The organism is Rhodococcus sp. PD04 (genome assembly GCF_035918275.1).
In the GTDB taxonomy this organism is placed as follows: domain Bacteria; phylum Actinomycetota; class Actinomycetes; order Mycobacteriales; family Mycobacteriaceae; genus Rhodococcus; species Rhodococcus rhodochrous.
Map to the genome: position 1 here is coordinate 517762 of NZ_CP142143.1, position 113987 is coordinate 631748.

At 68.3% G+C, this 113987-nt stretch carries 112 protein-coding genes (2 of these 112 only partly in view); 68 read left to right on the forward strand and 44 right to left on the reverse strand.

Translation table 11 applies throughout. The annotated features are described in order from the left end of the window. From hpt to U9J23_RS02450, 17 genes are all read left to right on the forward strand, one after another. On the forward strand, positions 1-508 hold the 3' portion of the coding sequence (gene hpt, locus U9J23_RS02370; RefSeq protein WP_059382610.1) for a hypoxanthine phosphoribosyltransferase. It extends 47 nt beyond the left edge of the window; 508 of the gene's 555 nt are visible here — the last part of the coding sequence; the start codon falls outside the window, past its left edge; it ends in the stop codon at positions 506-508. 251 nt (positions 509-759) lie between these two features. Continuing rightward, the gene (gene ftsH, locus U9J23_RS02375) at positions 760-3303 is read left to right on the forward strand and encodes an ATP-dependent zinc metalloprotease FtsH (RefSeq protein ID WP_326601195.1); all 2544 of its coding nucleotides are present in this window, start codon (positions 760-762) and stop codon (positions 3301-3303) included. A gap of 49 nt (positions 3304-3352) precedes the next feature. Beyond that, positions 3353-4039 (forward strand): GTP cyclohydrolase I FolE, encoded by a 687-nt coding sequence (gene folE / locus U9J23_RS02380; RefSeq protein ID WP_202400287.1) that lies wholly within the window; start codon positions 3353-3355, stop codon positions 4037-4039. Between the two features lie 32 nt (positions 4040-4071). Further along, on the forward strand, positions 4072-4893 hold the full coding sequence (folP, locus tag U9J23_RS02385) for a dihydropteroate synthase (protein WP_174479628.1): 822 nt from the start codon (positions 4072-4074) through the stop codon (positions 4891-4893). Then, positions 4890-5273 (forward strand): dihydroneopterin aldolase, encoded by a 384-nt coding sequence (gene folB / locus U9J23_RS02390; protein ID WP_059382607.1) that lies wholly within the window; start codon positions 4890-4892, stop codon positions 5271-5273. The genes folP and folB overlap by 4 nt, the downstream gene beginning before the upstream one ends. Continuing rightward, positions 5270-5812, forward strand: coding sequence for a 2-amino-4-hydroxy-6-hydroxymethyldihydropteridine diphosphokinase (gene folK, locus U9J23_RS02395; protein ID WP_085469460.1), 543 nt, complete (start codon positions 5270-5272; stop codon positions 5810-5812). Before folB ends, folK begins: the two co-directional genes overlap by 4 nt. Then, complete coding sequence (locus U9J23_RS02400) at positions 5806-6282, forward strand: DUF3180 domain-containing protein (protein WP_059382605.1); 477 nt, start codon at positions 5806-5808, stop codon at positions 6280-6282. The genes folK and U9J23_RS02400 overlap by 7 nt, the downstream gene beginning before the upstream one ends. A 74-nt stretch (positions 6283-6356) precedes the next feature. Next, entirely contained in the window at positions 6357-7523 is a 1167-nt protein-coding gene (locus U9J23_RS02405) for a DUF6779 domain-containing protein (protein ID WP_326601199.1), read from the forward strand. A 159-nt stretch (positions 7524-7682) separates the two neighbouring features. Beyond that, complete coding sequence (locus tag U9J23_RS02410; protein WP_085469459.1) at positions 7683-8618, forward strand: Rossmann-like and DUF2520 domain-containing protein; 936 nt, start codon at positions 7683-7685, stop codon at positions 8616-8618. Beyond that, on the forward strand, positions 8611-9549 hold the full coding sequence (gene panC / locus U9J23_RS02415; protein WP_059382602.1) for a pantoate--beta-alanine ligase: 939 nt from the start codon (positions 8611-8613) through the stop codon (positions 9547-9549). Before U9J23_RS02410 ends, panC begins: the two co-directional genes overlap by 8 nt. A 44-nt stretch (positions 9550-9593) precedes the next feature. Further along, positions 9594-10031 (forward strand): aspartate 1-decarboxylase, encoded by a 438-nt coding sequence (panD, locus tag U9J23_RS02420; protein WP_016692992.1) that lies wholly within the window; start codon positions 9594-9596, stop codon positions 10029-10031. A 2-nt stretch (positions 10032-10033) separates the two neighbouring features. Further along, positions 10034-10867 (forward strand): type III pantothenate kinase, encoded by an 834-nt coding sequence (locus tag U9J23_RS02425; protein ID WP_006550509.1) that lies wholly within the window; start codon positions 10034-10036, stop codon positions 10865-10867. Positions 10868-10960: 93 nt separating this feature from the next. Further along, the gene (locus U9J23_RS02430; protein WP_059382601.1) at positions 10961-11413 is read left to right on the forward strand and encodes a rhodanese-like domain-containing protein; all 453 of its coding nucleotides are present in this window, start codon (positions 10961-10963) and stop codon (positions 11411-11413) included. A 98-nt stretch (positions 11414-11511) separates the two neighbouring features. Next, positions 11512-12978, forward strand: a complete 1467-nt coding sequence (gene lysS, locus U9J23_RS02435; protein WP_442802284.1) for a lysine--tRNA ligase — start codon at positions 11512-11514, stop codon at positions 12976-12978. 95 nt (positions 12979-13073) lie between these two features. Next, a complete protein-coding gene (locus U9J23_RS02440) occupies positions 13074-13433 on the forward strand; it encodes a histone-like nucleoid-structuring protein Lsr2 (protein ID WP_006550504.1) in 360 nt (119 codons plus the stop codon). Positions 13434-13582: 149 nt separating this feature from the next. Continuing rightward, positions 13583-15013, forward strand: a complete 1431-nt coding sequence (locus tag U9J23_RS02445) for a phospholipase D-like domain-containing protein (protein WP_145709455.1) — start codon at positions 13583-13585, stop codon at positions 15011-15013. Positions 15014-15283: 270 nt separating this feature from the next. Continuing rightward, positions 15284-17827, forward strand: a complete 2544-nt coding sequence (locus U9J23_RS02450; protein WP_059382597.1) for an ATP-dependent Clp protease ATP-binding subunit — start codon at positions 15284-15286, stop codon at positions 17825-17827. 97 nt (positions 17828-17924) lie between these two features. Here the strand turns inward: U9J23_RS02450 and U9J23_RS02455 are convergent, their stop codons facing one another. Then, complete coding sequence (locus U9J23_RS02455; protein WP_059382638.1) at positions 17925-18515, reverse strand: TIGR03086 family metal-binding protein; 591 nt, start codon at positions 18513-18515, stop codon at positions 17925-17927. A 138-nt stretch (positions 18516-18653) separates the two neighbouring features. Between U9J23_RS02455 and U9J23_RS02460 the strand changes: the two genes are divergently transcribed. After that, entirely contained in the window at positions 18654-19298 is a 645-nt protein-coding gene (locus U9J23_RS02460; protein ID WP_326601215.1) for an MBL fold metallo-hydrolase, read from the forward strand. A 61-nt stretch (positions 19299-19359) separates the two neighbouring features. On the opposite strand, the gene U9J23_RS02465 is transcribed toward U9J23_RS02460, so the two are convergent. Then, entirely contained in the window at positions 19360-19986 is a 627-nt protein-coding gene (locus U9J23_RS02465) for a TetR/AcrR family transcriptional regulator (protein ID WP_059382595.1), read from the reverse strand. Between the two features lie 120 nt (positions 19987-20106). On the opposite strand from U9J23_RS02465, the gene U9J23_RS02470 reads away from it, so the two are divergent. The 3 genes from U9J23_RS02470 (at position 20107) to U9J23_RS02480 (ending at position 22723) form a co-directional block, all read left to right on the forward strand. Continuing rightward, complete coding sequence (locus U9J23_RS02470; RefSeq protein ID WP_106200707.1) at positions 20107-21405, forward strand: oxygenase MpaB family protein; 1299 nt, start codon at positions 20107-20109, stop codon at positions 21403-21405. 131 nt (positions 21406-21536) lie between these two features. Then, complete coding sequence (locus tag U9J23_RS02475; RefSeq protein ID WP_059382593.1) at positions 21537-21977, forward strand: OsmC family protein; 441 nt, start codon at positions 21537-21539, stop codon at positions 21975-21977. A 59-nt stretch (positions 21978-22036) separates the two neighbouring features. Beyond that, positions 22037-22723, forward strand: a complete 687-nt coding sequence (locus tag U9J23_RS02480) for a DsbA family oxidoreductase (RefSeq protein ID WP_059382592.1) — start codon at positions 22037-22039, stop codon at positions 22721-22723. Here the strand turns inward: U9J23_RS02480 and U9J23_RS02485 are convergent. Both U9J23_RS02485 and U9J23_RS02490 read right to left on the reverse strand, forming a co-directional pair. After that, positions 22713-23243: a DUF1990 family protein gene (locus U9J23_RS02485; protein WP_059382591.1), complete on the reverse strand. Its 531-nt coding sequence runs from the start codon at positions 23241-23243 to the stop codon at positions 22713-22715. The two genes, U9J23_RS02480 and U9J23_RS02485, sit on opposite strands and share 11 nt — an antisense overlap. Before the next feature lies 1 nt (position 23244). Then, the gene (locus U9J23_RS02490; protein WP_006550495.1) at positions 23245-23550 is read right to left on the reverse strand and encodes an antibiotic biosynthesis monooxygenase family protein; all 306 of its coding nucleotides are present in this window, start codon (positions 23548-23550) and stop codon (positions 23245-23247) included. Between the two features lie 33 nt (positions 23551-23583). Here U9J23_RS02490 and U9J23_RS02495 point away from each other — a divergent pair, with 33 nt between their 5' ends. Then, positions 23584-24342 carry an alpha/beta fold hydrolase gene (locus tag U9J23_RS02495; RefSeq protein ID WP_326601225.1) on the forward strand — a complete coding sequence of 253 codons (759 nt, stop codon included), beginning with the start codon at positions 23584-23586 and terminating at the stop codon, positions 24340-24342. Positions 24343-24361: 19 nt separating this feature from the next. On the opposite strand, the gene U9J23_RS02500 is transcribed toward U9J23_RS02495, so the two are convergent. Continuing rightward, positions 24362-25246 (reverse strand): A/G-specific adenine glycosylase, encoded by an 885-nt coding sequence (locus U9J23_RS02500; RefSeq protein ID WP_059382589.1) that lies wholly within the window; start codon positions 25244-25246, stop codon positions 24362-24364. Between the two features lie 93 nt (positions 25247-25339). Between U9J23_RS02500 and U9J23_RS02505 the strand changes: the two genes are divergently transcribed. Then, positions 25340-25969, forward strand: a complete 630-nt coding sequence (locus U9J23_RS02505) for a carbonic anhydrase (protein ID WP_059382588.1) — start codon at positions 25340-25342, stop codon at positions 25967-25969. A 102-nt stretch (positions 25970-26071) separates the two neighbouring features. Further along, positions 26072-26815 carry a lipase chaperone gene (locus U9J23_RS02510; RefSeq protein ID WP_059382587.1) on the forward strand — a complete coding sequence of 248 codons (744 nt, stop codon included), beginning with the start codon at positions 26072-26074 and terminating at the stop codon, positions 26813-26815. 30 nt (positions 26816-26845) lie between these two features. Here the strand turns inward: U9J23_RS02510 and disA are convergent, their stop codons facing one another. Further along, positions 26846-27928 carry a DNA integrity scanning diadenylate cyclase DisA gene (gene disA, locus U9J23_RS02515; RefSeq protein ID WP_059382586.1) on the reverse strand — a complete coding sequence of 361 codons (1083 nt, stop codon included), beginning with the start codon at positions 27926-27928 and terminating at the stop codon, positions 26846-26848. Between the two features lie 93 nt (positions 27929-28021). On the opposite strand from disA, the gene U9J23_RS02520 reads away from it, so the two are divergent. Then, a complete protein-coding gene (locus U9J23_RS02520) occupies positions 28022-28585 on the forward strand; it encodes a PaaI family thioesterase (protein ID WP_059382585.1) in 564 nt (187 codons plus the stop codon). A gap of 42 nt (positions 28586-28627) precedes the next feature. On the opposite strand, the gene dinB is transcribed toward U9J23_RS02520, so the two are convergent. From dinB to U9J23_RS02535, 3 genes are all read right to left on the reverse strand, one after another. Beyond that, positions 28628-29893, reverse strand: coding sequence for a DNA polymerase IV (dinB, locus tag U9J23_RS02525; RefSeq protein ID WP_326601230.1), 1266 nt, complete (start codon positions 29891-29893; stop codon positions 28628-28630). 57 nt (positions 29894-29950) lie between these two features. Continuing rightward, entirely contained in the window at positions 29951-31342 is a 1392-nt protein-coding gene (radA, locus tag U9J23_RS02530) for a DNA repair protein RadA (protein ID WP_059382584.1), read from the reverse strand. Between the two features lie 92 nt (positions 31343-31434). Next, complete coding sequence (locus tag U9J23_RS02535) at positions 31435-32067, reverse strand: hypothetical protein (protein WP_059382583.1); 633 nt, start codon at positions 32065-32067, stop codon at positions 31435-31437. A 276-nt stretch (positions 32068-32343) separates the two neighbouring features. Here U9J23_RS02535 and carD point away from each other — a divergent pair, with 276 nt between their 5' ends. From carD to U9J23_RS02565, 6 genes are all read left to right on the forward strand, one after another. Continuing rightward, a complete protein-coding gene (gene carD / locus U9J23_RS02540; protein WP_006550486.1) occupies positions 32344-32832 on the forward strand; it encodes an RNA polymerase-binding transcription factor CarD in 489 nt (162 codons plus the stop codon). A 25-nt stretch (positions 32833-32857) separates the two neighbouring features. Further along, the gene (gene ispD, locus U9J23_RS02545) at positions 32858-33565 is read left to right on the forward strand and encodes a 2-C-methyl-D-erythritol 4-phosphate cytidylyltransferase (RefSeq protein ID WP_059382582.1); all 708 of its coding nucleotides are present in this window, start codon (positions 32858-32860) and stop codon (positions 33563-33565) included. Positions 33566-33570: 5 nt separating this feature from the next. After that, positions 33571-34047 (forward strand): 2-C-methyl-D-erythritol 2,4-cyclodiphosphate synthase, encoded by a 477-nt coding sequence (gene ispF / locus U9J23_RS02550; RefSeq protein ID WP_026061385.1) that lies wholly within the window; start codon positions 33571-33573, stop codon positions 34045-34047. Between the two features lie 11 nt (positions 34048-34058). After that, entirely contained in the window at positions 34059-35453 is a 1395-nt protein-coding gene (cysS, locus tag U9J23_RS02555) for a cysteine--tRNA ligase (RefSeq protein WP_085469455.1), read from the forward strand. After that, positions 35453-36424, forward strand: a complete 972-nt coding sequence (gene rlmB, locus U9J23_RS02560; protein ID WP_059382580.1) for a 23S rRNA (guanosine(2251)-2'-O)-methyltransferase RlmB — start codon at positions 35453-35455, stop codon at positions 36422-36424. Before cysS ends, rlmB begins: the two co-directional genes overlap by 1 nt. Before the next feature lie 96 nt (positions 36425-36520). Continuing rightward, positions 36521-37564 carry an alpha/beta hydrolase gene (locus tag U9J23_RS02565; RefSeq protein ID WP_059382579.1) on the forward strand — a complete coding sequence of 348 codons (1044 nt, stop codon included), beginning with the start codon at positions 36521-36523 and terminating at the stop codon, positions 37562-37564. A 17-nt stretch (positions 37565-37581) separates the two neighbouring features. On the opposite strand, the gene U9J23_RS02570 is transcribed toward U9J23_RS02565, so the two are convergent. Continuing rightward, positions 37582-38454, reverse strand: a complete 873-nt coding sequence (locus U9J23_RS02570; RefSeq protein WP_059382578.1) for a biotin-dependent carboxyltransferase family protein — start codon at positions 38452-38454, stop codon at positions 37582-37584. An 88-nt stretch (positions 38455-38542) separates the two neighbouring features. Between U9J23_RS02570 and mgtE the strand changes: the two genes are divergently transcribed. Then, complete coding sequence (gene mgtE, locus U9J23_RS02575) at positions 38543-39895, forward strand: magnesium transporter (protein WP_059382637.1); 1353 nt, start codon at positions 38543-38545, stop codon at positions 39893-39895. 18 nt (positions 39896-39913) lie between these two features. Here mgtE and U9J23_RS02580 read toward each other — a convergent pair whose 3' ends face one another. The 6 genes from U9J23_RS02580 to U9J23_RS02605 all read right to left on the reverse strand — a co-directional run bounded on the left by U9J23_RS02580 (position 39914) and on the right by U9J23_RS02605 (position 45874). Then, positions 39914-40522, reverse strand: coding sequence for a 5-oxoprolinase subunit B family protein (locus U9J23_RS02580; RefSeq protein WP_059382577.1), 609 nt, complete (start codon positions 40520-40522; stop codon positions 39914-39916). Between the two features lie 25 nt (positions 40523-40547). Continuing rightward, positions 40548-41306 carry a LamB/YcsF family protein gene (locus U9J23_RS02585; RefSeq protein ID WP_059382576.1) on the reverse strand — a complete coding sequence of 253 codons (759 nt, stop codon included), beginning with the start codon at positions 41304-41306 and terminating at the stop codon, positions 40548-40550. Between the two features lie 19 nt (positions 41307-41325). Next, positions 41326-42927: a GMC oxidoreductase gene (locus tag U9J23_RS02590; RefSeq protein WP_059382575.1), complete on the reverse strand. Its 1602-nt coding sequence runs from the start codon at positions 42925-42927 to the stop codon at positions 41326-41328. Between the two features lie 102 nt (positions 42928-43029). Next, positions 43030-43914, reverse strand: a complete 885-nt coding sequence (locus U9J23_RS02595; protein WP_059382574.1) for a metal ABC transporter permease — start codon at positions 43912-43914, stop codon at positions 43030-43032. After that, on the reverse strand, positions 43911-44774 hold the full coding sequence (locus tag U9J23_RS02600) for a metal ABC transporter ATP-binding protein (RefSeq protein WP_229579874.1): 864 nt from the start codon (positions 44772-44774) through the stop codon (positions 43911-43913). The genes U9J23_RS02595 and U9J23_RS02600 overlap by 4 nt, the downstream gene beginning before the upstream one ends. Positions 44775-44800: 26 nt before the next feature. After that, the gene (locus tag U9J23_RS02605; protein ID WP_106200701.1) at positions 44801-45874 is read right to left on the reverse strand and encodes a metal ABC transporter solute-binding protein, Zn/Mn family; all 1074 of its coding nucleotides are present in this window, start codon (positions 45872-45874) and stop codon (positions 44801-44803) included. 169 nt (positions 45875-46043) lie between these two features. Between U9J23_RS02605 and U9J23_RS02610 the strand changes: the two genes are divergently transcribed. Next, positions 46044-47150 carry a LacI family DNA-binding transcriptional regulator gene (locus U9J23_RS02610; protein WP_059382571.1) on the forward strand — a complete coding sequence of 369 codons (1107 nt, stop codon included), beginning with the start codon at positions 46044-46046 and terminating at the stop codon, positions 47148-47150. 21 nt (positions 47151-47171) lie between these two features. On the opposite strand, the gene otsB is transcribed toward U9J23_RS02610, so the two are convergent. After that, positions 47172-49748, reverse strand: a complete 2577-nt coding sequence (gene otsB / locus U9J23_RS02615) for a trehalose-phosphatase (RefSeq protein ID WP_059382636.1) — start codon at positions 49746-49748, stop codon at positions 47172-47174. Positions 49749-49886: 138 nt separating this feature from the next. Then, positions 49887-50546, reverse strand: coding sequence for a cholesterol catabolism transcriptional regulator KstR (gene kstR, locus U9J23_RS02620; protein WP_059382570.1), 660 nt, complete (start codon positions 50544-50546; stop codon positions 49887-49889). 89 nt (positions 50547-50635) lie between these two features. On the opposite strand from kstR, the gene U9J23_RS02625 reads away from it, so the two are divergent. The 10 genes from U9J23_RS02625 (at position 50636) to U9J23_RS02670 (ending at position 61929) form a co-directional block, all read left to right on the forward strand. Beyond that, on the forward strand, positions 50636-52783 hold the full coding sequence (locus U9J23_RS02625) for an acyl-CoA dehydrogenase (RefSeq protein WP_326601246.1): 2148 nt from the start codon (positions 50636-50638) through the stop codon (positions 52781-52783). Between the two features lie 67 nt (positions 52784-52850). Then, complete coding sequence (locus U9J23_RS02630; RefSeq protein WP_326601247.1) at positions 52851-53894, forward strand: acyl-CoA dehydrogenase family protein; 1044 nt, start codon at positions 52851-52853, stop codon at positions 53892-53894. Further along, the gene (locus U9J23_RS02635; RefSeq protein ID WP_059382567.1) at positions 53879-55030 is read left to right on the forward strand and encodes an acyl-CoA dehydrogenase family protein; all 1152 of its coding nucleotides are present in this window, start codon (positions 53879-53881) and stop codon (positions 55028-55030) included. The genes U9J23_RS02630 and U9J23_RS02635 overlap by 16 nt, the downstream gene beginning before the upstream one ends. A gap of 14 nt (positions 55031-55044) precedes the next feature. Next, positions 55045-56064, forward strand: coding sequence for a bifunctional MaoC family dehydratase N-terminal/OB-fold nucleic acid binding domain-containing protein (locus U9J23_RS02640; RefSeq protein ID WP_059382635.1), 1020 nt, complete (start codon positions 55045-55047; stop codon positions 56062-56064). Beyond that, positions 56061-56465, forward strand: coding sequence for a MaoC family dehydratase (locus tag U9J23_RS02645; RefSeq protein ID WP_059382566.1), 405 nt, complete (start codon positions 56061-56063; stop codon positions 56463-56465). The genes U9J23_RS02640 and U9J23_RS02645 overlap by 4 nt, the downstream gene beginning before the upstream one ends. Next, positions 56462-57631 carry a lipid-transfer protein gene (locus U9J23_RS02650; protein WP_085469452.1) on the forward strand — a complete coding sequence of 390 codons (1170 nt, stop codon included), beginning with the start codon at positions 56462-56464 and terminating at the stop codon, positions 57629-57631. Before U9J23_RS02645 ends, U9J23_RS02650 begins: the two co-directional genes overlap by 4 nt. Before the next feature lie 79 nt (positions 57632-57710). Continuing rightward, the gene (locus tag U9J23_RS02655; protein WP_059382634.1) at positions 57711-59117 is read left to right on the forward strand and encodes a DUF2252 domain-containing protein; all 1407 of its coding nucleotides are present in this window, start codon (positions 57711-57713) and stop codon (positions 59115-59117) included. 104 nt (positions 59118-59221) lie between these two features. Beyond that, complete coding sequence (locus tag U9J23_RS02660) at positions 59222-60058, forward strand: mycofactocin-coupled SDR family oxidoreductase (RefSeq protein WP_174479626.1); 837 nt, start codon at positions 59222-59224, stop codon at positions 60056-60058. Positions 60059-60151: 93 nt separating this feature from the next. Continuing rightward, a complete protein-coding gene (locus tag U9J23_RS02665) occupies positions 60152-61129 on the forward strand; it encodes an ATP-binding cassette domain-containing protein (protein ID WP_059382633.1) in 978 nt (325 codons plus the stop codon). 11 nt (positions 61130-61140) lie between these two features. Beyond that, positions 61141-61929, forward strand: a complete 789-nt coding sequence (locus tag U9J23_RS02670) for an ABC transporter permease (RefSeq protein ID WP_189637532.1) — start codon at positions 61141-61143, stop codon at positions 61927-61929. Positions 61930-61956: 27 nt separating this feature from the next. On the opposite strand, the gene U9J23_RS02675 is transcribed toward U9J23_RS02670, so the two are convergent. The 7 genes from U9J23_RS02675 to U9J23_RS02705 form a co-directional block, all read right to left on the reverse strand. Then, complete coding sequence (locus U9J23_RS02675) at positions 61957-62571, reverse strand: flavodoxin family protein (protein ID WP_059382562.1); 615 nt, start codon at positions 62569-62571, stop codon at positions 61957-61959. 68 nt (positions 62572-62639) lie between these two features. After that, positions 62640-63698, reverse strand: coding sequence for an alpha/beta hydrolase family protein (locus tag U9J23_RS02680; RefSeq protein WP_272267050.1), 1059 nt, complete (start codon positions 63696-63698; stop codon positions 62640-62642). 58 nt (positions 63699-63756) lie between these two features. Then, complete coding sequence (locus tag U9J23_RS02685) at positions 63757-65502, reverse strand: cholesterol oxidase substrate-binding domain-containing protein (RefSeq protein WP_059382560.1); 1746 nt, start codon at positions 65500-65502, stop codon at positions 63757-63759. Between the two features lie 34 nt (positions 65503-65536). Then, complete coding sequence (locus tag U9J23_RS02690; protein ID WP_059382559.1) at positions 65537-66397, reverse strand: MaoC/PaaZ C-terminal domain-containing protein; 861 nt, start codon at positions 66395-66397, stop codon at positions 65537-65539. A gap of 40 nt (positions 66398-66437) precedes the next feature. Then, positions 66438-68150, reverse strand: coding sequence for a 3-oxosteroid 1-dehydrogenase (kstD, locus tag U9J23_RS02695; RefSeq protein ID WP_174479625.1), 1713 nt, complete (start codon positions 68148-68150; stop codon positions 66438-66440). 177 nt (positions 68151-68327) lie between these two features. Beyond that, a complete protein-coding gene (locus U9J23_RS02700; RefSeq protein WP_059382557.1) occupies positions 68328-68705 on the reverse strand; it encodes a hypothetical protein in 378 nt (125 codons plus the stop codon). A 2-nt stretch (positions 68706-68707) separates the two neighbouring features. Further along, complete coding sequence (locus tag U9J23_RS02705; RefSeq protein ID WP_059382556.1) at positions 68708-69856, reverse strand: Rieske 2Fe-2S domain-containing protein; 1149 nt, start codon at positions 69854-69856, stop codon at positions 68708-68710. A gap of 191 nt (positions 69857-70047) precedes the next feature. Here U9J23_RS02705 and hsaA point away from each other — a divergent pair, with 191 nt between their 5' ends. The 4 genes from hsaA to hsaB are packed head-to-tail and all read left to right on the forward strand — an operon-like array spanning position 70048 to position 73594. Next, positions 70048-71223 carry a 3-hydroxy-9,10-secoandrosta-1,3,5(10)-triene-9,17-dione monooxygenase oxygenase subunit gene (hsaA, locus tag U9J23_RS02710; RefSeq protein WP_059382555.1) on the forward strand — a complete coding sequence of 392 codons (1176 nt, stop codon included), beginning with the start codon at positions 70048-70050 and terminating at the stop codon, positions 71221-71223. 8 nt (positions 71224-71231) lie between these two features. After that, positions 71232-72107 carry a 4,5:9,10-diseco-3-hydroxy-5,9,17-trioxoandrosta-1(10),2-diene-4-oate hydrolase gene (gene hsaD / locus U9J23_RS02715; protein WP_085469481.1) on the forward strand — a complete coding sequence of 292 codons (876 nt, stop codon included), beginning with the start codon at positions 71232-71234 and terminating at the stop codon, positions 72105-72107. Then, positions 72108-73007: an iron-dependent extradiol dioxygenase HsaC gene (gene hsaC / locus U9J23_RS02720; protein ID WP_059382554.1), complete on the forward strand. Its 900-nt coding sequence runs from the start codon at positions 72108-72110 to the stop codon at positions 73005-73007. After that, positions 73007-73594, forward strand: coding sequence for a 3-hydroxy-9,10-secoandrosta-1,3,5(10)-triene-9,17-dione monooxygenase reductase subunit (gene hsaB, locus U9J23_RS02725; protein WP_059382553.1), 588 nt, complete (start codon positions 73007-73009; stop codon positions 73592-73594). The genes hsaC and hsaB overlap by 1 nt, the downstream gene beginning before the upstream one ends. Positions 73595-73670: 76 nt before the next feature. On the opposite strand, the gene U9J23_RS02730 is transcribed toward hsaB, so the two are convergent. Next, positions 73671-74735 carry a PRC-barrel domain-containing protein gene (locus tag U9J23_RS02730; protein WP_326601262.1) on the reverse strand — a complete coding sequence of 355 codons (1065 nt, stop codon included), beginning with the start codon at positions 74733-74735 and terminating at the stop codon, positions 73671-73673. Positions 74736-74916: 181 nt separating this feature from the next. On the opposite strand from U9J23_RS02730, the gene U9J23_RS02735 reads away from it, so the two are divergent. Together U9J23_RS02735 and U9J23_RS02740 are read left to right on the forward strand one after the other, a co-directional pair. Continuing rightward, entirely contained in the window at positions 74917-76158 is a 1242-nt protein-coding gene (locus tag U9J23_RS02735) for an aspartate aminotransferase family protein (protein WP_085469447.1), read from the forward strand. Between the two features lie 22 nt (positions 76159-76180). Beyond that, positions 76181-76675: a DUF3830 family protein gene (locus U9J23_RS02740; protein ID WP_016694735.1), complete on the forward strand. Its 495-nt coding sequence runs from the start codon at positions 76181-76183 to the stop codon at positions 76673-76675. 62 nt (positions 76676-76737) lie between these two features. Here U9J23_RS02740 and U9J23_RS02745 read toward each other — a convergent pair whose 3' ends face one another. Next, on the reverse strand, positions 76738-78108 hold the full coding sequence (locus U9J23_RS02745; protein WP_179161795.1) for an amidase: 1371 nt from the start codon (positions 78106-78108) through the stop codon (positions 76738-76740). Between the two features lie 32 nt (positions 78109-78140). After that, positions 78141-79055 (reverse strand): D-2-hydroxyacid dehydrogenase, encoded by a 915-nt coding sequence (locus tag U9J23_RS02750; protein ID WP_442802285.1) that lies wholly within the window; start codon positions 79053-79055, stop codon positions 78141-78143. 140 nt (positions 79056-79195) lie between these two features. On the opposite strand from U9J23_RS02750, the gene U9J23_RS02755 reads away from it, so the two are divergent. From U9J23_RS02755 to U9J23_RS02765, 3 genes are read left to right on the forward strand one after another with little or no spacing between them, the layout of a single operon-like run. Continuing rightward, positions 79196-79936, forward strand: coding sequence for a maleate cis-trans isomerase family protein (locus U9J23_RS02755; RefSeq protein WP_272267041.1), 741 nt, complete (start codon positions 79196-79198; stop codon positions 79934-79936). Then, the gene (locus U9J23_RS02760) at positions 79937-80677 is read left to right on the forward strand and encodes a maleate cis-trans isomerase family protein (RefSeq protein WP_059382549.1); all 741 of its coding nucleotides are present in this window, start codon (positions 79937-79939) and stop codon (positions 80675-80677) included. Then, positions 80664-81359 (forward strand): GntR family transcriptional regulator, encoded by a 696-nt coding sequence (locus U9J23_RS02765; RefSeq protein WP_016694730.1) that lies wholly within the window; start codon positions 80664-80666, stop codon positions 81357-81359. Before U9J23_RS02760 ends, U9J23_RS02765 begins: the two co-directional genes overlap by 14 nt. Before the next feature lie 6 nt (positions 81360-81365). On the opposite strand, the gene U9J23_RS02770 is transcribed toward U9J23_RS02765, so the two are convergent. The 9 genes from U9J23_RS02770 to U9J23_RS02810 all read right to left on the reverse strand — a co-directional run bounded on the left by U9J23_RS02770 (position 81366) and on the right by U9J23_RS02810 (position 90082). Next, complete coding sequence (locus tag U9J23_RS02770) at positions 81366-81971, reverse strand: TetR/AcrR family transcriptional regulator (protein ID WP_085469444.1); 606 nt, start codon at positions 81969-81971, stop codon at positions 81366-81368. A gap of 129 nt (positions 81972-82100) precedes the next feature. Beyond that, positions 82101-82838, reverse strand: coding sequence for an acetoacetate decarboxylase family protein (locus tag U9J23_RS02775; protein ID WP_326601271.1), 738 nt, complete (start codon positions 82836-82838; stop codon positions 82101-82103). 70 nt (positions 82839-82908) lie between these two features. Continuing rightward, positions 82909-83784, reverse strand: a complete 876-nt coding sequence (locus U9J23_RS02780; protein WP_019290148.1) for an aldo/keto reductase — start codon at positions 83782-83784, stop codon at positions 82909-82911. 94 nt (positions 83785-83878) lie between these two features. Then, a complete protein-coding gene (locus tag U9J23_RS02785) occupies positions 83879-84457 on the reverse strand; it encodes an AAA family ATPase (protein WP_059382545.1) in 579 nt (192 codons plus the stop codon). Positions 84458-84494: 37 nt separating this feature from the next. Next, a complete protein-coding gene (locus U9J23_RS02790; protein ID WP_085469442.1) occupies positions 84495-85544 on the reverse strand; it encodes an acyl-CoA dehydrogenase family protein in 1050 nt (349 codons plus the stop codon). Continuing rightward, a complete protein-coding gene (locus U9J23_RS02795; protein WP_059382543.1) occupies positions 85541-86512 on the reverse strand; it encodes an acyl-CoA dehydrogenase family protein in 972 nt (323 codons plus the stop codon). Before U9J23_RS02795 ends, U9J23_RS02790 begins: the two co-directional genes overlap by 4 nt. Further along, entirely contained in the window at positions 86509-87669 is a 1161-nt protein-coding gene (locus U9J23_RS02800) for an acyl-CoA dehydrogenase family protein (protein ID WP_145709461.1), read from the reverse strand. The genes U9J23_RS02795 and U9J23_RS02800 overlap by 4 nt, the downstream gene beginning before the upstream one ends. Further along, positions 87669-88538, reverse strand: coding sequence for an enoyl-CoA hydratase (locus U9J23_RS02805; RefSeq protein WP_059382541.1), 870 nt, complete (start codon positions 88536-88538; stop codon positions 87669-87671). The genes U9J23_RS02800 and U9J23_RS02805 overlap by 1 nt, the downstream gene beginning before the upstream one ends. Beyond that, entirely contained in the window at positions 88535-90082 is a 1548-nt protein-coding gene (locus U9J23_RS02810) for a FadD3 family acyl-CoA ligase (RefSeq protein ID WP_326601278.1), read from the reverse strand. Before U9J23_RS02810 ends, U9J23_RS02805 begins: the two co-directional genes overlap by 4 nt. 44 nt (positions 90083-90126) lie before the next feature. On the opposite strand from U9J23_RS02810, the gene U9J23_RS02815 reads away from it, so the two are divergent. The 9 genes from U9J23_RS02815 to U9J23_RS02855 all read left to right on the forward strand — a co-directional run bounded on the left by U9J23_RS02815 (position 90127) and on the right by U9J23_RS02855 (position 98706). Next, the gene (locus U9J23_RS02815) at positions 90127-91335 is read left to right on the forward strand and encodes an acyl-CoA dehydrogenase family protein (protein ID WP_326601280.1); all 1209 of its coding nucleotides are present in this window, start codon (positions 90127-90129) and stop codon (positions 91333-91335) included. Further along, a complete protein-coding gene (locus tag U9J23_RS02820; protein WP_326601282.1) occupies positions 91332-92147 on the forward strand; it encodes an SDR family oxidoreductase in 816 nt (271 codons plus the stop codon). The genes U9J23_RS02815 and U9J23_RS02820 overlap by 4 nt, the downstream gene beginning before the upstream one ends. Positions 92148-92181: 34 nt before the next feature. Then, positions 92182-92793: a TetR/AcrR family transcriptional regulator gene (locus U9J23_RS02825; protein ID WP_060653788.1), complete on the forward strand. Its 612-nt coding sequence runs from the start codon at positions 92182-92184 to the stop codon at positions 92791-92793. A 9-nt stretch (positions 92794-92802) separates the two neighbouring features. After that, positions 92803-93951 carry an acetyl-CoA C-acetyltransferase gene (locus U9J23_RS02830; protein WP_059382538.1) on the forward strand — a complete coding sequence of 383 codons (1149 nt, stop codon included), beginning with the start codon at positions 92803-92805 and terminating at the stop codon, positions 93949-93951. A 132-nt stretch (positions 93952-94083) separates the two neighbouring features. After that, positions 94084-94353: a DUF2277 domain-containing protein gene (locus tag U9J23_RS02835; RefSeq protein ID WP_059382537.1), complete on the forward strand. Its 270-nt coding sequence runs from the start codon at positions 94084-94086 to the stop codon at positions 94351-94353. A gap of 117 nt (positions 94354-94470) precedes the next feature. Then, positions 94471-96777: a carbon starvation CstA family protein gene (locus U9J23_RS02840; protein WP_059382536.1), complete on the forward strand. Its 2307-nt coding sequence runs from the start codon at positions 94471-94473 to the stop codon at positions 96775-96777. Continuing rightward, a complete protein-coding gene (locus U9J23_RS02845) occupies positions 96774-96956 on the forward strand; it encodes a YbdD/YjiX family protein (RefSeq protein ID WP_174479623.1) in 183 nt (60 codons plus the stop codon). Before U9J23_RS02840 ends, U9J23_RS02845 begins: the two co-directional genes overlap by 4 nt. A gap of 16 nt (positions 96957-96972) precedes the next feature. Further along, positions 96973-97746 carry a crotonase/enoyl-CoA hydratase family protein gene (locus U9J23_RS02850; protein ID WP_059382535.1) on the forward strand — a complete coding sequence of 258 codons (774 nt, stop codon included), beginning with the start codon at positions 96973-96975 and terminating at the stop codon, positions 97744-97746. Positions 97747-97773: 27 nt separating this feature from the next. Beyond that, positions 97774-98706: a DUF5996 family protein gene (locus U9J23_RS02855; RefSeq protein ID WP_085469436.1), complete on the forward strand. Its 933-nt coding sequence runs from the start codon at positions 97774-97776 to the stop codon at positions 98704-98706. Positions 98707-98716: 10 nt separating this feature from the next. Here U9J23_RS02855 and U9J23_RS02860 read toward each other — a convergent pair whose 3' ends face one another. After that, positions 98717-100684 (reverse strand): CocE/NonD family hydrolase, encoded by a 1968-nt coding sequence (locus tag U9J23_RS02860; protein ID WP_283480062.1) that lies wholly within the window; start codon positions 100682-100684, stop codon positions 98717-98719. A gap of 291 nt (positions 100685-100975) precedes the next feature. On the opposite strand from U9J23_RS02860, the gene U9J23_RS02865 reads away from it, so the two are divergent. Further along, a complete protein-coding gene (locus U9J23_RS02865; protein ID WP_059382629.1) occupies positions 100976-101893 on the forward strand; it encodes a TIGR03564 family F420-dependent LLM class oxidoreductase in 918 nt (305 codons plus the stop codon). Between the two features lie 91 nt (positions 101894-101984). Here U9J23_RS02865 and ipdC read toward each other — a convergent pair whose 3' ends face one another. Genes ipdC through echA20 form a run of 4 tightly spaced genes read right to left on the reverse strand, consistent with a single transcriptional unit; the run spans position 101985 to position 105486 of the window. Then, positions 101985-103064, reverse strand: coding sequence for a (3aS,4S,5R,7aS)-5-hydroxy-7a-methyl-1-oxo-octahydro-1H-indene-4-carboxyl-CoA dehydrogenase (ipdC, locus tag U9J23_RS02870; RefSeq protein ID WP_272267033.1), 1080 nt, complete (start codon positions 103062-103064; stop codon positions 101985-101987). Further along, positions 103061-103819: a cholesterol ring-cleaving hydrolase subunit IpdB gene (ipdB, locus tag U9J23_RS02875; protein WP_059382531.1), complete on the reverse strand. Its 759-nt coding sequence runs from the start codon at positions 103817-103819 to the stop codon at positions 103061-103063. Before ipdB ends, ipdC begins: the two co-directional genes overlap by 4 nt. Then, entirely contained in the window at positions 103816-104694 is an 879-nt protein-coding gene (locus U9J23_RS02880; RefSeq protein ID WP_179161794.1) for a CoA transferase subunit A, read from the reverse strand. The genes ipdB and U9J23_RS02880 overlap by 4 nt, the downstream gene beginning before the upstream one ends. Before the next feature lie 30 nt (positions 104695-104724). After that, on the reverse strand, positions 104725-105486 hold the full coding sequence (gene echA20, locus U9J23_RS02885; RefSeq protein ID WP_059382529.1) for a (7aS)-7a-methyl-1,5-dioxo-2,3,5,6,7,7a-hexahydro-1H-indene-carboxyl-CoA hydrolase: 762 nt from the start codon (positions 105484-105486) through the stop codon (positions 104725-104727). Between the two features lie 117 nt (positions 105487-105603). Here echA20 and U9J23_RS02890 point away from each other — a divergent pair, with 117 nt between their 5' ends. Then, positions 105604-106821 (forward strand): acetyl-CoA C-acetyltransferase, encoded by a 1218-nt coding sequence (locus U9J23_RS02890; RefSeq protein WP_059382528.1) that lies wholly within the window; start codon positions 105604-105606, stop codon positions 106819-106821. 72 nt (positions 106822-106893) lie between these two features. Here the strand turns inward: U9J23_RS02890 and U9J23_RS02895 are convergent, their stop codons facing one another. Further along, positions 106894-108573: a class I adenylate-forming enzyme family protein gene (locus U9J23_RS02895; RefSeq protein WP_059382527.1), complete on the reverse strand. Its 1680-nt coding sequence runs from the start codon at positions 108571-108573 to the stop codon at positions 106894-106896. A gap of 240 nt (positions 108574-108813) precedes the next feature. Between U9J23_RS02895 and U9J23_RS02900 the strand changes: the two genes are divergently transcribed. From U9J23_RS02900 to U9J23_RS02920, 5 genes are all read left to right on the forward strand, one after another. Beyond that, positions 108814-109623, forward strand: coding sequence for a MaoC/PaaZ C-terminal domain-containing protein (locus U9J23_RS02900; protein WP_059382526.1), 810 nt, complete (start codon positions 108814-108816; stop codon positions 109621-109623). A 26-nt stretch (positions 109624-109649) separates the two neighbouring features. Then, positions 109650-111329 carry an AMP-binding protein gene (locus U9J23_RS02905; protein WP_059382525.1) on the forward strand — a complete coding sequence of 560 codons (1680 nt, stop codon included), beginning with the start codon at positions 109650-109652 and terminating at the stop codon, positions 111327-111329. Positions 111330-111480: 151 nt separating this feature from the next. Further along, positions 111481-112665 (forward strand): Rieske 2Fe-2S domain-containing protein, encoded by a 1185-nt coding sequence (locus U9J23_RS02910; RefSeq protein ID WP_326601289.1) that lies wholly within the window; start codon positions 111481-111483, stop codon positions 112663-112665. 11 nt (positions 112666-112676) lie between these two features. After that, a complete protein-coding gene (locus U9J23_RS02915) occupies positions 112677-112943 on the forward strand; it encodes a hypothetical protein (protein ID WP_080968260.1) in 267 nt (88 codons plus the stop codon). A gap of 92 nt (positions 112944-113035) precedes the next feature. After that, positions 113036-113839, forward strand: coding sequence for an SDR family NAD(P)-dependent oxidoreductase (locus tag U9J23_RS02920; RefSeq protein ID WP_059382523.1), 804 nt, complete (start codon positions 113036-113038; stop codon positions 113837-113839). Between the two features lie 68 nt (positions 113840-113907). Here U9J23_RS02920 and U9J23_RS02925 read toward each other — a convergent pair whose 3' ends face one another. Then, on the reverse strand, positions 113908-113987 hold the end of the coding sequence (locus U9J23_RS02925) for a ferredoxin--NADP reductase (RefSeq protein WP_326601291.1). 973 nt of this gene lie beyond the right edge of the window; 80 of the gene's 1053 nt are visible here — the last part of the coding sequence; the start codon falls outside the window, past its right edge — the gene reads right to left on this strand; it ends in the stop codon at positions 113908-113910.

Sequence of the window (113987 nt, forward strand, 5' to 3'; positions counted from 1 at the left end):
CAAGGAGCGGACCGCAGAGCTGGCGCAGTCGATCGCCGAGCGTTACCCGGTGGGTGCGCCGGAAGGCGATCTGCTGCTCATCGGGGTGCTCAAGGGCGCCATCTTCTTCATGACCGACTTCGCGCGCGCTCTGCCGATCCCGACGCAGATGGAGTTCATGGCCGTCAGCTCGTACGGATCGTCGACGTCGTCCTCGGGTGTCGTGCGGATCCTCAAGGACCTCGACAAGGACATCGCCGGCCGCAACGTCCTCATCGTCGAGGACATCATCGACTCGGGTCTGACACTGTCGTGGCTGCTCAAGAACCTCTCGTCGCGCAATCCCGCATCGCTCGAGGTCGTCACGCTGCTGCGCAAGCCGGAGGCCGTGAAGATCGACGTCGAGGTCAAGGACGTCGGATTCGACATCCCGGACGAGTTCGTCGTCGGCTACGGTCTCGACTACGACGAGCGCTACCGCGACCTGCCCTACATCGGCACGCTGGATCCCAAGGTCTACAGCAGCTGACCTCCGGTCGAGCCGGGCGGTGAGCTCCCCGGCCCGGGGAACTCCGGTTCCGTCCCGATCGTTGTCGATTACGACGTCTTCCCGGTGTCGGCTCCGGTCGGTGCCGGGGCGACTGCTCGTTGCTACGCGGTAACCTTGCGTTGCCTGGTCAGTGACCGTCGCGGCATGCGGCCACCCCGGGTGCGAAGCGCCGCGACTGCGAGACCCCGACGAACTCGATCGAAAGGACCGGCCGCTCGGGCCGAACCTGTATGAACCGCAAGACAGTGTTCCGTAATCTGGCGATCGTCGCCGGCATTCTGCTGGTGATCTACGCCTTCAGTTACTTCGGCGACGACACGCGCGGTTTCACTCAGGTGGACACGTCCGTCGCGGTGTCCCAACTCGAATCGCAGAACGTCAGCGAGGCCCGCATCGACGACCGCGAGCAGCAGGTGCGTCTGTGGCTCGAGAACGGCAACGACGCGACCGAGGGCAGCACCGAGATCATCGCGAAGTACCCCGCGTCGGCCTCCGAGCAGATCTTCGACCTGGTCGCCGCGTCGGGCGCGCAGAAGTACGACACGAGCGTCACCCAGGAGAGCTGGCTGACCTCGATCCTCATCTTCGTCCTGCCGATGATCATCCTGCTCGGCGTGTTCTTCTTCGTGATGAGCCGCATGCAGGGCGGTGGTCGCGGCGGCATGATGGGCTTCGGCAAGTCGAAGGCCAAGCAGCTGTCGAAGGACATGCCCAAGACGACCTTCGCCGATGTCGCCGGCGCCAACGAGGCCGTCGAGGAGCTCTACGAGATCAAGGACTTCCTGCAGAACCCGGCGCGCTACCAGGCGCTCGGCGCGAAGATCCCCAAGGGCGTACTGCTCTACGGTCCTCCCGGCACCGGTAAGACCCTCCTCGCGCGTGCCGTCGCCGGCGAGGCGGGCGTCCCGTTCTTCACGATCTCCGGTTCGGACTTCGTCGAGATGTTCGTCGGTGTCGGCGCCTCCCGCGTGCGCGATCTGTTCGAGCAGGCCAAGCAGAGCGCTCCCTGCATCATCTTCGTCGACGAGATCGACGCGGTCGGCCGCCAGCGCGGCGCCGGCCTCGGCGGTGGTCACGACGAGCGTGAGCAGACCCTCAACCAGCTGCTCGTCGAGATGGACGGCTTCGGCGACCGCTCCGGCATCATCGTGATGGCCGCGACGAACCGCCCCGACATCCTCGACCCGGCGCTGCTGCGTCCCGGCCGTTTCGACCGTCAGATCCCGGTCACGAACCCCGACCTCGCCGGTCGCCGGGCGATCCTCGCCGTGCACTCGAAGGGCAAGCCGATCGATCCCAACGCGGATCTCGGTGCGCTCGCCAAGCGCACGGTGGGCATGTCCGGTGCCGACCTCGCGAACGTCGTCAACGAGGCCGCGCTGCTCACCGCCCGTGAGAACGGCACGGTGATCACCGAGGCGATCCTCGAGGAATCGGTCGACCGTGTCATCGGCGGTCCCCGCCGCAAGAGCCGCATCATCAGTGAGCACGAGAAGAAGATCACGGCCTACCACGAGGGTGGTCACACCCTCGCCGCGTGGGCGATGCCCGACATCGAGCCGGTTTACAAGGTCACCATCCTCGCCCGCGGCCGCACCGGCGGTCACGCGATGACAGTGCCCGAGGACGACAAGGGCCTGATGACGCGTTCGGAGATGATCGCGCGCCTCGTCATGGCGATGGGCGGTCGTGCCGCGGAGGAACTCGTCTTCCGCGAGCCCACCACCGGCGCCTCGTCCGACATCGACCAGGCCACGAAGATCGCGCGCGCGATGGTCACCGAGTACGGCATGAGCGCGAAGCTCGGCGCCGTCCGCTACGGCCAGGAGCAGGGCGACCCCTTCCTCGGCCGGTCGATGGGTGTGCAGTCCGACTACTCGCACGAAGTGGCACGCGAGATCGACGAGGAGGTCCGCAACCTCATCGAGGCCGCGCACACCGAGGCGTGGGCGATTCTCAACGAGTACCGCGACGCCCTCGACGTGCTGGCGAGCGAGCTGCTCGAGCACGAGACGCTGACCCGCAAGGATCTCGACCGGATCCTGGCCGACGTGAAGAAGCGTCCGCGGATCACGACCTTCAACGATTTCGGTGATCGGGTCCCGTCCGACAAGCCGCCGATCAAGACGCCCGCCGAGCTCGCGGCCGAGCGCGGCGAGCCGTGGCCGCCGGAACCGCCGTCGCTGACGAAGCCGGCGCATCAGCACCCGCAGTATCTGGGCCAGGGCGAGGTGCCCGCTCCCGCCGTCTACCAGCCCGGCGCGCAGCCGCAGTACCAGCCGGCGAACGGCTACCCCCAGCCCCAACAGCAGCCGCAACCCCAACAGCAGTCGCAGCCGGCCCCGGCCTCCGAGCCGCTTCCGGGCTTCCAGCCGACGGCTCCGTATCCGGGTGGTCCGCGGCACGCGACGCGTCCCGACTACGGTGCTCCCGCCGGATGGTCGGCTCCCGGCTGGCCGCCGCGCGAGCAGACCCCGCAGGAACAGCAGGGTTACGGGCAGCCGCAGGCCCCCGGACAGCCGCAGGGATACGGATATCCGCAGGGCCCCCAGGGGCAGAACCCCCAGAGCTACGGACAGCCTCAGGAAACGCAGAGTTTCGGGCGTCCGCAGGAGCCGCAGGACCCCGACCGTCCGTCGGACTCCGGCGACAACGGTGCGGCAGATGCGCACCGTGGTGAGAACCACGTGGGAGACTCGCAACCGCGCGATGGTTACGGCGCTCCCGAGCCCCCTCCCACACAGCGGTGGGAAGGCCCGGCCGGCCGGCACTGATCCGTGTCGGTGAGTCGGTACCGGGCGCGCATCGGGACCGTCGGTTCCGATGGAGACGAGTGAGCGAAGAGTGGAGGGCGAGCGGGTGTCGGTGAACCACCTGAAGTCGGATACGGGTTCCGACCCGGAGGATGTGACGACCCACGAGTTGAGCGTGGACGCGGGTCGTACGTTCGACCAGGCCCGAGCCGAAGCGGCCGTGCGCGAACTGTTGATCGCGGTGGGTGAGGATCCGGACCGCGAGGGCCTGCGCGACACTCCCGCCCGGGTGGCCCGTGCCTACCGCGAGGTGTTCGGGGGACTGTTCACCGACCCGGACGAGGTCCTCGACACGACCTTCGACGAAGGTCATCAGGAACTCGTCCTCGTGCGCGACATCCCGATGTACTCGACGTGCGAACACCACCTCGTGTCGTTCCACGGCGTCGCCCACGTCGGATACATCCCGGGCCCCACGGGCCGCGTCACGGGTCTGTCGAAGCTGGCGCGTGTCGTCGACCTCTACGCCAAGCGTCCGCAGGTCCAGGAACGCCTCACCAGCCAGATCGCCGACGCCATGATGCGCAAGCTGCAGCCGCGCGGCGTGATCGTCGTGGTCGAGGCGGAGCACCTGTGCATGGCGATGCGCGGCATCCGCAAGCCCGGTGCCAGCACCACCACCTCCGCCGTGCGCGGGCTGTTCCAGACCAGTTCGGCGTCGCGTGCCGAGGCCCTGGACCTGATCCTGCGCCGGTGACCGTCTTCCCCGCCGAACAGTGGCCCGTCGTGATGGGCGTACTGAACGTCACCAGTGATTCCTTCTCCGACGGCGGTCGCTATCTGGACCGCGAGACCGCGATAGCCCGCGGCTTCGAGCTGCGCGAGCTCGGCGTCGACATCGTCGACGTGGGTGGCGAGTCCACCCGGCCCGGGGCCGTGCGCGTCGACCCGGAGGTCGAGGCGTCCCGCGTGGCGCCGGTCATCGCCGCTCTGGCGGAGGCGGGCATTCCCACGAGCGTCGACACGATGCGTGCCTCGGTCGCCGAGGCGGCCGTGGAGGCCGGGGTGACCATGATCAACGACGTCTCGGGTGGGCGCGCCGACGCCGACATGGCCGCGGTGGTCGCCGAGGCCGGGGTGCCGTGGATCCTCATGCACTGGCGTCCCCTCGGCGAGTTCGTCCACGCGGGCGGTTCGACGCACTACGAGGACGTCGTCCGCGAGGTCCGCGACGAGCTGCTCACGCAGGTCGACATCGCAGTGGCCGCAGGCGTGGACTCCGACAAGATCGTGCTCGATCCCGGTCTGGGTTTCGTGAAGGAACCCGACCACAACTGGCAGTTGCTGCAGCGCCTGCCCGAACTCACCGAACTGGGTTTCCCGGTGCTCATCGGGGCGTCCCGGAAGCGATTCCTCGGATCGCTGCTCGCGGCGCCCGACGGCACGGTCCGCCCGCCCGCGGGCCGCGAGGTCGCCACGGCGGTCGTCTCGGCGCTCGCCGCCACACACGGCGCATGGGGCGTACGCGTCCACGACGTGCAGGCGTCCCGCGACGCGCTCGCGGTGGTGCGTGCCTGGCAGCGCGGCAGCGCGGAAGGAGTGCACGCGTGAGCGACCGCATCGAACTACGGGGACTGACGGTCCGCGGCAACCACGGCGTCTTCGAGCACGAGAAGCGGGACGGTCAGGACTTCGTCGTCGACATCGTCGTGTGGCTCGATCTCGCGCCGGCCGCGGCGTCCGACGAGCTGACCGACACGCTGCACTACGGCGAACTCGCCGAGCGAGCTGCGGCGATCATCGCCGGTCCGGGCCGCGATCTCATCGAGACGGTCGCGGGGGAGATCGCCGACGAGGTGCTCACCGACCCGCGTGTCTCCCGGGTGGAGGTCACGCTCCACAAGCCGTCGGCGCCGATCCCGCTGACCTTCGGCGACGTCGCCGTCGTGATCGACCGCTCCCGCAGCGATGCGACGGAGAGCGCCTCATGAGTCGTGCCGTGCTGTCCATCGGATCGAACATCGGCGACCGGCTCGCGCACCTGCGGTCGGTCGTCGACGCATTGGGCGAGCGGGCCGTCGCCGTCTCGGCGGTGTACTCGACGGCACCGTGGGGCGGCGTCGAACAGGAGGACTTCCTCAACGCCGTCGTCGTCGCGGAGGACGCCGCCTTCGGTCCGCACGACTGGCTGCGGTTCGGCCGGGAACGCGAAGAGGCCGCCGAACGAGTCCGGATCCAGCGCTGGGGTCCGCGCAGCCTCGACGTCGACGTCGTGACCTGCGACAGCGGCGACGGAGAGGTGCGCAGCGACGATCCGGAACTGATCCTGCCGCACCCGCGCGCACACCAGCGGGCGTTCGTGCTCGTCCCGTGGCTCGATGTCGAACCCGAGGCCGTGCTCACCGCCGACGGCCGGCGGCTGGGCATCGGCGAGTGGCTCGGCGAACTCGACGCCGCCGAACGGGAAGGTGTGCACCGCACCGACCTGACGCTGACCGGGCCGACGACCCAGGGACACGCCGAGTGCTGAAACAGACCCGGATCCGAGATCTGCTGGCGCTGGCCGTGCTGGCAGCGATCGTCGCGTGGTTGCTCGTCCGCACGATGTACGGCTCGCTGCCGCCCATCCCCGTCTATGCGGGAGCCTCGCTGTACCCCGTCGCGGTGATCGAGGTGATCCTGGCGTTCATGATCCGGTCGCGGGTCGGCAAACACGAGATCGGTGAGGGCCCCGGCAGGTTGCATCCCATCACCGCCGCCCGCGCGGTCGCGCTCGCCAAGGCGTCCGCACTGGTGGGTGCCGCGAGCGCCGGAGTGTGGGCCGGCTTCCTGCTGTATCTCGCACCGCAACGCGGCGTCGTGCAGGCCGCCACCGACGACACCTCGGGGGTGCTCGTCGGAGCCCTCGCCGGCATAGCGCTGGCGGCGGCCGCGTTGTGGCTCGAATACTGTTGCCGGACACCGGAAGACCCCGACGAACCGAACGAACCGGCTGTCTGACCTCGGATTTCGGGGTGGGGAAGGGCGTGTCGTCCGGCTCCGATCCGAGGACCCACCCAAGTACCCTGATGGTCATGGCAACCTCGGCGCGACCAGACAGGAATCGCCGTCCGTGGCGCAGTACCGGCTCGATGATCGTGGCCGGTCTGCTCGCTCTGGCGATGATCGCCTCGCTGCTGTTGATCTTCAGTGAGAGCGTGCAGTTGCTGCGTGTCGCGGTGGTCGTCGCCCTGTGGGCTGCCACTGTCGGAGCCATCGCGATGAACAAGTACCGCCGGGAATCGGCGCTCGACCGGGCGAAGGCCGACGACCTGAAGACGGTCTACGAACTGCAGTTGCAACGGGAGATCGCGGCGCGGCGCGAGTACGAGCTGACCGTCGAGGAGAAGGTCCGTGCCGATCTGAAGCTCGACGCCGGGGAGATGGCGGCCCTGCGCACCGAGCTGGCCACCCTGCGCCGCACGCTCGAGATGTTGTTCGACGGCCGGCTCCCCGACGATGTCGTCGCCCTCGAAGGCCAGGCGGAGAAGCTGCGTGGACTGAGCGAGGCGGCGCGGGTGTCCGCTCCGCGTCCGTCGGGACCGGCCTTCGCCTCTCCCGACGACGAGCCGGTCACCGCGGAGACCGAGTCGGTCGAGGCGGCCATGCGCGCGGCGGAGGCGTCGGAGAAGACGTCCGCGAAGGGTGATGTCGAAGAACCGCGAGCCGAGAAGCAGGCGAAGACCGAGGCTGCGACGGGGAAGTCCGCTACCGGGAAGGTCACGGCCGAGAAGGCGACGGCTGGAAAAGCGACCGCAGAACCGGACGTCGAGGACGCCGAGATCGAGGACGCGGAAGTCGAGGGCACGAAGGCCGAGAAGCCGAAGACTGCGGACCTGAAGACCGGGGACCCGAAGGCCGGGGACCCGAAGACCGGGGACCCGAAGACCGGGGACCCGAAGGTCGCCGGAGCCGAGAAGACGGCAGAGGGAAAGCCTGAGTCGCAGAAGCCCGGCAAGCACGAGTCCGGATCGGATCCCGACCCGCAGACGGGCGCAGACGAGACCGGAGCGGAGTCGGGAGGCAACGACCCCTCCGACGGGGAGAACGGCGGCGAGAAGACCGCTGGAGCTGCGGAAACGGTCGCGGAGGACGACGAGGACGACGAGGAATCGTCCGGACGTCGCTCCCGCCGTCGTCGCGCCGACGGCGAAGGCCGCACAGTCGCGGAGATCCTCGCGTCGCTGTCGGCCGAGCGCTGATCCCCGGGCGGTCGCGAGGCAGGTCGCGCCCGCCCCACCTCGGTCGATGAGGCGCAGATCACTCGACCCGACCGTGGCGAGCCCCGGAAAGCGCGCGCTATTGTCGAGCGGAACGTCCGGTACCCGCTGAGCGGGACTGGAACGAACGAGAGGACTCCCGTGAATTCCTTCGGGATCACCAACGCACCCGCGCCTGCGCGCCTGTCGGTAGGAATCGTGTCCGCCGGACGGGTCGGCACTGCACTCGGCGCAGCTTTCGAACGCGTCGGTCATGTCGTCGTGGCCTGCTCGGCCGTGTCCGACGTCTCGCGGCACCGCGCCACCACCCGCCTGCCCGATTCGCAGATCCTGCCGGTCGACGAGGTCGCCGGCCGCTGCAACCTCCTCCTTCTCGCCGTTCCCGACACCGAACTGTCGTCCCTGGTCAACGGCCTCGCAGCCACCGGATCGGTCGCCGCCGGCACGATCGTCGTCCACGTCTCCGGAGCCCACGGCACCGCGATCCTCGAGCCGCTGACCGAGCAGGGCGCCGTGCCGCTGGCGATCCATCCCGCGATGACCTTCACCGGCCACGACGAGGACATCGACCGGCTCTCCTCCGCGTGTTTCGGCATCACGGCCGCCGACGAGATCGGCTACGCCATCGCGCAGTCCCTCGTCCTCGAGATCGGTGGCGAGCCGGTCCGCGTCCCCGAGTCCATGCGCACGACCTACCACGCCGCGCTCGCGCACGGCAGCAACCACCTCGTCACGCTGGTCGCCGACGCCGTCGAGGCGCTGCGCAGCGCCCTGCAGGGGGAGGAACTGCTCGGCCAGCAACTCGTCGACGACGCCCCCGGTGGAGTCGCCGAGCGGGTGTTGCAGCCGTTGCTCTCGGCGGCGCTCGACAACGTGCTGCGGCGCGGACCCTCGGCGCTCACCGGGCCGGTCGCGCGCGGCGACGCCGACGCCGTCGCCGCGCATCTGCGCGCGCTCGAGGCCGTCGACCCGCAGATCGCCGCCGGGTACCGCGCGCTGTCGCTGCGGTCGGCGCAACGGACCGGATCGAAGCCGGAACTGATGGCAATTCTCGAAGGAGCTGAATACGGTGAGTGAAGCAGGACAGCGCGGATACGTGCGAGGTGAACTGACCGTTCACCACGATCCCGCAGGCCTGACCAAGGTCACCCGGGCTCTGCGCGGCGTCGGCCGCACCGTCGCACTCGTGCCGACGATGGGTGCGCTGCACACCGGTCACCTCGAACTCGTGCGCCAGGCCAAGCTCACCGGTGCCGTCGTGGTCGTGTCGATCTTCGTCAACCCGCTGCAGTTCGGGAAGGGCGAGGACCTCGATGCCTATCCGCGCACCCTCGACGCCGACCTCGAACTGCTCCGCGAAGCGGGTGTCGAACTCGTGTTCGTGCCGACGGTCTCGGCGATGTACCCGCAGGGTCCGCGCACCACGATCCACCCGGGCCCGCTCGGGTCGGAGCTCGAAGGTGCTTCGCGCCCCGGTCATTTCGCGGGCATGCTGACGGTCGTCGCGAAACTGTTCAACATCGTCGGTCCCAACACGGCGTTCTTCGGTGAGAAGGACTACCAGCAGCTCACCCTGATCCGTCAGATGGTCGCCGACCTGAATCTCGACATCCGCATCCTCGGTGTTCCCACCGTGCGCGAACAGGACGGGCTCGCACTGTCCTCTCGCAACCGCTATCTCGACCCCGAGCAGCGCGAGATCGCGACCACGCTGTCCGCGGCCCTCGTCGCCGGCGCGCACGCCGCGGCGGGCGGAGCCGAGGCGATCCTGTCCACGGCACGCGAGGTGCTCGCGCAGAGCCCGCAGATCGAGGTGGACTATCTCGAGGTGCGCGGCGCCGATCTGGGGCCGGCCCCCGAACGTGGCGACGGCCGACTGCTCGTCGCCGCACGACTCGGCTCCACCCGCCTCATCGACAACGTCGGGGTCGCCGTCGGCACCGGCTTCCTCGAACGCGCCACCGGCCCGGTGGATCCCGATGCCGAAGACAACCTGACGAACCGCTGACCCACCGATCGAATTCGGAAACGAGAAAGAAACCGAGGACGAGCATGTTCCGCACCATGATGAAGTCGAAGATCCACCGCGCCACGGTCACCCACGCGGATCTGCACTATGTCGGTTCGGTGACCGTCGACCAGGATCTGATGGACGCCGCGGATCTGCTCGAGGGTGAGCAGGTCTGCATCGTCGACATCGACAACGGCGCCCGGCTGGAGACGTACGTCATCGCCGGTGAGCGTGGATCGGGCATCATCGGGATCAACGGTGCCGCAGCACGTCTCGTCAGCCCCGGCGATCTCGTCATCCTCATCGCCTACGGCGTGATGAACGAGCAGGAGTGCAAGGACTACGACCCGCGCGTGGTGTTCGTCGACGCCGACAACCGTCAGGTCGAGCTCGGCAACGACCCCGCCCACGCTCCCGAGGGCTCGGGCCTGATCACGCCGCGCATGCTGTCGACCCTCGACTCCCCGTCCCTGGTCTAGAGGTGCTCCTCACCGTCGACGTCCGCAACACCAACATCGTCCTGGGGGTGTTCGCGGGCAGCGGCTCGCACGCGCGGCTGCTGCGCGACTGGCGCGTCCGTACCGACCCCAGGATGACCGCCGACGAGATCGCCTTGCTGTTCCGCGGTCTGCTCGGCGAATCCGCCGAGCAGGTCACCGGGGTGGCGGCCCTGTCGACCGTGCCGTCGGTTCTGCGCGAGTTGCGTGTCATGCTCGACCGCTACTGGTCGTCGGTGCCGCACGTGGTGGTGGAGCCGGGGGTGCGCACGGGAGTGCCGCTGCTGGTGGACAACCCGAAGGAGGTCGGCGCCGACCGTATCGTCAACAGCCTGGCGGCCTACCACTTCTACGGATCTCCGTGCATCGTCGTGGATTTCGGGACGTCCACCTGCGTCGACGTCGTGTCGGGCAAGGGGGAGTTCCTCGGCGGGTCCATCGCTCCGGGTGTGGAGATCTCGATGGATGCGCTGGCGTCACGGTCGGCGGCACTGCGGAAGGTCGAATTGCTCCGTCCCCGAGGTGTTCTGGGCAAGAACACTGTCGAGTGCATGCAGTCCGGAGCTGTCTTCGGGTTCGCCGGGATGGTCGACGGCATCGTGCGGCGGATCTGCGCCGAGGTGCCCGGTTTCGACGGCGACGACGTGGCCGTCATCGGCACCGGCGACAGTGCGCCGCTGATCATGCCGGAGTCGCGCACCCTCGAGCACCACGAGCCGGATCTGACCCTCGAGGGATTGCGTCTGGTGTACGAGCGGAACCAGGTGAGACGAGCGGCACGCGGAACTGCGGGTTCCGCTGAGCGCCATTCTGTGTAAAAATGTTCGTCGTGATCCGTTGCATGAGCACCCAGGAGTGTTGTCGAGGCTGACCGCCGCCTCGACCGATAACACATTCCTGGGAGTTCTCTCATGCGCGCTGCGCTTCTTTCCATCACTTCTGTTTCCACTGCTGCTCCGGTCGCCTTCCACCGGCTCGCCGTCGAGCGCACGTACCCCACCGAGCTGTCCGCAGCGGTCGCCCGCGGCGCCGTCGTCGTCGACATCCGCTCGAACGCCGAACGTGCCGTTCAGGGAACGCTTCCCGGCGCGCTGGCCATTTCCGCCGATCTCGTCGCCGAGCGACTCGATCCGAGCGGCCCGGGCCGTCTCTCCCTCGCCGTCGACCGCGACGTCGAATGGATCCTCGTCTCGTCCGACGGAGCGAGCTCGCACGGTGTGGTCGCCGAACTGCACGCGCAGGGCCTGCGCCGGGTCACCCACCTCGTCGGAGGTTACGACGCCATCCGGACGGCCCGTCTCGTCGGCGCGGTGGCGGAGGCCCAGCACGTCGCTCAGGACGTGGCGCGGGTCACCGCTCACTGAAAGCGCGCATCTGCAGGATTGACGGCCCCGGGTGTCCGATAGTCTGGTTACCCGTGAGTGATGCCACCGTTCAGCAGCCCGACGACACCCCCGAGCAGATGCGGGTCCGCCGCGAGAAGCGCGAACGGCTCCTGGCACAGGGTTCGGAGGCCTATCCCGTCGAGATCCCGCGCACCCATACGCTCGCGGAGATCCGCGCCGAGTATCCCGACCTCGAACCCGACACCGCCACCGGCACGATCGTGGGCGTCGCCGGTCGCGTGATGTTCTCGCGCAACACCGGCAAGCTGTGCTTCGCGACGCTGCAGGAGGGCGACGGCACCCAGCTGCAGGTCATGCTCAGCCTCGCCGGCGTCGGCGAGGAGGCGCTCGCCGCCTGGAAGTCCGACGTCGACCTCGGCGACATCGTGTTCGTGCACGGCGAGGTCATCAGCTCCCGTCGCGGTGAGCTCAGTGTCATGGCCGACTCGTGGACCATGGCGTCCAAGGCGCTGCGTCCGCTGCCGGTCGCGCACAAGGAGATGAACGAAGAGGCACGGGTGCGTCAGCGCTACGTCGACCTCATCGTGCGTCCCGAAGCACGTCGCAACGCACGCATGCGTGTCGCGGTGGTGCGCGAGCTGCGCAACGCGCTCGAGCGTCGCGGCTTCCTCGAGGTCGAGACGCCCATGCTGCAGACCCTGCACGGCGGCGCGGCGGCCCGCCCGTTCGTGACGCACTCGAACGCGCTCGACATCGACCTGTACCTGCGTATCGCGCCGGAGCTGTTCCTCAAGCGCTGCGTGGTCGGCGGTATCGAGAAGGTCTTCGAGATCAACCGCAATTTCCGTAACGAGGGTGCCGACTCGACGCACTCCCCGGAATTCTCGATGCTCGAGACGTACGAGGCGTACGGCACCTACGACGATTCGGCGCGGATGATCCGCGAGATCATCCAGGAGGTCGCGTTCGGGGTCTTCGGCACCCATATGGTGACGCTCGCCGACGGTACGGAATACGACTTCGGGGGTGAATGGAAAACTCTCGAAATGTATCCCTCGCTGTCCGAGGCGATCGGCACGGACGTGACCCCCGACACCACACTCGAGGAATTGACGGCTCTCGCGGATCGCGTCGGCCTGGAGATTCCCGAGGGCAAGGGCTGGGGTCACGGCAAGCTCGTCGAGGAGCTCTGGGAGCACATGTGCGGCGACCAGCTGCACGAGCCGACCTTCGTGCGTGATTTCCCCGTGGAGACGTCGCCGTTGACACGAGATCACCGCACTGTGCGCGGGGTCACCGAGAAATGGGATCTGTACGTCCGCGGTTTCGAACTCGCCACGGGTTACTCGGAACTCGTCGATCCGGTGATCCAGCGCGAGCGTTTCGTCGACCAGGCGCGTCTGGCCTCGGAAGGGGACGACGAGGCAATGGCTCTCGACGAGGATTTCCTCGCCGCGATGGAACAGGGAATGCCGCCGACCACCGGTACCGGAATGGGAATCGACCGTCTGCTGATGGCACTTACCGGTCTGGGAATCCGCGAAACAATCCTGTTCCCGATTGTTCGACCGAACACCCGTTAATCTGATTTCGTCGCTCCATATTGAGATGCGTTAATCGGCGGGTAGTGTGGTGCCCGTCCCGCGGGGGGAAGCGCATGCGAGAGGATTTACACCACATGGCGAAGAAAGTCACTGTCACCCTGATCGACGATGTGGATCAGGAGTCGGCGGCGGACGAATCGGTGGAGTTCGGTCTCGACGGAGTGACGTACGAGATCGACCTTTCCGAGGACAATGCGGCACGGCTGCGCGAGCAGTTGGAATTCTGGATCGAACACGCTCGTAAGGTCGGCGGCCGCAAGCGGAGCAAGACCGCCGCCGGAACTGCGCCGGCTGCGCGCAAGAGCGGATCCGGAAGTGCCGGTCGCGAACAGACGGCCGCTATCCGTGAATGGGCACGGAACAACGATCTGCCGGTGTCGGCCCGTGGCCGAATCTCTGCGGAGATCGTCGAGGCGTACAACAAAGCGCACTGACGAATCCTCGTCCGTGGGGCGTCGTCCATCCGTGGACGGCGCCCCACAGTCGTCTGTGGGCGGGTTGGGTTGTGGCACAGTGGCGCCCGTCACACACTTCGATCGTGCGGACGACCCGGCGCGATGCGGTCGGGGAGTAGCATCCGCTCATGGCCGAGACCGTGCTCGAACCGGGTTCAACCTGCTGGCGACTTGCGCGAGCGGAGAGGTTGACCTGCATAGTCGACGCCGCCGACTATTTCCGTCACGCCAAGGCGGCGATGCTCCGGGCGGAAAAACGCATCATGCTGATCGGGTGGGATTTCGACACCCGGATCAAGTTCGAACCCGAGGGTGCAACTCTCGAGGGACCGAACAAACTCGGTGAATTCCTCGAATGGCTCCCCGAACGTCGCCCCGGTCTCGATATTTATCTGCTCAAGTGGAACATCGGTGCGTTCAGTGCCCTCGCACGCGGAATGACGCCGGTGTTCGTGCTCGATTGGCTCACCGACCCGAGCCTGCACTTCGAAATCGACGGGGCGCATCCCGTGGGCGCAGCGCATCATCAGAAAATTCTCGTCGTCGACGACAGCATCGCTTTCTGTGGCGGTATCGATATGACCGTCGACCGCTGGGACACCCCGGATCATCCGGACCTGAGCAAATACCGGCGGGAGCCGAGCGGTAAACGCTACGGACCGTGGCACGACGTGACGACCGCCGTCGACGGCGACGCCGCGCGGGCCCTCGGCGACCAGGCGCGCGCCCGGTGGAAGGCGGCCACGGGGGAGAAGCTCGATCCCGTGCCGGAGCCGGAGCCGATCTGGCCCGACGATCTCGAGCCGACCCTCCGCAGCGTGGACGTGGGCATCGCGCGCACGCTGCCCGCCTACGACGGGAAGGACGGCATCCACGAGATCGAGGCGCTGTACCTGTCAGTGATCGAGAAGGCGCGGCACACTCTCTACCTCGAGAGCCAGTACCTCGCTTCGCGCAGGATCGCGGAGGCTCTCGCCGAGCGACTGCAGGAACCGGACGGCCCCGAGATCGTGGTGGTGATCCCACGCAACGCCGACGGCTGGCTCGAACGCAAGGCCATGGACGGAGCCCGGCGGGCCCTGCTGCACATGTTGTGGGAGGCCGACGTGCACGGCCGTTTCGCCGCCTACTATCCCGTCACCGCCGGCGGGGAGCCGATCTACGTGCACGCGAAGGTCGTCGTCATGGACGAGACCCTGCTGCGGATCGGGTCGTCGAACCTGAACAACCGTTCGATGGGCTTCGACACCGAATGCGACCTGGCCATCGAATCCGCCGAACCCGGGGACGCGGTCGGCCGCGCCGCCGTCGAGCTGCGCAACATCCTGGTGGCGGAACATCTCGACGTCGACCCCGAGGTGATCGCGGAGGCCACGAAGGACGGCGGTTCGCTCATCTCCACCATCGAGCGGTTGCGCGGTCCGGGACGTTCGCTGCGGCCGTTCGAACCGGGTACGGTGTCGGACGAGGACAGTGTCCTCGCAGAAAGTGCTCTGGCCGATCCCGAACGCGCCGCGCGGAGCTTCGGACGCAGGATCGAGCGATTCTTCGCCCGTTGATCCCCCACAGCCTCTGTTCGCTTGTGGCGTACAGCTTGCGGAAACGTATCCGCCACGTGCAGCGTTAACTTCTGAAACCGGGTTTTCTCGCCGCCTTCCGAAGGGTAGAGGGAAAGCGAGTCGATACCACGACCACTAGAGTGTGGAGTGGGAGCTTGGAACCTCTGAAAGGTTCCGACGAACGACTCGAGTGCCGGAGCTTAAGAGCGGCAGCAGGGTGCGGGACGATCGGCGTACCGGACCGGCGGCCGGAGAGTGTGAGGGAGTGCGATGTTCGAAAGGTTCACCGATCGCGCGCGGCGCGTCGTTGTCCTGGCTCAAGAAGAGGCCAGGATGCTCAACCACAACTACATCGGCACGGAGCACATCCTCCTCGGCCTCATCCACGAGGGTGAGGGTGTGGCGGCGAAGTCGCTCGAGTCGTTGGGTATCTCCCTCGAAGGTGTGCGCAGCCAGGTCGAAGAGATCATCGGCCAGGGTCAGCAGGCGCCCTCGGGGCACATTCCCTTCACTCCTCGTGCCAAGAAGGTCCTCGAGCTGAGCCTTCGCGAAGCGCTCCAGCTCGGACACAACTACATCGGTACCGAACACATCCTGCTCGGTCTCATCCGCGAGGGTGAGGGCGTGGCGGCGCAGGTGCTCGTCAAGCTCGGCGCCGACCTCAACCGGGTGCGTCAGCAGGTCATCCAGCTGCTGTCCGGTTACCAGGGCAAGGAGCCCGCAGAATCCGGCACGAGCCGTGGCGAGACCGGCACTCCGTCCACGTCGCTCGTCCTGGACCAGTTCGGCCGTAACCTCACGCAGGCAGCTCTCGAGGGCAAGCTCGACCCGGTCATCGGCCGGGCCAAGGAGATCGAGCGCGTCATGCAGGTGCTGTCGCGTCGTACGAAGAACAACCCGGTGCTCATCGGCGAGCCGGGTGTCGGTAAGACCGCCGTCGTCGAGGGCCTCGCGCAGGCCATCGTCAACGGTGAGGTCCCCGAGACCCTCAAGGACAAGCAGCTCTACACGCTCGACCTGGGTTCGCTCGTCGCCGGCAGCCGTTACCGCGGTGATTTCGAGGAGCGCCTGAAGAAGGTCCTCAAGGAGATCAACAGCCGCGGCGACATCATCCTGTTCATCGACGAGCTGCACACGCTCGTCGGTGCCGGTGCTGCCGAGGGCGCGATCGACGCCGCGTCGATCCTCAAGCCCAAGCTCGCCCGTGGTGAGCTGCAGACCATCGGTGCGACGACCCTCGACGAGTACCGCAAGTACATCGAGAAGGACGCCGCTCTCGAGCGCCGCTTCCAGCCGGTGCAGGTCGGGGAGCCGACGGTGGAGCACACCATCGAGATCCTCAAGGGTCTGCGCGACCGCTACGAGGCGCACCACCGCGTCTCGATCACCGACAAGGCGCTCGTCGCGTCGGCCACTCTGGCCGATCGCTACATCAACGACCGCTTCCTGCCGGACAAGGCGATCGACCTCATCGACGAGGCCGGTGCCCGCATGCGCATCCGTCGCATGACCGCGCCGCCGGACCTCCGCGAGTTCGACGACAAGATCGCCGACGCCCGTCGCGAGAAGGAATCGGCGATCGACGCGCAGGACTTCGAGAAGGCCGCGAGCCTGCGCGACAAGGAGAAGCAGCTCGTCGCGCAGCGTGCCGAGCGCGAGAAGCAGTGGCGTGCGGGCGATCTCGACGTCATCGCCGAGGTCGACGAGGAACAGATCGCCGAGGTCCTCGCCAACTGGACCGGTATCCCGGTGTTCAAGCTCACCGAGGAGGAGACCACGCGTCTGCTCCGCATGGAGGACGAGCTGCACAAGCGGATCATCGGCCAGGAGGACGCCGTCAAGGCCGTCGCCAAGGCGATCCGTCGTACGCGTGCGGGCCTGAAGGACCCGAAGCGTCCGTCCGGTTCGTTCATCTTCGCCGGCCCGTCCGGTGTGGGTAAGACGGAGCTGTCCAAGGCGCTCGCGAACTTCCTGTTCGGCGAGGACGACGCGCTCATCCAGATCGACATGGGCGAGTTCCACGACCGCTTCACCGCGTCGCGCCTGTTCGGTGCGCCTCCCGGCTACGTCGGATACGAGGAGGGCGGCCAGCTCACCGAGAAGGTGCGCCGCAAGCCGTTCTCCGTGGTTCTGTTCGACGAGATCGAGAAGGCCCACCAGGAGATCTACAACACCCTCCTGCAGGTCCTCGAGGACGGTCGCCTCACCGACGGTCAGGGACGCACGGTCGACTTCAAGAACACCGTGCTGATCTTCACGTCGAACCTGGGCACCGCCGACATCTCGAAGGCCGTCGGGCTCGGCTTCTCGGCCGGAACGGGCGAGCAGTCGAACTACGAGCGGATGAAGAACAAGGTCCACGACGAGCTGAAGAAGCACTTCCGGCCCGAGTTCCTCAACCGTATCGACGACATCATCGTCTTCCACCAGCTCACGCAGGATCAGATCATCCAGATGGTCGACCTCATGGTCGGACGTGTGGAGACGCAGCTGAAGAACAAGGACATGGGTATCGAGCTCACCGAGAAGGCGAAGTCGTTGCTCGCAAAGCGCGGCTTCGACCCGGTGCTCGGCGCACGTCCGCTGCGTCGCACGATCCAGCGCGAGATCGAGGATCAGCTCTCCGAGAAGATCCTCTTCGGCGAGATCGGCGCGGGCCAGATCGTCCTCGTCGACGTCGAGGGCTGGGACGGCGAGGGCGCCGGCGAGAACGCGAAGTTCACGTTCACGCCGAGCGAGAAGCCGGCCGAGGTTCCGGACACCCCGGCGGTCGCGCTGGCCAAGTCCAGCGAGGGCGAGTCCGAAGCCGGATAACCCGCTCGCCGGTTCACACCGGACGACACGGTTCGCACGAGAGGGGCGGCACCCGCAAGGGTGTCGCCCCTCTCGCTGTGCGTTCGGCTTCGTCCGTTCAACCTCGCCGACCGGACCAGGGGGCGCTGGCACGCCCTACCCAGTTCACGAGACGCTCGGTCGGGCCGGCGTCCGGCGCGGGCGTGACCGGTGGGCCGAAGGGAAATCCCTCGCGAGGTGATTCGGGCAGGGTGATCTTCATGATCCCGAGGGTTGCCTCCGCGAGTGCCGGGTCGGCGTCCGCCTCCTGTGCGGTGGCGACGGCGATGTCCCAACCGTGCACGAGCAGTTCGTCGAGTTCCATGAACATCGCGACCCGGCCGGGAAAGGTACCCCAGGGGGCGGTGACGGGCTTGTCCAGGAGGGCGTCGTCCTCCCACACCTGCCAGTAACGGTCGGCGGCGGCATCGAGCACGGCCGGCCAGTCGTCGTTCTCGGAGGTGAGGAATTCCGGGACGGTGCGGGGATCGCCCCCGGAACCGATGGCCGCGCTCCGTTCCAGGGTCGCGGCGAGGTGGCCGATCAGTGTGCGGACATCGAACTCGGGACACGGGGTGGGAGCGGCGAGGTGCTCGCTCCGGACACCACCGACGATCCGGCGGGCGCGGTCCAGGGCGGCGCGGACGAGTGGGCGGGGATCCTGCTGCATCGTGGTCACCGCTCCATGCTGCGCCCACACCTGCTGTTCCACCCGAGGATTTCCGGACTCGTCGTTCCCGGCTTGACCTCCAGTCGGCTCGAGGTTGCACGGTGGATGGTGAGCGGACGACGACCAGGAGGTATCGCGATGCGGCAAGTACTGCCCGATCTGTGGGAGACGCAGGAGGACAACCCGTTCCCGGGACTGAGAACGCACGCCTATCTGTGGACCGGGAAGACCGATGTGCTTTTCTACTCCGTTGCCGGTGAGGCCGATTTCGACGCACTGGACCGTCTCGGGGGGATCACCGACCAGTACCTGTCCCACCAGGACGAGGCCGGTCCGATGCTCGGCAGGATCGCCGAGCGCTTCGGGTCGAGACTCCACGCGGCGGCGGCGGAGGCAGACGTGGTCGGCCGACACGCCCGCATCGACGTCCCGCTGACAGAACGTCACGTGGACGACAACGGGGTGGAGATCGTTCCGACGCCGGGGCACACGGTGGGCAGCATCTGCTATCTGGTGCCCGGTGCGGACGGAACCCGCTACCTGTTCACCGGCGACACGCTGTACCGCGGTGCGTCGGGGAAGTGGCGGGCCGGCTACATCGAGGGGATGAGCGACGCCCGTGCACTCGCCGACAGTCTGCGCCTGCTGGCGACGACGGAGCCCGACGTGGTGATCTCGAATGCGTTCGCGGGGGAGTCGGGTGTGCACCGGATCGACCCCCGGGAATGGCCCGCCCACATCGACCGAGCTCTGACGGGGTTGTCGGCCGCGGTGCGGGGCTGAGCAGAGGTCCTCTTCCGGGACGTCCGCCCTGCCGCGGGTCGCGGCCGACCTTGCCGCCGGCTCATCTGCCGATGGTCGGCATGTGCGCGGTGAGTGTCGACAGGGTGCTGGCGACGATCTCGATGAGTTCGTCGGGGCGGATGTCGAGGGTGCCGTCGAGCCAGCGGCGGACGAGCTCGACGGCGCCGGCCATGACGACGACCGCGCACAGTTCGGCCTGCCGGGAGTCGAGACGGGTGCCCACCGCGTCGCTCTGCTTGGCGAGTTCGTCGGCCGCGGACCGGATGAACGCGCTCTTCCGCTCCGCAAGCGGGGGCGCGTCGGAGATGAGGAAACGGCCCTGCTGGGGGTTGCGTTCGACGGCGCCGACGATCGCTCCCACCGCGGCGCGCGCCTTGGCGTGCAGCTCGTCGGGGGCCGCCGCGATCGCGTCGACGGCGCCTTCGAGCAGGGTCGCGCCGAGCTCGTCGTAGGCGGTGGTGACGAGGTCGTTCATGTCGGTGAAGCTCTCGTAGAAGAAGCGCGGACCGACTCCCGCGGTGGCCGCGACCTTCCGTACCGTCGCCGCCGACCAGCCCTCGTCGGCGACGACGTCGATCACCGCGTTCTGGAGACGCTTGCGTCGTTCGGCGCGCCGATCGGCCGGCGCGATGCCGCGATACGCGCGGGTGGCTTCGGGCTCGGACACATCGTCGAGTGTGGCACAACACCACCGACCTTCCGGAATCGATCGATTCCGGAATCAAGTGTTTACTAATTGTGGAATCCTTGTCATAGTCGGTCCCTGAATCCGGACGAGGAGAAGATAGTGACGATCGATGCGCCGTCGACTGCCCACCTGCACGACCGAACCGACCGACTCGAACCGAAGCCGATCCTGAGAGAGGGTGGCCCGCGTCTGGCGATGTCGTTGCTCGCCGGCGACTCGGTACGACCCACCCGGGCCCAGGCCCGGGCGTTCGCCAAGTTCGCGCACACCTGCGATCCCGTGGCCGATGATCTGGTCGCCGCGATGCGCCGGGACCGGCTCCGCGTCCGCACGCAGTTCGAGCAGGCACTCGAACACGGCATCGAGACGGTGGACGATCCCGCACCCGAGGTGGCAGCGTTCATCGCCACCCTCGACGACGTGCCGTTCTGGGTCGACTACGACAAACTCGATCTCGCCGCGCGGGCGATCGCACGGATGCCGATGAGCACCCTCATGGCGTTCACCACCGCCATCGCCTTCCCGGCCAGCTACGTCTCCCCGCGCGTCAACGACGTGCTGCTGCGCGGCGGCGACCTCGCGAAGCGCGCCGCGGGACGGATCGTCGAGACGGTCTCGTGGTCGATGGACTGCACGGCGCCCGGCGGTATGGAGCGCTTCGGAGCGGGGACGAAGAACACCGCCCGCGTCCGCGTGGTGCACGCCTACATCCGTGCCGGGATCGACCGGGTCGACGACTGGAACATCGACACGCACGGCCGGCCCGTGAACCAGCTGCACTACTGCGTGACGATGATCCCGATCGCCGGGGTGGCCCTCGCCGTCATGGCGGCCGGTCACTGGTACTCGCGACGTGAGCGCGATGCGATCGTCCACCTCTACCGCTACATCGCCCACACCATGGGCGTGACAGCGGATCTGCAGGTCACCTCCCTCGACGAGCTCCTGCGTCTGATCTGGCTGGCGGTCTGGTCGGAGGTCGACCCCGACGACTCGTCCGCCGCTCTCACCGAGGCTGCCCTGAAAGCCGTTCCCCGTATCTACGGGGTCGATGGCCCGGGCGTGGCGAACCGCATCAGGAGCTGGGCGTACTACCACTTCCACGCCGACCTGGCCCGCCTGTCGCTCGGCTCCGGATACGCCGACGCCGTCGGTGTTCCGCGGCTGAGCCCGATGGCAGCGTTGTATCCGGTGTGGTTCGCGCGCAACCTCGTACGCGACCGCCTGAGTGTCCTGGTGCCCGGAGGCGCCGGGCGCGCCGCACGGCGGGGCCACGCCGAACGCATGCGGGAGATCGCCGAGGTGAAGCGGCGGCTCGAGGTGCGGCCCTACGAACGGGACGAAGCCGTGCAGTCGATCCGCGAGCGCGACCGTGAACTGAGGGCGCGATCGGCCTGATCCGGACATCGGGAACGCTCTGCCGCGAACGCCCTCGCCGCCACGACGACTCTGCAAGTGTGGTTCGTGAAGCACTGTCTTCGTGAAGCACTGTCGCACGCAGAGCTGTCGCACCCAGAGAAGGAGAGGTCATGCCCACTCGTACCGCACGGACCGCATGGAACGGGGATCTGCAGAAGGGCTCCGGTCAGGTGGAGCTCACCAGTTCGGGCCGTGGCACGTTCGACGTGTCGTTCCCGAAGCGTTCGGCGGAGAACGCGGACGGCACCACCAGCCCCGAGGAGCTCATCGCCGCCGCACATTCGTCGTGCTACGCGATGCAGTTGTCCGCGCTGATCGCGGAGGCGGGCGGCACGCCGCAGAGCCTCGAGGTCACCGCCGACGTCTCGCTGGGGCCCGACCCGGCGGGCGGATTCCGACTCACCGGAATCCGGTTGAAGGTGCGGGGCGAGGTCGACGGCCTCGACGCCGACGGCTTCGTCAAGGCCGCGGAGGACGCGAAGGCCGGATGCCCTGTGAGCAAGGCACTCACCGGCGTCGAGATCTCCCTGGACGCCGCGCTCGAGAGCTGACGGGTTCGTGGACCGATCGGCCGGGAACAGAGCACGTCAGGGCCGGGTTGTACCCGAATATGAGCATGCCTGACGTACTTCTCCCCACAGCCCACATCGAGATCTGGTCCGACATCGCCTGCCCCTGGTGCTACATCGGCAAGCGGCGCTTCGCGGAGGCCCTGGAGTCCTTCGACGACCGCGACCGGATCGAGGTCACCTGGAGGTCGTACCAGCTCTCGCCCGACACGCCGGTCGGGCGACGGGTCCCCGAGGTAGAGGCGCTCGTCGCGATGAAGGGGATGCCGGCCGAGCAGGTCAGGCAGATGTTCGCCCAGGTCTCGGACACCGCTGCCGACGTGGGACTCGAGATCGACTTCGACAACGTCGTCGCCGCCAACACCTTCGACGCACACCGGCTCGCGCATCTGGCAGGCGACAAGCGCGACGAGGTGCTCGAGGCGTTGTTCCGCGCGCATTTCGTCGATGGTGAGGTGGTCGACGACGTGGATGTCCTCGTGAAGGTCGCCGCCGAGGTCGGGCTCGATCCGGAGTCGACGCGCGCGGCGCTCGACGGCGACGATCCCGCCGGTGAAGCGGCGGCCGACGCCGTGGCCGCCGATCTCTTCGACGCGCGGCGCATCGGCGTGCAGGGGGTGCCGTTCTTCGTGGCCAACCGCGCCGTCGCGGTGTCCGGCGCGCAGCCGGTGGACGTCTTCCGTCAGTTCCTGCGCAGGGCCGTCGACGATGTGACGGTCAAGCTGTGAGTGCCGCGAGATAACGTCGCGCGATCTGTTGCTGGAGCAGGTGCCCGACGGGCCCGGCCAGCTTCGTGTACCAGCGGGCGGGGCGGGAGAACGCGAGCACCGTTCCCCGCACCCGTCCGTCCGCGGTCCGCTCGACGACGAAGGTCTCCTCGCCGCTGGCGGGATGGCCCGGGAGCGTGCCGTAGGTGAACCCGCGGACGTCTGCGGTGTCGACGATCTCGATCACCCGGCACCGCGCCGATGCGCGCACCGGTCCGAGACCGAAGCCGAGATCCACTTCGACGCCGGGCACTGCGAGGGGCGTACCGGCCGGGATCCGCATGCCCGCACCGCGATGCATGTCCCACGAGAACAACCGGGCAGCGGCGACTTCGAACACGGTGTCGCCGCTGCCCAGTTCGCTCTCGACCCTCAGGTGTCGATAACCGGAGGGGAGCGGTGCCTCGCCCCGGAAGGCACGCAGGCTCGCTCCCACCTCCGCATAGGTGAACTCACGCCCGGACCCGCCGGACGCGGACATCTCAGGACTTCTTGACGTCGAGGACGACCTCGAACTCGAGCAGCGATGCGCCGGTCGCGACGGGCTTCTTCGCCTCACCCGCGTGGGCAGCACGTGCGTCGCCGTCGCGCCACGCGGCGAAGTCCTCCTCGGACTCCCACTGCGTCACCACGAAGTACCGGTTCTCGCCCGCGGTGGGGCGGAGCAGCTGGAAGCCCAAGAAGCCGGGGGAGTTGTCGACGGTGTGCGCCCGATTGGCGAATCGCTTCTCCAGCTCGGGGCCGGCGCCTTCGGGAACTTCGATTGCGTTGATCTTCACGACTGCCATGCGCGAGAGCCTACTCCGCTAACTTGGTCGATTGTGTTGCACGACGAGGGCGGAACCGGACGACCCATCCTGCTGTTGCACGGTCTCATGGGCAGCGCCCGGACGTGGCGTCGTCACGTGCCGTGGCTGCGCGAACACGGGCACGTGTACACCTTCGACGCTGCCGGCCACGGCCGTCCCACCCCCGGCGAACTCACCACCGAGGCGTTCGTCACCGACCTCTCAGCCCACCTCACCGGGATCACCGAACCGCTCGTCGTGATCGGGCATTCGATGGGTGCCCTGCACGCGTGGTGCTTCGCCGCCGCCCATCCCGAGCGGGTCAACGCGCTGGTGCTCGAGGACATGGCGCCCGACTTCCGCGGCCGCACCGCCGCGAACTGGGCGGCGATGATCGCGCAGTGGCCGCAACCGTTCCCCACGGAGGATGCGGTCTCCGACTTCTTCGGGCCCGTCGCGGGTCGCTACTTCCTCGACTCGTTCGTCCGCCGCGACGACGGTTGGTATCTGCACGGCGACGTCGAGACCTTCCGTGACATCTCGGAGGAATGGGGTTCGCGGCACTTCTGGGACGAGTGGAATTCGATCCGCGTACCCGCCCTGCTGCTCGAGGGCGAGTTCACCATCACCCCCGAAGGTCAGATGCGGCGGATGGCGACGCGACCGGGCACCGAATACGTCCTCGTCGAAGGCGCCGGGCATCTCGTGCACGACGACCGGCCCGACGAGTTCCGCGCCGCCGTGGAGCACTTCCTGACCACGAACGAGCTGTCGGCGAGCCGACTCCAGTAGCACCGTCGGCGAGCCCACTCTAGGAGGTCGATCCCTCTCCGGCGAGTGCGAACCGGCCGTCGTCGGTCTGCTCGACGAGACCGTCCACGAGCAGCGAATGCAGGGCACGGTCGCGCTGGCCCGGGTCCGTGGTCCACACGCTGTCGAGGACGGGACGCTCCACCGGGACGCTGCTCTCGCGCAGCACCGCCATCAACCGGCCGCGCACCTGCCGGTCGGTGCCGGCGAACTTCTGCACCTTCCGGGGTGGTCCGTCGTGGGCGGGCCGCCCGGCCTGCACCCATGCGCACTCGGGCAGCGGGCAGCGTCCGCAGTCGGGTGTGCGAGCGGTGCACACGGTCGCACCGAGTTCCATCAGCGCCGCGGAGAAGGTCGCCGCACGCGCGCGCTGACGCGGAAGGATCTCTTCGACGTCTGCGAGATCCCGTGTGGTCGAAGGATTTCCCGGCTCCGCCCGGCCGTGGACGGCGCGTGCGACGACACGCCGCACATTCGTGTCCACCACCGGCACACGCTGCCCGTACGCGAAGCATGCCACCGCCCGGGCGGTGTAGGCGCCGACACCGGGCAGGGTCAGCAGGACGTCGACGTCCTCGGGCACCCGGTCGTCGTGCTCGGCGGCGAGTACGCCGGCGCACTCGTGCAGGCGCAACGCGCGGCGCGGATAACCGAGCTTGCCCCATGCCCGCAGGACCTCGGCCTGGCTCGACGCGGCCATCGCGGACGGCACGGGCCAGCGCTGCACCCACTCCTCCCAGATCGGGGCAACCCGGACCACCGGCGTCTGCTGCAGCATGACCTCGGACATGAGGATCTGCCAGCCCGTCACCCCGTCGCGGCGCCACGGCAGGTCGCGCGCCTGCGCGGCATACCAGCGCAGCAACGACGGTGCGTCCACGGACATCTCGGGTCTCCTCCGGTCACAGGGTCGGGTCTCGGGTTCCGCCGAGGAGATGTCGAACGAAATCGGACATGCGCGCAGGTGAATAATGTACGCATGCCGAACTCCAATCCCATCTCCGCATGGAAAGCCCTGACCGAGGGTAATCATCGTTTCGTCAGCGACACTCCGCTGCACCCGAGCCAGGGAATCGACCGTCGCGCCGAACTCGTCAACGGTCAGCATCCCACCGCCGTGCTGTTCGGCTGCGGAGACTCCCGCGTCGCCGCAGAGATCATCTTCGACCAGGGGCTCGGCGACATGTTCGTGGTCCGCACCGCGGGTCACGTCATCGACAGCTCCGTCCTCGGCTCCATCGAGTACGCAGTCGAGATCCTCAACGTTCCGCTCATCGTCATCCTCGGCCACGACAGCTGCGGCGCCGTTGCGGCGACCATCGACGCCCTCGACAAGGGCACGGTGCCGGGCGGGCACATCCGCAGCCTCGTCGAGCGGGTCGCTCCGTCGATCCTCATGGGCCGGGCCGAGGGCCTGTCCACCGTCGACGAACTCGAGGGCCGCCACGTCGTCGAGACGGGCAAGCTGCTCACGGATCGTTCGCGGATCATCGCCGACCGCATCGCCGACGGCCGCTGCGCCATCGTGGGCGTCACCTACAAGCTCGACGACGGCAAGGTGAGCCTGCGCGGCCACTTCGGCGACATCGGCGAGGCATCCGACAACTGAAGACGTGTGCACCTGCCGGTCACAACGATGTGACCGCAGGTCACAGCGACACGCCGACGGTGGTGTAGCCGTGCGCAGCCCGCGGCACATACCGTGGGGGGCGTGCTTGAACCGACCGGTCCTCTGCCCCCCGAGATCTACTGGCGACGACGCGTTCTCGCGATCGGAGTCTCGGTGGTCGTGCTGGCTCTGGTCATCTGGCTCGTCGTGGCGCTGACCGGCGGCGACGACCCCGATCAGAATCCCGAACCCGCAGCGGCGGAAGTGACGACCTCCGCCACCACGACGGCGGCCGATGCGTCCGCCGACGCGGCGTCCGCGAGCACCACTCGGAGCGGGGATGCCTCGGGTTCGTCCGGGTCGCGTGGTGCAGGGGGTTCGGCCTCGGAGGACGCGGACGACGACGATTCGTCCACGACCGCCACCACCTCCGCTGCTCCGGTTCCACCGGGGCAGTGCTCCGATCAGTCGCTCGCCGTGCGGGTCACGTCGGACGAGCCGAACTACCGGGTCGGTTCCGAACCCGATTTCACGATCGTCATCACCAACATCGGCACGTCGCCGTGCGAACGCGACCTCGGTGCGGGCCTTCAGCAGGTGCTCGTCTACAGCCTCGACGGCAACGAGCGGCTCTGGGCGAACACCGACTGCTTCCCCGAATCGACCGCCGACATCCGATCGCTCGATCCGGGCGACCAGGCGGCCTATTCCGTCAAGTGGTCGGCGACGACCTCCGAGCCCGGCTGCCAGGCGCCGCGCGAACCGGTCGGTCCCGGCGCGTACACCGTGGTCGGGCAGCTCGGCGGCCTGCGCAGCGTGCCCGAGCCGTTCAACATCACGCCCTGACCTGCGGATCGACGCTCGGCCGGTCGCGGTTCAGTCGTAGTGGTTGATGGCGGCTTCGGCGAGGCGCGACAGTCCCTCTCTGATGTACCGGGCCCACAGGGCGCCGACCCCGTCGACCGCCTGGAGATCGGCAGCGGTGGCGGCGAGCAGACCCTGCAGTGTGCCGAATGCACCCACGAGCCGGTTGATCTGCCGGGTCTGCAGGCGCGGCACCCGATGGAGCACGCGATAACCGCGGGGACTCATCGAGGTGTCGAGTGCCTCGATGGTGCCCGAATAGCCGAAGGCGCGGGCGAGGCTCGTCAGATCGAGCAGATCGACGTCGGTCAGGTGCGCGAGACGCTCGAGAGCCTGCTCGACCTCCTGCTGGGTGGGGACGTGCTCACCCGCCAGATAGTCGCGCACGATGAGCTGCCGGGCGAGCTGGTTGTCGCCGACGAGTTCCTCGAGCTGGAGGGCCAGCTGGCGACCGTCGGTCCCGAGTTCGAGCACGTCCTGCTCGATCTCCACGGACAGGCGGTGCATCATCTCGAGCCGCTGCGCCACGGTGAGCGCGTCGCGCAGCGTGACGATGTCCTCGATCTCGACCACGGACAACTGCCGGGTCACCTCGTCGAGGCGGGCCTTGTAGCGCTCGAGTGTCGCGACGGCCTGGTTGGCCCGGGACAGGATGGTCGCGGAGTCGTTGATGACGTGGCGGCGACCGTCGACGTACACGCTGACGATGCTCATCGACTGGCTGACCGAGACCACCGGATATCCGGTCTGGATCGCAGTGCGTTCCGCGGCGCGGTGCCGGGTTCCGGACTCCACGGTGGGGATGCTCGGATCGGGCACGAGCTGCACGTTGGCGCGCACGATGCGCGAACCGTCGGTGGACACCACCACGGCGCCGTCCATCTTCGACAGCTCCCGGAGTCGGGTGGGGGCGAACTCGACGTCGAGTTCGAAACCGCCGTCGCACAGCTCGGCGACCCTGTCGTCGAAACCGAGGACGATCAGGCCGCCCGTGCGGCCGCGGAGGATGCGTTCGAGACCGTCGCGTAGCGCGGTGCCGGGCGCCAGACGAGCGATGGTGTCGCTCAGCGTCGATGCCGGCGCCGACTCGGTCATCTGGACTTCCTTCCCCTGTGCGGTCTGCGGTCGTCGTCACAATGCGCGGACTCCCGGATCGGCGCCCCGACCGCGCAACTACATTACTTGCTTATGCGCAGCACCTGGACTTTGCCCGACGACCTCGTCGTTCCCGATCTGCCGGAAGATCATCCCGGCCCGGGTGCGCCGGTACCGCAGCATTGGAACAAGTGCTTCGGTTGTGGTGACGACCAGCCCCACGGCCTCGCGATGGAGTTCACGCTCGGCGAGGGTCTCGAGGTGCTCGGCCGGCTCGACGTCGCCACGCGCTACCAGGGCGGACCGGGGTTCATCCACGGTGGCATCCTCATGACGGCATTCGACGAGGTGCAGGGAATGGCGTGCAACGCCGCCCTGCGGACCGCCGTCGTCACCGGGCACTTCGAGACGGACTTCGCCCGTCCCATCCCGTTGGGTTCGGTGCTGGAGTTCCGCGCCCGCGTCGACGGCACGGTGCGCCGCAAGGTTTACACCAGCGCGGAGGCGCGCATCGTCGACGGTCCGCTGGCCGACCCGGACGTCGTGGTGGCGTCGTCGGTCGGGCTCTTCGTCGTCGTCGGGCACGAGCATTTCGCGAAGGGTCGTGACTACGCCGACGGGCTCCCGCAGAGCGAGCACGATATCTCCGCAGTCTGACGTCCCCGCAGTCTGGCATCTCCTTCGTTCGGGTGTTCTCGTTCAGGTCTCCGGCCCGTCGGGGAGCAGCGGAACACCCGGCCGGTGGTCGCGTCCGAGCAACGCGGCCGAGGTGACCGCGCCCGCGCCGTAGCGGGAGTGCAGATCGTCGAGAACCGCATCGAGAGCGTGCTGGTCGACGGCGCGGTGCGTTCGCGTGTCTCCGACAAGGTGACTCGGCGTGTCTCCGACAGCCTCGACCGGCTCGTCGAACGGCAGCTCGAGTTGCTCGACGCCTTCGCCGACGAGGTTCGTCACCGCGACCCCGACGAGGGTGAGACCGCGCTCGGCGATGAGCGGCAGGGTCTGTTCGAGCAGGTCGCGCGCCGCCGCCGACAGCAGATCGGTGCGTGCGGTGGCCCCGGGCAGCGTGTGGGAGCGGGTCGCGCGGGTGTGGTCGGCGAAGCGCATCCGCAGCACCACCGTGCGGCCGAGGCGACCGGCCCGGCGCATCCGCCGGCACACCCGGTCGACGAGCAGTTGCAGCGTCTCACCGACCGACTCGATGCTGTGCGGTCCGCGGCCGAGGGCGTGCTGCGCGCCCATCGAACTGCGCCGCCGATGCCGGACCGGACGTGGATCGTGGCCGATCGAGAGGGCGTGCAGGTGGCGTCCCGCTGCGCGTCCGAGCAGCGACACGAGATCGGACTCGGAGTGGGCGGCGACATCGGCCACGGTCCGCAGACCGTGCGCGTGCAGTTTTGCCGCCGTCACCTTGCCGACACCCCACAACCGCTCCACCGGCAACGGATGGAGGAACTCGAGTTCGGCGTGTGGAGGGACGAGCAGCAGTCCGTCGGGCTTGGCCACCCCGCTCGCGACCTTGGCGAGGAACTTGGTGCGCGCGACACCGACGGTGATCGGCAACCCCACCTCGTCGGCGACCGTGCGACGCAGACGTGCGGCGATGTCGACGGGGCTGCCGGCGATGCGCCCGAGACCGGAGACGTCGAGGAACGCCTCGTCGATGGAGATCCCCTCCACGATCGGTGTGGTGCGGTCGAAGATCGCGAACACGTCGCGGGACGCCTGCGTGTAGGCCTCCATGCGGGGAGGCACCGAGATCAGTCCCGGACACAGGGCGCGGGCGGCCCGGCCCGACATCGCGGTGACGATGCCGTGGGCCTTGGCCTCGTAGCTCGCCGCGAGTACGACACCCCCGCCCACGACGATCGGTCTGCCGCGCAGCCACGGATCGTCGCGCTGCTCCACCGACGCGTAGAACGCGTCGAGATCGGCGTGCAGCACCGTCGCTTCGGACACGAACACATGTTCGCACCTGCCGCCGACACCTCGGCAGGTCAGTGCCGCCGGCACCTCGGCAGGTCAGCGCGTGAGCGTCGACAGTGCCTGCGCCACGTTGGACACCTCGAACTTCTTCATGCCCTTCGGGACACCGTCGACATCGCGCGGAACCACCCCGCGGTCGAAGCCGAGCCGGCTCGCCTCTGCGAGGCGGCGACCCGCACCGACGACACGACGGACTTCCCCGGCGAGACCGACCTCGCCGAGAAGCACGGTGCCGGCAGGGACGGGTTGGTCGCGCACGGCCGAGGCGACGGCGAGCGCGAGCGCGAGGTCGGCGGACGGATCGGTGATCCGCATACCACCGACGGTGGAGGCGTAGACGTCGCAGTTGCCGAGCCGGCCGAGGCCGCAGCGACGCTCGAGCACCGCGAGCACCATCGCCACCCGCGCGGAGTCGAGGCCGCTCACGGCGCGTCGCGGCGACGGATTGTGGGTGGGCACCACGAGTGCCTGGACCTCACCGAGGAGCGGGCGTTTGCCGTCCATCGTGACCGTGACGGCGGTGCCGGGCACGGCCTCGTCGCGGTGCTGCAGGAACAACCCCGACGGGTCGCTCACCCCGACGATCCCGTCCTCGGCGAGTTCGAAGCAGCCCACCTCGTCGGCGGCCCCGAACCGGTTCTTCACCCCGCGCACCATGCGCAGTGTGGAGTGCTTGTCGCCCTCGAAGTGCAGCACCACGTCGACGAGGTGCTCGAGGGAACGCGGGCCGGCGACGGCGCCGTCCTTGGTGACGTGGCCGATGAGCAGCACCGGGATGCCGCTGGACTTCGCGAGGGAGGTCAGGGCGCTGGTGACCGCGCGGACCTGCGTGACGCCACCGGTGACGCCGTCGACGTCGGCGGCGAGCATGGTCTGGACCGAGTCGACGACCAGCAGGGTGGGTTTGACCTGCTCGACGTGCCCGAAGATCGTCGCGAGGTCGTTCTCGGCGGCGAGATAGACCCGGTCGTGCACGGCGCCGGTGCGGTCGGCGCGCAAACGCACCTGACCGGCCGATTCCTCGCCGGTGACATAGAGCGCGCGATCGGCTTCGCCGCGCAACGCCCAGCGGTGCACCACCTCGAGGAGAAGCGTGGACTTGCCGACACCGGGCTCACCGGCGAGCAGGACGACCGAACCGGGGACGACACCGCCACCGAGGACACGGTCGAGTTCGGGGATGCCCGTGGGCTTCGCGTGGGTGGACTTGCTGTCGATCTGCGACAGCGGGGTGGCCGGGGTGCTCGGCAGCACGGCGGCGGCACCGGCACGGGCGAGCGAGGTACCCGAGCGCGAGGCGACCGCGACCGGCTGCACGGGTGCTTCGTCCATCGACCCCCACGTTCCGCATTCGGGACAGCGCCCGACCCACTTCGCGACGGTGTGCGAGCAGTCGGAACAGCGGTAGAGGGTCTTGGTCTTTGCCACGGCCGGAGGATAGACGGTCGCACCGACACCGGAGCGGATGCGAGAAGGGCCCGGCCGAGCTGTGCTCGACCGGGCCCTTCTGTAGAAAGGTCCTAGTGTGCTTCGCCCACGATCGGCGAGAGATCCGACTCGTCGCGGGGGAGCTCCGGGCCGGCGTCGATCGGCACGGACAGCGTGATGTCGCCGGCCTCTTCGAACGTGAAGGTCACGGGAATGGTCAGGCCCGGGCGGACACCCTCGGAGAGGTCCACGAGCTCGACGTTGTTGGCGACGGCATCCGGAGCCGGGGAGGGGGTCTCCTCGGTGCTGTCCGGACGCGGCGACTCGTCGACCTCCTCGACGAGGGCGGCGTTCTCCTCGGAGACACCGGCGACCACGGAGGACTGCGGCGGAACCTCGAGGCGGGCACCCGTGACCGAGGCTGCGAAATCGGTGGAGATACCGGTGAGCCGATCACCGACGTACGGGTCGAGGTTGACGATCGTGAAGCCGAGCTGGGCGGTGCCGCCGGGCTCGATGCTGTACTCCTCGGAGTTCGGGTAGATCACGTGCACGTTGCGCAGCGCGAGGCTGCCGGCGTCCACGTTGGAACCGTTGATGGCCGCGACCTGGGTCGAGGTCTGGGTGATCTGACCGGCGCTGCACGCGGACATCGTGAGCGCCGCTCCCGCGGCAAGGGCGAGAGCGGTCACGACTCGACGAGTCGGCGCTTTGAGAGCAGTCACGGGTTCCTCCACTCGAGTAAGGCTCGCAATCCACTAGGCAGAGTAGTAGTTCCCGAGTGCGCTGTGTACGTCGGGGCCGGATCTCGTGCGGATTCGCACCCGGAAGACAAGATCGACAGGCCTCGGCGGACGAGTGTGTCGGAGGTCACCCGATACACGGAAGAGACTGCCTGTCAAGCCCTACGCTCACCGCTCGGTGCCCCTGACCTGCACCGTTGACGCGAGGGCGATGTGGTCACGTGTTAAACTGGGAGAATCGAAAGGGGCACGGGACACATGATTTTCAAGGTCGGAGACACCGTCGTATACCCCCATCACGGTGCGGCGCTGATCGAAGCAATCGAAACACGCACCATCAAGGGTGAGCAGAAGGAATATCTGGTTCTGAAAGTCGCGCAGGGCGACCTGACGGTCCGGGTACCTGCAGAGAACGCGGAGTACGTCGGAGTTCGCGACGTCGTCGGGCAGGAAGGCCTCGACAAGGTTTTCCAGGTGCTGCGCGCACCCCACACGGAAGAACCCACCAACTGGTCACGGCGGTACAAGGCCAACCTCGAGAAGCTGGCCTCCGGCGATGTCAACAAGGTCGCAGAAGTTGTGCGCGACCTGTGGCGCCGGGAGCAGGACCGCGGCCTGTCCGCAGGTGAGAAGCGGATGCTCGCCAAGGCGCGTCAGATCCTCGTCGGTGAGCTCGCGCTCGCCGAGGGCACCGACGACGTCAAGGCGGAAACCATGCTCGACGAGGTTCTCGCCGCCGCTTCCTGACGCGCGAGACATCGGCAAACTGCACATGAGCGATCGCAACGGGCCGGTCGTCGGAATTCTTCCGGCGGCCGGCCGCGGTGTTCGCCTGGGAGAACCACTGCCCAAGGCGTTCGTGGAACTGGACGGCCGCACGATGCTCGACCGCTCGGTCGAGGCGATGCTCGCCTCGGCGGTGGTCGATCGCGTGGTGATCGTCGCGCCGCCCGAACTGGCGGCGACGCCGGCGGACCGGCTCGTCGGTGAGTCGTTCGCCGACCGGGTCACCGTCGTCGCGGGTGGCGCCGAGCGCGCCGACTCGGTGCGCGCGGGTCTCGCGGCGGCATCGGGCGCTCGGTTCGTGCTGGTCCACGACGCCGCGCGTGCGCTCACCCCCGCCGATCTGTTCGTCCGGGTCGTCGACGCGTTGCGGGCCGGAAGCAACGCGGTGATCCCCGTTCTGCCTGTCGTCGACACCATCAAGAGCGTCGACGCCGACGGGACCGTCACCGGAACTCCCGACCGGTCCACCCTCCGCGCGGTACAGACCCCGCAGGGGTTCGACGTCGACCTGCTCGAGCGGGCCAACCGCGATGCGGCCGACGCGACCGACGACGCGGGACTCGTCGAGCGGCTCGGGGAGCGGATCACCACGGTCGCAGGCGACCCTCTCGCTTTCAAGATCACCACCCCGCTGGACCTGGTGCTGGCACGGACCGTGCTCGCGTCCGGCGTCCGCACCGAGAAGGAGATGTGAGCATCGTGCGTGTCGGCATCGGAACGGACGTCCATCCCGTGGAGGCCGGACGGCCGTGCTGGATGGCCGGTCTGCTGTTCGAGGACGCCGACGGGTGCGCGGGTCACTCGGACGGGGACGTCGCCGCGCACGCTCTGTGCGATGCGGTGCTCTCGGCCGCCGGTCTCGGCGATCTCGGATCGGTCTTCGGCACAGGGCGCCCCGAGATGGCCGGCGCCTCCGGTGTCGCCATGCTCGGTGAGGTGCGCCGCCTGCTCGCGGACGCCGGCTGGGTGGTGGGCAATGCCGCCGTGCAGGTGATCGGGAACCGTCCGAAGATCGGGCCGCGGCGCGAGGAGGCACAGGCGGTGCTGTCCGAGGCGCTCGGAGGTCCGGTCTCCGTGTCGGCGACCACCACGGACGGTCTCGGGCTCACGGGCCGGGGAGAAGGTGTGGCCGCGGTTGCGACCGCACTGGTCCTGGCACAGCAGGACGAGCGGTAGGATCGACGGTCGTGACCTTGCGCTTATACGACACCGAATCGCGGGCCGTGCGGGATTTCGAACCGCTGGTCCCCGGCCAGGCCTCGGTGTACCTGTGTGGGGCCACCGTCCAAGGCGAACCCCATATCGGGCACGTACGCAGCGGAGTTGCGTTCGACGTGCTCCGTCGGTGGCTCTCCACCAAGGGCCTCGATGTCTTGTTTGTGAGAAATGTCACAGACATCGAGGACAAGATCCTCCGCAAGGCTGCTGAGGCAGGTCGGCCGTGGTGGGAGTGGGCCGCGACCTACGAGCGTGCCTTCAACCGCGCCTACGACGCGCTCGGTGTGCTTCCTCCTTCGGTGGAACCCCGTGCGACCGGCCACATCACGCAGATGGTCGAACTCATCCAGCGCCTCATCGACGCCGGGCACGCCTACGCGGCCGACGGCGACGTCTACTTCGACGTACTGAGCTACCCCGAATACGGTGCTCTCTCCGGACACCGCATCGAGGACGTCCACCAGGGTGAGAGCGCCGGACTCGGCAAACGCGACCCCCGCGACTTCACGCTGTGGAAGGCCGAGAAGCCCGGTGAGCCCTCGTGGCCCACCCCGTGGGGACGCGGCCGCCCCGGCTGGCATCTCGAGTGCTCCGCGATGGCGGGCTTCTATCTCGGCGGCACCTTCGACATCCACTGCGGAGGCATGGACCTCGTCTTCCCGCACCACGAGAACGAGATGGCCCAGTCCCGCGCCGCCGGCGACGGCTTCGCCCGCTACTGGCTGCACAACGGCTGGGTGACGATGGGCGGCGAGAAGATGTCGAAGTCGCTCGGCAACGTGCTGTCGATTCCCAACGTGCTCGCTCGCGTCCGGCCGCAGGAACTGCGCTACTACCTCGGCAGTGCCCACTATCGTTCGATGCTCGAATACTCCGACGACGCGCTCGCCGAAGCGGCTGCCGCGTACCGGGGACTCGAATCGTTCGTGCTCAAGACCCGCGACCGTGCGGGGGAGGTGCCCGTGGGCGAGTGGACCGAGGCCTTCGCCGAAGCGCTCGACGACGACCTCGGTGTCCCCAAGGCGCTCGCGGAGATCCACCGCAAGCGCAGCGAGGGCAACAAGGCGCTCGACAACGGCGATCTCGACACGGCCGTGCAGATCGCCTCGCAGGTCCGGAGCATGCTCGGCATCCTCGGTGTCGACCCGCTCGACGAGCACTGGTGCTCCACCGGTGATTCCGGATCGGCCGCGCTCGCGGCACTCGATGTGCTGGTCAGAGCGGATCTCGAACGCCGCACGACCGCCCGGGCCGAGAAGAACTGGGCGGTGGCCGACGAGGTGCGGGACCGCCTCGCAGCTGCGGGGGTCGAAGTGACCGATACGCCCAACGGACCCGAGTGGTCTCTGAAAGCAGGACAGTGATGGCAGGCAATTCTCAGCGTCGCGGCGCTATTCGTAAGGGCGGCACGAAGAAGGGCCAGGTCGTCGGGTCCGGTGGGCAGCGGCGACGCGGCCTCGAACCGCGTGGCGCCACCCCCAGGGCCGAGGACCGGCCCTACCACCCTGCCGCACGGCGTGCCCGGGCCGCAGCCAAGGCTGCCGACCCGCGTGGCGGCGGCGGTCGTCGTCCCGCAGCCGGCCGGAAGGCCGAGGACGGGCCGGAGATGGTGCTCGGCCGCAATCCGGTCGTCGAGTGCCTGCGTGCCGGTGTGCCCGCGACCGCTCTGTACGTCGCCCTCGGTGCCGAGGCCGACGAGCGGCTCAAGGAAGCCGTGCAGCGCTCGGCCGAGATGGGCATCTCGATCCTCGAGGTCTCGCGTTCCGAGCTCGACCGTATGTCGTCGAACGGGATGCACCAGGGCATCGGTCTGCAGGTGCCGCCGTACCGCTACGCGCACCCCGACGACCTGCTCGCCCGTGCCGCGGAGAACCACGAACGTCCGCTGCTCGTGGCCCTCGACAACATCTCCGATCCGCGCAATCTCGGCGCGGTGATCCGTTCGGTCGCGGCCTTCGGCGGCCACGGTGTGGTCATCCCGCAGCGCCGTTCGGCGTCGGTGACGGCCGTGGCATGGCGCACGAGTGCCGGTGCCGCAGCGCGACTGCCCGTCGCGCGTGCCACCAACCTCACGCGCACGCTCAAGGACTGGCAGTCCCGCGGTGTCCGCGTCGTCGGCCTCGATGCCGGCGGCGACACCAACCTCGACGACTTCGACGGCACCGATCCCGTCGTCGTGGTCGTGGGCTCGGAGGGCAAGGGACTCTCGCGCCTGGTGCGGGAGACCTGCGACGCCGTTCTCTCCATCCCGATGGCCGGAGATGTCGAGTCGCTCAACGCCTCCGTCGCAGCGGGTGTGGTCCTCGCCGACATCGCGCGGCAGCGCCGGGCCTGACAGGACTGTGCGGCAGTCGGGCCTGACAGGACTGCGCGGCAGTCGGGCCTGATCGAGTCCGCCCGATCTGTAGTCGCGAGGGCCTAGTCTGTCCTCGTGGTCGCATCCCTGCCGTTCCGTACGAAGGTGTTCGCGTTCCTCGGACGCTTCGCCGACAAGTCCATCGCCGAGGCGTCCGTCGACGAGATCCCGGCACGTCGTGCTGCACGCGCGAAGCTGCTGTCGTCCCCGGTCGGACGGCTGATCTCGGGACGGACGCATCCGGGCGTGCGGATCGAGGACCGATGGGTCGATCTCGAGCACGAGGCGATCGACGATCTCGCACCCGAGGACTCCGCGGTCCGGACCCGTCTGCGGATCTATCGGCCCTCCGCGCGGACGAAGGGTCCGCTGCCCGTCGTTCTGCTGTTCCACGGCGGCGGGTGGGTGCTCGGCAATCCGGAGCAGAACGAGTGGTGGGCGAGCCACACGGCCGCGCGGACCCCGTGCGTCGTGGTGTCCGTGGACTACCGGCTCGCCCCCGAACATCCCTATCCCGCAGCGGTGCTGGACTCCTGGTCGGCGTTCCGGTGGGTCGTCGCACACGCTGCGGAGCTCGGCGGTGATCCGTCCCGCGTCGTGGTCGCCGGTGACAGTGCCGGAGGCAACCTCGCCGCGGTCGTCGCCGATGTGGCCGGACGCTCGGGCGGTCCACTGCCGGTCGGTCAGCTGCTGTTCTATCCGGCGACGGAGATGGAGGAGGAGTTCCCGTCGGAGCGGCAGTTCGCGAACGCTCCCGTGCTCACCTCCCGTGGCATGCGGGCGTTCGTGCGTCTGTATCTGGCCGGCGCCGACCCGTACGCACCGACCGCGGCCCCGCTGCGCGGCACGCTCGCCGGTGCCGCCGTACCGGCCCTCGTCCAGATCGCCGGGCACGACCCGTTGCGCGACAACGCCGTTCGATATGCCGCGGCGCTCAGGGACAAAGGCGGCGACGTCACGGAGACCGATTATCCCGACACCGTGCACGGCTATCTCAGCCTGCCCGGCATCTCGCCGCCCGCGACACGGGCACTCGACGAGGCGATCGCCGTCGTGCGTCGGGTGACGGCCACCGACCCGACCGACGAGGACGACGCGTCCGTGCGGTCGCGCGCCTGACCGTCACACCGCGGCGATCACCGCACCGGCACGAACCGCACCCGCTGTCCGGGACGCAGTTGCGCCGCGACCGGCAGATCGGCGGCGACCGCCACCGCGGCCACCGGATAGCCGCCGGTGACGGGATGGTCGACGAGGAACAGCACCGGATGCCCGTCCGGCGGTATCTGCAGCGACCCGGGAACCATGCCCTCGCTGGGCATCTCCTCGTGCCGTGCACGGTGCAGGCGACCCGGACCGTGGAACCTGATGCCCACCCGATCGAGTTCCGATGTCACCGTCCAGGTCTCGTGGAACAGTGCCCGCAGTGATCCGGGTGTGAACCAGTCGTCGCGCGGGCCGGGCCGTACCCGGATCTCCACGGGGTCGTCCATCGGCGGCGGTGGTGGGAACTGCTCCTCGTCGGGCAGGGGGCCCGACATCGCCCCGACGAGCAGACTGTCGCCGGCGCGAACCGGTGACGGTCCGGTGTTCGACAGGGTGTCGGTGGACCTGCTGCCGAGCACCTCCGGCACATCGATGCCGCCGCGCACCGCGAGGTAGGTCCGCAGTCCTTCGTTCGGGACGCCGATCCTCAGCACGTCGTCGTTGTGGAGGGTGATGCGCGCCCAGTCGCCGACCGGCCGGTCGCACACGGTCACGTCGGCGCGGGCGCCGGTCACGGCCACGATCGTCTCGCCGACGCTGCGGACGACGAGACCGCCGCCGGTCACCTCGAGTGTCGCCGCGTCCGGTTGGTTCCCCACGAGCCGGTTCGCGGCGTCGTGTGCGCGCCGGTCGGCGGCACCGGACCGGGTGAGGCCCGAGGAGCCGTGACCGGGACGTCCGCGATCCTGGACCGTCGTGAGCATTCCGCCGGAGATCACATCGAACCACGCCACGATGTTCATTCTCACTCACCGGCTTCGATCACACGGCCGGACTCCGGCCGAACGATCGCGTTAGGTTCGAAGAAGAGCGAGAACGGAGGTGACGATCGTGGACGAAGTGAACGTGCGTGCGGCGACGACACGACTGGTCGAGAGGGCCGTCGAGGCCGACGACCTGCAGGCGGCGCACGACGCCGTGGCGGAACTGAGCGTCGAGCAGGTGGTCGACGTGCTCGAACGGCTCGGCCGGACGGGCCGCGCGGTGCTCTACCGGCTCCTGCCGAAGGACCGGGCGATCGACGTCTTCGAGCAGCTCGACCCGAGCATGCAGAGCGAACTGCTCCGTGGGCTCCGCGACGACCAGGTGGCCGCGATCTTCGCCGGCCTCGAGCCCGACGACCGGGTGGAACTGCTCGACGAGTTGCCCGCGACGGTCGCGTCGACCCTCATGCGCGGTCTGCCGCCCACCGACCGCGAGGTGACCGCCACGATCCTCGGTTATCCGCAGCGGGCGATCGGCCGGCGGATGAGCCCGGCCTTCGTGTCGTTGCGGCAGGACATGACGGTGGAGCAGGCGATGGACGCCGTGCGTCGTCGGCTGGATGACGCGGAGACGGTGTACACGCTGCCGGTGGTGGACGACGGTCGTGTGCTCGTCGGGGTGGTCGGTCTGCGCGAGCTGATGAGTGCGACTCCGGGAACGGTGGTCGCCGACATCATGAGCGAGCCCTACTGGGCGCGCGTGACCGACGACGCCGAGGAGTCCGCGCGTCGCTGCGCCGAACTCAAACTGCTGGCGTTGATCGTCGTCGACAGCGAAACCAGGCTGGTGGGCATCCTGACCGTCGACGACGCCCTACGGATCCTCGAGGCCGCCGACAGTGAGGACCAGGCACGCATCGGCGGTACCGAGCCGCTGCGCCGGCCCTATCTCGCGACACCCGTCGGGCAGTTGGTGCGCTCCCGGGTGGTGTGGTTGCTCGTGCTGGCCCTCGGCGCGACCCTCACGGTCCAGGTCCTCGAGGTGTTCGAGTCGACCCTCGGTCAGGTGGTCACCCTGGCGTTGTTCGTGCCGCTGATCATCGGCACCGGGGGCAACACCGGCAACCAGGCCGCCACCACCGTCACCCGCGCGCTGGCGCTCGACGACGTGACACCCCGCGACATCGGCGGGGTGATCGCCCGCGAGTTCCGGGTGGGCCTGTCCCTCGGTGTCCTGCTGGGTTCGGTGGCGTTCGTCCTGACGTCTCTGGTCTACGACTCGTCGGTGGGTGCGGTGATCGGCCTGACCCTGGTGAGCATCTGCACTCTCGCCGCCACGGTCGGTGGTGCGATGCCGTTGGTGGCCAAATCGATCCGCGCCGACCCGGCGGTCTTCTCCAATCCGTTCATCACGACCTTCGTCGACGCGACCGGCCTGGTGATCTACTTCCTCATCGCGAAGGCCGTGCTCGGTATCTGACCCCTGCGAAGGGTCGGATCAGATCGCGACGAAGCGCACCGCACAGCCCGGCCGCAGCAGCGCCGCAGGGGCCCGGTCCGGTTGCCACAGCGGAGCATCGGAGGTTCCGATGAGCTGCCATCCTCCGGGCGATTTCCGCGGGTAGACACCCGAGAACTCGCCTGCGAGCCCCACGGCGCCGGACGGGACGGACGTGCGCGGCGAACTGCGGCGCGGCACGTGCAAGCGCGAATCCCCGCCGGTGAGATACGCGAAGCCGGGCGCGAACCCACCGAAGGCGACCGTCCAGAGGCTGCCGGTGTGGGCGGCGATCACGCCGTCCGCGCCGAGGCCGGTCAACTCGCCGACCTCCTCGAGATCGGTCCCGTCGTACCGGACTTCGAGCGTCACCTCCTCGACGTCGATGTCGTCCCCGGACACCGGTGCGGTGGTGGTGACCCACTTGTGCACGACCTGCAGACCGGTCTCCGACGGATCGAAGCACACCAGCAGTGTCCGCGCCGCCGGCACGAGATCGACGACGCCACGCGGCCGCTCACGGTCGAGTGCCCGGAAGTGGGCGAGAACGTCGTCGAGGGAATCGAATTCGGCGAGCAGTGCACTGTCTCCGGCACGAAGGATTCTCATGGGTGGACCTCGCGGTGTCGGGCGTTCACACGAACGCCCGGATGTCGATCTTCTCGGCGTCGAGGAGGCGGCGCACGGCGACGGCCATCGCCGTGGCGTCGGGGGAGTCGCCGTGGATGCACACCGACTGCGCGTTCACGCGGACGTCGCTGCCGTCGACCGCGGTGACCACCCCCTCGGTGACCATGCGCAGGACCCGCTCGGCGATCTCGTCCGGATCGTGCAGTACCGCACCGGGTTCGCGCCGGGAGACGAGCGTCCCCTCGGGGGTGTAGGCGCGGTCGGCGAACGCCTCGGTGACCACCCTCAATCCGGCCCGTTCGGCCTCCTCGAGAAAGACGGAGTCGGGTAGTCCGAGGACGGGCAGTGAGGCGTCGTAAGCGCGCACCGCATCCACGACCGCGCGGGCCTGCTCGCGGTGATGGACGATCGCGTTGTACAGCGCGCCGTGGGGTTTGACGTAGCTCACCGCCGAGCCCGCCGCCCGGGCGAGACCGTCGAGCGCGCCGATCTGGTAGATGATCTCGGCGGTGAGATCCGCCGACGGCACCTCGATGAACCGGCGACCGAAACCGCCGATGTCGTTGTATCCGACCTGGGCGCCGATCCGTACCGCGCGCTTCGCGGCGCCGTGGCAGGTGCCCAGCAGCGTCGCCGGGTCGCCGGCATGGAATCCGCACGCCACGTTGGCGCTGGTGACGATGTCGAGCATGGTCTCGTCGTCGCCGAGACGCCACTGGCCGTAGCTCTCGCCGAGGTCGCTGTTGAGGTCGATGCGGGTCACGACCCGAGTCTAGGCGGGCTCAGAAAACCGTTCCGACGTCGCGGACGACGATGTCGTCGAGGGCGCGTTCGACGACCGCGGCGATCGTCATCGACGGGTTGCACGCGGCGGTGTTGCCCGGCATGAGGGCGCCGTCGAGCACGTACAGCCCGCGCTGGCCGAACACTCGGCCCTCGAGATCGCACACCGTGCCCATGCTCGCGCCGCCGAGCGGATGCCAGGTCGACGGGACGATCGAGTTGGTGTCGGTGAGGATGCTGCGTTCGCCGGCGATGCGGCGCACGGTGGGGTCGATGTGACTCGTCTGCAGCACCGAGTCCCCTTCGTGCGGCCAGCGCAGGACGGCGTCGTCGCGAGCGGCGTCGTAGACGAAGTGCCCGCGACCCGCACTGACGCCGTAGCCCACCAGTACGGTGCTGCGCATGTCGATCCCGTAGAAGCCGGGGATGGAGGCCTGGACGACGGTGTACGCGGAGTTCGGGTCGTCCCAGTTCTTGCTGCCGTAGACGACGGGGCCGCCCTGCACCGCGCCGAACTCCTCCTCGAGGTTCGTCCAGAGGTAGATGCGGTCGGCGTTCGAACCCCAGCCCCGGCCGACGCCGTCGGGCAGGTCGGAGATCAGATCCTTCGCGGCGGCCTTCATCAGCAGCCGGGTGGTGTTCATGGTGCCCGCGGACAGCACCAGCGCGTCGGTGGTGAGGATCTTGTTCTCGACGACGGCACCGGAGGTGTCGATGTGGTCTACGTGCACCGTCCACCGGCCGTCCTTGCGACGCTCGATGTCGGTGACCTCGTGCTGCGTCGCGACGGTCACCAGACCGGTGGCCTCGGCCTCCGCGATGTAGGTGACGTCGACGGAGTGCTTGCCGCCGTTGTTGACACCCATCGCGCCCGACCCGTCGGTGTAGGCCGGGGCCATCTCGCCGCGGAGTTCGGCGAGCGCGTAGTTCCAGTCGATCGGCATCGGGATCTTGTCGATCGGGAGGCCGGCCTTCCGCACACGGTCGGCGAAGATGCGTGAGGTCGCGTAGTTGGGGCTGTCGACGAGTTCGTCGGGCGCCACGGCCAGGCGCAGCATCTGTGCGACGCGCGGGTAGTGGACACGGTCCATGCGCGTCCAGTCGAGTTCGTTCGGGAAGTTGGCGTTGAACACCGCTTCCTCGGGTTGCAACGTCATGCCCTGGTAGACGAGCGATCCGCCACCGACACCGGCGGCGCACAGGGCCGTCATGTTCTCGCCGACGCACGCCTCGACCAGACCGGTGTAGGGCTCGAAGGCGAGGTGGCGGCCGAACACCTCGGGGTTCGACCGGTGCCACAGGAACCGCTTGTCGGGGTTGTCGACGCGGGGGAAGGTGTTCGCGTTCGGTCCGGTGGGCCACCGGATGCCGCGCTCGAGCATGTGCACGCGTACGCCGGCCCGGGCCAGCCGCAGGGCGGTCACACCACCGCCGAAACCGGTGCCGATGACGACCACGCGGTGTTCCTCGTGGGTGAGCGGCACGTTGTTCACGCGGGCGGGGATGCCGGGCGCTGCGTGGGCACCCGCGGTGCCGGTGAGGGCGAGTCCGGCGGCCGCGGCCGCTCCCGTCAGGAAGGAACGACGCGTGACATGCTGCACTCTCTACCCCCGATGTCTGTGACGTCCCGTTACCGGAACAATCCGGGGAATCTAGGCAGGCATCGCGGAGCGCGTCAAGATCACATCCCGCTGGTCGCGGAGTCAGGCGGTCGCGGCGACCCGTCCGGACCCGCGCCGGTTGCGAGCGGTGCCGATCACGCGGCAGATCATGTAGATGACGAACGCGATCGTCGTGATGAACGCCGAGACCGGCACGCCCGGTGCCAGGGCGAGCAGGATGCCGCCGACCGCCGAGATCTCCGCGAAGACCACCGACAGCACCGTGGCGGCGAGCGGCCCGCTGACCACCCGGGCGGCCGCGGCGGCCGGGGTGATGAGCAGCGCCATCACCAGCAGCGCGCCGACGATCTGCACACCGAGTGCGGCGGTGACGCCGACGAGCACCGCGAACACGATCGACAACGCGCGTACCGGGACGCCGCGTGCAGCCGCGACCTCTGGGTCGGTGCTGGCGAACAGGAGCGGACGGTAGATCACCAGCAGCGTGAGGATGACGACGGCAGCGCACCCGGCGAGCAGAGCGATGCCGGTACCACCGGGCGCCACGATCTGGCCGGTGAGCAACGAGAAGGCGGCACCGGTACGCCCGTCGTAGGCCCACAGCAGCAGAACGGCGAGACCGAGGCCGAAGGCCATCACCACGCCGATGACGGAGTCGCGTTCGCGGGCACGTGTTCCCAGGACCCCGAAGAGGATCGCGGCGATCACGGCACCCGCGACCGCACCGATCCCGACGGAGACCCCGATGATGAGCGCCGCCGCGGCACCGGTGAGCGACAGTTCGGAGGTGCCGTGCACGGAGAACGCCATCTGACGGCTGATGATCAGCGGGCCGATCACGCCGGCGAGCAGGCCGAGGATCGCACCGGCGACGAGCGCCTGCTGCACGAAATCGTACTGCAGGAGTTCGACGGTGGTCTCCACGTCGAACATCCGCCCGAGGGCGTCGCTGAACTTGCTGCTCATTCGTGGTCCTCGTGATCGTGGTGGACGCCTTCCCCGGGGCGCAGTCCGCCTGCGCTGCCGAGCGCGTCGATTGCGTCGCCGGTGCCGACGACGACCAGGCGGCCGCGCATCTCGAGCACCTCGACGTCGGTGCGGTAGAGCTCGGAGAGCACCTGCGAGGTCATCACCTCGGCGGGGGTGCCGATGCGGAACTGGCCGTCGACGAGGTACAGCACGCGATCCACCAGCGGCAGGATCGGGTTGATCTCGTGGGTGACGAAGAGGACGGAGGTGTCGTGGTCGCGGCGGCGCCGGTCGATCAGCGCCGACACCAGGTGCTGGTTGGCGAGATCGAGACTGAGCAACGGCTCGTCGCACAGGAGTACGCGCGGATCTCCCACGAGAGCCTGCGCGATGCGCAGCCGCTGCTGCTCACCGCCGGAGAGCGTGCCGATCGGGGCTCCCGCATAGGTCTCGGCGCCGACCTGGGCGAGTGCGTCGTCGACCGCGATGCGGCGCCGTCGGCGCGTGCGCAGGCCGGTGCCCCAGCGGTGTCCGTCCATGCCGAGGCCGACGAGATCGCGTCCCCGCAGCGGGACGCCCTCGTCGAGGGACTTCTGCTGCGGCACGTAGCCGACGTGGGAGTTCCCGGTCCGGATGGGTTGCCCGGCGATCGTCGCGGATCCGGAGGTGAGCGGGAGCTGACCGAGCAGCACCTTGAGCAGCGACGTCTTGCCGGCACCGTTCGGTCCGAGGACGGCCAGGAACTCGCCGGGTTCGACGACGAGGTCGAGCCCCTCCCAGAGGACGCGATCGCCGAACGACAGCCGGGCATCGCGGAGTTCGACGGTGGGTGTGCGGTCGGATGGAGGAGGTGTCACCGAAGTCCGTGTTCTCGATCGGATGGTCAGGAAGCGGTCTCGAGCGCGGCGGCGAGGGTCTCGGCGGTCCGGGCCTGCCACTGAATGTAGTCGACACCTTCGGGCAGGGTTTCGAAAACCTCGACCACGGGGATGCCCGACGACTCTGCTGCCGTGCGCATCTCGCGGCTGATCCGGTCCTCGGTCTGCGGGTTGTAGATCAGGACGCGAACCTGCTTGTCGACCAACAACTGCCGTGTCGCCGCGATCGACGCCGGGGACGGATCGGTGCCGTTCTCGATGGCGTTGGTGAAGTCCGGGGGAGTGACGTCGTCGAGCATCGCGGCCGCGACGAGGTAATGGCCGATCGTCTCGGTCTGGGCGACGGGTGCATCGCGGTGCGTGTCGGCGAGCGTGTCGACGACATCCGCGACGTAGTGCAGGTTCTCGTGGAAGGCCGCGGCGTTGGCCTCGTAGACGGCGGCACCGTCGGGATCGAGTCCGGTGAGTTGCTCGGCGACGGCGTGCGCGACGGCGTCGGCGGTCGCGAGGTCGTACCAGACGTGCTCGTTGATGCCGCCGTGGTCGTGACCCTCGTGCGAGTGCCCGTCGCCGGCGACGTCGGCATCGGACGCCTCACCGCTGTCGTGTGAGTGGTCCTCGGAAGCGGTTGTCTCCGAAGTGCTCTCGGCGGCGTCATCGGAGCCGTCCTCGTCGCCGTGATCGTGCCCGGCGTGCAGATCCGAGTACGCGCCGGATTCGAACAGGGCGAAGGCCTCCACGACCGCGGGCCTGTCCCCGGTGGCGTCCAGGATGTCGTCGACGAAGTGGTCGTAGCCACCGCCGTTGTAGACGACGAGCGAGGCGTCGGAGATCGCCGCGGCGTCGAGGGGGCTGGCCTCGTAGGAATGCGGGTCGGCGTTCGGTTCGGTGATGAGCGAGCGGACCTCGACGCGGTCTCCGGCGACGGCCTGCGCGATCGACCCCCACACGTTCGTGGAGGCGACGACGCTGATCTCGTCATCGTCGGCGGCGCCGGAGGTACCGGTGCCGCACGCGGCGAGTGCGGTCGCGCAGGCTACGGCGGCGGCTGCGAGGGCCGTGCGGGAGGACAGTCGCACAGTTCTTCTCCTGAGGATCGGCGGTCTTCGACGAACGGGGTCCGGAACGACCGAGCGACCGACCCAAACGTTATTGGTAACCGTTACCGTTCCACTTTAGCGGACGGCGCCGAGCCCTCCTACCGTCCCTGGGTGGTCGTGACCATGGACACAGGACTACGGTCCTCTCATGTCCAGGTCTCGTCAGCCGCGCCGACAGGCGACCCTGGCGTCGATTGCCGCCGAGTTGAAGATCTCCCGCACCACGGTCTCGAACGCGTACAACCGCCCCGACCAGTTGTCCGCCGAGCTACGCGAACGCGTCCTCGAAGTCGCAAAACGACGCGGATATGCCGGCCCGGATCCGATGGCGCGGTCGCTGCGCACCCGCAAGGCGGGAGCCGTGGGGGTCCTGCTCACCGAAGCGTTGAGCTACTCCTTCCGGGATCCCGCCGCCATGAGCTTCCTGTCGGGACTGTCCGAGGCCTGCGAAGCGGCCGGACAGGGACTGCTGCTCATCCCCGCCGGACCGGGCCGGACCGACGACGAGGCCGCACAGGTCGTGCACCGCTCGTCCGTCGACGGGTTCGTCGTCTACTCGGTCCCCGCCGAGGACCCCTATCTCGCGGCCGTGCTCGAACGGCACCTCCCGGTCGTCGCGTGCGACCAGCCGCGCGGTCTCGAGAACACCCCCGTGGTGGGCATCGACGACCGGCGGGCGATGCGCGATCTCGCCGCCCACCTCATCGAACTCGGCCACCGCCAGATCGGCATGCTGTCGATGCGCCTCGGCCGCGAACGGCACGACGGGGTCGTCGACCTGTCGACCCTCGAATCCGGTGCCTTCCACGTGCAGCGCGAACGCATCCGCGGCGTCCAGGACGCCATGAGCGCTGCAGGTCTGGCCCCCGAAACGCTCACCGTCGTCGAGCGCTACACCCACACCGCGGAGGACGGCCTGTCCGCCGCGGCACAGATCATGCGCGTCAACCCGCGGATCACCGCACTCGTGTGCACCACCGACGTGCTCGCGCTCGGTGCCCTCGCCTGGGCCAACCAGATGGGTCTCGACGTGCCCGGGCACCTGTCGATCACCGGCTTCGACGGCATCGACGAAGCGATCCGCGAAGGTCTCACGACCGTGCGCCAACCGCAGAAGGACAAGGGGAGGCGTGCCGGCGAACTGCTCCTCGCCGCCCCCTCGCACTCCGGCGTGCCCGCGCTCGAGACCCTGGGAACCCAACTGTGGTTCGGTGCCACCTCGGGCCGGGTCGAGAGCGAGTGGTACGCCGAGTGACCGGGCGGCCCCGCTCCTAGGTCAGCGCTGCCGGTCGCCCATGGCCTTCGCGCCCGACAGCAGTTGTGCGCAGCGCAGCAGACCGATGTGGCTGTACGCCTGCGGGTGGTTGCCCAGCGCACGCTCCGCGACGGGGTCGTACTCCTCGCTGAGCAGGCCGGTCGGTCCGGCCGCCGCGACCAGCTGCGCGAACAGGGCCTCGGCGTCGTTGCGCTGCCCGATCAGCAGGTAGGCCGCGACGAGCCACGCCGCGCACAGGTGGAAGCCGCCTTCGGCGCCCGGCAGACCGTCGTCGCTGTGGTAGCGGTAGACGGTCGCGCCGCTGCGCAGCTCCCGTTCGGTGGCCTGCACGGTCGCGCGGAACCGTTCGTCCTGCGGGTCGACGAGTCCGGTGAGGCCGATGAACAGGGTGGCCGCGTCGAGATCGGTGCCGTCGTAGGCCGAGGTGAACGACTGGACCTCGTCGTTCCAGCCCTTCTCGGTGACCTCCTCGGCGATCTCGTCGCGCAGCGCCGCCCAGCCCTCGCCGGCGGTCCGGCCGAACTTCTCGGCGAGCGTCAGTGCCCGGTCGACGGTCAGCCACCCCATGACCTTCGAGTACACGTGGTGGCGGGGTGCGTGGCGGATCTCCCAGATGCCGTGGTCCGGTTCGAACCAGCGCCGTTCGACCGCGGTGACCATCGAGCAGACGAGCTCCCAGTCCCGGTCGGTGAGGGCACGGTCGTGGGACACGCCGCGCGCCTCGCGGCTGTGCGCGAGGTCGGCGATCAGGTCGACGATCGGGCCGAAGACGTCGAGCTGCACCTGCTGGTTCGCCGCGTTGCCGACCCGCACGGGCCGCGAACCGGCGTATCCGGGAAGCGAGTCGATCACGGCCTCGGGCGGCAGCGGTCCGCCGGCGAGCGTGTACAGCGGGTGCAGACGTTCGGGGCCCGGCACGGTCTCGAGGACGCGGTGGACCCAGTCGAGATAGTTCTCGGCCTCCTCGAGGGATCCGACCCGCACGAGCGCCTGCGCCGTGAGCGCGGCGTCGCGCAGCCAGCAGTAGCGGTAGTCCCAGTTGCGGACACCGCCGATCTCCTCGGGGAGCGAGGTGGTCGCCGCGGCGAGGATCGAGCCCGTCGGACCGTGGACCAGCCCGCGCAGGGTGAGCGCCGAACGCTTCACGAGATCGGGCTTGAGCGGCGGCAGCTCGAGCTGGGACGCCCACGTGTGCCAGTATGCCTCGGACTGTGCCCGGCGCTCGACCTCCGGCACCGGGTGCTCATCGAGATCATCGGTGCCGCACCGGAGTTCGAGAATGATGTCGTTCTCGGTGGGGTCGACCACGGCGTGGGCCGTCTGGTGCACGCCGTCCGTCGTGATGTCCCACCGCACGCCGGGGGAGCGCAGGACGTAGGGCTCGTTGAAGCCCATGACGCGGATGCCGTCGTCCTCGACCTCGAGGGTGACCTGGCCCTGTCCGAACTCCGGTCGCGGGGCGAAGGTCACCACCGCGCTCGCGCGCCCGGTGATCACGCGCGTGAGGTCGGTACGGCCGGCCTCGACGTCGTGCGGGAGGTAGTCGATCACCGCGAGCGACGCCCACCGGGTCACCACCGTCATCGTCGAGTCGACGTAGCGCTGGCTGAGCGGCAGTGCCTGGCGGGTCGGGCCGATGGTGAAGTGACCGGCTGCGTCACCGCCGAGGAGATGGGCGAACACCGCCGCGGAATCGGGTTCGGGGTGGCACAGCCAGGTGATCGTGCCGTCGGGGGTGACGAGTGCCTTCGCGCGGGGACTCGCGAGCATGGTCAGGCGTTCGATCGGCGCGACGTGGGCGCCGGACAACCAGGTGCGACGTTCCTCGAGCAGGAACGCGAGTGCGGCGATGACCTCTTCGCTGGTGCGGACGCGGTACTCGGCGGCGGTGTCGCCGTCGCCGATCTTCACTCCGACGTCCGGGCCCTGCAGCGAACGGAAGGCCTTCTCGTCGGTCACGTCGTCGCCGAAGAAGACCGCCGCGCTGGCGGCTTCCTGGTGGCGGATGACGTCGAGCGCCTTGCCCTTGTCGGTGGGCACCACGGACAGCTCGATGACGGCCTTGCCTTCGGTGACCTGCACACCGGGCCGGAGCGCGAGGCCGCTGCGCACGAGATCGAGGGCCTGCTCGGCATCGGCGGGAGAGGCGTTGCGCACGTGCAGCGCGGCGCTCGCGGGCTTGGCCTCCACCTGCACGCCGTCGAACCGGGATGCCACCGAGTCCAGTCCCTCGACGATCGTGGCGAGGAGGTCCCTCGCGTCGGGATCGATCTCGTGGACGAATCCGATGTCGAACTCGGAGCCGTGGCTGCCGACGAGTTTGACCTCGACCGGCAGGCGCGACAGGGCGGCGAGATCCTTGAGAGCGCGTCCCGAGATGACGGCAGCCGACGTCGACGGCAGAGCGGCGAGGCCCCGCAGCGCCCGCACCGCATCGTCGTGCGGATAGGCCTTCTCGGGGTCGCTCACGATGGGGGAGATGGTGCCGTCGTAGTCGGTCGCCACGAGCAGACGGGGCGTCCGCGCGACAGCCACCAGAGCACGTCGAAGGTCAATCGGAAGATCGTGGGCACTCACCTGCTCCACGTTAGGTCAGAGCGGGGCACGACACCGACCCGGTGGGTATTCCGACCACGTGTTTCCGGTTACAGAAAGCGGCGGATCGGACGTCATGCGTCCGGCGCGAGCCCCGTCAGGCGTCCGGCGCGAGCGCCGTCATGCGTCCGACCCGACCGTCTTCGGCACGCGCGAGCCGTCGCCGAGCAGCAGATCCACGGTCAGTTCGAGTCGGCGGGCGACATCGGTGGCCGACGAACGGCGCGTGAGCCAGGCGACGAGATTCGACAGCCACACGTCGCTGATGACGCGTGCGATGGCGAGTTCTTCCTCGGTGGGCTCGCCGTCGTTCATCGCCCGTGCGAACAGTCGGTCCATGAGGGTGCCCACCTGGTCGACCTCGGCGGCGGCGGAGGCGTCGGCGAACATGAACGCCCGTGTCATGGCCTCGGTGAGCAGGGGGTCGCGCTGCATGGCCTTGGTGATCAGGCCCAGGATGAGGTGCATGCGCTCGAGGGGGCTGTGGCCGGGTGGGATCCGGCCCTTGCCTTCGATGCGGGCGAATTCACGGCCGAGGGCGGAGACCAGCAGGTGGACCTTGGACGGGAAGTACCGGTAGAGGGTGCCGACCGCGACGTCCGCGCGTTCTGCCACCGCCCGCATCTGCACGGCCTCGTAACCACCCTTCGACGCGAGCGCCAGGGTGGCGTCGAGAATCCGCTTGCGCCGTTCCTTCTGGGCATTGGAACTGAGATCGTCCTCGGTGAGGGCGGTCAGAGTTCCGTGTCCGTTGGCACGGGAGCGGGACGGGGTGGCCATAGATTCGTTTCCTCACGCCTTGACTCTGAATCGGTGTCATATTAGAACACGTTCTAGCAATGATGTCATTCGGAAGGGCGGAAACCGCTGTGAGTATCGCCACGACCGAGGAGCAGCGGGCCGTCCAGGCGTCTGTCCAGGCCTGGTCACGTGCCGTAGACCCCATGTCGACGATACGTCGCGCAGGTGATGCGACGTGGCGCGACGGCTGGTCCTCCCTCGCAGAACTCGGAATCTTCGGTGTTGCCGTCCCGGAGGAGGCGGGCGGCCTCGGCGCGACCGCCGTGGATCTGGCCGTCATGCTCGAGCAGGCCGCCCACGAACTCGCGCCGGGTCCGGTCCTGACCACCGCCGTGGCGGCCCTCGTGTTCGGCCGTGCCGGTGAGACCGTCGCCAAGACGGCGGAGCGACTCGCCGAGGGTGAGGTCCCCACCGCACTCGCTCTCGACTCCGGCGTGACCGTGGAGCCGGCGGGTGACGGAGTCCTGCTGCGCGGTGAGGCCGGGCCGGCCGTGGGTGCCGAAGCCGGGGTCGCCGTGCTCGTCCGTGTCGCGGGGGAAGGTGATCCGGCCGTCGAGAGCTGGGCGCTCGTCGAGGCGGACGATCCGGGTCTGCACATCGAACCGCTCGAGACCATCGACGCCTCCCGCGCGGTGGCCCGCGTCCGCCTCGACGGCGCGACGGTTCCGGCCGATCGCGTCGCGACCCTCCCTGCCGGTTTCGTGCGCGACCTGACCGCCGGTCTCGCCGCCGCGGAACTGGCCGGTCTCGCGGGCTGGGCGCTGACCACCGCCGTCGAGTACGCGAAGATCCGCGAGCAGTTCGGAAAACCGATCGGTTCGTTCCAGGCCGTCAAGCACATCTGTGCCGAAATGCTCTGCCGCACCGAGAAGATCCGGGCCATGGCCTGGGATGCTGCGGTCACCGTCGACGCGCAGCCCGACGAACTGCCGATCGCCGCGGCTGCCGCCGTGGCGGTCGCACTCGATGCCGCGGTGCAGACCGCCAAGGATGCGATCCAGGTGCTCGGCGGCATCGGGTTCACGTGGGAACACGACGCGCACTTCTATCTTCGCCGTGCGGTCGCCACCCGCCAGGTGCTCGGTGGTTCGACCGTGTGGCGTTCGCGGCTGACGACCCTGGTCCGCGCAGGCGCACGTCGTCACCTCGGTATCGACCTGTCCGATCACGAGGAGGAGCGCGCACGGATCCGTGCGGAGGTCGAGAAGATCGCCGCCGCACCGGAATCCGAGCGCCGTGTCGCCCTCGCCGAGTCGGGTCTGCTCGCGCCGCACTGGCCGCAGCCGTACGGTCGCGGAGCCGGTGCCGCCGAACAGCTCGTCGTCCAGGAGGAGCTCGCCGCCGCCGGTATCGAACGTCCCGATCTCGTGATCGGCTGGTGGGCGGTTCCGACTATCCTCGAACACGGAACACCCGAGCAGATCGAGCGTTTCGTGATGCCCACCCTGCGCGGCGATGTGGTGTGGTGCCAGCTCTTCTCCGAGCCCGGCGCCGGCTCGGACCTCGCGGCGCTGCGCACGAGCGCGGAGAAGGCCGACGGCGGATGGGTGCTGCGCGGGCAGAAGGTGTGGACCTCCCTCGCGCAGCAGGCGGACTGGGCGATCTGCCTCGCCCGCACCGACCGCGACGTCCCCAAGCACAAGGGCATCACCTATTTCCTCGTCGACATGAAGTCGGCGGGCATCACGATCTCGCCGTTGCGCGAGATCACCGGCGACGCGTTGTTCAACGAGGTCTTCCTCGATTCGGTCTTCGTGCCGGACGACTGCGTGGTCGGCAATCTCGGTGACGGCTGGAAGCTGGCCCGCACGACTCTCGCCAACGAGCGTGTCGCGATGGGCGGCAAGTCGTCGCTGGGGCCGCGCATCGAGGAACTGCTCGAACTGTCGACCCCCGGTGATCCCGTCGCCGAGGACCGCATCGCGACGCAGATCGGGGAGGCGACCGTCGGTTCGCTCCTGGATCTGCGGGCGACCCTCGCGCAGCTCGAAGGTCAGGATCCGGGCGCCGCGTCCAGCGTCCGCAAGCTCATCGGTGTGCGGCAGCGGCAGGACACCGCCGAGCTCGCCATGGATCTCGCGGGCGAGGCCGGCTGGGTGGAAGGTCCGCTCACCCGGGAGTTCCTCAATACCCGGTGCCTGACGATCGCCGGCGGGACCGAGCAGATCCTGCTCACCGTGGCGGCCGAGCGGCTGCTGGGCCTGCCGCGGGGTTGAGCGGTCCTTCCGCGGGGCGCCCGGGAGTGCTACAACTAGAACACGTTCTATTCGAAGGTGGGTGACGGTGGACTTCGCACGTGACGAGACACAGGAGGAGATCGCCGGTGTGGCGGCCGGTCTCCTGAAACGCGGCCTCACCGACGACGCATTGTGGGCCGCGCTGGCCGACGCCGACCTGCTCTCGCTCGCCCTGCCGGAGCGTCTCGGCGGGTCGGGTCTCGGGCTCGGCGAAGTCGCCACCGTGCTCACCGAGATCGGACGCGGAGCCGCGCAGACCCCGGCCCTGGCCAGCCTCGGCCTGGGCGTGCTGCCCGTCCTCGCGCTCGCCTCCGAGCAGCAGCAGGACGACCTGCTCGCCGGTGTCCCCGAAGGGGCCGTGCTCACGGCCGCGCTCGGCGAACCGGGGCGCGCCTTCCCGGAGCAACCGGCCGCCACGGCGGTCGCCACCGACGGGGGTCACGCGGTCACCGGTTCGTTCGTCGCCGTGCCCTACGCCGACCGGGCGCGTGTGGTGCTGCTGCCCACCGACGCGGGCGTGGTCGCGGTGGCTCCCGATGCCGATGGTGTGACCCTGCGTCCGAGCCCCACCTCCACCGGCTCTCCCGAGTTCTCGGTGCGCGCCGACGGCGCCGTGGGTGTCCTGCTCGCCGAATCCGGCGCCGACGCCGTGGCGACACTCCATCGGATCGCGCTCGCCGCCGTGGCGGCCTTCGCGGACGGACTGCTCTCCGGGGCAACCGAACTCACGGCGAAGCACGTCAGCGAGCGGCACCAGTTCGGCAAGCCGCTCGCGACCTTCCAGGCAGTCGCGCAGCAGATCGCCGACGTCTACGTCACCGCCCGCACCCTGCACGTCGCGGCGTTGTCGTCGGTCTGGCGTCTGGCCGAAGGTCTCGACGCCGCGGACGATCTCGACGTCACCGCCTACTGGATCGCCGCCGAACTGCCACCGGCCATGCGGGTGCTGCACCATCTGCACGGCGGCGTGGGTGTGGACGAGACCTATCCGCTGCACAAGTACTCGTCGACCGCCAAGGACCTCGCCCGGTTGCTCGGCGGCGCCTCGTACCGACTCGACCTCGTGGGGGCCCGGTGTTCATCGATCTGACCGACGACCAGCGCGCACTGCAGGCCGAACTGCGGCGCTACTTCAGCAGCCTCGTCTCACCCGAGGAGGCCGCGATCATGCGCACGGAGCGGCACGGCCCCACCTATCGCGAGGTCGTGCGTCGCATGGGCAAGGACGGCTGGCTCGGCGTCGGCTGGCCCGTCGAGTTCGGCGGCCGCGGCTTCGGCGACGTGGAGCAGCAGATCTTCGCCAACGAGGCCGTTCGCGCCGATGTCCCGCTGCCGAGCGTCACCCTGCAGACCGTCGGCCCGACCCTGCAGGTCTACGGCACCGACGAGCAGAAGCGGAAGTTCCTGCCCGCCATCCTCGCCGGCGAGGTGCACTTCGCGATCGGCTACTCCGAACCGGAGGCGGGCACCGACCTCGCGGCCCTGCGCACCACCGCGGTCCGCGACGGCGACCACTACATCGTCAACGGGCAGAAGATCTTCACCACCGGTGGGCACGACGCCGACTACATCTGGCTCGCCGTCCGCACCGGCCCCGCCGACTCGCGTCACCGCGGCATCTCCGTGCTCATCGTCGACACGAAGGATCCCGGTTTCAGCTGGACCCCGATCATCACGTGCGACGGTGCCCACCACGTCAACGCCACCTACTACAGCGACGTGCGCGTACCCGTCGAGATGCTGGTCGGCGAGGAGAACAAGGGCTGGAAGCTCATCACCACCCAGCTCAACCACGAACGCGTCATGCTCGGCCCGGCCGGTCGCGTCGCCGGTATCTACGACCGGCTCGTCGAGTGGGTCAGCGCCCACGAACTCCAGGACCGCCCCGAGGTGCGACGCGCACTCGGTGAGATCCACGCGACCTGGCGGCTCAACGAACTCCTCAACTGGCAGGTCGCGGCGAGCAGCAACGACGCCGTCGACATCGCCGACGCCTCGGCGACCAAGGTGTTCGCCACCGAGCGGATCCAGCGGGTCGGTCGCCTCGCCGAGGAGATCGTCGGTGCCTTCGGCGATCCGGCCGACGACGACACCGCCGAACTGCTCCGCTGGCTCGACATGATGGCCAAACGCAATGTCGTCATCACCTTCGGCGGTGGCGTCAACGAGGTGATGCGCGAACTGATCGCCACCGCCGGTCTGGGCATGCCGCGGGTCCCGCGGTGAGGCAGGAGAATTCGGTGACACGAGATGTTCGGGGGAAGACCCCCGAGGAGATCCTGCAGGCGGCCGAGAGGGTCCGCGGCGACGGCCCGTCCGCGCCGCGACCCGGCCGTGATCCGGTGAACATGCCGATGATCCGCAACTGGCTCGAGGCGATCGGCGACGACAATCCGATCTACACCGACGAGACCGCGGCGATCGCCGCCGGTCACGGCGGTCTCGTGGCCCCGCCCGCGATGGCGCAGGTATGGACGATGCGCGGCCTCGGCGCCGAGCGCGAGAAGGACGACCCGCTCGGCCGGATGACGCAGATCCTCGACGACGCCGGGTACACCTCGGTGGTCGCCACCAACTGCGACCAGATCTACCACCGCTACCTGCGTCACGGCGAGCAGGTGACGATCGAATCCACCCTCGAGGACGTCGTGGGCCCGAAGCGGACCGGACTCGGAGAGGGATGGTTCTTCACCACCCGCAACCTGTGGAAGGTCGGCGACGAGGTCGTCGCCGAGATGCTCTTCCGCATCCTGAAGTTCGCGCCGCCGTCGAAGGACGAGCGCGCGGAGACGTCGGAGGACCGGCCCACATCCGCGGTACCCGACGATCTCGACCCCACGCGGATGCTCCGCCCGTCCGTCTCCCGCGACACGCAGTTCTTCTGGGACGGTGTGGCCGCCCACGAACTGCGCGTCCAGCGACGCCCCGACGGCACCCTGCAGCACCCACCCGTCCCGGCGCTGTGGCTCGAGAAGTCGGAGACCACCGACTACGTCGTGTCCTCCGGTCGCGGAACGGTGTTCAGCTTCGTCGTCCACCACGCACCCAAGGTGCCGGGGCGACAGGTGCCCTTCGTCGTCGCGCTCGTCGAACTCGACGAGGGTGTCCGGATGCTCGGTGAACTCCGCGACGTCGATCCCGGGCAGGTACGCATCGGGATGCCGGTCGAGGTCACCTTCCTCGATTTCCCCGGTGACGACGAGACCGGTGGGCAGCCGTGGACGCTGTACGCCTGGAAGCCCCTCGAGGAGGACGTGTGAGCACCCCGACCGTCACGACGGGCGAGAGCCTGCCCTCCCTCGAGATCCACGCCGATCCCACCTTCATCGTGTCGACGGCTCTGGCCACCCGCGACTTCCAGGACGTGCACCACGATCGCGACAAGGCTCAGCAGCGCGGATCGAAGGACATCTTCGTCAACATCCTCACCGACACGGGCCTCGTGCAGCGCTACGTCACCGACTGGGCCGGCCCCCGCGCGGTGGTGAAGTCGATCTCGCTGAGACTGGGGGTGCCCTGGTACGCCTACGACACCCTGACCCTCTCGGGCACCGTCGCGTCCGTCGAGGACGGATTGGTCACCGTCGACATCACCGGTACCAACAGACTGGGTGAACACATCACGGCCACAGCAACTTTCGTGATCGGAGGCACCGCATGAGCGGCCTGTCGGGTGCAGCGGCGATCGTCGGGATCGGTGCGACCGACTTCTCGAAGGACTCCGGCCGCAGCGAACTCCGCCTCGCCGCCGAAGCGGTGCGCGCCGCCCTCGACGACGCGGGGCTGACCCCGGCCGACGTCGACGGTCTGGTCTCGTTCACGATGGACACCAACACCGAAGTGGCCGTGGCTCGTTCGGTGGGGATCCCGCACCTGAAGTTCTTCTCCCGCATCCACTACGGCGGCGGTGCGGCGTGCGCGACGGTGCAGCAGGCGGCGATGGCCGTCGCGACCGGCGTGGCCGACGTGGTGGTCGCGTACCGGGCGTTCAACGAGCGGTCCGGCGCGCGGTACGGACAGGTCAACACTGCCCTTGCCGCACAGGTGAATTCGTCGGGAACCGACAACGCGTTCTCCTACCCGCACGGACTGAGCACACCGGCCTCGTTCGTCGCGATGGTCGCGCAACGCTACATGCACGTCTCCGGTGCGACGAGCGCCGACTTCGGCGCCGTGGCGGTCGCGGATCGGGCGCACGCCGCCACCAACCCGAAGGCGTTCTTCCACGGCAAGCCGATCACGCTCGAGGACCACCAGAACTCGCGGTGGATCGCCGAGCCGCTGCACCTGCTCGACTGCTGCCAGGAATCGGACGGCGGCGTCGCGATCGTCGTCACCAGCGCCGAGCGGGCGAAGGACCTGAAGCAGACCCCGGCGGTGATCGCGGCCGCGGCGCAGGGGAGCGGACCCGATCAGTACATCATGACCAGCTACTACCGGGACGGGCTCACAGGCCTGCCGGAGATGGGCATCGTCGGCGACCAGTTGTGGGAGCAGGCGGGCATCGGGCCGCAGGACATCGCCACGGCCGTGCTCTACGACCACTTCACCCCGTACGTGCTCATGCAGCTCGAAGAACTCGGTTTCTGCGGCCGCGGCGAGGCCAAGGACTTCGTCGCCGACGGCATCCAGGTGGGCGGACGGCTACCGATCAACACGCACGGCGGTCAGCTGGGCGAGGCCTACATCCACGGCATGAACGGCATCGCGGAGGGCGTACGGCAGATCCGGGGCACGGCCGTCAACCAGGTCGACGACGTCGACCACGTCCTGGTCACGGCAGGAACGGGAGTTCCGACCTCGGGTCTGGTGCTGTCGCGGTCCTGACACCGTTCCCCTCCCACGGCGGGGCGGGCGTGCCTACGATGAGGGCTCATACTCCGGTGGGATCCCTGTGGGAGGACCCGTGTCGGTCACGGACGGACATGTCGTGCACCCGACCCGCGAACAGCGGGTCCAGAACGGTCTCGCCGCTCGCAGGGTCACTCCCGTCGAGTCGCTGGCCGAGCTCGGGGAGTTGTCCCGGGATCCGATCGCCCTGCTCGAGAGTCAGGCGCAGACCCGCGTCCCGCAGCTCGTCCCGGTCCGGTACGGACGCATGGCGACGTCGGCGTTCGCGTTCTTCCGCGGTGCTGCGCTGGTGATGGCCGACGATCTGTCGCGAACCCCGAACAGCGGTCTGCACACCCAACTGTGCGGCGACGCCCACGCGAGCAATTTCGGTCTGTTCGCGACCCCCGAACGCAGAACGGCCTTCGACGTCAACGACTTCGACGAAACCTATCCGGGGCCGTTCGAATGGGACGTCAAGCGCCTGGTCGCGAGCCTCGAGATCGCCGGTCGCGACAACGGGTTCACCGCGAAGGAACGCCGGAAGATCACCCGGGCGTGTGCGGCGGAATACCGCGAAACCATGTGCAGACAGGCGCAACTCGGGAACATGGCCGTGCGCTACGCGCATCTCGATCCGACCGCGGAGATGGCGGAGCTCGGCGGGAAGCTCAGCGCTCGGATGGAGAAGCGCACCCGCAAAGCGCTCGAGAAGGCCTCGCGCCGCGACAGTCTCCAGGCACTGGAGAAGCTGACCACCATCATCGACGGTCACCGCCGGATCATCAGCGATCCGCCGCTCATCGTGCCTGTCGAAGAGGTCTTCGCCGACCTCGACGCCGAGGCGATCTACGACGAGTTGTACGGCCGTGTCCGTGCGTACCGGGCGACGCTGCAGTGGGACCGCCGGGTCCTTCTCGAACAGTTCGAGCTGGTCCAGGCCGCGCGGAAGGTCGTCGGAGTGGGCAGCGTCGGCACGCGGGCGTGGATCCTCCTGCTGCGCGGTGCGGACGACGACGATCCGCTGTTCCTGCAGGCGAAGGAGGCGCAGCGTTCGGTGCTGTCGTACTACGTCGACGGTCCGGCCTTCCGGAACGAGGGCGAACGCGTCGTGAACGGTCAGCGGCTGATGCAGTCGGCGAGCGACATCTTCCTCGGCTGGCAGCAGGGCGCCGGAGCCGACGGCGTGAACCGGGACTTCTACATCCGTCAGCTCCGCGACGGCAAGGGTTCGGCGGTAATCGAGGAGATGGCGCCCAAGGGCATGAAGCTCTACGGCCGACTCTGCGGCCGGGTGCTCGCCTACGCCCACGCCCGGGCCGGCGACCGGATCGCGGTGGCTGCCTATCTCGGCACGGACGAGGAGTTCGACGAGGCGCTCTCGTCGTTCGCGGTGTCCTACGCCGACCGCAACGAGCGCGACCTGCAGGCGCTGCACGACGCCGTCGAACAGGGACGAGTGAAGGTCCGGACCGGACTCTGATCCCCGTTCGTGTCCCGGACACGTCCGCTGTCCGGGACTCACTCACCTGTCTTCTCCCTCGGCGCGGTACAAGGGAGGCGATCACGCGCCGACGGAAGGACGTCATGATGGGTTTCGAGGGCAGGGTCGCATTCGTGACGGGAGCGGCGCGGGGCCAAGGACGCTCGCACGCCGTCGCATTCGCCGAAGCAGGGGCCGACGTGGTCGTCTGCGACCGGTGCTCCGACTCACCGGTGGTGGGATATCCGCTGGCGACAAAGGAGGACCTCGCGGAGACGGTGCGACTCGTCGAGGCGACCGGTCGCCGAGTCGTCTCCGCGACACTCGACACCGCCGACCGTCCGGCGATGGACGCTCTGGTCGCCCGTGCCCACGCCGAACTCGGACGGATCGACATCGCGGTCGCCAATGCCGGGGTGTCGGTGGCGGCACCGGTGCACCGCATGCCGCAACAGATGTGGGACGAAGCGATCGCGTCCAATCTCACCGGGGTGTTCAACACCGTCGCCGCGGTCGCGCCCGGGATGATCGAGCGCGGCTACGGACGCATCGTCACGGTGTCGTCGATGCTCGGCCGAGCGGGCAACACCAACATGGCCGCATATGCGGCGTCGAAATGGGGCGTGATCGGCCTGACGAAGAGCGCGGCCCTGGACCTCGCGCAGAACGGCATCACCGTCAACGCCGTCGCCCCGGGCAACATTTCCACGCCGATGATCCACAACGACGCGCTCTACGGGATGCTGCGGCCCGACCTCGAACATCCGACCGCCGACGATGTCGCCCCGGTGTTCACCTCCCTGCACGCACAACCGGTGCCGTGGCTCGACCCGGCCGAGATCACCCGTGCGGTCCTGTTCTTCGCCGACGAGGCGTCCGCACACATCTCCGGCACCGTGCTGCCGATCGATGCCGGCAACGCCGCCCGGGTGACGGGCTGAGCGATCCGCCCGGCGGAGCGATGAGAAAACCCGTCGAATCGTGTCGGTCTCTTCGTGCACACTGTGCTCACCACCACAGTCAGGGAGAAACTCATGGCCGACGCCATAGTTGCAGAAGGACTGATCAAGACATACGGGAAGGTCAGAGCGCTCGACGGGGTCGATCTGCGGGTACCGGAGGGGACGGTCACCGCACTGCTCGGTCCCAACGGCGCCGGTAAGACCACCACGGTGCGGGTGCTGACGACACTGCTCGTCCCCGATGCCGGTCGCGCCGAAGTGGCGGGATACGACGTCCTCACCGAAGCGCGGGAACTCCGTTCCCGGATCGGAGCGTCGGGGCAGTACGCGGCGGTCGACGAATATCTCACGGGCTTCGAGAACCTCGAGATGGTCGGCCGGCTGTACCACCTCGGCGTCAAACGGAGTCGCCTCCGGGCACGCGAGCTCCTCGAACAGTTCGATCTCGAGGAAGCGGGCGATCGCCCGGTGAAGGGTTATTCGGGCGGTATGCGACGCCGCCTCGACCTCGCCGGTGCGCTCGTTGCCGATCCTCCGGTGCTGTTCCTCGACGAACCCACGACGGGTCTCGATCCGCGGGCCCGCCTCGGGTTGTGGGACGTCATCGACACCCTCGTGCAGCGCGGCACCACGCTGCTGCTCACGACGCAGTACATGGACGAGGCCGAACGCCTCGCCGACGACATCGTCGTGATCGATCGGGGCACGGTCATCGCCCGCGGCACGGCCGACGAGCTCAAGAGCCGCGTCGGTGGCGAACGCATCGAACTCGCCGTGACCGACACCGACCAGCGTGAGCGGGCGGTCCACGAGCTCGAATCGGTGGCATCCGGGGAGATCAGGGTCGAACGCAGCACCGGTCGCATCACGGTGCCGGTCAGCGGCGACTCGGGCGGCGGAGCCGACGGGCTCGTGACGGCGCTGGGGAAGCTGTCGGCCGCGGGCATCCGGGTCTCCGACGTCGCTCTGCGGAAACCGACCCTCGACGACGTGTTCCTCACGCTCACCGGTCGCGGGACGGACGAGAAGGTCGAGGAGGCGGTGTCGTGAACACACTCGAGATGGTCGCATCCGACGGCCTGACCATCGCCAAGCGCAACATGATCAAGATCAAGCGTGTGCCGGATCTGCTGGTGTTCACGACGCTGTCGCCGATCATGTTCGTGCTGTTGTTCGCCTACGTCTTCGGCAGTGCGATCGACGTTCCCGGCGTCTCGTACCGGGAGTTCCTCATCGCAGGCATCTTCACCCAGACGGTCATCTTCGGGTCCACGTGGACGGGCCTCGGGATGGTCGAAGACCTGCAGAAGGGCATCATCGACCGGTTCCGGTCGCTGCCGATGGCCCCGTCCGCGGTGCTCATCGGCCGTACCAGCACCGACGTGCTGATCAACGTGCTCAGTCTCGTGGTGATGTCGTTGACCGGTCTGCTCGTGGGGTGGCGGATCAACACGTCGCTCGGCGAGGCGCTCGCCGGCTACCTGTTGCTGTTGTTGTTCGCCTACGCCCTGTCGTGGGTGATGGCCGTGATCGGCATGTGGATCCGCACACCCGAGGTCTTCAACAACGCGAGCTTCATGGTGATCTTCCCGTTGTCGTTCATCGCGAACACGTTCGTCGATCCGTCGTCGATGCCGACGGTGCTGCGCGTCATCGCCGAATGGAATCCCATCTCGGCGGTCACGCAGGCGGTCCGCGAACTGTTCGGCAACACCAATCCCATGGTGCCACCACCCGACGTATGGCCCCTGCAGAATCCGATCCTCGCGTCGCTGCTGTGGACGGCTCTGATGCTGATCGTGTTCGTGCCGTTCGCGATTCGCAGGTATCAGAAGGCCGTCAGCCGCTGACCGACAACGTCCGCCCGGCGAGCGGCGTCACCCCGGGTAGGGCGCGTACCGACGCTGACGCAACAGCGTCGCCAGGTGCACGGCATTGCGGGCGACCGATTCGGTGGTCGAGCGCACCGCTTCGGGGATCTCGTCGAGATCCTTGAAGTCGGTGCCCGACATCGCCTCGCCGTTCCAGTAGGTCGAGCCCTGGGCGGGGATCGAGAAACCGATGTCGTTGAGGCTCTGGAACAGGTCGGCGACGATCTTGTGCGCGCCGTCCTCGTTGCCGACGACCGCGGCGATCCCGACCTTGCCCACCATGCGCGGCCTGTTCTCGTCGTCGGTGTTCGACAATTCGGCATCGAGCCGCTCGAGGACGCGCTGGGCGACGCTCGACATGTGTCCCACCCAGGTCGGTGTGGCGACGAGCAGGATGTCGGCCGAGGCGATGCGCTCGACGATCTCCGGCCATTGATCACCGTCGCCCATGTCGGCCTCGACGCCGGGCCTGACGTCGAAGTCGACGACCCGGACGGTTTCGACGCTGACGTCGTGCTTCGACAGTGCGCCGAACACGTGCGCCACCATCTTGTCGGTGCTGGACTCGGCGGGGGACGGCTTGAGCGTGCAGTTCAGGGCCACGGCGTGCAGTGCTGTCATGTGCCGGGGATACCCGAGTCACGCCACGACAATCGGCTGCAGCACGAGAATCGGCCACAGCACGACGATCAGCGACCGCGTGCGGCAGCCCACCCGTCGATCGCCGCCGAGAACTCGAACGAGGTGGGCAGCAGGGCCACCTGATCGGCGGGGCCGGGCTGCAGCGGTCCGAGCTCCTCGAGGCTGTGGTTCGCGGTGGTGAAGTGCTCGAACTGCAGGTCGGTGTGGGAGAGGGCGTTCCGCAGCGGCTCGACCTGCGCGCAGCTGATGTTCAGGTCCTTGTCGGAGCAGGTGAGCAGCACCGGGGTGTCGGCCGCCAGTTCTGCGGCGAGTTCGACCGGATCGAGCTTGTCGGATTCGAAGAGGAACTTGGCGTTCGCGGGGTTCATTCCGAACTGCGCGAGGACCGGGTGCAGGTCGGTGGGGAAGGCCCCGGTCGTCCGCAGCGACTCGACGGCACGCGACAGGTCGGCCCGGACCGCCTCACCGTCGGGGCCGAGCTGTCCGGAATCCACCACGGCATTCAGCTGGGCCGACAGGAGGTCCAGATAGCGCATCGGCAGCGGAGCGAGGAATGCGAAACCGTCTCCGATGCCGCGATCGGCCAGCGCGAGCGCGGTCAGTGCACCCTCGCTGTGTCCGAGGACGAGGATCTCCTCGGGGGAGACTCCGGTGCGTTCGGCGAGCAGGCGCACCGCAGCTTCGGCGTGGTCGACCTGCTCGGTGAAGCCGTACTCGCCGACGGTCTCGACGGTGTAGGACCCGAGACCCGTCTCGCCGGCCCCGATCTTGTCGAAGCGCAGGCTCGCGATGCCGTGGGCGGCGAGTGCGTCCGCGGTACGCACCAGGGTGTCGGCCGCGACGCCGGGCTGGTTGCCGTTGCGATCGGTGGGGCCGCTGCCCGGGAGCAGCAGTGCGGCGGCGACCGCTGCTCCGTCCGGGTTGCGGAGACTGCCGTGGAAGGTGGTGCCGTCGGCCTCGAAGGTCACCGGGGCGTCGCTGCCGTTGGACACGGCGACCGAACCCGTGTCGGGAAGGGCCACCGCGGTTCCCGCGAGTGTCACGCCTCCCGCGAGAACCAGCACGGGCACAGCAGCAGCACCGATCCACCTTCGCACGTTCCGCATGATGCGAACCCTAGCAAAGGACTGCGCTGTGTCCGTGATGAGCGAGGACGCCCGGGGGTCAGGGAAGCAGGGTGTCGATGAAGGTGTTGCTGAACACCCGGTGCGGATCGAGACGGTTGTATACCGCGCGAGCCGAATCCCAGTTCTCGTCCGACGGAACACCTTCTCGGTAGGTGTCGGGCAGGCCCTGCGTCAGGATCTGTTCGTCCGTGTACGGCAGGTCGGGACCGAACGCCCAGCCCTTCGACCATTCCGGCCGGAAGGTCGAGTCGCTTCCGTTGTACCGCTGCCGCATCCACTGCTCCATCTCCCGGTAGAAGGCGAACATGCCGGGAGTTCCCGGGACACCGAGAACGTTGAGCCAGATGGCGGTGTCCCATTCCGGGTGGTCGGGACGCGGACGGGTCGACGCGATCGTCGGCGGTCCCGCAGACGGGACGAGGACGTCCTCCGGCTGATCCAGTCCGCAGCACCGGATCTCGACCGGACCGTTGAGGGGGAACTGTCCCAGGCTGCGGTAGTGCTCGATGCGCTCGGAGAACCAGTGCGCGAAGTCGTGGATCACGTTGGCGATGTTGGCGCGGTTCGTGAGCACCGCACCGCCGCCCTCGGTGAGGCGCAGGGTGGTGGCCTTGATGTAGAACTGCAGATCCTTCGACCAGCCCCAGATGTCGGACGATCCCGTCGCCGCCAGACCGGCCACCGTCACGCCGTAATAGGTCTGCCCGAAAGCCGGTGCGATCGAAGTGTTCCCGGCCGTGATCTGCCCCAGCAGGTCGGTGATCGGCTCGGGCACGTTGTCTGAGAACGGGTAGTTGTACGGCCCGGTGACCTCCCGCGAGGTGGCCGGCTTCTCCGGTGCGAGCGACCACACCTTCATCCACGGACGTTCCGTGAACGGATACCAGATCGCCTCGGCCCGCCCCGCCGAATCGACGAACGACTCGAAGGTCCGACCCGGCGCGCCGGCGGGCGAGAACAGTTCCTGCCAGGTGATGTCGGTGAAGGACTGGCAGCGCATGCGGTAGTTCGGTCCGGCCTGCAACGTGACGGACGTGATGAACGTCCGGCCGAGATGCGTGAGCAGCGGGGTGATCTCGGGATCGGCGCGGGTGAAGGTACGCAGTGCGTAGGCGCTGCCGTCCCACACGACGGCGGTCAGTTCGGTCACGAGATTGCTCAGCGACCCGAAGGTGTGGCCGGGGAGGGTGGATTCACCGTTGGCGGGCAGGGCGGCGCCGTGCGCGTTGACGGCGAGCGCCCCGGCGATCGACAACACGCCGGGCGCAGGAAGATTCGCGAGTCCGAGACCGTGGGCCTGCAATGCAGTGGTGATGGCGTCGAGCGTCGCGCCGGGACCTGCCGTGACGGTCGCGGGGGAGCCGCCGGGGCTCACCTGGACCCAGTCGAGATGGAGCATGGTGTCGGCGAGGATCACCCGGTCGACGGGTGCACCGTTGACGATCGTCAGCGGTGTCCAGCCGTGCATGGCCCCCCGCGGACGGATGGTGTATCCGTTCTCGTGCGCCCAGTTCACCAGGCGCACCACGTCGTCCGGGGTGCGAGGCGCGCAGGTCCAGATGGCGTCCAGCATGATCTCCTTGGACCAGTTCTGGTACGCCTGCTGGTACAGATCGATGCCGTCGGGGAACGCCGGGGGAGTGGGGAGCGTCGAGGCGGCGGACCCGGAAGGGACGGCATGGACCGGGGTCCATCCACCGAGGGCGGAGACCGCCAACGCACCGGCGCCGGCCGCGAGGAAACCGCGCCGCGACAGGCGCGGCGACGAATCACGAAGTGTCATGTTCGAATGTCGCTCTTTCGGGAGGGCGTGGCGATCACGCCACGGTGAGTACCACGTCGGCCAGGGCAGGGGCGAGATCGCGTTCGACGACGGAGGCGGTCACGAGCTTGCGGTCTCCGTCGTTCCACACGCGCACCCGAAGGGTCTCTCCGGGGAAGACCACACCGGCGAACCGGGCGCGGAATCCCTTCACGCGCGATGCGTCGGCGTCGAGCAGACCGTCGGTCACCGCCTTGCACACGATGCCGTAGGTGCACAGCCCGTGCAGGATCGGTGCCGGGAAGCCCGCCGCGGATGCGAACTCGGGATCGGAGTGGAGGGGGTTGCGGTCGCCGCACAGTCGGTAGAGCAGCGCCTGCTGTGGAAGGGTCGGCACGTCGAACTCGGCGTCCGGTTCACGATCGGGATACTCCACCGACTCCGACGGGCCGCGCTCGCCGCCGAAACCACCCTCACCGCGGGCGAAGATCGACGACCGCGCGGTCCACAGGGGATTGCCGTCGAGATCCTCGGTCACCGATTCCTGCACGACGACCGCGGCCTTGCCCTTGTCCCACACCTCGGCGATGCGGGTGACCGTGCGGCCCTTGCCCGATGCGGGGATGGGCGCGTGCACGGTCACCTCCTGGCTGCCGTGGACGACCTTGGCGAGATCGATCTCGATCCCGGGGAACGAGACCTTCGGCGGCTCGACCTGGTGGAAGGTCGCGGCGACCGTCGCGAAGGTGGGGAGCACCTGGGGATCCCTGTCCCGGAGGTAACGCAGCTCGCCTGCGTCGGTGGGGTGGGACCCGGCGCCGATGCCGAGGTTGTAGAGCTGGACATCGGTGCTGCTCCACTCGAATTCCTGGGCGGGCAGTTCGGCTCCGACGGCAACCGAAGGATCGATGGGCACAGGCGCTTCCTTTCTACGGCTCTGACTCGGGTCGATCGGGTCACACGGTGTCGGCGGATTCTCGCAGTTCCTCGGTGCGTTCGTCACCCGTGCGATCCAGGATGTCGAGGGCCGCGAGATAGCCGAAGGTCATCGCCGGTCCGATGGTGGCACCGGGCCCGGCGTAGGTGTGACCCATGACCGGGGAGCTGGCGTTACCGGTCGCGTACAGGCCGTCGATCACGCTGCCGTCCTCGCGCACCACCCGGCCGTGGACGTCGGTGACGAGCCCGCCCTTGGTGCCGAGATCGCCGGGGACCACCTTGAACGCGTAGAACGGGGCCTTGTCGACCACGCCGAGGCTCGGATTCGGCTTGTTGCGCGGATCCCCGTAGTAGTGGTCGTAGTGGGATTCGCCGCGGCCGAAGTCCTCGTCCTTGCCGGCCCGGGCGAAGCCGTTGAACCGCTGCACCGTCTCGGTGAGGGCGTCGGCCGGTACCCCGATCTTCTCGGCGAGTTCGGCGACGGAACCGGCCTTGACGAGCACCCCGGCCTCGAGCCACCGGCGGGGGAAGGGAGTGCGGGGGGTGATGCCGGCGAAGGTGTAGCGGTCGCGGTAGCGCTGATCGAGGATCAGCCAGCTGGGGATGTTCTCGCCCGGTCCCTCGCCGCGTCCGTGCTTGCCGCCGTACATCGCATGCGTCGCTTCGACGTAGGGCGCCGACTCGTTGACGAAACGCTTGCCCGCGGCGTTGACCATGAGGCACCCGGGGAGGCTGCGTTCCGACAGTGCGAACCACGGGCCGCCGGTGAGGGTGAAGGACGGTCCCCACCAGGCGTCGTCCATGAAATCGACTGCGGCGCCCAGCTTCTGTCCGGCGCGGATGCCGTCGCCGGTGTTCGCCTTCGCCCCCACGGTCCACTCGGTGCCGATCGGCTGACGCTGGTATTGCGCCCGCATCTCGGCGTTGTGCTCGAAACCGCCGCTCGCGATGATCACGCCCTTGCGGGCACGGATGACGCGCGTCTCGCCGTTCGCGACCACCTCGACGCCGCGCACGGCGCCGCCCTCGACGACGAGGTCGGTGAGCGCCGTCTCCAGCAGCAGGGGCACACCGGCGTCACGCAGACCGATCCGCAGACCGGCCATGAGTGCCTGGCCTCGGACGAGCAGGTGCTTCTTGGTGATGTTCGCCCAGACGAACCGGGCGCCGACCCGCATGGCGCGAATCGGTCCGCGCGGGTTCCGCATGAGCAGGTTCAGCCACTTGTAGTCGGCCTGGGTGATGACGAAGTTCTTGGGAGCGCGGGCGTAGTCGGGTTCGAGGAGAGCGAGATCCTCGCCGAGACGGCGACCGTCGAAGGGTGTCGGTTCCACCGAACGGCCACCGGGACGTCCGCCCGGCGCCTCGGGGTAGTAGTCGGAATAGCCCGGCACCCACTGCAGTTCGAGTGCGCTGTTCTTCAGGACGAAGGAGAGCATCTCCGGTCCGCGATCGATGTAGGTGTCGATCTTCTCGGCGGGTACGTCGTCGCCGATGATGCTGTGGAGGTATTTCCGGGCCTCCTCGGGTGTGTCGTCCACCCCGGCGGCCTTCAGGGCCTCGTTGTTGGGGATCCACACACCGCCGCCCGATCGGGCGCTCGACCCGCCGTAGCGTGGCGCCTTCTCGATCAGGACCACGTCGGCGCCCTTGCGGGCTGCGGTGATGGCGGCGGTCATTCCGCCGGCACCGCTGCCGACGACAACGATGTCGTACTCCTGCTTCGTCATGTAGAACACGTTATAGAAATGGCGGTGCCGAGTCCATCCCCGAATACGAAGAGTCCTGGACGTGAGGCGAACACGCGGCGACACCGACACTGGAACGCGATATCGGCCGGAACGACGAGCGACGGCACCGTCCGATGGGGACGGTGCCGTCGCGGGGTCGTTGCAGGTCGGGATCGATCAGGATCGGGCCGGTCGGGTGGGAGACCCGTCCGGTACAGGAAGGGTGCCGTCGAGCACGGCCCGGTCGATGCTCTCCCGGAGTCGCGGGCATCCTTCACGCGGTGTGATGGACGAACCTCGGAGCGAGGCGGTCTCGCGGAAGGTCGGGCACACGGTGTCCGGATCGTCCTGCCACTGCACGCTCGTGTGCGAGAGGCTGTTCTTGCGCACCAGTACGCAGGTACCGCACTCGTGGCACTGCACCTCGTGCTGGCCCGACTCCAGGTAGTTGATCTTGTCGATCGCGGTCTGGGCGGCGACGGCCTCGGCCCGCTCGGGCCATTGGGAGAAGTCCGGGGATTTCGCCCATCTGCTCCGCCGGGTCGAGGCGCTCATCGTCACACCTCCGCTTCCTGCTTGCCTTGTTCTTCCTCGCGCTTCTTGCGCTCGAGATTCTCGGCGACCTCCTTCTCCCAGGCCTCGTTGGCCTTGGCGGTGTCGACCTCGAACTCGAAGCGGCCCGTCATCTTCTCCGTCACGTCGGCGACGTCGACGTAGAACTGCTCGTACCAGCGACGGAGCTGGTAGACCGGACCATCCTCCTCGCACAGCAGCGGATTCTCGATCTTGGTCTTGTTCTTCCAGATCTCGACGTCCTGCAGGAAGCCTTCACCGACACCCTCGGTGAGCTTGGCGGCCAGCACGTCGGACTGCTCGGGTGACATGCCCTGCGGCTTCTTGACGATGATGCCGTACTGCAGCATGAACGAATCGTGCGTGATCGGGTAATGGCAGTTGATCAGTACGGATTCGGTCTGGTACCCGCCGTAGTTGTTCTTGAGCGGATTGATCATGTAGGAGGGGCCGTAGTAGGCCGCGTACGACTCGAGGGTCGACTCCAGGCCGTACTGCGTCGCCATGCCCTTGTCCGGCCGGCCCCGGGTGTTGAGGTACTGCTCCGCGATGTGCCCTTCGAAGACGTTCTTGAAGAACGTGGGGAAGGCGTAGTGGATGTAGAAGAAGTGCGCCATGTCGACGACGTTGTCGATGATCTCGCGACAGTTGGAACCTTCGATCCGGATCTGGTTCCAGGTCCAGTCCGTCCACTCGTCCGAGCCGTACTGCTCGATCTCGGGGATCGTGACCTCCGGGGGCGGGGTGTTGCCCTCGGGGTCGTTCCACACGAACAGCTGGCCGTGCTTCTCCATCGTTATCCACGAACGGGTGCGGGCCAGCGGGGGAACGCGCCTGGCATACGGGATGTCCGTGCACTTGCCGTTGCCGCCCCAGCGCCAGTCGTGGAACGGGCACGCAACCGAATCGCCCTTGATCTCGCCCTGTGACAGGTCGCCGCCCATGTGACGGCAGTACGCGTCGAGCACCTTCGGTTCGCCGTTGCTGTCGGCCCACACCACGAGTTTCGTGCCGAAGGCCTCGACGGCGTGGGGCTTGCCGTCCTTGAACGTGCGACTGAGGCCGAGGCAGTGCCAGCCTCGCGCGAAACGCGTCCGGACCTCTCCGACGTCGATCTCGCGAATCTGTGCCATGTCCGCTCACTTCCTTCCGGAAATCTCTTCTAGAACACGTTATAGAATTCGCGTCCCGAGGGGAAGGGTTCGGGGACTTTGGTCCCGCCATAGGGATTGTCTACCTGCGAATGCGGCGCGTCTCGACACGAATAAGAACATGTTCTAGTCTCGGTACAAGCGATCAATTCCTGAACAGACGGGAGCGTCCAGTGGGTGACCACGACAGCCACGAGGTACTGCAGCGGATCGACGCTCTGCTGCCCACACTGCGCGAACGAGCGCAGGAGGCCGAGAATCTGCGCCGTGTGCCCGACGACTCGATCAAGGAGCTCCAGGAGGCCGGCTTCTTCAAACTTCTGCAACCGGCCCAGTGGGGCGGATACGAGGCCGATCCCGTCACCTTCTTCACCGCGGTGCGCAACATCGCGAGCGCGTGCGGCTCGACCGGATGGGTCTCCGGCATCATCGGCGTCCACAACTGGCACCTCGCACTCTTCGGTCAGCAGGCCCAGGAGGAGGTCTGGGGCGACGACCCCGACGTCCGCATCTCCTCGTCCTACGCGCCCATGGGCGCCGGTGAGGTCGTCGACGGCGGATACAAGGTCAACGGTGCGTGGGCCTGGTCGTCCGGATGCGACCACGCGAGCTGGGTCGTCGTCGGTGGCCCGGTCATCAAGGACGGCCGCCCCGTCGACTTCGGCAGCTTCCTGATCCCTCGTTCCGAGTACGAGATCGACGACGTGTGGCACGTGGTCGGCCTGCGCGGCACCGGATCCAACACGATCAAGGTCAAGGACGTCTTCGTCCCGCGCCACCGCTTCCTCAGCTTCAAGGCCATGAACGACCTCGCCTCGCCCGGGCTCGAGCGCAACACCGCACCCGTCTACAAGATGCCGTGGGGCACCATCCATCCCACGACCATCTCGACGCCCATCGTCGGCATGGCCTACGGCGCGTACGAGGCCCACGTCGAACACCAGGGCAAGCGGGTCCGTGCGGCATACGCCGGCGAGAAGGCCAAGGACGACCCGTTCGCCAAGGTGCGCATCGCCGAGGCCTCGAGCGACATCGACGCGGCCTGGCGTCAGCTGTCGGGCAACGTCGCCGACGAGTACGCCCACCTCCTCGCCGGCGAGGAGGTTCCGATGGAACTGCGGCTGCGGGCGCGTCGCGACCAGGTCCGCGCGACCGGCCGTGCAATCACGTCGATCGACCGTCTCTTCGAGAACTCGGGTGCTACCGCCCTAGCGGACGGCACACCCATCCAGCGTTTCTGGCGCGACGCGCACGCCGGTCGTGTGCACGCCGCCAATGACGCCGAGCGCGCCTACGTGATGTTCGGTGCCGCCGAGTTCGGTCTGCCGATCACCGACACGATGGTCTAGGGGTGGATGTGACCGCAATCGACGAGATCACCTACGAGTCGACCTCCCGTTTCGCGCAGGTCCGCGACGACCTCCGCCTGCACTACCACGAGGCCGGCGTCGGCAACGACACCACGATCGTCCTGCTCCACGGCGGTGGACCGGGCGCGTCGTCGTGGTCGAACTTCGCAAAGAACATTCCGGTGCTGGCACAACGGTTCCACGTGCTGGCCGTCGACCAGCCCGGCTACGGCAGGTCCGACAAGCCGACCGAGCATCCGCAGTACTTCGTGCACAGCGCGTCCGCGCTGAAGGACCTGCTCGACACGCTCGGGATCACCGACCGCGTCCACCTCCTCGGCAACTCGCTCGGTGGTGGTGCCGCCGTGCGGTTCGCGCTCGACTATCCCGAACGCGCCGGACGGCTCGTCCTCATGGGGCCGGGTGGGCTGAGCGTCAACCTGTTCGCACCCGACCCCACCGAGGGCGTCAAGAATCTCGGCCGGTTCTCGTACGAGCCCACCCGCGAGAATCTCGAGGCGTTCCTGCGGATCATGGTCTTCGACCAGTCGCTGATCACCCCCGAGCTCGTCGAGGAGCGGTTCGCGTCGGCGAGCACCCCCGAGTCGCTCGCGTCGGCGAAGGCGATGGGAAAGTCGTTCTCCAGCGCCGAGTTCGAGAAGGGGATGCTCTGGCGCGACGCCTACAAGCTCCGTCAGCGGGTGCTGCTGATCTGGGGTCGCGAGGACCGCGTCAACCCGCTCGACGGCGCACTCGTGGCGCTGAAGATGATCCCGCGCGCACAGTTGCACGTGTTCGGTGGATGCGGCCACTGGGCACAACTCGAGAAGTTCGACGAATTCAACCGCCTGACAGTGGATTTCCTCACGGACGGAGTCGAATAGATGAGTATCCGGTCGCTGGCATATCTCCGGATCGGCGCCACCGACGTCCCGGCCTGGCGCGAGTACGGTCTCAAGGTCCTCGGCATGATCGAGGGCCAGGGCACCCACGCCGACGCGTTGTACCTGCGAATGGACGACTTTCCGGCCCGGCTCGTCATCGAGCCGCACGAGTCCGACAAGCTGCTCGTCTCGGGCTGGGAGACCGCGAACGCCGCCGATCTCCAGTCGGTTCGCGACAGTCTCTCCGCGGCGGGTGTTCCGTTCAAGGAGGGCACCGCCGAGCAGCTCGCCGATCGTCGCGTCGACGAACTGATCGTCTTCCAGGATCCGTCGGGCAACACCCTCGAGGCGTTCCACGGTGCCGCGCTCGAACACCGCCGCGTGGTCAGTCCGTACGGGCACAAATTCGTCACCGGCGAGCAGGGCCTCGGGCACGTGGTGCTCTCGACCCGCGACGACGAGGAATCGCTGCGCTTCTACCGCGACGTGCTCGGCTTCCGCCTGCGCGACTCCATGCGGATGCCCCCGCAGATGGTCGGCCGGCCCGCCGACGGAAAACCGGCCTGGCTGAGGTTCTTCGGATGCAACCCGCGCCACCACAGCCTCGCCTTCCTGCCCATGCCCACCCCGTCGGGCATCGTGCACCTGATGATCGAGGTGGAGAACTCCGACGACGTCGGTCTCGCCCTCGACCGAGCACTGCGGAAGAAGGTCAAGATGTCGGCGACGCTCGGGCGCCACGTCAACGACAAGATGCTGTCCTTCTACATGAAGACCCCCGGCGGATTCGACGTCGAATTCGGTTGCGAGGGGCTGCAGGTCGAGGACGGCGATTGGATCGCCCGTGAATCCACGGCCGTGAGCCTGTGGGGCCACGACTTCTCGGTGGGAATGCAGTAATGACCGCGCCGGAGGCCGGAGAGAACGGTGCGATCGACCCGCGGGCCTTCCGCACCGTGCTCGGGCAGTTCTGCACCGGAGTCACCGTCATCACCACCACCGAGGACGACGGGGCGCCTGTGGGATTCGCGTGCCAGTCGTTCGCGGCGTTGTCGCTCGACCCGCCGCTCGTATTGTTCTGCCCCACGAAGCAGTCCCGGTCGTGGGCGGCCATCGAACGAGCGGGCCGCTTCTGCGTCAACGTCCTCGCCGAGGAACAGCGGGAGACCTGCGCGCGGTTCGGTTCCCGCGAACCCGACAAGTTCGCCGGACTCGACTGGACGCCGTCCCCGTTGGGCTCACCCGTCCTGACGGGATCGCTCGCACACATCGATTGCACGGTCGAGACGGTGCACGACGGGGGAGACCACTGGGTGGTCTTCGGTCGCGTGTCGTCGCTGAGCGAAGTGCGCGACGAGAAGGAACGCCCGCTGCTCTTCTACCGCGGGCAGTACACCGGGATCCAACCGGAGAAGACGACGCCGGCGCCATGGCGCGACGATCTCGAAGCGTTCCTCACCTCCGTCACGGAGGACACCTGGCTGTAGATCGCAGACGGTAGGTACCGCACGACGAAGCCGGGACGACCACATCGAAAGTGGTCGTCCCGGCTTCGTGTGTGGATCAGGAGCGATCGGTGTCGGTCGCGTCGTCCGGTTCCTCCTCGTAGTACTCCGTGGTCACGACCCGGCGCACCAGGCGAGGCTTACGCGGTCGATCGGAATCGGCGTCACCTGCCGCTGTCGTGCTCGTGTCCGCCTTCGTGTCGGCCGTGCTCGTATCGCTCGTCTCGGTGCCGGCCGACGTCGGCGGCGTGAAGTGCGCCGGCCCCGTCGGTCCCGGACCGACGATCTCCTGATCGCTGCCGCTGCCGCTGTCGCTGCCGGGAGCTGCGTGGCGGGCGGTGTCCGCCGCCGAGTCCGCGGTCCCGGACGGTGTGGACGAGTCCGCGGTCCCGGTCGGCGTGGAGGGCGTCGCCGCGGTATGCCCGGGCATCGAGTGTTGGAGCGACTCGTCGCGCTGACCCTCGCTCGGCCTGTAGTTGCCGGCGATCTCCTCACGCGCGACATCGGGCGGCGTCGGTGAATGCCCGGTGCCCGCGGTATGCGATTGCGCGGTTCCCGCGGTGGGCGACTGTCCGGTTCCCGCCGGCCCGGCGGTACCGTACGACTTGCCGGTATGCGGTGTTCCGCCGCCGACCGCTCCACCTACGAGACCACCGCCGGCCGCTCCACCGGTGAGACCGCCACCGGCCGCGCTCCTCTCGTCGAGGCCGCTCCGATCGTCCGTGAATCCTCCTCGGTCGTCGCCGAGTCCTCTCCGATCGTCGCTGAGTCCGCCCCGATCGTCGCTGAGTCCGCCGCCCGCCGGGGTGTCCCCGAAACGGCGGTAGTAGCGGTACAGTTCGTCTTCCTCGAGCGGGGTCAGCTCCCCGTTCTCGTCGATGTTCGGGGCGCCGGTGATGGTGTCCTTGTCGAAGGGCAGGCGCACTCCGGAGCTGTCGAGTTCGGCTTCGTCGATAGGGGCGAAGTGCCGGCGCGTTCCGAACAGACCCGTGACGACGGTGATCCAGGCGGGTCGGCCTGTGTCGTTGTCCAGGTACACCTCTCCGACGCGTCCGAGCTTGTCACCGTCCGGCCCGTACGCGGTGGCGCGAGCGAGGGTGTCGATGTCGTCGTTGCTGATCATGATGTCCTCATCCGTGGGCGATGCGGCTTCCTGCAGTGCGGATGCCCTCCGATGGGAGTGACGAAACGCTGCCGTTACACCGCTCGCCGTTGCGCCGACCATCCCCGCGTGTTATCCATATTGTCAACAATCCGACAACCGGCGCGGGGGTGCGAGCCCTCGGCTGTTCGGAGGGATCGTCATGACCCGTCTTTCACCCCGCCTGCTGCAGGCAACGCCCGTCACCGTCGACCACGCCGAAGGGTGTTACATCCACGGCACCGACGGACGTCGGTATCTCGACTTCACCGCCGGCATCGGCGTCACGAGTACCGGCCACTGTCACCCGCACGTCGTCGAGGCCGCTCGCCGACAGATCGGCTCGCTCATCCACGGGCAGTACACGACCGTGATGCACCGGCCCCTGCTCGAACTCACCGAACGCCTGGGCACGGTGCTCCCCGAAGGGCTCGACTCGCTGTTCTTCGCCAATTCGGGCAGCGAGGCAGTCGAGGCGGCGTTGCGTCTGGCCCGCCAGGCGACAGGGCGGCCCGGAATCGTCGTCTTCCACGGCGGTTTCCACGGGCGGACCGTCGCCGCAGCCACGATGACCACCTCGGGAACCCGCTTCTCCGCGGGGTTCTCGCCCCTCATGGGCGGTGTGCACGTCGCGCCGTTCCCCACTGCCTATCGCTACGGCTGGTCGGAGGACGAAGCGACCGATTTCGCCCTGCAGGAACTGGACTACCTGTTCGCGACCCTCGTGGCGCCGGACGAGATCGCGGCCTTCGTCGTCGAACCGGTCCTGGGCGAGGGCGGTTACGTCCCCGGCAACACCCGGTTCTTCCAGGGATTGCGGCAGCGGGCCGACGAACACGGCATCCTGCTCGTCTTCGACGAGATCCAGACCGGATTCGGGCGGACCGGAAAGTTCTTCGGACATCAGCACTTCGACGTGCGACCCGACATCATCACCATCGCCAAGGGCCTCGCGAGCGGTTTCCCGCTGTCGGGTATCGCCGCCTCCGAGGAACTCATGGAGCGCGCCCGCCCGGGATCGCAGGGCGGCACGTACGGAGCGAATGCGGTCTCCTGCGCGGCGGCCGTGGCCACTCTCGACGTGATCGAGAAGGAGGGGCTCGTCGACAACGCCGCCGCACGTGGACGTGAACTGCTCTCCGGTGCACGGGAGAACACGATCGACGCCATCGGCGACGTGCGCGGCCTCGGCCTCATGGTGGGCCTCGAATTCACCACCGACGGAGCACCCGACCGGGAGCGGGCGACCGCAGCGCAGCAGCTCGCCGCGCAGAAGGGGTTGCTGCTGTTGACCTGCGGTGCGCACATGAACGTGGTGCGCATGATCCCGCCGCTGATCGTCACCACCCAGCAGATCGAGGACGCGCTCGGGATCTGGTCCGAGGTCCTCGCCGAGGTCCGATAATCCGTCGAACGAGGGAGTCCGCGTGGCCCGATACATCACGATCACTCTCGACAAGCGCGATATCACGTGCAGAGCACGGCTTCTCGACGACGAGGCGCCGCTCACCTGTGCGGCGGTGTGGGACGCCCTGCCGCAGAGCGGCTCGGCGTTCCACGCCAAGTACGCCCGCAACGAGCTCTACACCCTCGTCCCGAGGATCACCGCGGCACCGCACAGGGAGAACCCGACGGTGACTCCGATCCCCGGCGACGTGTGCCTGTTCGACTTCGAACCGTGGGAGATCGGTAATCCCGCATACGGTTACGAACCCGGATCGCAGGCCCATGCGCAGCAGGGAGCGACCGACCTCGCGTTGTTCTACGGCCGGAACAATCTGTTGCTCAACGGCGATGTGGGCTGGGTGCCGGGCAACGTCTTCGCGACGATCGAGGAGGGCCTGCCCGAACTCGCCGTCGCGTGCAACGACCTGTGGATCCAGGGGGTCGTGGGGGAGACGCTGAGCTTCGCACGCGCATAGACGGGCACCGCACGGGAACGGCACCGCACAGAATGTGCGGTGCCGTTCCCGTGCGGGCTTCTTCAGCTCAACGCGTACTCGGCGAATCGCGCGACGGCGAGCAGCAGGTCGTCCGAGTGCCGCGGCCCGACGATCTGCAGACCCACGGGCAGACCCGCCGAGGTGGTGCCCACAGGGATGCTGATGGCCGGCTGCTGCGTGAGATTGAAGGGATAGGTGAACGGGGTCCACTGCGGCCACGAGGTGAGCGACGAACCCGGCGGCACGTCGTGGCCGGCCTCGAAGGCGGGGATCGGCATCGTCGGGGTGATCAGCACGTTGTACTTCTGGTGGAAGCTCCCCATCGTGATTCCGACCGCCGCCGCGACCGCGCGGGCCTCGAGATACTCGACGGCTCCGAGCCGGTCGCCGTGGGCCCACACGCGTCCGAGGCCGGGATCCACCTTGTCGCGCGTGCCCTCGGGGAAGGTCTTCAGCATCGTCGCTGCGCCTGCCGCCCAAAGGTTCTCGAAGGCCTCGAGCGGATCGGTGAAACCGGGATCGGCGGCGGTCACCCGTAGTCCGGCCTCGTCGAGGACACGGACCGCCCGGTCGACGATCTCACCGACCTCGGGGTCCACGTCCACGTAGCCGAGGGTCTTGGAGTAGGCGACATCCATTCCCACCACCTCGCGGTTGAGCCCGCCGCGGAAGGTCGTCAGCGGCGGCGCCAGTGCCGTGGGGTCCCGGGGGTCGGGCAGCGCGAGGATATCGGTGAGCAGCGCCGCGTCCTCGACCGTCCGGGTGATCGGCCCGGCGTGTGCGAGCGGCCCGAACGGGCTGGCGGGAAAGATCGGGATCCGGCCGTGGGTGGGCTTGAATCCGACGACGCCGCAGAACGATGCGGGGATGCGGATGCTGCCGCCACCGTCGGTGCCGACGGAACACGGACCGAAGCCGGCCGCGACCGCCGCCGCGCTGCCCCCGGACGAGCCACCGGCGGTCTTCGTGGTGTCGGCAGGATTCGTGGTCACCCCGTAGAGCGCCGAATCGGTCACCGCCTTCCACGCGATCTCCGGAGTGGTGGTCTTGCCCACCAGCACCATTCCGTCCTCGCGCAGCCGGGCCGCGACCGGGCTGTCGACGTTCCAGTCCTGGTTCTCGTCGATGGCCTGCGAGCCCCGCAGGGTCGGCCATCCGTCGGTGAGGAAGACGTCCTTGATCGAGATTGGGACCCCGTCGAGCAGACCCTTCGAATAGCCGGTCCGCCACCGCTCCTCGGAGCGGCGTGCCTGGTCGAGAGCCTTCTCCTCGTCGACGAGGCAGAACGAGTTGATCTCGCGATCGTGCGCCGCGATCCGATCGAGCACGGCTCGCGTCACCTCGACGGGAGACAGCTCGCCCGAGGAGAACGCCGACACGAGTTCGACGGCGGTCATGTCTGTGGGCTCCATCGTGCCTCCTTCTCGTCGGACGATGCCGACTCTCACGCGCCGGGCACGTAACCCAGCTTCTTGTCCACCACGTTCCGAAGAGGTTCGCCACTGCGGTGACGGTGGAAGTTGTCGATGAAGACGTCCACCAGCGCATCGCGCCAGCCGACGAAATCTCCCGAATTGTGCGGGGTGATCGAGACGTTCGGCATGTCCCAGAGCGGATGGTCCTCGGGGAGCGGCTCGACGTCGAGCACATCCAGTGCGGCACCGGCGATGGCGCCCGACCGCAGTGCCTCGACGAGGTCGTCGGTGCGCACGAGTTCGCCCCGCCCGACGTTGACGAAGCGGGCCTTCGACTTCATCGCGGCGAACATCCGGGCGTCGAACAGGTGCCGGGTCTGCTCGGTGAGAGGTGCGGCCACGACGACGAAATCGACGTCGGCCAGGGCGGCCGGAAGGTCGGCGGTCGCGGTGACGGTGCCGAAATCGGGGTCGTCGTCGCGAGGGCGCCGGCCCGAGCCTCGGACCGTCATCCCCACGGCGGAGAGCAGGCGTGCGATTGCGCGGCCGATCGGGCCGGTGCCGACGACGAGCACGGAGCGACCGGCGATGCGTTCGGACTCGCGGTGCTTCCAGATGTGCTCGTGCTGGAGCCGCAGGGATTCGGGGATGTCCTTGGCGAAGGAGAGTATCTGGGCGAGCACATATTCGGCGATCGCCCCGTCGAAGACTCCGCGGGAATTGGTGACGACCACGTCGCTGTCGCGCAGCTCGGGGAACATGAGGGCGTCGACCCCGGCCGCGGCGACATGGATCCACTTCAGGGAGGTCGCGGCGTGCCAGGCCGCGGGCAGGGCGTCGGTGAGGAAGTCGTACGCGAAGAGGATGTCGGCGCCGTCGAGTGCGTCGGCCAGACCGGCGGCGTCGGTGTAGCGCACCGTGGCGTGTTCGGCCACCGGGGCCATCCACGCACGATCCGGCACGGCTTCGGCATGAAGCACTGCAACGACCGGCTGGGCATCCACGTTGACACCGTATGAGCGCCTCGTATTATTGTCAACAATCCTCAAGGCTGAGGGAACTCTTGACGAAGCCGAGGGACCGTATGGAACTGAACATTCCCGAATTCGAAGGTCCTCTGGCTCAGCGGGGCATCGGTGTGATCGCACCCTTCGATCTCGCGCTGGAACGAGAACTGTGGCGATGGGCGCCGCTCGAGGTCAGTCTGCACCTCGCTCGAACCCCCTACGAGCCGGTGCCGGTCAGCCGTGCCATGGCCGAGCTGGTCTCCGACCGACGGCACCTGATGGTCGCGACCCGCGACGTGCTGTCGGTGGAACCGGAAGTCGTTGCCTATCTGTGTACCTCGGGCAGTTTCGTCAACGGGGTGGCCTACGAGAAGGCCCTGTGCGACGCGATCTGCGAGGCGGGCGCATCGTGCGCGGTCACGACCTCCGGAGCGCTGCTCGAAGCCCTCCGCAAACTCGACCTCACCCGCATCTCGGTGATCACCCCCTACGACCGGGAACTCACCGACCTGCTGCACGACTTCCTGAAGGAGGCCGGAACCGAGGTCGTCCGGTCGTCACATCTCGGGCTCGGCGGCGGCATCTGGAAGGTCAACTACCGCACCATCGCCGAGCACATCATCGCGGCCGACACCCCGGACGCACAGGCGATCTTCGTCAGTTGCACCAACCTGCCGACCTACGACCTGATCGCGCCGCTCGAACGGGAACTCGGCAAGCCGGTCCTTACGGCCAACCAGCTCACCATCTGGGCGTGCCTGGGACGGATGAAGTTGCCCATGACCGGGCCAGGGAAGTGGTTGAGAGGAGTGTTCTGAATGCATCGTGACCGCACGACCGTCGGGATCGTCTACCCGGATCATGCCGCCGAGGACGACTACCCGTTCGCCGCCGAACTCCTGGGGGTGAATCTGCCCGTGGCCCACATCTACGGAACCGATCTGCACGCCGTTCCCGAACTCCTCGACCTCGGGAGCCCGGCCAAGCTCGCCGGGGGAGCGGCGCAGTTCGCGGACGAGCCCCTCGACGCCCTCGTGTGGGCGTGCACGTCGGGCAGCTTCGTGTACGGACCCGAGGGGGCACGCACCCAGGTCGAGCAGCTCTCCCGGGACGCGGGAGGCGTGCCCACGACGAGCACGAGCATCGCGTTCGTCGCCGCGCTACGGGCGCTCGGAGTCGGCCGGGTGGCCGTGGCGGCGAGTTATCCGCGGGACGTCGCCGAACTGTTCGTCGCCTTCCTCGCGGACGCCGGTGTCGACGTCGTCTCGCTCGCCGACGCCGGCATCGACACCGCCGCCGAGGTCGGCACCCTGACCGACGAGGCCGTCCTCGAATTCGTGAGGACCAACGATCATCCCGACGCACAGGCGGTCCTCGTCCCCGACACCGCGATGCACACGCTGCGGATCATGCGGGAACTCGGGAAGGAGACCGGTAAGCCGGTCCTGACCGCCAACCAGGTCACCGTGTGGCACGGCCTGGAACTCGCCGGATATACAGTGGAATGCCCGGAGCTGGGCTCACTGTTCGAGGAGGATAGCGATCATGGTGCTCGGTGATCTGGAAGATCTACGTCCTGTCACCCGGCCGTCCACGGCCGAGCTCATCGCCGAACAGATCCGGTCGGCCATCGTCCGGGGTGCGCTCGGTCCCGGGGAACAGCTGGGGGAGGCCGAACTCGCGGCGCATTTCCAGGTCTCCCGGGGCCCGCTCCGAGAAGCCATGCAGCGGTTGCTGTCCGAAGGACTGCTCTACAGCATCCGCAACCGGGGCATCTTCGTCACCGAGCTCACCTTCGACGACGTCGTCGACATCTACCGCAGCCGCTGGGTCATCGAGGGTGGCGCCCTCGACCTGGTGCTGGACGGCCGTCGCGAACAGACGTGGAAGGCACTCGAGCCCGCGATCGAGGAGATGCGCACCGCCGCCGAGCGCGAGGACGCCACCGGCGTCTCGGACGGCGACCGGCGTTTCCACGAGATCCTCGTGGCCAGTGCCGAGAGTCCGCGGCTCGTGCGAGCGGCCCGCACACTGCTCGTCGAGACACGGATGTGCCTCGGCGCATTGCAGACCACCTATCCCGACCTGCACGTGCAGGTGGACGAGCACGTCGTGCTGCGAGAGGCGATCCGCACCGCCGACCGGGACGACGTGCGGCGCCTGCTCGACGAGCACCTGCACGACACGGTCACCCGGCTCCGCGAGCGTCAGAACGTCGACGGAGTGATCGCGTCCGGCTGATACCGCTCAGGCGGGCGGGGTGAACGACGACAGGGCCGTCGCGGCGATGTGATCGGCGGCGTCGTCCGCTGCCAATCTTCCTGCTGCGACTTCGGTTGCAGCGCAGTGGACCAGACTGTGCAGGACCGCCGCCAGCCAGGACGACGGCAGGTCGATGCGGAAGACTCCCTCGGCGCGACCTCGCTCGATCAGGGCGGTCGCGCGGGCGAGCAGGCCGTCGTGTGCGGCGCGGACGTCCTCTGCGGGAAGAGCTCGGTCGGCGGCGGCGAGCAGCGTCCCGGCGTCGGCGGTCAGCGACCACGACCCCGCGATCAGGCGGTGCAGGGCGTCGCGGGGGTCGCCCGCGAGGTCGATCCGATCCACGGCCTGTTCCGCCTCGGCGAGCGCGCGCTGCACCACCGCGGTGACGAGGTCTGCGCGCGTGGGGAAGTGGCCGTAGAGGGTGACACGCCCGACGCCGGCGGCCTTGGCGATCTCCCCGACGCCGGCGTCGGGATCACGGCTCAGCACGATGCGCGCGGCGTCGAGGATCGCTTCGATGTTCCGTTCGGCGTCCGCACGTTTCCTGGGGCGGAGTGATTCGGGTCGGGGGAATGCCTCGTGGGTGGTCACGGAACCTCCTCTTGTCGAACACTGGTGTTCAGGTTACGTCGACGGGCAACTCGAACATCACTGTTCAACTCAGGGCGGATCCTCATGACGAGCGCCGTCTCGGGCGCGCACTCTTGAGTCCGGGGAGCGTCAGACGACGGTCGCGTCGCCGAAGGTCATCTGCAGATCGGGGATCGACGACGAGGCCAGTGCGCGTCGCGGCAGACCGAGCGACCGCAGTTCGTCGGCGATCGGATGCGTCCCCAACCGGAGGGTCGCGCCGCCGAGCCGGGTGCGTACCCCGCTCGGATTCATCTCCCAGGTCGTGCACCGGGTGACGTCGTCGATGTGCGAGTAGGCAGCGAGCGAGGCGGCGAGACCCCTGCCCGGCACCGGGAGTCCGGGCGCCACGGTCAGTTCGGCGATCAGCGCTCCGTCGGCGGAGACCGAACCGCGCTTGGTGCTGCTGTCGTGGTCGGCGTCGAAGTCGGCGAGGGTCTTCGGGAAACCCCAGATGCCGCGCCCCGCCGCGAGAGTGAAGTCTCCGTCGACGGGCAGGTGGTGGATGAGTGCACCGGCCTGCCCGCCGACCAAACTCCGCCAGTCGCCGACGATGCCGTCGCCGCGGTTGTGATGGTTGCGGACGAGGAAGCACACCCCGAACTCGTTGTACGGGCCGAGGTCCCCGTCGACGTAGTCCACGAAGACGAGCGTGCAGATCCCGTGGCCCGGCCGGTACTGCAGGATCTCGAGCCCGGTGTGGGCGACGAGTTCCTGCGCGGGGCGCACGGGAACCGAGAACATCCCCATGAACGCCGTGGCCGTTCGGACCTGCACGGGCATCGTGACCGGCTTGCCCAACACCACATGCGTCGTCGTCTCGCTCATCGCTGCCTTCCGGAAGTCGGACGTGCGTACCCCGACAATGAGAACACGTTCCAGTTCCGGAGGGAAGAGACTAGGAAGGAGCGCCGATGTTCATCTCGTCGGGATGCGCGCCCACCCGCGTGCCGTCGTCGAGCGTGTCGAGTTCGCTGAGGTCGAGCTCGTCGAGTTCGAAGTCGAAGACGTCGATGTTCTGGGAGATGCGCTGCTCGTGCACCGACTTCGGGATGACGATCAGCCCGTTCTGCAGATGCCAGCGGATCAGCACCTGCGCGGCCGACTTGCTGTGACGATCGGCGATGCGGGTGACGATCGGGTCGACGAGCAGGGTGTTCGGCTTCGAGTTCGGACCCCACCCCGAGTTGCTCGTGCCACCGAGCGGGCTCCACGACTCCACGGCGATGCCGTGCTCGGACGCGAACCGGCGGATCTCCTGCTGCGGCAGGTGCGGATGCAACTCCACCTGGTCCACCGCAGGCAACAACCCGCCACGATCGACGAGCAACTGCAGGTGGTGCGGTTCGAAGTTGCACACCCCGACCGCCTTCGCGCGTCCGGACTCGGCGATCTTCTCGAGGGCGTCCCAGGTGCGCAGGATCCGTTCGCGGTCCTGCAGCGGCCAGTGGATCAGGTACAGGTCGACGTACTCGGTGCCCAGCTTCTTCAGGCTCGTGTCGAATGCCTTCAGTGCCGGCTCGTAACCCTGATCGGCGTTCCACAGCTTGGTGGTGACGAAGATGTCCTCGCGCGGCACCGACGACGCGGCGAGCGCGCGGCCGACGCCTTCCTCGTTGCCGTAGGCCGCGGCCGTGTCGATGTGCCGGTAACCGGCCTCGTCGATCGCGTATCGGACCGCGTGTTCGGTCTCGTCGTTGGTGGCCTGCCAGACTCCCAGGCCCAGCTGCGGGATCGTCGTTCCGGAATTCAGCGTGATCGTGGGAGGTGTCATCTCTCCGACGTTAGCGAGCCGCCGCGGCGGGCGCGAGTGATCCCGGGCGATCGGGTGTTCTCCGACCCGCGGGCCCCGAGGACGGGTGTCGAGTTCATCGGCCGGACGCCGGGGGACGGCAGGCGAGCAGCGCCGCCCACGCATCGACCTCCCGCCGGCCCGTCAGCCGCACGACCGGCAGATCGGGACGTTGTGCGAGCGCGGTGAGGACGCGGTCGCGGTACCCACCGTGGGTTCGCCACGCCCAGCGCACGATGTGGTCGCGATCGCGGAAGAAGGTGTGCAGGGGCGGTTCGATGTTGCCGTTCCACAGTTCTTCCCGGCGCACCCGGCGTCGCAGCGTCCGCCACACCACCTGTCGCATCACCGTGCTCCGCGGCAGGTCGAGCCACACCATCAGGTCGGCGCGCTCGACGAGCAGCGGCCGCACCGCGGTGTACTGCCACTCCGTCACCCAGCGCGGCTGCGCGGTGAACTCCTCGACGTCCTCGCGGAAGGACGGACGCCGCGTCCAGTTCGGACCGTGATGGAGGCCGTCGAGCTCGACGTGCGGAAGGTCGAGGATCTGCCCGGTCCTCGCGGCGAGGGTCGTCTTGCCGGAACCGGACGTCCCCGCCACGAGGACGCGGCGGGGACGCACGGGGAGTGGAACCGAGGAATCGAGGAGGCGCATCACCGATCTTTCGCAGGATCGCCGCCGACGATATTGCTCAGGCGGATATTGCGCTCAGGTATTCGCGCGGTTGCCCGAACAACTGGGCGCTGCCGTGTGCCCGCTTGAAGAACAACTGCGCGTCGTGCTCCCAGGTGATCGCGATCCCGCCGTGCAGCTGCACGGCCTCCGACGCGACCTGCTGGAAGGCCTCCGAACAGTAGATCTTCGCGGCGTACGCGTCCTGTAGATCCTGCGACAACGCAGCCGCATACGACATCGATCGCGCCGTCTCCACGAGCGCGTACATGTCGGCCATACGGTGCTTGAGCGCCTGGAACGATCCGATCACGCGACCGAACTGCTTGCGGTTCTTCGCGTAGTCGACGGTCAGATCGAGCACGGCCTGCGCGGCGCCCACCTGCTCGGCCGACAGGGCGATCGCCGCGGACGCCCGCAACCGCTCGACGAGATCGTCGGACGACGACAGGCGACGGCCGGTCACCGCCGAGAACGACACCTCGGCCATGGAACGCGTCGGATCCATCGTGGGCACGCGGCGCCGCGACACTCCGTCGGTGTCCGGATCGACCTCGAACAGGCCGACCGTGTCGCCGTCGGCAGCGAGCACCAGCAGAGTGGACGCGATATCGCCGCCGAGCACGTAGTGCGCGGTTCCGGTCAGCACGTCGCCCTCGACGCTCACGCCGGGACGCTGCCAGCCGGCGGCCGACGCCCAGCACACCGCGACGACTTCACCGGCCGCGATGCCGGGGAGCAGACGTGCCGCCGCGTCGGCATCACCGGACAGCAGCACGGTCTGCGCCGCGAGTACCGCCGACCCCAGGAACGGCGACGGCGTGAGCGTGCGGCCGAGTTCCTCGAGCACCACGTGGGTCTCGACCCACGAGGCGCCCACACCGTCGTACTCCTCCGGAACGGCGAGGGCCGCGACCCCGACCTGTTCGACGAGCATCGTCCACAGCTCGTCGTCGTACCCACTGTCGGTGGTGATCGCGCGCCGGACGGCAGCCGAATCGGAATGCTTGGCGAGCAGGGTGCGCACCGAGTCCCTCAGTGCGGCGCGCTCTTCCGTCTCGAACGTCACGACGCCTCGCTCTCGAGTGCCGCGACCACGCGGGCCCGGTGCTCGTCGGGGGTGCCCCACGCGGTGACGAGCGCACGGACCTTCGTGATCCACAGCGACAGATCGTATTCCTGGGTGTAGCCGATGGCGCCGTGCACCTGCAGGGCCGTGCGTGCGGCGAGGTAGGCGGCGTCGCCGCACGCGACCTTCGCGGCCGAGACGTCCCGGGACGCGGTGGGCAGTCCGTCGCGGACGGCGATGGCCGCGCCGTGCAGCAGCGGACGCGCCATCTCCAGCGCGACCGCCACCTCGGCCAGGTGGTGCTTGACGGCCTGGAAGGAGCCGATCGCGCGACCGAACTGCTTGCGCTGCTGCGCGTACTCGACGGTGGTGTCGAGCAGAGTCCGGCCCAGGCCCTGGAGCTGAGCGGCCGAAGCGAGGACACCGATGTCGAAAGCTGCAGCGGTATCGGCGGATCCGAGCGACTCACCCGGGGTGAGCGAGGCGAGCGTCCGCGAGCGGTCGACCGACTCACGCGTCTCACCTGCGGTGCCCACCGAGACGGTGCCGCCGGCGACGTGCAGTGCGAGGTCGGCGACGTGTGCGTCGACCGCGTACGGGGTGTGGGGGAGCATCGCGACGGTGGCGAGCGAGCCCGCGGCAAGAGGGCCGAGACGCTCGGGTGCCACGGCGGCGAGCAGAACCGGTGCCACCGCCACGGTTTCGACCACCGGTCCGGGCACGGCATGGCGGCCGAGCTGTTCGACGGCGACGACGAGGTCGACCGCGTCGGCCCCGAGGCCGTCGTGTTCCTCGGCGACGAGCAGACCGTTGACGCCGGTCTCGGCCAGTCGCTCCCACACCTGCAGACCCGGTGCCGTGTCGCCGCTGTTCCACGCACGGATCACCTGCGGCATGTCCGACTTGGTGAGCAGGGCGTCGATACTGGACGCGAAGTCCTCATGGGACTCGTCGAGTGCGAATCTCATCGATCACCCCTCGGAAGGCCGAGCAACCGCTCGGCGATGACGTTCTTCTGGATTTCGTTGGTACCGGCGTAGATCGGGCCCGACAGCGAGAACAGATAGCCGTCGGTCCAGCCGTCGACGAGCTCGGCTTCGGCGCCCTGCAGGTCGAGCGCCGTCTCGTGCGCGGCGATGTCCCACTCGGACCAGAACACCTTGTTGATCGACGATTCGGCGCCGAGTTGCCCACCGGCGGTCAGGCGCGTGACGGTCGCCCAGGTCGACAACTCGTACGCGCGGGCACCGATCCATGCGTCGGCGACGCGGTTGCGCAGCGCGGTGTCGCCGTGGAGGTCGGACCCGCGGTAGGCGCGCAGCAGCCGGTCGGTGGCTGCGAGGAACCGGCCCGGTGCGCGCAGCGAGAGACCGCGCTCGTTGGAGGCGGTGCTCATCGCGACCCGCCAGCCTTCGTTCACGGCACCGATCACGCCGGATTCTCCGGGGTTCGCGGGGTCGTCGGGAACGAAGACGTCCTCGAGGAAGATCTCGGCGAAGCCGGGCTCACCGTCGAGCTGCGGGATCGGACGCACGGTGACACCCTCGGCCCGCAGGTCGAACATGAAGTAGGTGATGCCCTTGTGCCGCTGGGCCTCCGGGTCGGAACGGAACAGACCGAAGCCCATGTCGGCGTATGACGCCCGCGAGCTCCACGTCTTCTGGCCGTTGAGCAGCCAACCACCGTCGACCTTCGTGGCCGTCGAGCGCAGCGACGCGAGGTCGGAGCCGGACTCGGGTTCCGACCAGGCCTGGGCCCAGATGTCGTCGGCCCGGGCCATGCGCGGCATGATGCGGGCGAGCTGCTCCGGGCGGGCATGTTCGAACAGGGTGGGGGCGAGCAGGAAGATGCCGTTCTGGCTCACCCGGCCGGGCGCGCCGGCGCGGTAGTACTCCTCCTCGAACACGACCCACTGCTCGAGGGTCGCGTCGCGGCCGCCGAGTTCCTCGGGCCAGGAGACGACCGACAGGCGTGCATCGGCGAGGGTGCGTTCCCACCGCCGGTGTTCTTCGAAGCCCTCGGCCGTGTCCATCGACTTCAGCGGCGTCTTCGGAACGTTCTCGGCGAGGAAGGCGCGCACCTCGTCGCGGAACGCGAGGGTGGTGTCGTCGAGCTGCAGATCCACTACTTCGCCCCTTCCACCGGACGGGCGCTCGCGGCCATCGACTTGGCGTTCATGCCGCCGAGCGAGTCGGCTCCGACCTCGGCGTTGTGCGCGTGTGCGAAGTGGTGCAGGCCGAAGACCGAGTCCATGCCGTTGCGCATGCCCATCTGGTCCTCGCACTGGTTGACGGCGCGCTTGGTGAGCGCGAGACCGAAGCGCGGCATCTCCGCGATGCGGGCGGCGAGGGCGAGGGTCTCGTTCTCGAGTTCCTCACGCGGCACGACGCGGCTGACCATGCCCACCTCGTAGGCGCGCTGGGCGCTGAAACGGTCACCGGTGTACAGGATCTCCTTCGCGAAGCGGGTTCCGAGGATCCACGGGTGCGCGAAGTACTCGACACCCGGGATGCCCATGCGCACCACGGGATCGGAGAAGAAGGCATCCTCGGACGCGACGATCAGGTCGCACACCCACGCAAGCATGAGGCCACCGGCGATGCAGGCGCCCTGCACCGAGGCGATGGTGGGCTTGGGGATCTCGCGCCAGCGGCGGCACATCCCCAGGTAGACCTCCATCTCCCGGGCGTAGCGCTGGTCGCCGCCGGGCTTGTCGACGTGGTCCCACCACATCACGGCCTTGTTGTCGTAGTGGACGTGGTGGTCGCGGCCCGGGGTACCCAGATCGTGGCCGGCGGAGAAGTGCTTGCCGTTGCCGGCCAGCACGATCACCTTGACCTCGTCGTCCTCGACGGCCTTCTCGAAGGCGGCGTCGAGCGCGTAGGTCATGACCGAGTTCTGGGCGTTGCGGTAATCGGGTCGGTTGAGAGTGACGATCGCGACGCCGTCGCGCACCTCGTAGGTGACGACATCGGGCTCGAACGGGACGGTCATGACTTCTCCTCACGCAGAACGTTCTTCAGTACCTTGCCGGACGGGTTTCGGGGCAGCGCATCGACGAACCGAACCGATCGCGGCGCTTTGAAGTTGGCGAGTTTCTCTCGGGCATACGCGATCACGTCGTCCTCGGTGAGCGGATGTCCGTCCAGCGGGACCACGAACGCCCGGCCGACCTCACCCATACGCTCGTCGGGGACACCGATCACCGCGACCTCGTGGACTCCCGGCAGGCGCAGCAGTGCCGCTTCGACCTCCGCCGGATATACGTTGAATCCGCCGCTGATGTACATGTCCTTGAGACGATCGGTGATGTCGAGATAGCCGCGCTCGTCGAGGGTTCCGACATCGCCGGTGTGCAGCCACCCTTCTTCGTCGATGGTCTTGGCCGTGGCCTCGGGGTCGTCGAGATAGCCGAGCATGACGTTCGGGCCGCGCAGCAGGATCTCGCCCTTGTCGCCGATGCGCACCTCGAACTCGGCGGTGGCGCGTCCGGACGAGGTGGAGACGGTGACGGGATCGTCGTCGGTGCGGCACATCGTCGCGACGACCGCCTCGGTCTGCCCGTAGGCGGTGAGCACCGCGTCGAAGCTCAGTTCGTTCTGCATGCGCTCGACGAGGGAGACCGGGACGGGCGCGGCGCCGGTGACGGCGATGCGCAGGTTGCTCAGGTCGTATTCGCTGCGACGCGGGTGGTCGAGGATGGACTGGTAGATCGTCGGGGCGCCGGGGAGCACGCTGATGCGCTCGGCCGCGACCATCGCCATGACCTTCTCCACGTCGAAGGTCGCGAGGGGGATGACGGTGGAGCCGTGGAGCAGTGCGGCGACGAAACCGGCCTTGTATCCGAAGCTGTGGAAGAACGGGTTGATAACCAGGTAGTTGTCGTCGGTCGTCAGTTCGGCGCACTCACCCCACGCCTGTGCGACGCCGATGCACTGGCGGTGCGCGCTGAGCACGCCCTTGCTGCGGCCGGTCGTGCCCGAGGTGAACAGGACGTCGGAGACGTCGTCGGGGGCCACGGCCGCGGCGCGCGCGTCGGCCTCGGTGCGGGCGGCTTCGGTGGCGGAGGACAGGAAGTCCCCCCACTCGACGATCCCGTCGATCGGCGCGTCGTTCCCGCCCAGCGGGACCCGCACGGTCGTCGGGATCGGCAGTTCGGGCGCGGCCTTGCGCAGTTCGGTGTATCGGTCGGTGCCGAGGAACTCGCCGACCACGACGAGGGCTTCGGGGCGGACGCGCTCGACGACGTCGGCGGCCTCGCTTCCGGTGTAGCGGGTGTTGAGGGGTACGACGACACCGCCGGCCCAGTGCGTGCCCAGGGCGGCGATCACCCAGTGGAACGTGTTGGGCGACCAGATGACGACGCGCGCACCGCGTTCGACGCCGCGGGAGACGAGCGCCGCGGCGAAATCGCGGACGTGGTCGCGCAGTTGGGCGAAGGTCAGCCGGGTGTCGCCGTCGGCGATCGCGAGCAGGTCCGGCCAGGTGCCGGCGGCACGTACGAGTGCGGCCGGAGTGGTTCTCGGTCGTGTGTTCACAGAGCTCCCTACCTAGCAATTGCTTGGTAGGTTATCGTACGGATGTGCACGAGAGCGAGAGCCAGGAAAATGCGGAGTTCGCAGCCACCGTTCGGCAGTGGCTCGAAGACAACCTGACCGGCGAATTCGCCGAGCTCAGGGGCAAGGGCGGACCCGGAAGCGAACACGAGTTCTTCGAACAACGACTCGCGTGGGACCGGCATCTGGCCGCAGCCGGATGGACCTGCATCGGCTGGCCCACCGAGTACGGCGGTCGCGGTGCCAGCATGGATCAGCGGGTGATCTTCCACGAGGAGTACGCGAAGGCGAACGCGCCCGCACGCGTCAACCACCTCGGTGAAGAACTGCTCGGGCCCACCCTCATCGCCTTCGGAACCGAGGAGCAGAAGCAGCGCTTCCTTCCCGGGATCCGCAACGTCACCGAACTGTGGGCGCAGGGCTACTCGGAACCCGGAGCCGGCTCCGACCTCGCCAACGTCTCCACCACCGCCCGCCTCGAGGGCGACAAGTGGGTGATCAACGGCCAGAAGGTCTGGACGTCGCTCGCACACGTCGCGCAGTGGGCCTTCGTCGTCGCACGGACCGAACCCGGTTCGTCCCGTCATCACGGCCTGAGCTTCCTGCTCGTGCCCCTCGACCAGCCCGGCGTCACGGTGCGGCCCATCCAGCAGCTCACCGGCACCTCCGAGTTCAACGAGGTCTTCTTCGACGACGCCGTCACCGACGCCGACCTCGTCGTCGGTGCCCCCGGCGACGGATGGAAGGTCGCGATGGGTCTGCTGACCTTCGAACGCGGCGTCTCCACCCTCGGGCAGCAGATCGGTTTCGCCCGCGAACTCGACGACATCGTCTCCGTCGCCGAGAACAACGGTGCGATCGACGATCCGCACATCCGTGAACGCATCGCCCGCGCCCGAATCGGACTGCGGATCATGCGTGCCCACGCCCTGCGCACCCTCGGCGACGCCGACCCGGGTCAGGCCTCGGTCGCGAAGCTGCTGTGGGCCAACTGGCATCGCGATCTCGGGCAGCTCGCCATGGACGTGGAGGGTGCGTCGTCGCTTGTCGGCCCCGATCACGACCATGCCGGAAAGCCCTCCGAGATCACCGATCCCGAACATCTCGAGCTCGCGGAACGGCAGCGACTGTTCCTGTTCACCCGCGCCGACACCATCTACGGCGGATCCAACGAGATCCAACGCAACATCATCGCCGAGCGCGTGCTCGGCCTTCCCCGGGAGGCACGTCCGTGACCGCAACACCCCGCCCCGTATCCCCGCTCGCGACCCCGCCGGTCGAGACCCCCGGCCACGGCCTCCTCCGCGACAAGAAGGTCGTGGTCACAGCTGCCGCCGGCACCGGTATCGGATTCGCCACCGCGCGTCGCGCACTGCTCGAGGGCGCCGACGTGCTCGTCTCCGACTTCCACGAGCGCCGGCTCGGTGAGTCCGCCGAGAAACTCGCCGCCGAGTTCCCCGAACAGCAGGTCGCGACGATCGTGTGCGACGTGTCGTCCACCGAACAGGTCGACGCCCTCATCACCGGCGCTGCCGACCGGCTCGGACGCATCGACGTGCTCGTCAACAATGCCGGACTCGGTGGGGAGACGCCCGTCGTCGAGATGACCGACGAGGAATGGGATCGCGTCCTCGACATCACCCTCACCAGCACCTTCCGCGCGACCCGCGCGGCACTGCGCTACTTCCGTTCGGTCGACCACAACGGCGTGCTCGTCAACAACGCGTCGGTGCTCGGCTGGCGCGCGCAGCACTCGCAGGCGCACTACGCGGCGGCGAAGGCCGGTGTCATGGCGCTGACCCGCTGCTCCGCGATCGAGGCCGCCGAATACGGCGTGCGCATCAACGCAGTCGCCCCGTCCATCGCCCGCCACCCCTTCCTCGCGAAGGTCACCAGCGAGGAACTGCTCGACAACCTCGCCGCCGGTGAGGCCTACGGCCGCGCCGCCGAGGTCTGGGAGGTCGCGGCCACCATCGCGATGCTCGCCAGCGACTACACGACCTATCTGACCGGCGAGGTCGTGTCGGTCTCCTCCCAGCGCGCATGAACCCGCCCTCGGTCGGCTTGAAAGGATGTCCGTCATGACTCCCTCACGCGACGACACCTCCAGCAAGTCCGGACGCCGCGCGGAACTGCTCGACATCGCAGCCGACCTGTTCGCGTCGCGCGGTGTGCGGGCCACGACCGTGCGCGACATCGCCGACGCGGCGGGGATCCTCTCCGGCAGCCTCTACCACCACTTCGATTCCAAGGAATCGATGGTGGACGAGATCCTGCGCGCCTTCCTCGACGACCTGTTCGACCGGTACCGCAAGATCGTCGCGTCGGGTCTGCCGTCCCGCGAGACCCTCGCGGCGCTCGTCACCACCTCCTACGAGGCGATCGACCGGTCGCACGCCGCGGTGGCGATCTACCAGGGTGAGGCCAAGCATCTCGAGGGCGACCGCTTCGCCTACATCGGCGAACTCAACACCGAGTTCCGCGACCTGTGGGTGGGCGTGATCGAACGCGGTGTCGCCGACGGTTCGTTCCGACCCGACGTCGACGTCGAACTCGTCTTCCGGTTCCTGCGCGACACCGTGTGGGTGGCCGTGCGCTGGTACCGGCCCGGAGGCTCCCTCAGCATCGATCAGGTTGCCCAGCAATACCTTTCCATCGTTCTCGACGGACTATCGAACCAGAATTCTTCCTAAGGAGACATCATGACCGAGGCCTACATCGTCGACGCGGTGCGTACCCCCATCGGCAAGAAGAAGGGTGGGCTCGCGGACGTGCACCCGGCCGACCTGGGCGCGCATGTGATCAAGGCGCTCGTCGACCGCACGGGCATCGATCCCGCCGACGTCGACGACGTGGTGTTCGGTTGCGTCGACGCCATCGGTGGCCAGGCCGGCAACATCGCCCGCACCGCGTGGCTCGCCGCCGGTTACCCGCAGCACGTGCCCGGCGTGACCGTCGACCGTCAGTGCGGGTCGAGCCAGCAGGCCCTGCACTTCGGCGCCCAGGCGATCCTCAGCAACACCGCCGACCTCATCGTCGCCGGTGGCGTGCAGAACATGACGCAGATCCCGATCTCCGCGGCCATGATCGTCGGACAGCAGTACGGCTTCGACACCCCCTTCGGCGGGTCGAAGGGCTGGACCGAGCGTTACGGCGACGAAGAGGTCTCGCAGTTCAAGGGCGCCGAGATGATCGCCGAGAAGTGGGACATCAGCCGCGAGGAACTCGAGAAGTGGGCGTTGCAGAGTCACGAGCGCGCCAAGGCCGCGATCGCCGAGGGCCGCTTCGACAACGAGATCGTCCCGCTCGGTGACGCCACCGTCGACGAGGGCCCGCGCGAGACCAGCCTCGAGAAGATGGCGTCGCTGCAGCCGCTCGTCGAGGGCGGTCGTCTCACCGCTGCCGTCGCCAGCCAGATCTCCGACGGCGCGTCCGCGGTGTTGCTCGCCTCCGACGAGGCCGTGAAGAAGTACGGCCTGAAGCCCCGCGCGCGCATCCACCACCTCAGCGCCCGCGGCGACGACCCGATCTTCATGCTCACCGCCCCGATCCCCGCCACCCAGTACGCCCTCGAGAAGGCCGGCCTGACGATCGACGACATCGACCTCATCGAGATCAACGAGGCCTTCGCTCCCGTCGTCCTGGCGTGGATCAAGGAGATCGGTGCCGACCCGTCGAAGGTCAACGTCAACGGCGGCGCGATCGCCCTCGGCCACCCGCTCGGCGCGACCGGCACCAAGCTCATGTCGACGCTGCTCAACGAGCTCGAGCGCACCGGTGGCCGCTACGGTCTGCTCACCATCTGCGAGGGTGGCGGCACGGCCAACGTGACCATCATCGAACGCGTCTGATCTGTTCGTCCGTATCCGCGCGCCCGTTCGTCATCCGCTGCAGCAATTGCTGTAGCGGATGGACAGCGGGCGCGCGGATGTTCGGTTCGGCACTGTATGGTTCGGCACCCGAGCGGCGTCTACCCTCGAAGCATGTGCCGGAACATCACGGAGCTGCGCGGGCTCGAGCCGGCCGCGACCGCCGAGGAGATCGAAGCGGCCGCGCGGCAGTACGTCCGTAAGGTCAGCGGGATCCACAAACTCTCCGACGCCACCCGGGAACCGTTCGAGCAGGCCGTCGCCGAGGTCACTGCGACGACCACGAGATTGCTCGCGTCCCTTCCCGAGCGGCGGCAACCACCGCCGACGGTCCCACCGCTGCGTCGGCCCGAGGTGCAGGCGCGGATCGCCGCACGCGGCTGATCGATTCCGGTTCCTTCGTCGACGCGCGCGAGTAGCGTGACGCTGGTCGAGAATCGAGCACGTTCGAGGCCCGTCGCGACTTCCGCGGACCCGCGGCGAGCCCGGTGAGGAGCCGATATGGCCGTGGACCCGGCGCCACAGAACAGCGAGGTCGAATACCTCCGGACCGATCCCGATCTTCCTCCTGTCGGTGTCGTCGACCGGACACCGATCTCACCGACCGCACGGATCGTCTTCCTCGTACTCGCGATCCTGGGCGCCGTCGCCTGGTCGATCATCGCGCTGGTCCGCGGTGAAGAGATCAACGCGGTCTGGTTCGTCATCGCCGCCGTCTGCACCTATCTCGTCGCGTATCGCTTCTACGCGAAGTTCATCGAACGCAGGATCGTCCAGCCACGCGACGACCGTGCGACCCCCGCCGAGGAACTGGAGAACGGCAAGGACTACATGCCGACCGACCGTCGGGTGTTGTTCGGCCATCACTTCGCGGCGATCGCCGGGGCCGGCCCACTCGTCGGCCCGGTGCTCGCCGCTCAGATGGGTTATCTGCCCGGCACGATCTGGATCATCGTCGGCGTCGTCTTCGCCGGTGCCGTCCAGGACTTCCTCGTCCTGTGGATCTCGTCGCGCCGACGCGGGCGCAGCCTCGGTCAGATGGCCCGGGAGGAACTCGGGCCCATCGGCGGTGTCGCCGCGATCATCGCGGTCCTCGTCATCATGATCATCCTCATCGCGGTACTGGCGCTGGTGGTCGTCAACGCCCTCGCCGAGAGCCCCTGGGGTCTGTTCTCCATCGCGATGACGATCCCCATCGCCCTGTTCATGGGCGTCTACCTCCGGTACCTGCGTCCCGGCAAGGTCGCGGAGGTCTCGCTCATCGGTGTGGTCCTGCTGGTCACCGCGATCATTGCGGGCGGATGGGTAGCCGAGACCGACTGGGGCACCGACTGGTTCACCCTGTCGCCGGTGGCGATCTCCTGGCTGATGATCGCCTACGGTTTCGCCGCGTCGGTGCTGCCCGTGTGGCTGCTGCTCGCCCCGCGCGACTATCTGTCGACCTTCATGAAGGTCGGCACCATCGTGCTGCTGGCCATCGGCATCCTCGTCGCGCGTCCCGTCCTGGAGATGCCCGACGTCACCTCCTTCGCGATCGAGGGCAACGGCCCGGCCTTCGCCGGATCGTTGTTCCCGTTCCTGTTCATCACCATCGCGTGCGGCGCACTGTCGGGATTCCACGCGCTGATCTCCTCGGGCACCACCCCGAAGCTGATCGAGAAGGAGAAGCAGATCCGGCTCATCGGCTACGGGGGCATGCTCACCGAGTCGTTCGTCGCGATCATGGCGCTGGTCACCGCATGCATCATCGACCAGCACCTGTACTTCACGCTCAACGCACCGGCCGCCCTCACCGGCGGCACCCCCGAGACCGCCGCCGCCTACGTCAACGGACTCGGTCTCGGCTCACCGGACATCACCCCGGAACAGATCGCCGCCGCCGCGGAAGGCGTGGGGGAGGAATCGATCATCTCCCGCACCGGTGGTGCCCCGACCCTCGCGTTCGGTATGTCTCAGGTGCTCAGCGACCTGTTCGGCGGCGACAGCCTCAAGTCGTTCTGGTACCACTTCGCGATCATGTTCGAGGCGCTGTTCATCCTCACCACCGTCGACGCCGGCACGCGCGTCGCCCGGTTCATGCTCTCGGATTCGCTCGGCAACCTCGGCGGACCCGCACAGCGGTTCAAGGATCCGTCCTGGCGTCCGGGTGCCTGGTTCTGCTCGTTCGTGGTGGTCGCCGCGTGGGGCGGGATCCTGCTGATGGGCGTGACCGACCCGCTGGGCGGCATCAACACCCTCTTCCCGTTGTTCGGCATCGCCAACCAGCTGCTCGCGGCGATCGCCCTGACGGTGGTGCTCGCCATCGTCGTGAAGAAGGGCCTGGTGAAGTGGGCCTGGATCCCCGGTGTGCCGTTGGTGTGGGATCTGATCGTGACCATGACGGCGTCGTGGCAGAAGATCTTCTCCGGCGACCGTGCGGTCGGTTACTGGGCGCAGCACCGCGCCTTCGTCGACGCGAAGAACTCCGGCGCGACCACCTTCGGGTCGGCGAAGACGGCGGACGAGATAGACGCCGTCATCCGCAACACCTTCATCCAGGGCACACTGTCGATCGTGTTCGCCGTTCTGGTGTTGATCGTCTTCGTGGCCGGGGTGGTGGTGTGCATCAGATCGATCCGTGCCGGAGGCATGCCCACCACCGAGACCCCGGCGGTGCCGTCGAAGATCTTCGCCCCGGCCGGTTTCGTGCCGACCCCGGTGGAACGGGAACTGCAGAAGGAGTGGGACGAACTCATCGCGTCGGGCAAGGTCCGTGCACCGGGCGCCGCGCACGCGTTCGTCGAACATCGGGACCAGGATCTGTCGTGATCACCGCACTGCGACGTGCGTGGTGGTGGATCGGTGCCGTCATGGGCGACCATGACTACGCGCGGTACGTCGAAGTACACCGCCGGAAGCATCCCGATCGACCGCCGTTGAGCGAACGCGACTACTGGCGGGAACGGCACGCCGCGGCCGACGCGAACCCTGGAAGCCGATGCTGCTGAACAGGGGAGGACGGGCATGACGCAGTACGAATCGATCCGCGTCGAGACACGCGATCGGGTGACGACGGTGATCATGACCCGTCCCGAGCGCCGGAACGCCGTCGACGGTCCGATGGCCGCCGAACTCGCCGACGCGTTCCGGGCCTTCGACACCGACCCCGACGCCGACGTCGCCGTCCTCTACGGCGACGGTGGGAACTTCTGTGCGGGAGCGAACCTCAAGGCCATCGGGACCGAGGAACAGAACGTCCTCGGTGAGAACGGCGACGGACCGATGGGGCCGACACGCATGTCGCTGTCGAAGCCGGTGATCGCGGCGGTGGAGGGTTACGCGGTGGCCGGCGGACTCGAACTGGCGATCTGGTGCGATCTGCGGGTGGTGTCCGCCGATGCGGTGTTCGGTGTCTTCTGCCGCAGGTGGGGTGTGCCACTGATCGACGGCGGGACCGTTCGGCTGCCCCGCCTCATCGGCGCGAGCCGGGCCATGGACATGATCCTGACCGGCCGTCCGGTCGATGCCGCGGAAGCGCTCGACTTCGGTCTGGCCAACCGCGTGGTCGAACCGGGAACAACACGCGAGGTCGCCGAGGACATGGCGCGGGAGATCGCCGGCTTCCCACAGACGTGCATGCGCAACGACCGGTGGTCGGTCCACGCGCAGTTCGGCCGTTCCGAATCCGACGCGCTCGCATTCGAGTTCACGGTCGGCATGCAGTCCCTAGAGAGCGATGCGGCCGGCGGGGCCGCCCGCTTCGCGTCCGGGGAGGGGCGGCACGGATCGTTCTCCTGATCCCGATCCCTCGACAAGGGAGGCGTTGTGAACGAATCGGAACCGGTCTCCGGTGATGCGTGGCCGAGGCTGCGCACGGCGGAATGGACCGCGACCCGCGACACCCTCCACATGTGGCTGCAGATCGTCGGCAAGATCCGGATGGCTCACGCGCCGATGGTCAACCACTGGTGGCAGACGACGCTGTACGTCACGCCGCGAGGGCTGAGCACCTCGTCGATCCCGTACCGGAACTCCGTCTTCGACATCGAATTCGACTTCTTCGAGCACCGGCTGCACATCCGCGCGAGCGACGGTCGCAGTCGTTCGGTGCCTCTCGTCGCACAGCCCGTAGCCGAGTTCTACACCCGCACCCTCGGAGCGCTGGACGAGCTGGGTATCGCGACTCGCATCCACGGCACACCCAACGAGGTGGATCCGGCGATCCCGTTCGCTCAGGACCGTGAGCACGACAGTTACGACGCCGAGGCCGCCCACCTCTTCTGGCGGCAGCTCGTGCAGGCCCAGCGTGTCCTGCAGGTGTTCCGGGCGGATTTCCTCGGCAAGGTCGGTCCGGTGCACTTCTTCTGGGGCGCGATGGACCTCGCGTGCACCCGGTTCTCCGGACGCACCGCCCCGCCGCACCCCGGCGGGATCCCGAACTGCCCCGACCGGGTGATGACGGAGGCCTACTCGCACGAGCTCAGCAGCTGTGGCTTCTGGCCGGGTGGTGGGGACGAAGGAGCCTTCTATTCCTACGTCTACCCCGGCCTCGACGGATTCGGCGAAGCCCCGGTGCGACCGGATGCCGCTCACTATTCGGCGGAACTGGGGGAGTTCGTGCTGCCCTACGAGGCGGTGCGGACCGCGGCCGATCCCGACACCGAACTGCTGCAGTTTCTGCACAGCACCTACGAGGCCGCCGCCCGGCTCGGTGCGTGGGATCGGGACACGCTCGAGCGTCGACCCGACGCCCGGTGACGCGACCCTCCTATCGAGCGACGGGCAGTGTCACGAAACTCGGTGAGGCGGGGTTCAGTTCGAGGTGCTGTGGCCGCAGTCCGCTCTCGACCAGCATCGGACCGAGGGGCAGCGAGCGCGGGACGCTCGCGGCGTAGACGTCCACGCGGATGCGGTGCCCCGGTTGCAGGACCGCCTCGGTCGGCAGCGTGCTGATGTCGAGGGCCGTCGGTTGCCCCGGGACGATCGGCTGCCGGGACTCGAGGGTCAGCACCGGATGTGCCTGCGCATAGTCGCCGTCGGCGGTGAACGTGCTCTTCGAATCGTCGATCGCCCGCAGCGACGAGACGAGGGAACCGGTGGTGAGCACGGTGGACCGTCCGTCCGGAGCCACGTCGTTCACGGAGACCGACCAGAATCCGTCGGTGGTGTCGAGGACGGTCTCGAGGTGCACGTTGACCGGTCCCGAGAGCACGGTCGGTTCGGTGACCGGCCCGCTGGTGAAGGTGAGACCCTCGGCCTCGTTGAACCGGGCGTCCTTCGTGCATCCGGCGCCCAACAGCACTGCGATGCCGGCGGTGCCCTGCGCGGCCTCACGGGAACAGAATCCGCGCAATCCCGGGGCGACGGTGAGTCGTTGTGCGGTCTCGGGTGCCGACGTCGCGAGCGTGCCGTCGTGGAGGGCGTGCCACGCGGTGCCGCTCGGTGCCGGCGACAGGAAGAGCTTCTCGTGGTCGACGGTGCTGCGCGGGAATTCGTCGGTCGTGACCCAGCCACCGCCCTGCTGCAGCAGGGTGACGGGACCGTACTCGTCGATGCCGTTGTCGATGTCCTTGAGCCAGCGGTCGAACCAGGCGTGCTGGAGTGCCGTGATGTTCGGTGGGTGTCCCTCGGTGCCGAATCCGGTACCGAGGATCGCGTGGTAGCCGTCGCCCATCACCAGTTGCTTGCGGCCGGGTTCGACGGGAATCCGGTTGTAGATGTCGGGCTCACTGTCGGCGAAGATGTCGTGCCAGTTGCCGAAGACGAAGGTGGGCACCTCGATCGACTCGAGTCGGGCCTGCCGTTCCTGGTAGAACGGGCCGTCCTGCGCGACCGCGAGGGCATCGGGGGAGACGCCGTCGACGCTCGGCGCGGTGAGGACCTCGAAGAGTTCGGGGATCTTCGTGGCGGGGTCGGCGAGCCTGTCGCGCAACCACTGTGCGTCGAACCGGCCCTGGAGGAGGGCTTCCATGTCGGGAACCCATTTGAGCCCGTTGACGAGACCGAGCCAGGCGGGCATGAAGCCCACACCCACGGCGCCGCCGGTGCCCACGATGTCGCGCAGCAGGTCGTTGCCAGGTTCGACGGCGAAGACAGCGTCGAGTGCCTCGGGCCGCAGGCCGGCGGCCTGGATCTGGTTGATCGCCGAATAGGAGACGCCGGTCGTCCCGACGCGTCCGTTCGACCACGGCTGCTTCGCCGCCCAGTCGATGACCTCGACGGTGTCCTGCTGCTCGCGCGGACCGAGGACCTCCCACTGTCCGTGGGAGAAACCGGTACCCCGCACGTCGACGATCACCTGCGTGTACCCGTTCTGCACGAGATCGCGGTTGAGTCCGAAGGCGCGGCCGAGTTGCGATGCCGGGGCGGCGAGTTCGGTGATGCCGTCGAAGGGGGCCCCGAAGTTCAGGACGGATCCGAGTTCGTCCACGAACGGGGCGAACTGCGGGTCCTCCATCGCCACCGACGCCAGCGTCGACAGCAGTTTCGTGTACGGCGTGAGACCGAGGACGACCGGGGTGGGTTCGTCGATCGGGGTGCCGTCGGCGTGTGCGGGACGGAAGACGTTGGCGCGGAGCACCGTCCCGTCGCTCAGCGTGATGGGTACGTCCCACTCGACGGCCGTGTTCGGATAGGCGTCGGGGGCATCGACGAGGCTCTGCCAGGATGCGCCGGAGGCGCCACCGCTGGGATCGGCGGTCGCCGGTGCTGTGGATGTGATGGTGCAGGCGGCCATTGCCGCCACGACGAATGCGACCGTGCGTGATCTCACCGGGGCCCCATGCCTGCGGTAAACAGTTCCGCGCACGTTAACGCGAGGTCGGCGAATCCGTCAACGACCGTAGTCGGTCGGATCGGAACCGACGTTGTTGTCGTTCATCCCGTGAAGGATCGACAACAACGTCGGTTTCGATGGCGGGAACTATCAGGACCCGGCCGACCACAGTTCTCCGACAAGAATCCATACTCTCTTTATCGGAGAGTACTGTTCTCCTCATCGATTGGGAATGCGATCGCGGAGGTGTCGATGCGAATCGGGCTCACGGGCGGAGCGTCGTCCACGGACAGGATCGTGAAGCAGGCACAGAAGGCGGAGGCCGAGGGCTTCACGTCGCTGTGGTTCGCGAGCACCGTCGCGGGCGACCCGCTGGCGACCCTCGCGGTGGCCGGTCGGGAGACCGGATCCATCGAACTCGGCACCGCCGTGCTCCAGACCTACCCGTGCCACCCGCTGCTGCAGGCGAACCGCGCCGCGGCCGTCGCCGAGGCCATGGGCCGGCCGGGATTCACGCTCGGGCTGGGACCGTCGCACGAGAGCCTGGTCCGGGACGTCTACGGATTGTCGTACGACACCCCGGGGCAGAACACCGAGGAGTACATCCGGATCGTCACCGCCCTGCTGCGTGGTGAGGAGGTGGACTTCCGGGGAGAGGCCTGGTCGACCCGCAGTGCGGGGCGGATGGTCGACGTCGCACACGAGGTGCCCGTCCTGCTGTCCGCCATGTCGCCGCGGATGCTGCGGGTCGCGGGGGAGTACGCCGACGGGACGGTCCTGTGGATGGCGGCGCCGAAGGTGATCGAATCACGGATCGCCCCCGCGATTTACACGGCCGCCGCGCGGGCGGGCCGGCCGGAGCCGCGCATCGTGGCGGGACTGCCCGTCGCAGTCCACGACGACGCAGACGCCGCGCGCGATGCGGTCGCCGCGACGGCCACGTCCTACGCGGGAATGCCCAGCTACCGGCGGGTCCTGGAGGAGGCGGGCGCGAGTACCCCGGCGGACATCGCGATCGTCGGCGACGAGGAGTCGGTGCGCCGGCAGCTGCAGGGTTTGCTCGATGCGGGCGTCACCGACGTCTGGGCGGCGATCGTCCCCATCGGCGACGACCCGCGAGCATCGCTCCGTCGCACCAGAGCTCTTCTGAGCGCGCTCACCACCGAATAGCGGTCGTCGGAACGGACCGAGACCGGTGTTGTTGTCGATTTCTCGCGGAAACTCGACAACAACACCGGTCTCGATCTGCTCGGAATCGGAATCAGGCGGCGGGACGCCCCTGATCGCGCAGAGCCGAGAGGGCGTCGATGCGCTCGACGGCCTCGGCGACGATGCGGTCGATCAGCTCCTGGCAGCTCGGCAGATCGTCGAGCATGCCCACGACCTGACCGGAGGCGAGCACACCGGCGGCGGTGTTGCCCTCCACCAGGCCGGCCTTGAGGAGCATCGGGGTGTTGGCGGCCATGATGATCTGCTGCCAGGTGCGGTCGCTCGCCTTCTTCATGGCGAGGCCGTCCTTGACGATCGTCGACCACTTCATGCCCGTCATCGACTTGAACTTCGTCGCGTTCCGCGCGGCCGCGAGCAGTCCCTTCGCGTAGGTGGACTTCTCGAGGCTGTTCACCAGGTCGGTGTTCAGGACCCGGTGCGGCATGCCGTCGACCTTGAGTGACACCGTGGTGTCCTGCAGTCCCCGCGAAAGGTACTGCTGCTTCACCGAATCGGGAACGGCACTGTCACTCGTGAGCAGGAACCGAGTGCCCATCGCGATGCCGGCCGCGCCGTAGGACAGCGCGGCGGCCAGACCGCGACCATCGAAGAAGCCACCGGCGGCGACGACGGGGATGTCGACGGCGTCGAGGACGCTCGGCAGCAGCAGGGTCGTCGCGACGGGACCGGTGTGGCCACCGCCCTCGCCGCCCTGCACGATCACCGCGTCGGCGCCCCACGAGGCAACCTTCACGGCGTGCTTGGCAGCACCGATCGACGGAATCACGACGATGCCGTGATCCTTGAGCTTGGCGATCAGCTCCTTCTTCGGTGCGAGGGCGAACGACGCGACCTTCACCTTCTCGCGGATCAGCAGGTCGATGCGCTCGCCGGCGTCCGAGGCGTCGGCGCGGATGTTGACGCCGAACGGTTTGTCGGTCAGCGACTTCGTCTTCGCGACCGCAGCTTCGAGCTCGGGATAGGTCATCGTCGCCGACGCGAGGATGCCGAGGCCACCGGCGTTCGACGTCGCGGCGGTCAGGCGAGGACCGGAGACCCAGCCCATGCCCGTCTGGACGATGGGGTGCTCGATGCCCACGAGCTCCGTCAGTGCCGTGCGCAGGGTGCTCACAGCGCGACCTCGCGATCGCGGAACCCCTTGGGGTCGATCACCTCTCGGATCAGACGCAGTTCCTCGGCGGTGGGTTCGCGGGTCACACCGGCCTCGTCGAGACCGGCGACCTCGAAGGAGGTGTTCTCGGCGACGGTCGCGGACTCGACACCCGGGTGCAGCGAGAGAGCCCGGAAGCTGTGGCCGGGGCCGCCGAAGTCGAAGACGCCGAGGTTGGTGACGACCCGCGCGATGTCCAGGAAGCGGTACGCCGGGTTCTCGGGATCGACCTTGTCGTATCCGACACCCGAGACGATGTCGACCGTGTCGACGAAGACGCGCGAGGAGTGCTTGCCGACCCAGTAGCTGGTCGCGTGGTTGATCGTGTTGCCGGGAGCCCCACGCACACCGAACATCTGACGCGTCGGCTGCTGGAGCGGACCGAAGGCCGACAGGTTCTGGTTGCCGTACCGGTCGATCTGGTTGGCGCCCATCACGACGTGGCGGCGACCCGACGCGACGACGTCGAACACCTTGCGGAACGGCATCCAGCCTTCGATCGGTGCCTTCGCGCCGAGTGCCGGGACGTCGGCGAGGATGAGTGCTTCACCGTCGGTGATCAGCAGGTCGGGCTCGGTGGTGAGCTTGGCCAGGCGTGCGCCGATCTGCGGCAGTGTCGCCATCGGGCTCGCCATGATCTCGCCGGCACCCGCGAAGATGTCGGCGCATGCGATCGCGCAGTACTCGGCGCGGGTCACGGTCTCGGTGGTGGTCATGCCTGCTCCTGTGCGAACTTCTGGACTGCGGCCTGGTACTCGTCCTCGCTGCCCGAGAGGAAACGGTCGACGAATGCCTGCCATGTCTCGGGGTCCTTGGCGGACTCGGCGTAGTGGCGCTGGAACTTCTCGTCGCGGCCGTAGCTGTCGCCCGCGAGGGTGAAGTGCGCCCCGTTCGGTGCTTCGACGATCCCGTCGACCATCATGCGGTTGAGCAGGAGCTGCTGGAGCGGAACTTCTTTCACGAGCTGCTCGGTCTCGACGATTTTCTCGACCGAGACGTAGCGCCGTTCGGCGGCCATGCAGTAGAGGTCGTCGAAGTACGGGTCGACACCCTGGTAGCCGGCGTTGCCGTGCTTGTCGCCGATGTTGAGGTGAACGAACGCCGCGTCGAGGTTCAGCGCCGGCATGGCGATGAGGGTCTCGGTGCCGTCCGGGCCGGGATACGGCGAGGTGACGGTCTTCAGTTCGCCTTCCCAGAAGTCGACGACGGCCGAGCCCAGGCCTGCGCGGATGGGCAGGAACGGCAGGCGTGCCGCGGCGGCCTCCAGGCCGCACTTGATCATGCCCTCGTCCATCTCGCGGGCGACGATCTCGCCGCCCGTACGCACCTTGGCGAACCACGGATCGTAGAACGGTGCCGAGTCGAGCGAGACGAATCCGTAGTAGGCCTTCTTCACCTTGCCCGCCGAGCACAGCAGACCCAGATCGGGGCCGCCGTAGGTGACGACGGTCAGATCCTTCACGTCCGAGCGGAGGATCGCCCGCACGAGGGCCATGGGCTTGCGGCGCGACCCCCAGCCACCGAGGCCGATGGTCATTCCGCTGCGCAGCTCGCCGACCACGTCGTCGAGCGACATTCTCTTGTCACGCATGGTGTTCCGAACTCCTGGTGGTGTGAGGCGTCAGCTGTTGCTGCGCGGCTTTCCTGTTGCGACGAACTCGTCGCGGTGCTCGTCGGCGATGCCGGCGAGATTCAGCTCGAAGGTGAAACCCTGCTCGAGGCGGTAGCTCGTCTTCACGTCGACGGGGTCGATGCGGTTGATGGCTTCCTTCGCACGGCGGATGACGCGGGTGTCCTTCGCGGCGATCATCTCGGCGACCTCGCGTGCGGTGGCGTCGAGTTCGCTGCGCGGCACGACCTTGTACACCGAGCCGAAGTGCTCGAGCTGCTGCGCGGTGACGTTCTGCGCCGTGTAGTAGAGGGTGCGCATCATGTGCTGGGGGACGAGGCGCGCGAGATGTGTTGCGGCGCCGAGTGCACCGCGGTCGACCTCGGGCAGGCCGAAGACGGCGTCGTCGGAGGCGACGATGACGTCCGCGTTGCCGACGAGACCGATGCCGCCTCCGACACAGAAGCCGTTGACGGCGACGATCACAGGTACCTCGCAGTCGTAGACGGCGGCGAATGCGGCGGCGCACCCGTGGTTGGCGGCGATCAGGGCGTCGAACCCTTCGGTGGCCTGCATTTCCTTGATGTCCACACCCGCGTTGAAGCCTCTGCCCTCGGCGCGCAGGATCACCGCGTGGGTGTCGAGACTGCGCCCGGCCGTGGTCACGGCCTCGGCCAGGTCGAACCAGGCCTGTGAGGGGAGAGCGTTCACGGGCGGGAAGTCGACGGTGACCGTGGTGATACCGGCGCTGTCGCAGGTCGAGGTGATGCCCATGGCATGTTCCTAACGTCTGTACCGAACCAAGCGATTGCTTGGTAAGTTAGCACAGGATAGCCGCTTGACCCAGAGGGTCGTAAGGTCGCAGTACGACCGGAACATCGAGGAGAGAAGATGCCCGAAGCAGTAATCGTGTCCGCAGTACGGTCGCCGATCGGGCGAGCGCGCAAGGGCTCGCTCGCATCGATCCGCCCGGACGACCTGGCGACCCAGATGGTCGCCGCGGCGCTCGCCCAGGTCCCCGACCTCGATCCCACCGAGATCGACGACCTGATGCTCGGCTGCGGACAGCCCGCAGGACAGTCCGGCTTCAACATCGCCCGCGTGGTCGCGGTGCAGCTCGGCTACGACTTCCTGCCCGGTGTGACCGTCAACCGGTACTGCTCGTCGTCGCTGCAGACCACCCGCATGGCGCTGCACGCCATCAAGGCCGGTGAAGGCGACGTGTTCGTCTCTGCCGGTGTCGAGTCGGTGTCGAGTTTCGTGACCGGCAACGCCGACGGCCTGCCCGACACCAAGAACCCGCTGTTCGACGAGGCGCAGGCGCGCAGCGCGAAGCTCGCCGAGGGGGGCGTGGCGTGGACCGACCCGCGTAGCGAGGGATTGCTGCCGGATGTCTACGTCGCGATGGGACAGACCGCCGAGAACGTCGCCTCCCACACCGGGATCTCCCGGGAGGACCAGGATCGCTGGGGCGTGCGCTCGCACAACCTGGCGGAAGAGGCCATCAAGAGTGGCTTCTTCGAGCGGGAGATCACCCCGGTGACCCTCGCCGACGGCACGGTCGTCAGCACCGACGACGGTCCGCGCCCGGGCACCACCTACGAGGCGGTCAGTCAGCTCAAGCCGGTCTTCCGCCCGGACGGCACGGTGACCGCCGGCAACGCGTGCCCGCTCAACGACGGTGCGGCCGCTCTGGTGATCATGTCCGACACGAAGGCGAAGGAACTCGGGCTCACCCCGCTCGCGCGCATCGTCTCCACCGGTGTCTCGGGCCTGTCGCCGGAGATCATGGGCCTCGGACCGATCGACGCGACCCGCAAGGCGCTCGCCAACGCGAACATGGGCATCGACGACATCGACCTGTTCGAGATCAACGAGGCGTTCGCCGTGCAGGTGCTCGGCTCGGCGCGCGAGCTGAAGATCGACGAGGACAAGCTCAACGTCTCCGGTGGCGCGATCGCCCTCGGTCACCCCTTCGGCATGACCGGTGCCCGCATCACCGCGACCCTCATCAACAACCTGCAGACCCACGACAAGCAGTTCGGCGTCGAGACGATGTGCGTCGGCGGTGGCCAGGGCATGGCGATGGTGCTCGAGCGGTTGAGCTGAGCGAATTCCGTTCGGGTGGGCCGGACTCCGGTCCGGTCCACCCGACGGCGCGCGTGAGGGGGATGCGTGCGGCTACCAGGGCCCGTGCGTGTCGCGCCAGCCCTTGCGGATGATCTTCCCGGTCGCGTTGCGCGGCAACATCTCACGGGTCAGCGTCCACTGCGTCGGTACCTTGAAGTACGCGAGCCGCTCGGAGGCGAAGGTCGTCAGTTCCTCGGCGGTGGCCGAACGGCCGTCGGCGAGCACGACCACCGCGGCGACCTCCTGCCCCCACTCGGGGTGCGGCGCGCCGGTGACCATGCACTCGCGCACTGCCGGGTGCTGCGACAGCACGCCCTCGACCTCCGAGGGGTAGACGTTCTCGCCGTTCTGTTCGATGAGATCGGCCCGCCGGCCCACCAGCCGCAACCGGCCGTTCTCGACGACGCCGAAATCGCCTGTGCGCAACCAGCGGTCGGGAGTGATCGCCTCGGCCGTCGCGGCCTCGTCGTCCCAGTAGCCCAACATGACGAACGGGCTGCGCACACACACCTCGCCCACCTGGCCGTCCGGAAGCCACGCGCCCGTCCGGTCCCGGATCTCCAGGCTCACCGTGATGATCGGTGCTCCCACCGTGCCCGGATACTCCTCGAGTTCCGCGGCGGAGGCCACGGCGATCGGCGTACTGCACTCGGTGATGGTGTAACTGTCGACCATCGCGTGCTTGCCGAACGGAAGCCGTTCGCGCAGCTGCTGTTTGAACTCGGGGGTCGACGGCTCCGAGGACAGCGTGAAGCGATTCAGGGACGTCAGGTCGTAGCGGTCGAGATCCTCGTCCTCGAGCATCCGCGCGGCCATCGACGGCACGGCCATCCAGTGCGTCACCTGCTCCGCCTCGATGAGCTCGAGCACCGGATGCACGCCGAACCAGCCCTGGTTCATCACCACGGTGCTGCCGGTCGCCAGGCGCGGAACGATCGTGTTGTGCAGGCTCGTGATGTGGAACAGCGACGACGTCAGCAGGTACCGCGAATCCGACGGAATCGACCGGTCGTACGCGGCCCCGGTCCAGATCGTCGCGATCGCATCGAGGTACCGGTGGTAGTCGACCACCGCCAGCAGATTCCGCTGCGAGTGCAGCGCGCCCTTCGGGTCCCCGCTCGTACCCGAGGTGTACAGGAGGACGGCCGGATCGTCCTCGGCGACCCTCGGCGGTGGCGGTTGCGCGCCGTCGAATTCGGCGATGAGGCGCGGCAGATCCTCCTCGATCGACAGCACCACCGTCTGCGCGCGGTCGATGCCGGCCACGGCCGCCGCGCGCGGACCGTCGACGAAGAGCACCCGGGGCCGCGAATGACGGATACCGAATTCGAGTTCCGGCTGCACCCACCACGCGTTCAGCCCCACCGAGATCGCACCGAGGGCCTGTGTCGCCCAGAAGGCGGTGACCCACTCGGGCCGGTTCGCCGACAGGATCGCGACCCGATCGCCCACGCCCACCCCGTACCGCTCGTGGAGCGCCGCGGCGAGGGCGTACGACATGCGCGCGTTCCGGGCGAAGGTGATCCGCTGATCGGTCGTGACCAGATACTCGCGGTCGCCCCAGGCCAGGGACTGGGACAGCAGGTCGGCGACGGCGCGATCGCGTCGGCGCATGACGGGGATCTCGGTGCCCAGGACCTCCTGCATGACGATCTCGAACTCGCCGCCCGGGCCCGTGAGCCGGGAAACCAGCTGGTCGAGGAAATGGGAGGGATCGGACGGGATGGTCATCGCGCGTGTCCCGTCGATGCCCCTGCGCGCTTCACGAACGTCCCCTCCTCCAACGAGTGCGTCCCGTCAGAATCTCACGACCGCTCGGTCCGGCTCCGAATGTACCGGTGAGTGAGACGAGCAGTGACGGTCACCGCCGCGCTCCCTAGCCTTCGGACCAGGGCGTCCGTGGGCAACCGAGGTCCTGTGTCCGAGGGGCCGCGGCCCGGCGCCGTACCCCGAGAGAGGACATCCGATCCCATGACCGCAACGACGGCGTCGCCCGCGCAGTGGCGCGGCCACGACCTGGGCACCCGCACGATCGCCTACGACGAACGCGACGCGATCCTGTACGCACTCGCCGTGGGGGCGTCCGCGACCGACCTCGACCTCGTGTTCGAGGAGCGACTCCGGGTGCTGCCGACCTTCGCCCTGACCCTGGCCCAGTGGGCGCCCGATGCGCTCGGCGCGCTCGGCGCATTCGACACGAGGACCGCACTGCACGGCTCCCAGAGCCTCGAGGTCCTCGCCCCGCTTCCGCGGTCGGGGGAGATCACCATGTCGGCGCGTGTCGGGGAGGTCTGGGACAAGGGCCGCGCGGCGGTCTTCGAGGTCGTCGTCGAGAGCGAGTACTTCGTGGCGACCTGGTCGCTGTTCGCGCCGGGAGCGGGCGGCTTCGGCGGCGAACGCGGACCGTCGGCGCCGGCAGCGCCGGACGAGCAGGCCGACACGATCGGCACACTCACCACCCACGCCGATCAGGCCGCGCTCTACCGGCTCACCGGCGACCGCCACCACATCCACATCGATCCCGCCGCGGCCGCGCGCATCGGTCAGCCGCGCCCCATCCTGCACGGACTGTGCACACTGGCGGCTGCGACCCTGCCGCTCGCGGACATGCTCGGAGCCCACCCCGCCGATCTGAGGACACTGTTCGGACGGTTCGCCGCCCCCGTCTTCCCCGGTGACACCGCGCAGGTGCGTTCCTGGGGTGACACGACCGACGCCCGGTTCGACGTCGTCACACAGGCCGGTGCCGTCCTGTCCGGCGGCCGCGCCGCATTCGCCTGATCCGCACAACTGCCTGGAGGAAAGAGTTGGACACGTTCGCCGAAGTAGTGCGCGCCCGTCACGGTGACCCGAAGGTGGGATTGCGTTTCGAGGATCAGCAGTGGACCTGGGGCGAGGTGGTGCAGGAGAGCGCGGATCGTGCCGCCGCGCTCGTCGCGACCGTGCCTGCTCCCGCAGATCGGCAGCGCCACATCGGGGTGCTGCTCGAGAACGTCCCGGACTTCGTCTTCTGGATCGGCGCCGGTGCCCTCGCCGGAGCAGCCGTCGTGGGCATCAACGCCAGTCGCAGCGGCCCCGAGATCGCCCGCGACATCGCGCACGCGGACATCGACCTCGTCGTCACCGAATCCCGCCTCGCCCATCTGCTCGAGGACACCGGCCACGGACTGTCGGCCGACCGCATCCTCGACATCGACGACGATCGCTACGAGGAATTCCTCGCACCCTTCCGCGGCGCGGATCTGCCCGAGACGATCCCGTCCGCCGACGACATCGCACTGTTGCTGTTCAGCTCCGGTTCCACCGGCGCCCCCAAGGCCGTGATCGTCGGCCAGGGCCGGCTCGCGCGACTTCTCGGTCCGCTCACCGAACGTGTTCGCATGCGCGAGGATTCGGTCGCCTATCTGTGCATGCCGCTCTTCCACGGAAACGCACTCATGCTCAACCTCGGCACGGCGATGCGGGCCGGCGCGACCGTCTGCCTGATCCGGAAGTTCTCCGCGAGCCGGTTCTCCGACGACATCCACCGCTACGGTGCCACTTTCGTCAACTACGTGGGCCGGGCCCTGTCGTACATCCTGAGCCGCCCGGAGGATCCGCGCGACCGCACGGGCACTCTGGAACTGGCGTTCGGCACCGAGGCCTCGGAGGCCGACGTCGCGCGGTTCTCCGAACGTTTCGGATGCACGGTCGTCGAGGGCTACGGGATGAGCGAGGGCGTCTTCCGCATCAACCGCACCCCTGATACCCCGCCCGGCTCGCTCGGCGTCGCCGTCGGTGGGGTGGACGTCCGCATCCTCGACGAGGCCACGGGCCAGGAGTGCCCCCGTGCCCGGTTCGACGAGTCGGGCCGCCTGATCGACAGCGACGCCGTCGGCCAGATCGTCGCGTGCAACACCGCGCACACCTTCGAGGGGTACTACAAGAACCCGGAGGCGATGGCCGACCGCATCAAGGGCGACGACTTCTGGTCCGGCGACCTCGGATACCGCGACGAGAACGGCTTCTTCTACTTCGCCGGGCGATCGTCCGACTGGCTCCGCGTCGACAGTGAGAACTTCTCCGCGACCCCCGTCGAGCGGATCGTCCTGCGCGCGCCGGGCATCCTGTCGGCGCCGGTCTTCGCCGTGCCCGATCCCACGACCGGCGACCAGGTCATGTGCGCCGTCGAACTCGAACCCGACGCCGAGTTCGATCCGGTGGCCTTCGGCGCGTTCCTCGCGGAACAACCCGACATGGGCGACAAGTGGTGGCCGCGGTTCGTGCGGGTCACCGACGGGATCCCGCTCACGGGGAGCAACAAGGTGAACAAGGCACCGCTACGGGCCGTCGCGTGGAACACCACCGATCCGGTCTACGTGCGTGTCGGGCGGACACCCGAGTACGTCCTGCTCGACGACGAGATGCGCGCTCGGATCGAGCAGGAGTTCGTCGCCAACGGCAGGGCGGCGCTGCTGCCCACCGCCGAATCCGCCTCGGTCGCATGACCTCGGCGGGGAGGTCTCGACCAGTGAGATGTCCCCACCTGGGGTGATGCCGATCACCTAGCGTTCGGACGTATCGCGGCGGACGCCCCCCGGCAGACTCCGCCGCCCGAACTCCTGAAGCTTTCCCTGCCTCCCGAAAGGACGGACGACCGTGAGCCTCGGCACTTCCGAACAATCCGAAATCCGTGAGATCGTCGCCGGGTCGGCTCCCGCCCGCTTCGCCCGCGGCTGGCACTGCCTCGGCCTGGCGAAGGATTTCAAGGACGGCAAGCCGCATTCCGTGCACGCCTTCGGTACCAAACTCGTGGTGTGGGCCGACAGCAACGACGAGATCAGGATCCTCGACGCGTACTGCCGGCACATGGGCGGCGATCTCAGCCAGGGCACGGTCAAGGGCGACGAGATCGCGTGCCCGTTCCACGACTGGCGCTGGGGCGGCAACGGCCGCTGCAAGAACATCCCGTACGCACGTCGTGTTCCCCCGATCGCGAAGACCCGCGCGTGGCACACGCTCGATCAGGACGGGCTGCTGTTCGTCTGGCACGACCCCCAGGGCAATCCGCCGCCGGCCGACGTGACGATCCCGCGCATCGCGGGTGCGACGAGCGACGAGTGGACCGACTGGGTCTGGTACACCACCGAGGTCGACACCAACTGCCGCGAGATCATCGACAACATCGTCGACATGGCGCACTTCTTCTACGTGCACTACTCCTTCCCGGTGTACTTCAAGAACGTCTTCGAAGGACACGTCGCCAGCCAGTTCATGCGCGGTCAGGCCCGTGAGGACACCCGTCCGCACGCGAACGGTCAACCGAAGATGATCGGAAGCCGATCCGATGCAAGCTATTTCGGCCCGTCCTTCATGATCGACGATCTCGTCTACGAGTACGAGGGATACGACGTCGAGTCGGTCCTCATCAACTGCCACTACCCGGTCTCCCAGGGCAAGTTCGTCCTGATGTACGGCATGATCGTCAAGAAGTCCGACCGTCTCGAGGGCGAGAAGGCGTTGCAGACCGCGCAGCAGTTCGGCAACTTCATCGCGAAGGGTTTCGAGCAGGACATCGAGATCTGGCGCAACAAGACCCGCATCGACAACCCGCTCCTGTGCGAGGAGGACGGCCCCGTCTACCAGCTGCGTCGCTGGTACGAGCAGTTCTACGTCGACGTCGAGGACGTGAAGCCGGAGATGACCGACCGCTTCGAGTTCGAGATGGACACCACCCGTCCCGTCGCGGCGTGGATGAAGGAGGTCGAGGCGAACATCGCCCGCAAGGCCGCCCTCGACACGGAAACTCGTTCTGCACCAGAGCAGTCCACCACCGCGGGCTAGGGGAACGAATCATGGAGAACCGGATGGAACCGCTGCGTTGCGGTGAGTGCGCCGCGCAGGTGCTGGTCCGGAAGAACAGCTGGGAGCACACCTCCATCCAGTGGAACACCGACGCCCGCCGTCGCTGCCGGATCGAGCAGGACGGCGGGCGTGAGGGCCGCCCCGGCGCACCGCGGATGTCGTGCTCGTATCTCGACGAGACGATCTCCCGGGCGGCAACCTCGGGTGTCATCGAGGTCTTCGACGACACCCCCATCTGCGCCCCCATCGTGCAGTGACGACCGTGCAGTGACAACCGTGCAGTGACAACCGTGCAGTGACAACCGCGCAGGGACCCCCTCGGACCCCGACTACTCCCAGAAGGACAGTGATGACCGAAACCCTCGACCTCGACCGCTCGTACTACGGCCCGTGGGCCGTCATCGCCGGCGGATCGGAAGGCGTCGGCGCAGCGTTCGCCGACGAATTGAGCCGCGCGGGTTTCGATCTCGTGCTCATCGCCCGCAAGCCGGGCCCGCTCGAGGAGACCGCGGACAAGGCGCGCAGCAACGGGGTGCAGGTGCGCACCCTCGCGCTCGATCTGCTCGCCGACGACGCCGTGGAGGAGATCCGCAAAGCGACCGCGGACATCGAGGTCGGTCTGTTCATCTTCAACGCCGGCGCGAACAGCTACGGCCACGAGTTCGTCACCGGTGAACTCGACGGCTTCCGCGGCGTCATCGAACTCAACGTCCACCGCCAGGTCGAGTTGTCGCACCTGTTCGGCGGGAAGATGGCCGAACGCGGTCGCGGCGGCATCATGCTGCTCGGCTCGCTGTCCGGGTACATGGGCGCCGAACACCAGAGCATCTACGCCGCGTCGAAGGCGTTCAGCCGTGTCTTCGCCGAGAGCCTGTGGCTCGAACTCGCTCCGCGCGGTGTGCACGTGGTCGAACTCGTCCTCGGCGTCACCCGCACGCCGGCGATGGTGCGCGCGGGCCTGAACTTCGACATCCCCGGCATGCTCGTCGCCGAACCGGAGGACGTCGCACGTGAAGGTCTCGAGCACCTCCAGGACGGCCCCGTGTGGGTCGCCGGGGGCAACTACGAGGCCGCGGTCAAGCGCAGCGGATTCCCCCGCGACAAGCTCGTCCGGGGTGCCGCGGCGGCGATGCGGGCACTGCTGAACCGCTGATCCCTTCCGATACGGATCGTCCCTGGGCGCCTTCGCGGCATCCGGGGACGATCTCGTCGTCGGGGCGTTCAGAACTCGATGCGCACGTGGTCGCTCTTCGGCCGGGCCTGGCACGCGAGGACGTATCCGTTGGCGATGTCCTCCTCGT

What these genes read in the sequence shown, in the direction of transcription:
- ftsH (WP_326601195.1), top strand. Translation starts at nt 760, where the DNA reads ATGAACCGCAAGACAGTGTTCCGTAATCTGGCGATCGTCGCCGGCATT.
- folE (WP_202400287.1), top strand. Translation starts at nt 3,353, where the DNA reads ATGGAGACGAGTGAGCGAAGAGTGGAGGGCGAGCGGGTGTCGGTGAAC.
- folP (WP_174479628.1), top strand. Translation starts at nt 4,072, where the DNA reads ATGGGCGTACTGAACGTCACCAGTGATTCCTTCTCCGACGGCGGTCGC.
- folK (WP_085469460.1), top strand. Translation starts at nt 5,270, where the DNA reads ATGAGTCGTGCCGTGCTGTCCATCGGATCGAACATCGGCGACCGGCTC.
- U9J23_RS02405 (WP_326601199.1), top strand. Translation starts at nt 6,357, where the DNA reads ATGGCAACCTCGGCGCGACCAGACAGGAATCGCCGTCCGTGGCGCAGT.
- panD (WP_016692992.1), top strand. Translation starts at nt 9,594, where the DNA reads ATGTTCCGCACCATGATGAAGTCGAAGATCCACCGCGCCACGGTCACC.
- U9J23_RS02430 (WP_059382601.1), top strand. Translation starts at nt 10,961, where the DNA reads ATGCGCGCTGCGCTTCTTTCCATCACTTCTGTTTCCACTGCTGCTCCG.
- lysS (WP_442802284.1), top strand. Translation starts at nt 11,512, where the DNA reads ATGCGGGTCCGCCGCGAGAAGCGCGAACGGCTCCTGGCACAGGGTTCG.
- U9J23_RS02440 (WP_006550504.1), top strand. Translation starts at nt 13,074, where the DNA reads ATGGCGAAGAAAGTCACTGTCACCCTGATCGACGATGTGGATCAGGAG.
- U9J23_RS02445 (WP_145709455.1), top strand. Translation starts at nt 13,583, where the DNA reads ATGGCCGAGACCGTGCTCGAACCGGGTTCAACCTGCTGGCGACTTGCG.
- U9J23_RS02450 (WP_059382597.1), top strand. Translation starts at nt 15,284, where the DNA reads ATGTTCGAAAGGTTCACCGATCGCGCGCGGCGCGTCGTTGTCCTGGCT.
- U9J23_RS02455 (WP_059382638.1), bottom strand. Translation starts at nt 18,515, where the DNA reads ATGCAGCAGGATCCCCGCCCACTCGTCCGCGCCGCCCTGGACCGCGCC.
- U9J23_RS02460 (WP_326601215.1), top strand. Translation starts at nt 18,654, where the DNA reads ATGCGGCAAGTACTGCCCGATCTGTGGGAGACGCAGGAGGACAACCCG.
- U9J23_RS02475 (WP_059382593.1), top strand. Translation starts at nt 21,537, where the DNA reads ATGCCCACTCGTACCGCACGGACCGCATGGAACGGGGATCTGCAGAAG.
- U9J23_RS02480 (WP_059382592.1), top strand. Translation starts at nt 22,037, where the DNA reads ATGAGCATGCCTGACGTACTTCTCCCCACAGCCCACATCGAGATCTGG.
- U9J23_RS02485 (WP_059382591.1), bottom strand. Translation starts at nt 23,243, where the DNA reads ATGTCCGCGTCCGGCGGGTCCGGGCGTGAGTTCACCTATGCGGAGGTG.
- U9J23_RS02490 (WP_006550495.1), bottom strand. Translation starts at nt 23,550, where the DNA reads ATGGCAGTCGTGAAGATCAACGCAATCGAAGTTCCCGAAGGCGCCGGC.
- U9J23_RS02500 (WP_059382589.1), bottom strand. Translation starts at nt 25,246, where the DNA reads ATGTCCGTGGACGCACCGTCGTTGCTGCGCTGGTATGCCGCGCAGGCG.
- U9J23_RS02505 (WP_059382588.1), top strand. Translation starts at nt 25,340, where the DNA reads ATGCCGAACTCCAATCCCATCTCCGCATGGAAAGCCCTGACCGAGGGT.
- disA (WP_059382586.1), bottom strand. Translation starts at nt 27,928, where the DNA reads ATGACCGAGTCGGCGCCGGCATCGACGCTGAGCGACACCATCGCTCGT.
- U9J23_RS02520 (WP_059382585.1), top strand. Translation starts at nt 28,022, where the DNA reads ATGCGCAGCACCTGGACTTTGCCCGACGACCTCGTCGTTCCCGATCTG.
- carD (WP_006550486.1), top strand. Translation starts at nt 32,344, where the DNA reads ATGATTTTCAAGGTCGGAGACACCGTCGTATACCCCCATCACGGTGCG.
- ispD (WP_059382582.1), top strand. Translation starts at nt 32,858, where the DNA reads ATGAGCGATCGCAACGGGCCGGTCGTCGGAATTCTTCCGGCGGCCGGC.
- rlmB (WP_059382580.1), top strand. Translation starts at nt 35,453, where the DNA reads ATGGCAGGCAATTCTCAGCGTCGCGGCGCTATTCGTAAGGGCGGCACG.
- U9J23_RS02570 (WP_059382578.1), bottom strand. Translation starts at nt 38,454, where the DNA reads ATGAACATCGTGGCGTGGTTCGATGTGATCTCCGGCGGAATGCTCACG.
- U9J23_RS02580 (WP_059382577.1), bottom strand. Translation starts at nt 40,522, where the DNA reads ATGAGAATCCTTCGTGCCGGAGACAGTGCACTGCTCGCCGAATTCGAT.
- U9J23_RS02595 (WP_059382574.1), bottom strand. Translation starts at nt 43,914, where the DNA reads ATGAGCAGCAAGTTCAGCGACGCCCTCGGGCGGATGTTCGACGTGGAG.
- U9J23_RS02610 (WP_059382571.1), top strand. Translation starts at nt 46,044, where the DNA reads ATGTCCAGGTCTCGTCAGCCGCGCCGACAGGCGACCCTGGCGTCGATT.
- kstR (WP_059382570.1), bottom strand. Translation starts at nt 50,546, where the DNA reads ATGGCCACCCCGTCCCGCTCCCGTGCCAACGGACACGGAACTCTGACC.
- U9J23_RS02650 (WP_085469452.1), top strand. Translation starts at nt 56,462, where the DNA reads ATGAGCGGCCTGTCGGGTGCAGCGGCGATCGTCGGGATCGGTGCGACC.
- U9J23_RS02660 (WP_174479626.1), top strand. Translation starts at nt 59,222, where the DNA reads ATGATGGGTTTCGAGGGCAGGGTCGCATTCGTGACGGGAGCGGCGCGG.
- U9J23_RS02665 (WP_059382633.1), top strand. Translation starts at nt 60,152, where the DNA reads ATGGCCGACGCCATAGTTGCAGAAGGACTGATCAAGACATACGGGAAG.
- U9J23_RS02670 (WP_189637532.1), top strand. Translation starts at nt 61,141, where the DNA reads ATGGTCGCATCCGACGGCCTGACCATCGCCAAGCGCAACATGATCAAG.
- U9J23_RS02675 (WP_059382562.1), bottom strand. Translation starts at nt 62,571, where the DNA reads ATGACAGCACTGCACGCCGTGGCCCTGAACTGCACGCTCAAGCCGTCC.
- U9J23_RS02680 (WP_272267050.1), bottom strand. Translation starts at nt 63,698, where the DNA reads ATGCGGAACGTGCGAAGGTGGATCGGTGCTGCTGCTGTGCCCGTGCTG.
- U9J23_RS02685 (WP_059382560.1), bottom strand. Translation starts at nt 65,502, where the DNA reads ATGACACTTCGTGATTCGTCGCCGCGCCTGTCGCGGCGCGGTTTCCTC.
- kstD (WP_174479625.1), bottom strand. Translation starts at nt 68,150, where the DNA reads ATGACGAAGCAGGAGTACGACATCGTTGTCGTCGGCAGCGGTGCCGGC.
- U9J23_RS02700 (WP_059382557.1), bottom strand. Translation starts at nt 68,705, where the DNA reads ATGAGCGCCTCGACCCGGCGGAGCAGATGGGCGAAATCCCCGGACTTC.
- U9J23_RS02705 (WP_059382556.1), bottom strand. Translation starts at nt 69,856, where the DNA reads ATGGCACAGATTCGCGAGATCGACGTCGGAGAGGTCCGGACGCGTTTC.
- hsaC (WP_059382554.1), top strand. Translation starts at nt 72,108, where the DNA reads ATGAGTATCCGGTCGCTGGCATATCTCCGGATCGGCGCCACCGACGTC.
- hsaB (WP_059382553.1), top strand. Translation starts at nt 73,007, where the DNA reads ATGACCGCGCCGGAGGCCGGAGAGAACGGTGCGATCGACCCGCGGGCC.
- U9J23_RS02730 (WP_326601262.1), bottom strand. Translation starts at nt 74,735, where the DNA reads ATGATCAGCAACGACGACATCGACACCCTCGCTCGCGCCACCGCGTAC.
- U9J23_RS02735 (WP_085469447.1), top strand. Translation starts at nt 74,917, where the DNA reads ATGACCCGTCTTTCACCCCGCCTGCTGCAGGCAACGCCCGTCACCGTC.
- U9J23_RS02745 (WP_179161795.1), bottom strand. Translation starts at nt 78,108, where the DNA reads ATGGAGCCCACAGACATGACCGCCGTCGAACTCGTGTCGGCGTTCTCC.
- U9J23_RS02750 (WP_442802285.1), bottom strand. Translation starts at nt 79,055, where the DNA reads ATGGCCCCGGTGGCCGAACACGCCACGGTGCGCTACACCGACGCCGCC.
- U9J23_RS02755 (WP_272267041.1), top strand. Translation starts at nt 79,196, where the DNA reads ATGGAACTGAACATTCCCGAATTCGAAGGTCCTCTGGCTCAGCGGGGC.
- U9J23_RS02760 (WP_059382549.1), top strand. Translation starts at nt 79,937, where the DNA reads ATGCATCGTGACCGCACGACCGTCGGGATCGTCTACCCGGATCATGCC.
- U9J23_RS02765 (WP_016694730.1), top strand. Translation starts at nt 80,664, where the DNA reads ATGGTGCTCGGTGATCTGGAAGATCTACGTCCTGTCACCCGGCCGTCC.
- U9J23_RS02775 (WP_326601271.1), bottom strand. Translation starts at nt 82,838, where the DNA reads ATGAGCGAGACGACGACGCATGTGGTGTTGGGCAAGCCGGTCACGATG.
- U9J23_RS02780 (WP_019290148.1), bottom strand. Translation starts at nt 83,784, where the DNA reads ATGACACCTCCCACGATCACGCTGAATTCCGGAACGACGATCCCGCAG.
- U9J23_RS02785 (WP_059382545.1), bottom strand. Translation starts at nt 84,457, where the DNA reads ATGCGCCTCCTCGATTCCTCGGTTCCACTCCCCGTGCGTCCCCGCCGC.
- U9J23_RS02795 (WP_059382543.1), bottom strand. Translation starts at nt 86,512, where the DNA reads ATGAGATTCGCACTCGACGAGTCCCATGAGGACTTCGCGTCCAGTATC.
- U9J23_RS02805 (WP_059382541.1), bottom strand. Translation starts at nt 88,538, where the DNA reads ATGACCGTCCCGTTCGAGCCCGATGTCGTCACCTACGAGGTGCGCGAC.
- U9J23_RS02825 (WP_060653788.1), top strand. Translation starts at nt 92,182, where the DNA reads ATGACTCCCTCACGCGACGACACCTCCAGCAAGTCCGGACGCCGCGCG.
- U9J23_RS02830 (WP_059382538.1), top strand. Translation starts at nt 92,803, where the DNA reads ATGACCGAGGCCTACATCGTCGACGCGGTGCGTACCCCCATCGGCAAG.
- U9J23_RS02835 (WP_059382537.1), top strand. Translation starts at nt 94,084, where the DNA reads ATGTGCCGGAACATCACGGAGCTGCGCGGGCTCGAGCCGGCCGCGACC.
- U9J23_RS02840 (WP_059382536.1), top strand. Translation starts at nt 94,471, where the DNA reads ATGGCCGTGGACCCGGCGCCACAGAACAGCGAGGTCGAATACCTCCGG.
- U9J23_RS02850 (WP_059382535.1), top strand. Translation starts at nt 96,973, where the DNA reads ATGACGCAGTACGAATCGATCCGCGTCGAGACACGCGATCGGGTGACG.
- U9J23_RS02860 (WP_283480062.1), bottom strand. Translation starts at nt 100,684, where the DNA reads ATGGCCGCCTGCACCATCACATCCACAGCACCGGCGACCGCCGATCCC.
- U9J23_RS02865 (WP_059382629.1), top strand. Translation starts at nt 100,976, where the DNA reads ATGCGAATCGGGCTCACGGGCGGAGCGTCGTCCACGGACAGGATCGTG.
- ipdB (WP_059382531.1), bottom strand. Translation starts at nt 103,819, where the DNA reads ATGACCACCACCGAGACCGTGACCCGCGCCGAGTACTGCGCGATCGCA.
- U9J23_RS02880 (WP_179161794.1), bottom strand. Translation starts at nt 104,694, where the DNA reads ATGCGTGACAAGAGAATGTCGCTCGACGACGTGGTCGGCGAGCTGCGC.
- echA20 (WP_059382529.1), bottom strand. Translation starts at nt 105,486, where the DNA reads ATGGGCATCACCTCGACCTGCGACAGCGCCGGTATCACCACGGTCACC.
- U9J23_RS02890 (WP_059382528.1), top strand. Translation starts at nt 105,604, where the DNA reads ATGCCCGAAGCAGTAATCGTGTCCGCAGTACGGTCGCCGATCGGGCGA.
- U9J23_RS02895 (WP_059382527.1), bottom strand. Translation starts at nt 108,573, where the DNA reads ATGACCATCCCGTCCGATCCCTCCCATTTCCTCGACCAGCTGGTTTCC.
- U9J23_RS02900 (WP_059382526.1), top strand. Translation starts at nt 108,814, where the DNA reads ATGACCGCAACGACGGCGTCGCCCGCGCAGTGGCGCGGCCACGACCTG.
- U9J23_RS02915 (WP_080968260.1), top strand. Translation starts at nt 112,677, where the DNA reads ATGGAGAACCGGATGGAACCGCTGCGTTGCGGTGAGTGCGCCGCGCAG.
- U9J23_RS02920 (WP_059382523.1), top strand. Translation starts at nt 113,036, where the DNA reads ATGACCGAAACCCTCGACCTCGACCGCTCGTACTACGGCCCGTGGGCC.